The organism is Thermocatellispora tengchongensis (assembly GCF_014202315.1).
Lineage (GTDB): Bacteria > Actinomycetota > Actinomycetes > Streptosporangiales > Streptosporangiaceae > Thermocatellispora > Thermocatellispora tengchongensis.
This window is the reverse complement of record NZ_JACHGN010000029.1, coordinates 56,112-155,191: the sequence shown is the minus strand read 5'-3', so window position 1 is coordinate 155,191 and position 99,080 is coordinate 56,112. Positions and strand designations below refer to the sequence as shown.

At 71.0% G+C, this 99,080-nt stretch carries 101 protein-coding genes (1 of these 101 only partly in view); 75 read left to right on the top strand and 26 right to left on the bottom strand.

The genetic code is table 11. The features are described 5' to 3' along the window. Window positions 1-133 precede the first annotated feature (133 nt). The 31 genes from HNP84_RS45225 (at window position 134) to HNP84_RS45075 (ending at window position 23,215) form a co-directional block, all read left to right on the top strand. On the top strand, window positions 134-4,009 hold the full coding sequence (locus HNP84_RS45225; protein ID WP_185056288.1) for a DNA-directed RNA polymerase subunit beta': 3,876 nt from the start codon (window positions 134-136) through the stop codon (window positions 4,007-4,009). Window positions 4,010-4,748: 739 nt separating this feature from the next. Then, window positions 4,749-5,123 (top strand): 30S ribosomal protein S12, encoded by a 375-nt coding sequence (gene rpsL, locus HNP84_RS45220; RefSeq protein ID WP_061253213.1) that lies wholly within the window; start codon window positions 4,749-4,751, stop codon window positions 5,121-5,123. Window position 5,124: 1 nt separating this feature from the next. Next, window positions 5,125-5,595 carry a 30S ribosomal protein S7 gene (gene rpsG, locus HNP84_RS45215; protein WP_185056287.1) on the top strand — a complete coding sequence of 157 codons (471 nt, stop codon included), beginning with the start codon at window positions 5,125-5,127 and terminating at the stop codon, window positions 5,593-5,595. A 122-nt stretch (window positions 5,596-5,717) separates the two neighbouring features. Continuing rightward, window positions 5,718-7,766: an elongation factor G gene (gene fusA / locus HNP84_RS45210; protein ID WP_221337570.1), complete on the top strand. Its 2,049-nt coding sequence runs from the start codon at window positions 5,718-5,720 to the stop codon at window positions 7,764-7,766. A gap of 65 nt (window positions 7,767-7,831) precedes the next feature. Beyond that, window positions 7,832-9,025: an elongation factor Tu gene (tuf, locus tag HNP84_RS45205; protein WP_185056285.1), complete on the top strand. Its 1,194-nt coding sequence runs from the start codon at window positions 7,832-7,834 to the stop codon at window positions 9,023-9,025. A gap of 235 nt (window positions 9,026-9,260) precedes the next feature. Then, the gene (rpsJ, locus tag HNP84_RS45200; RefSeq protein ID WP_012887830.1) at window positions 9,261-9,569 is read left to right on the top strand and encodes a 30S ribosomal protein S10; all 309 of its coding nucleotides are present in this window, start codon (window positions 9,261-9,263) and stop codon (window positions 9,567-9,569) included. A gap of 14 nt (window positions 9,570-9,583) precedes the next feature. Then, the gene (gene rplC, locus HNP84_RS45195) at window positions 9,584-10,237 is read left to right on the top strand and encodes a 50S ribosomal protein L3 (protein WP_185056284.1); all 654 of its coding nucleotides are present in this window, start codon (window positions 9,584-9,586) and stop codon (window positions 10,235-10,237) included. Next, a complete protein-coding gene (gene rplD, locus HNP84_RS45190) occupies window positions 10,234-10,896 on the top strand; it encodes a 50S ribosomal protein L4 (protein ID WP_185056283.1) in 663 nt (220 codons plus the stop codon). The genes rplC and rplD overlap by 4 nt, the downstream gene beginning before the upstream one ends. Further along, window positions 10,896-11,219, top strand: coding sequence for a 50S ribosomal protein L23 (rplW, locus tag HNP84_RS45185; RefSeq protein ID WP_185056282.1), 324 nt, complete (start codon window positions 10,896-10,898; stop codon window positions 11,217-11,219). Before rplD ends, rplW begins: the two co-directional genes overlap by 1 nt. Before the next feature lie 54 nt (window positions 11,220-11,273). Beyond that, the gene (gene rplB, locus HNP84_RS45180; RefSeq protein ID WP_185056281.1) at window positions 11,274-12,110 is read left to right on the top strand and encodes a 50S ribosomal protein L2; all 837 of its coding nucleotides are present in this window, start codon (window positions 11,274-11,276) and stop codon (window positions 12,108-12,110) included. A gap of 11 nt (window positions 12,111-12,121) precedes the next feature. Beyond that, window positions 12,122-12,400: a 30S ribosomal protein S19 gene (rpsS, locus tag HNP84_RS45175; RefSeq protein WP_185056280.1), complete on the top strand. Its 279-nt coding sequence runs from the start codon at window positions 12,122-12,124 to the stop codon at window positions 12,398-12,400. Between the two features lie 33 nt (window positions 12,401-12,433). Beyond that, window positions 12,434-12,802: a 50S ribosomal protein L22 gene (gene rplV / locus HNP84_RS45170; RefSeq protein ID WP_185056279.1), complete on the top strand. Its 369-nt coding sequence runs from the start codon at window positions 12,434-12,436 to the stop codon at window positions 12,800-12,802. Continuing rightward, entirely contained in the window at window positions 12,802-13,635 is an 834-nt protein-coding gene (gene rpsC, locus HNP84_RS45165; protein ID WP_185056278.1) for a 30S ribosomal protein S3, read from the top strand. The genes rplV and rpsC overlap by 1 nt, the downstream gene beginning before the upstream one ends. A gap of 2 nt (window positions 13,636-13,637) precedes the next feature. Continuing rightward, on the top strand, window positions 13,638-14,057 hold the full coding sequence (gene rplP, locus HNP84_RS45160) for a 50S ribosomal protein L16 (protein ID WP_185056277.1): 420 nt from the start codon (window positions 13,638-13,640) through the stop codon (window positions 14,055-14,057). Next, window positions 14,057-14,293, top strand: coding sequence for a 50S ribosomal protein L29 (gene rpmC, locus HNP84_RS45155; RefSeq protein WP_221337551.1), 237 nt, complete (start codon window positions 14,057-14,059; stop codon window positions 14,291-14,293). Before rplP ends, rpmC begins: the two co-directional genes overlap by 1 nt. Then, window positions 14,286-14,576 carry a 30S ribosomal protein S17 gene (rpsQ, locus tag HNP84_RS45150; RefSeq protein WP_185056276.1) on the top strand — a complete coding sequence of 97 codons (291 nt, stop codon included), beginning with the start codon at window positions 14,286-14,288 and terminating at the stop codon, window positions 14,574-14,576. The genes rpmC and rpsQ overlap by 8 nt, the downstream gene beginning before the upstream one ends. Before the next feature lie 227 nt (window positions 14,577-14,803). Further along, on the top strand, window positions 14,804-15,172 hold the full coding sequence (gene rplN / locus HNP84_RS45145; protein WP_185056275.1) for a 50S ribosomal protein L14: 369 nt from the start codon (window positions 14,804-14,806) through the stop codon (window positions 15,170-15,172). Between the two features lie 8 nt (window positions 15,173-15,180). After that, the gene (rplX, locus tag HNP84_RS45140; RefSeq protein WP_246519461.1) at window positions 15,181-15,474 is read left to right on the top strand and encodes a 50S ribosomal protein L24; all 294 of its coding nucleotides are present in this window, start codon (window positions 15,181-15,183) and stop codon (window positions 15,472-15,474) included. Continuing rightward, entirely contained in the window at window positions 15,474-16,043 is a 570-nt protein-coding gene (gene rplE, locus HNP84_RS45135) for a 50S ribosomal protein L5 (RefSeq protein ID WP_185056273.1), read from the top strand. The genes rplX and rplE overlap by 1 nt, the downstream gene beginning before the upstream one ends. Window positions 16,044-16,056: 13 nt before the next feature. Continuing rightward, window positions 16,057-16,242: a type Z 30S ribosomal protein S14 gene (locus tag HNP84_RS45130; protein WP_185056272.1), complete on the top strand. Its 186-nt coding sequence runs from the start codon at window positions 16,057-16,059 to the stop codon at window positions 16,240-16,242. Between the two features lie 115 nt (window positions 16,243-16,357). Continuing rightward, window positions 16,358-16,759 (top strand): 30S ribosomal protein S8, encoded by a 402-nt coding sequence (gene rpsH / locus HNP84_RS45125; RefSeq protein ID WP_185056271.1) that lies wholly within the window; start codon window positions 16,358-16,360, stop codon window positions 16,757-16,759. A gap of 18 nt (window positions 16,760-16,777) precedes the next feature. Further along, the gene (rplF, locus tag HNP84_RS45120) at window positions 16,778-17,320 is read left to right on the top strand and encodes a 50S ribosomal protein L6 (protein ID WP_185056270.1); all 543 of its coding nucleotides are present in this window, start codon (window positions 16,778-16,780) and stop codon (window positions 17,318-17,320) included. Between the two features lie 2 nt (window positions 17,321-17,322). Further along, on the top strand, window positions 17,323-17,706 hold the full coding sequence (gene rplR / locus HNP84_RS45115) for a 50S ribosomal protein L18 (RefSeq protein WP_185056269.1): 384 nt from the start codon (window positions 17,323-17,325) through the stop codon (window positions 17,704-17,706). A gap of 40 nt (window positions 17,707-17,746) precedes the next feature. Further along, window positions 17,747-18,379: a 30S ribosomal protein S5 gene (gene rpsE / locus HNP84_RS45110; protein WP_185056267.1), complete on the top strand. Its 633-nt coding sequence runs from the start codon at window positions 17,747-17,749 to the stop codon at window positions 18,377-18,379. A 2-nt stretch (window positions 18,380-18,381) separates the two neighbouring features. Continuing rightward, the gene (gene rpmD, locus HNP84_RS45105) at window positions 18,382-18,564 is read left to right on the top strand and encodes a 50S ribosomal protein L30 (protein WP_185056265.1); all 183 of its coding nucleotides are present in this window, start codon (window positions 18,382-18,384) and stop codon (window positions 18,562-18,564) included. Between the two features lie 2 nt (window positions 18,565-18,566). Continuing rightward, window positions 18,567-19,022, top strand: a complete 456-nt coding sequence (gene rplO / locus HNP84_RS45100; protein WP_185056263.1) for a 50S ribosomal protein L15 — start codon at window positions 18,567-18,569, stop codon at window positions 19,020-19,022. Between the two features lie 221 nt (window positions 19,023-19,243). Continuing rightward, window positions 19,244-20,551, top strand: coding sequence for a preprotein translocase subunit SecY (secY, locus tag HNP84_RS45095; RefSeq protein ID WP_185056262.1), 1,308 nt, complete (start codon window positions 19,244-19,246; stop codon window positions 20,549-20,551). Then, entirely contained in the window at window positions 20,551-21,201 is a 651-nt protein-coding gene (locus tag HNP84_RS45090) for an adenylate kinase (RefSeq protein ID WP_185056260.1), read from the top strand. Before secY ends, HNP84_RS45090 begins: the two co-directional genes overlap by 1 nt. 144 nt (window positions 21,202-21,345) lie before the next feature. Further along, complete coding sequence (gene map, locus HNP84_RS45085; protein ID WP_185056259.1) at window positions 21,346-22,206, top strand: type I methionyl aminopeptidase; 861 nt, start codon at window positions 21,346-21,348, stop codon at window positions 22,204-22,206. Continuing rightward, on the top strand, window positions 22,169-22,621 hold the full coding sequence (locus tag HNP84_RS45080; RefSeq protein ID WP_185056258.1) for a DUF1707 SHOCT-like domain-containing protein: 453 nt from the start codon (window positions 22,169-22,171) through the stop codon (window positions 22,619-22,621). The genes map and HNP84_RS45080 overlap by 38 nt, the downstream gene beginning before the upstream one ends. A 138-nt stretch (window positions 22,622-22,759) precedes the next feature. Further along, window positions 22,760-23,215 (top strand): hypothetical protein, encoded by a 456-nt coding sequence (locus tag HNP84_RS45075; protein ID WP_185056257.1) that lies wholly within the window; start codon window positions 22,760-22,762, stop codon window positions 23,213-23,215. A 492-nt stretch (window positions 23,216-23,707) separates the two neighbouring features. Here HNP84_RS45075 and HNP84_RS45070 read toward each other — a convergent pair whose 3' ends face one another. Continuing rightward, entirely contained in the window at window positions 23,708-24,040 is a 333-nt protein-coding gene (locus tag HNP84_RS45070) for a winged helix-turn-helix transcriptional regulator (RefSeq protein WP_246519447.1), read from the bottom strand. A 291-nt stretch (window positions 24,041-24,331) separates the two neighbouring features. Between HNP84_RS45070 and HNP84_RS45065 the strand changes: the two genes are divergently transcribed. From HNP84_RS45065 to truA, 10 genes are all read left to right on the top strand, one after another. After that, window positions 24,332-24,505, top strand: coding sequence for a hypothetical protein (locus HNP84_RS45065; RefSeq protein WP_221337549.1), 174 nt, complete (start codon window positions 24,332-24,334; stop codon window positions 24,503-24,505). Window positions 24,506-24,585: 80 nt separating this feature from the next. Next, window positions 24,586-25,266: an SDR family NAD(P)-dependent oxidoreductase gene (locus tag HNP84_RS45060; RefSeq protein WP_185056254.1), complete on the top strand. Its 681-nt coding sequence runs from the start codon at window positions 24,586-24,588 to the stop codon at window positions 25,264-25,266. Window positions 25,267-26,130: 864 nt separating this feature from the next. Further along, window positions 26,131-26,352, top strand: coding sequence for a translation initiation factor IF-1 (infA, locus tag HNP84_RS45055; RefSeq protein ID WP_185056253.1), 222 nt, complete (start codon window positions 26,131-26,133; stop codon window positions 26,350-26,352). A 26-nt stretch (window positions 26,353-26,378) separates the two neighbouring features. Then, on the top strand, window positions 26,379-26,492 hold the full coding sequence (rpmJ, locus tag HNP84_RS45050; RefSeq protein WP_003956441.1) for a 50S ribosomal protein L36: 114 nt from the start codon (window positions 26,379-26,381) through the stop codon (window positions 26,490-26,492). A 224-nt stretch (window positions 26,493-26,716) separates the two neighbouring features. Then, complete coding sequence (gene rpsM / locus HNP84_RS45045) at window positions 26,717-27,097, top strand: 30S ribosomal protein S13 (RefSeq protein WP_185056252.1); 381 nt, start codon at window positions 26,717-26,719, stop codon at window positions 27,095-27,097. Between the two features lie 42 nt (window positions 27,098-27,139). Next, window positions 27,140-27,544 carry a 30S ribosomal protein S11 gene (gene rpsK / locus HNP84_RS45040; protein WP_185056251.1) on the top strand — a complete coding sequence of 135 codons (405 nt, stop codon included), beginning with the start codon at window positions 27,140-27,142 and terminating at the stop codon, window positions 27,542-27,544. Between the two features lie 20 nt (window positions 27,545-27,564). Next, complete coding sequence (rpsD, locus tag HNP84_RS45035) at window positions 27,565-28,191, top strand: 30S ribosomal protein S4 (RefSeq protein WP_185056250.1); 627 nt, start codon at window positions 27,565-27,567, stop codon at window positions 28,189-28,191. 118 nt (window positions 28,192-28,309) lie between these two features. Continuing rightward, a complete protein-coding gene (locus HNP84_RS45030; RefSeq protein WP_185056249.1) occupies window positions 28,310-29,326 on the top strand; it encodes a DNA-directed RNA polymerase subunit alpha in 1,017 nt (338 codons plus the stop codon). A gap of 109 nt (window positions 29,327-29,435) precedes the next feature. Beyond that, on the top strand, window positions 29,436-29,969 hold the full coding sequence (gene rplQ, locus HNP84_RS45025) for a 50S ribosomal protein L17 (protein ID WP_185056247.1): 534 nt from the start codon (window positions 29,436-29,438) through the stop codon (window positions 29,967-29,969). Between the two features lie 328 nt (window positions 29,970-30,297). Next, the gene (gene truA, locus HNP84_RS45020) at window positions 30,298-31,215 is read left to right on the top strand and encodes a tRNA pseudouridine(38-40) synthase TruA (protein WP_185056246.1); all 918 of its coding nucleotides are present in this window, start codon (window positions 30,298-30,300) and stop codon (window positions 31,213-31,215) included. 57 nt (window positions 31,216-31,272) lie between these two features. On the opposite strand, the gene HNP84_RS45015 is transcribed toward truA, so the two are convergent. The 3 genes from HNP84_RS45015 to HNP84_RS45005 form a co-directional block, all read right to left on the bottom strand. Beyond that, complete coding sequence (locus HNP84_RS45015; protein WP_185056244.1) at window positions 31,273-34,839, bottom strand: hypothetical protein; 3,567 nt, start codon at window positions 34,837-34,839, stop codon at window positions 31,273-31,275. A gap of 99 nt (window positions 34,840-34,938) precedes the next feature. Continuing rightward, window positions 34,939-36,708, bottom strand: a complete 1,770-nt coding sequence (locus HNP84_RS45010; RefSeq protein ID WP_185056243.1) for a hypothetical protein — start codon at window positions 36,706-36,708, stop codon at window positions 34,939-34,941. A gap of 35 nt (window positions 36,709-36,743) precedes the next feature. Then, window positions 36,744-37,469 carry a CAP domain-containing protein gene (locus HNP84_RS45005; protein ID WP_185056242.1) on the bottom strand — a complete coding sequence of 242 codons (726 nt, stop codon included), beginning with the start codon at window positions 37,467-37,469 and terminating at the stop codon, window positions 36,744-36,746. Window positions 37,470-37,892: 423 nt separating this feature from the next. On the opposite strand from HNP84_RS45005, the gene rplM reads away from it, so the two are divergent. The 3 genes from rplM to glmM are packed head-to-tail and all read left to right on the top strand — an operon-like array spanning window position 37,893 to window position 40,271. Then, window positions 37,893-38,336, top strand: a complete 444-nt coding sequence (rplM, locus tag HNP84_RS45000; protein WP_185056241.1) for a 50S ribosomal protein L13 — start codon at window positions 37,893-37,895, stop codon at window positions 38,334-38,336. Between the two features lie 55 nt (window positions 38,337-38,391). Continuing rightward, window positions 38,392-38,913: a 30S ribosomal protein S9 gene (rpsI, locus tag HNP84_RS44995; protein WP_185056240.1), complete on the top strand. Its 522-nt coding sequence runs from the start codon at window positions 38,392-38,394 to the stop codon at window positions 38,911-38,913. Next, entirely contained in the window at window positions 38,910-40,271 is a 1,362-nt protein-coding gene (gene glmM, locus HNP84_RS44990) for a phosphoglucosamine mutase (protein ID WP_185056239.1), read from the top strand. Before rpsI ends, glmM begins: the two co-directional genes overlap by 4 nt. 144 nt (window positions 40,272-40,415) lie before the next feature. Here glmM and HNP84_RS44985 read toward each other — a convergent pair whose 3' ends face one another. Genes HNP84_RS44985 through coaA form a run of 6 tightly spaced genes read right to left on the bottom strand, consistent with a single transcriptional unit; the run spans window position 40,416 to window position 45,979 of the window. Further along, window positions 40,416-41,132, bottom strand: a complete 717-nt coding sequence (locus HNP84_RS44985) for an ABC transporter permease (RefSeq protein ID WP_185056238.1) — start codon at window positions 41,130-41,132, stop codon at window positions 40,416-40,418. Beyond that, entirely contained in the window at window positions 41,129-42,091 is a 963-nt protein-coding gene (locus tag HNP84_RS44980) for an ABC transporter ATP-binding protein (protein WP_185056236.1), read from the bottom strand. The genes HNP84_RS44985 and HNP84_RS44980 overlap by 4 nt, the downstream gene beginning before the upstream one ends. Further along, the gene (locus HNP84_RS44975; protein ID WP_185056235.1) at window positions 42,088-42,978 is read right to left on the bottom strand and encodes an ABC transporter permease; all 891 of its coding nucleotides are present in this window, start codon (window positions 42,976-42,978) and stop codon (window positions 42,088-42,090) included. Before HNP84_RS44975 ends, HNP84_RS44980 begins: the two co-directional genes overlap by 4 nt. Further along, window positions 42,975-43,946, bottom strand: coding sequence for an ABC transporter ATP-binding protein (locus HNP84_RS44970; protein ID WP_185056234.1), 972 nt, complete (start codon window positions 43,944-43,946; stop codon window positions 42,975-42,977). Before HNP84_RS44970 ends, HNP84_RS44975 begins: the two co-directional genes overlap by 4 nt. A 53-nt stretch (window positions 43,947-43,999) precedes the next feature. After that, window positions 44,000-45,004 (bottom strand): DUF389 domain-containing protein, encoded by a 1,005-nt coding sequence (locus HNP84_RS44965; protein WP_221337562.1) that lies wholly within the window; start codon window positions 45,002-45,004, stop codon window positions 44,000-44,002. A 30-nt stretch (window positions 45,005-45,034) separates the two neighbouring features. Then, window positions 45,035-45,979 carry a type I pantothenate kinase gene (coaA, locus tag HNP84_RS44960; RefSeq protein WP_185056231.1) on the bottom strand — a complete coding sequence of 315 codons (945 nt, stop codon included), beginning with the start codon at window positions 45,977-45,979 and terminating at the stop codon, window positions 45,035-45,037. Between the two features lie 206 nt (window positions 45,980-46,185). Between coaA and HNP84_RS44955 the strand changes: the two genes are divergently transcribed. The 12 genes from HNP84_RS44955 to tsaD all read left to right on the top strand — a co-directional run bounded on the left by HNP84_RS44955 (window position 46,186) and on the right by tsaD (window position 56,616). Further along, entirely contained in the window at window positions 46,186-47,673 is a 1,488-nt protein-coding gene (locus tag HNP84_RS44955; protein WP_312927121.1) for a PhoX family protein, read from the top strand. 14 nt (window positions 47,674-47,687) lie between these two features. Next, on the top strand, window positions 47,688-48,038 hold the full coding sequence (locus tag HNP84_RS44950) for a holo-ACP synthase (RefSeq protein WP_185056230.1): 351 nt from the start codon (window positions 47,688-47,690) through the stop codon (window positions 48,036-48,038). Window positions 48,039-48,084: 46 nt separating this feature from the next. Continuing rightward, window positions 48,085-49,572, top strand: a complete 1,488-nt coding sequence (locus tag HNP84_RS44945) for an NAD(P)H-hydrate dehydratase (protein WP_185056229.1) — start codon at window positions 48,085-48,087, stop codon at window positions 49,570-49,572. Between the two features lie 58 nt (window positions 49,573-49,630). Further along, entirely contained in the window at window positions 49,631-50,758 is a 1,128-nt protein-coding gene (gene alr / locus HNP84_RS44940) for an alanine racemase (RefSeq protein ID WP_185056228.1), read from the top strand. Window positions 50,759-50,930: 172 nt separating this feature from the next. Next, on the top strand, window positions 50,931-51,998 hold the full coding sequence (locus tag HNP84_RS44935) for an alpha/beta fold hydrolase (RefSeq protein WP_185056227.1): 1,068 nt from the start codon (window positions 50,931-50,933) through the stop codon (window positions 51,996-51,998). Further along, a complete protein-coding gene (tsaE, locus tag HNP84_RS44930) occupies window positions 51,995-52,468 on the top strand; it encodes a tRNA (adenosine(37)-N6)-threonylcarbamoyltransferase complex ATPase subunit type 1 TsaE (RefSeq protein ID WP_312927119.1) in 474 nt (157 codons plus the stop codon). Before HNP84_RS44935 ends, tsaE begins: the two co-directional genes overlap by 4 nt. A 351-nt stretch (window positions 52,469-52,819) precedes the next feature. Continuing rightward, complete coding sequence (locus HNP84_RS44925) at window positions 52,820-53,467, top strand: hypothetical protein (protein WP_185056226.1); 648 nt, start codon at window positions 52,820-52,822, stop codon at window positions 53,465-53,467. A gap of 35 nt (window positions 53,468-53,502) precedes the next feature. Continuing rightward, entirely contained in the window at window positions 53,503-54,075 is a 573-nt protein-coding gene (locus tag HNP84_RS44920) for a class F sortase (RefSeq protein WP_185056225.1), read from the top strand. A 28-nt stretch (window positions 54,076-54,103) separates the two neighbouring features. After that, window positions 54,104-54,292, top strand: coding sequence for a hypothetical protein (locus tag HNP84_RS44915; RefSeq protein WP_185056224.1), 189 nt, complete (start codon window positions 54,104-54,106; stop codon window positions 54,290-54,292). Window positions 54,293-54,432: 140 nt separating this feature from the next. Then, window positions 54,433-55,101 carry a tRNA (adenosine(37)-N6)-threonylcarbamoyltransferase complex dimerization subunit type 1 TsaB gene (gene tsaB / locus HNP84_RS44910; protein ID WP_185056301.1) on the top strand — a complete coding sequence of 223 codons (669 nt, stop codon included), beginning with the start codon at window positions 54,433-54,435 and terminating at the stop codon, window positions 55,099-55,101. A 59-nt stretch (window positions 55,102-55,160) separates the two neighbouring features. Continuing rightward, a complete protein-coding gene (gene rimI, locus HNP84_RS44905; protein WP_185056300.1) occupies window positions 55,161-55,592 on the top strand; it encodes a ribosomal protein S18-alanine N-acetyltransferase in 432 nt (143 codons plus the stop codon). Next, window positions 55,585-56,616 carry a tRNA (adenosine(37)-N6)-threonylcarbamoyltransferase complex transferase subunit TsaD gene (tsaD, locus tag HNP84_RS44900; protein ID WP_185056223.1) on the top strand — a complete coding sequence of 344 codons (1,032 nt, stop codon included), beginning with the start codon at window positions 55,585-55,587 and terminating at the stop codon, window positions 56,614-56,616. The genes rimI and tsaD overlap by 8 nt, the downstream gene beginning before the upstream one ends. Window positions 56,617-56,619: 3 nt before the next feature. Here the strand turns inward: tsaD and HNP84_RS44895 are convergent, their stop codons facing one another. The 3 genes from HNP84_RS44895 to HNP84_RS44885 form a co-directional block, all read right to left on the bottom strand. Next, window positions 56,620-58,266, bottom strand: coding sequence for a serine/threonine-protein kinase (locus tag HNP84_RS44895; protein WP_185056222.1), 1,647 nt, complete (start codon window positions 58,264-58,266; stop codon window positions 56,620-56,622). A gap of 273 nt (window positions 58,267-58,539) precedes the next feature. After that, entirely contained in the window at window positions 58,540-60,150 is a 1,611-nt protein-coding gene (locus HNP84_RS44890) for a coiled-coil domain-containing protein (protein WP_185056221.1), read from the bottom strand. A gap of 141 nt (window positions 60,151-60,291) precedes the next feature. Next, window positions 60,292-61,539, bottom strand: coding sequence for a THUMP-like domain-containing protein (locus HNP84_RS44885; protein WP_185056220.1), 1,248 nt, complete (start codon window positions 61,537-61,539; stop codon window positions 60,292-60,294). Between the two features lie 321 nt (window positions 61,540-61,860). Here HNP84_RS44885 and HNP84_RS44880 point away from each other — a divergent pair, with 321 nt between their 5' ends. From HNP84_RS44880 to HNP84_RS44835, 10 genes are all read left to right on the top strand, one after another. Beyond that, window positions 61,861-62,712, top strand: a complete 852-nt coding sequence (locus HNP84_RS44880) for a hypothetical protein (protein WP_185056219.1) — start codon at window positions 61,861-61,863, stop codon at window positions 62,710-62,712. A gap of 1,238 nt (window positions 62,713-63,950) precedes the next feature. After that, window positions 63,951-64,223 carry a hypothetical protein gene (locus HNP84_RS44875; protein ID WP_185056218.1) on the top strand — a complete coding sequence of 91 codons (273 nt, stop codon included), beginning with the start codon at window positions 63,951-63,953 and terminating at the stop codon, window positions 64,221-64,223. A 455-nt stretch (window positions 64,224-64,678) separates the two neighbouring features. Then, window positions 64,679-64,939 carry a hypothetical protein gene (locus HNP84_RS44870; RefSeq protein WP_185056217.1) on the top strand — a complete coding sequence of 87 codons (261 nt, stop codon included), beginning with the start codon at window positions 64,679-64,681 and terminating at the stop codon, window positions 64,937-64,939. 351 nt (window positions 64,940-65,290) lie between these two features. Further along, window positions 65,291-65,548: a hypothetical protein gene (locus HNP84_RS44865; RefSeq protein ID WP_185056216.1), complete on the top strand. Its 258-nt coding sequence runs from the start codon at window positions 65,291-65,293 to the stop codon at window positions 65,546-65,548. Between the two features lie 345 nt (window positions 65,549-65,893). After that, window positions 65,894-66,145 carry a hypothetical protein gene (locus HNP84_RS44860; protein ID WP_185056215.1) on the top strand — a complete coding sequence of 84 codons (252 nt, stop codon included), beginning with the start codon at window positions 65,894-65,896 and terminating at the stop codon, window positions 66,143-66,145. Window positions 66,146-66,537: 392 nt separating this feature from the next. Further along, entirely contained in the window at window positions 66,538-66,786 is a 249-nt protein-coding gene (locus HNP84_RS44855; protein WP_185056214.1) for a hypothetical protein, read from the top strand. A 360-nt stretch (window positions 66,787-67,146) separates the two neighbouring features. Further along, on the top strand, window positions 67,147-67,458 hold the full coding sequence (groES, locus tag HNP84_RS44850) for a co-chaperone GroES (RefSeq protein ID WP_185056213.1): 312 nt from the start codon (window positions 67,147-67,149) through the stop codon (window positions 67,456-67,458). 101 nt (window positions 67,459-67,559) lie between these two features. Further along, entirely contained in the window at window positions 67,560-69,182 is a 1,623-nt protein-coding gene (groL, locus tag HNP84_RS44845) for a chaperonin GroEL (protein WP_185056212.1), read from the top strand. A 446-nt stretch (window positions 69,183-69,628) separates the two neighbouring features. Beyond that, on the top strand, window positions 69,629-70,255 hold the full coding sequence (locus HNP84_RS44840) for a sigma-70 family RNA polymerase sigma factor (RefSeq protein ID WP_185056299.1): 627 nt from the start codon (window positions 69,629-69,631) through the stop codon (window positions 70,253-70,255). After that, window positions 70,252-70,605, top strand: coding sequence for a hypothetical protein (locus HNP84_RS44835; RefSeq protein ID WP_185056211.1), 354 nt, complete (start codon window positions 70,252-70,254; stop codon window positions 70,603-70,605). Before HNP84_RS44840 ends, HNP84_RS44835 begins: the two co-directional genes overlap by 4 nt. Here the strand turns inward: HNP84_RS44835 and HNP84_RS44830 are convergent. Further along, the gene (locus tag HNP84_RS44830; RefSeq protein WP_185056210.1) at window positions 70,566-70,940 is read right to left on the bottom strand and encodes a DUF5319 domain-containing protein; all 375 of its coding nucleotides are present in this window, start codon (window positions 70,938-70,940) and stop codon (window positions 70,566-70,568) included. The two genes, HNP84_RS44835 and HNP84_RS44830, sit on opposite strands and share 40 nt — an antisense overlap. Window positions 70,941-71,023: 83 nt before the next feature. Next, entirely contained in the window at window positions 71,024-72,046 is a 1,023-nt protein-coding gene (locus HNP84_RS44825) for a helix-turn-helix transcriptional regulator (RefSeq protein ID WP_185056209.1), read from the bottom strand. 659 nt (window positions 72,047-72,705) lie between these two features. On the opposite strand from HNP84_RS44825, the gene guaB reads away from it, so the two are divergent. Then, window positions 72,706-74,181 (top strand): IMP dehydrogenase, encoded by a 1,476-nt coding sequence (guaB, locus tag HNP84_RS44820; RefSeq protein WP_185056208.1) that lies wholly within the window; start codon window positions 72,706-72,708, stop codon window positions 74,179-74,181. A 40-nt stretch (window positions 74,182-74,221) separates the two neighbouring features. Further along, window positions 74,222-75,340 (top strand): GuaB3 family IMP dehydrogenase-related protein, encoded by a 1,119-nt coding sequence (locus HNP84_RS44815; RefSeq protein ID WP_185056207.1) that lies wholly within the window; start codon window positions 74,222-74,224, stop codon window positions 75,338-75,340. 22 nt (window positions 75,341-75,362) lie between these two features. Here HNP84_RS44815 and nagA read toward each other — a convergent pair whose 3' ends face one another. Beyond that, entirely contained in the window at window positions 75,363-76,496 is a 1,134-nt protein-coding gene (gene nagA, locus HNP84_RS44810; RefSeq protein ID WP_185056206.1) for an N-acetylglucosamine-6-phosphate deacetylase, read from the bottom strand. Between the two features lie 179 nt (window positions 76,497-76,675). On the opposite strand from nagA, the gene HNP84_RS44805 reads away from it, so the two are divergent. Beyond that, window positions 76,676-77,458, top strand: coding sequence for a DeoR/GlpR family DNA-binding transcription regulator (locus HNP84_RS44805; RefSeq protein WP_185056205.1), 783 nt, complete (start codon window positions 76,676-76,678; stop codon window positions 77,456-77,458). 138 nt (window positions 77,459-77,596) lie between these two features. Then, window positions 77,597-79,312 (top strand): glycerol-3-phosphate dehydrogenase/oxidase, encoded by a 1,716-nt coding sequence (locus HNP84_RS44800; RefSeq protein ID WP_376772041.1) that lies wholly within the window; start codon window positions 77,597-77,599, stop codon window positions 79,310-79,312. Window positions 79,313-79,776: 464 nt separating this feature from the next. Here the strand turns inward: HNP84_RS44800 and HNP84_RS44795 are convergent, their stop codons facing one another. Then, on the bottom strand, window positions 79,777-82,083 hold the full coding sequence (locus HNP84_RS44795) for a MinD/ParA family ATP-binding protein (protein ID WP_221337547.1): 2,307 nt from the start codon (window positions 82,081-82,083) through the stop codon (window positions 79,777-79,779). Window positions 82,084-82,490: 407 nt separating this feature from the next. Continuing rightward, window positions 82,491-82,901 (bottom strand): hypothetical protein, encoded by a 411-nt coding sequence (locus HNP84_RS44790; protein ID WP_185056203.1) that lies wholly within the window; start codon window positions 82,899-82,901, stop codon window positions 82,491-82,493. Between HNP84_RS44790 and HNP84_RS56550 the strand changes: the two genes are divergently transcribed. Next, entirely contained in the window at window positions 82,831-83,322 is a 492-nt protein-coding gene (locus tag HNP84_RS56550; protein WP_221337546.1) for an FAD-dependent monooxygenase, read from the top strand. The two genes, HNP84_RS44790 and HNP84_RS56550, sit on opposite strands and share 71 nt — an antisense overlap. A 91-nt stretch (window positions 83,323-83,413) precedes the next feature. Here HNP84_RS56550 and HNP84_RS44780 read toward each other — a convergent pair whose 3' ends face one another. Further along, window positions 83,414-84,214: a DUF899 family protein gene (locus tag HNP84_RS44780; RefSeq protein WP_185056202.1), complete on the bottom strand. Its 801-nt coding sequence runs from the start codon at window positions 84,212-84,214 to the stop codon at window positions 83,414-83,416. Window positions 84,215-84,436: 222 nt separating this feature from the next. Between HNP84_RS44780 and HNP84_RS44775 the strand changes: the two genes are divergently transcribed. Further along, the gene (locus HNP84_RS44775; RefSeq protein ID WP_185056201.1) at window positions 84,437-85,342 is read left to right on the top strand and encodes a GAF domain-containing protein; all 906 of its coding nucleotides are present in this window, start codon (window positions 84,437-84,439) and stop codon (window positions 85,340-85,342) included. Between the two features lie 246 nt (window positions 85,343-85,588). On the opposite strand, the gene HNP84_RS44770 is transcribed toward HNP84_RS44775, so the two are convergent. The 4 genes from HNP84_RS44770 to HNP84_RS44755 form a co-directional block, all read right to left on the bottom strand. Then, window positions 85,589-88,528, bottom strand: a complete 2,940-nt coding sequence (locus HNP84_RS44770) for a M36 family metallopeptidase (protein ID WP_312927117.1) — start codon at window positions 88,526-88,528, stop codon at window positions 85,589-85,591. Between the two features lie 180 nt (window positions 88,529-88,708). Beyond that, entirely contained in the window at window positions 88,709-90,919 is a 2,211-nt protein-coding gene (locus tag HNP84_RS44765; protein ID WP_185056199.1) for a beta-propeller domain-containing protein, read from the bottom strand. A 39-nt stretch (window positions 90,920-90,958) separates the two neighbouring features. Then, window positions 90,959-93,355, bottom strand: a complete 2,397-nt coding sequence (locus HNP84_RS52210) for a serine/threonine-protein kinase (RefSeq protein ID WP_221337545.1) — start codon at window positions 93,353-93,355, stop codon at window positions 90,959-90,961. A gap of 100 nt (window positions 93,356-93,455) precedes the next feature. Beyond that, window positions 93,456-93,659 (bottom strand): hypothetical protein, encoded by a 204-nt coding sequence (locus HNP84_RS44755; protein WP_185056198.1) that lies wholly within the window; start codon window positions 93,657-93,659, stop codon window positions 93,456-93,458. A gap of 213 nt (window positions 93,660-93,872) precedes the next feature. Here HNP84_RS44755 and HNP84_RS44750 point away from each other — a divergent pair, with 213 nt between their 5' ends. Further along, window positions 93,873-95,366 carry a DUF885 family protein gene (locus HNP84_RS44750; protein ID WP_185056197.1) on the top strand — a complete coding sequence of 498 codons (1,494 nt, stop codon included), beginning with the start codon at window positions 93,873-93,875 and terminating at the stop codon, window positions 95,364-95,366. A gap of 22 nt (window positions 95,367-95,388) precedes the next feature. On the opposite strand, the gene HNP84_RS44745 is transcribed toward HNP84_RS44750, so the two are convergent. Continuing rightward, window positions 95,389-95,745, bottom strand: coding sequence for a winged helix-turn-helix transcriptional regulator (locus tag HNP84_RS44745; RefSeq protein WP_185056196.1), 357 nt, complete (start codon window positions 95,743-95,745; stop codon window positions 95,389-95,391). 57 nt (window positions 95,746-95,802) lie between these two features. On the opposite strand from HNP84_RS44745, the gene HNP84_RS44740 reads away from it, so the two are divergent. Next, window positions 95,803-96,663, top strand: a complete 861-nt coding sequence (locus tag HNP84_RS44740) for an NmrA family NAD(P)-binding protein (RefSeq protein ID WP_185056195.1) — start codon at window positions 95,803-95,805, stop codon at window positions 96,661-96,663. Between the two features lie 3 nt (window positions 96,664-96,666). Here the strand turns inward: HNP84_RS44740 and HNP84_RS44735 are convergent, their stop codons facing one another. Beyond that, window positions 96,667-97,536: an ADP-ribosylglycohydrolase family protein gene (locus tag HNP84_RS44735; RefSeq protein WP_185056194.1), complete on the bottom strand. Its 870-nt coding sequence runs from the start codon at window positions 97,534-97,536 to the stop codon at window positions 96,667-96,669. Between the two features lie 731 nt (window positions 97,537-98,267). Between HNP84_RS44735 and HNP84_RS44730 the strand changes: the two genes are divergently transcribed. Continuing rightward, a complete protein-coding gene (locus tag HNP84_RS44730; protein ID WP_376772040.1) occupies window positions 98,268-98,909 on the top strand; it encodes an HD domain-containing protein in 642 nt (213 codons plus the stop codon). Here the strand turns inward: HNP84_RS44730 and HNP84_RS44725 are convergent. Further along, on the bottom strand, window positions 98,890-99,080 hold the 3' portion of the coding sequence (locus HNP84_RS44725; RefSeq protein WP_185056193.1) for a sensor histidine kinase. It continues 910 nt past the right edge of the window; the window shows 191 of its 1,101 coding nt (coding positions 911-1,101); the start codon falls outside the window, past its right edge; the stop codon is at window positions 98,890-98,892. The two genes, HNP84_RS44730 and HNP84_RS44725, sit on opposite strands and share 20 nt — an antisense overlap.

The following is a 99,080-nucleotide window of genomic DNA, read 5'->3' as shown; positions in this document are numbered from 1 at the left end:
GACGGCATGTCCATCGAGATGCGTGACACCGACGAGGACGTCTTCCGCGCGGCGGAGGAGCTCGGCATCGACCTGTCCCGGCGCGAGCCGAGCAGTGTCGAAGAGGTCTGATTTTCAAGCGAGGGGATAAGAAGTGCTCGACGTCAACTTCTTCGACGAGCTTCGCATCGGCCTGGCGACGGCCGACGATATCCGCCAGTGGTCTCACGGTGAGGTGAAGAAGCCGGAGACCATCAACTACCGCACCCTCAAGCCGGAGAAGGACGGTCTTTTCTGCGAGAAGATCTTCGGTCCGACCCGCGACTGGGAGTGCTACTGCGGCAAGTACAAGCGGGTGCGGTTCAAGGGCATCATCTGTGAGCGCTGCGGCGTCGAGGTGACCCGGGCCAAGGTGCGCCGTGAGCGGATGGGCCACATCGAGCTGGCCGCCCCGGTCACGCACATCTGGTACTTCAAGGGTGTGCCGTCGCGTCTCGGCTACCTGCTCGACCTGGCGCCGAAGGACCTGGAGAAGGTCATCTACTTCGCGGCGTACATGATCACGCATGTCGACACCGAGATGCGCGACCGCGACCTGCCGTCCCTGGAGGCCAAGATCTCCGTGGAGCGGCAGCACATCGAGCAGCGCCGCGACGCCGACATCGAGGCCCGGCAGAAGAAGCTCGAAGCCGACCTGGCCGAGCTGGAGGCCGCCGGGGCCAAGGGCGACCAGCGCCGCAAGGTCCGCGAGGGCGCCGACCGCGAGATGCGTCAGCTCCGCGACCGGGCCCAGCGCGAGCTGGACCGGCTGGAGGAGGTCTGGACCCGGTTCAAGAACCTCAAGGTCCAGGACCTCGAAGGCGACGAGCTGCTCTACCGCGAGATGCGCGACCGTTTCGGCCGCTACTTCCGCGGTGGCATGGGCGCCCAGGCGATCCAGGAGCGGCTCGGCAACTTCGACCTGGAGGCCGAGGCCGAGAACCTGCGCGAGACCATCCGCAGCGGCAAGGGCCAGAAGAAGGCCCGCGCCCTCAAGCGGCTCAAGGTCGTCTCGGCGTTCCTCAACACCCGCAACTCGCCCATGGGCATGGTGCTGGACTGCATCCCGGTCATCCCGCCGGACCTGCGCCCGATGGTGCAGCTCGACGGTGGCCGGTTCGCGACCTCCGACCTGAACGACCTGTACCGCCGGGTCATCAACCGGAACAACCGCCTCAAGCGTCTGCTCGACCTCGGCGCGCCCGAGATCATCGTGAACAACGAGAAGCGGATGCTGCAGGAGGCCGTGGACGCGCTGTTCGACAACGGCCGCCGCGGTCGCCCGGTCACCGGTCCCGGCAACCGGCCGCTCAAGTCGCTGTCCGACATGCTCAAGGGCAAGCAGGGCCGCTTCCGGCAGAACCTGCTGGGCAAGCGAGTCGACTACTCCGGCCGTTCGGTCATCGTCGTCGGCCCGCAGCTCAAGCTGCACCAGTGCGGCCTGCCCAAGCAGATGGCGCTGGAGCTGTTCAAGCCGTTCGTGATGAAGCGGCTGGTCGACCTCAACCACGCGCAGAACATCAAGTCCGCCAAGCGCATGGTCGAGCGCGCCCGCCCCGTGGTGTGGGACGTGCTCGAAGAGGTCATCACCGAGCACCCGGTGCTGCTGAACCGGGCGCCGACCCTGCACCGCCTGGGCATCCAGGCCTTCGAGCCGCAGCTCGTCGAGGGCAAGGCCATCCAGATCCACCCGCTCGTCTGCACCGCGTTCAACGCGGACTTCGACGGCGACCAGATGGCCGTGCACCTGCCGCTGTCGGCCGAGGCCCAGGCCGAGGCGCGCATCCTGATGCTCTCGACCAACAACATCCTCAAGCCGGCCGACGGCAAGCCCGTGACGATGCCCACCCAGGACATGGTCATCGGCCTGTACTGGCTGACCACGCAGAAGCCAGGCGCCCTCGGCGAGGGCCGCGTCTTCGGCTCGGTCAGCGAGGCCCTCATGGCCTACGACCGGCGCGAGCTGGACATGCAGGCCGAGATCCAGATCCGGCTGCGCGACGTCCCGCCGCCGCGCGGCTGGCAGGCCCCCGAGGGCTGGGAGCCCGGCGACCCGCTGCGCCTGGCCACCACGCTCGGCCGCTGCCTGTTCAACCAGACCCTCCCGGCCAACTTCCCGTTCGTGAACTACCAGGTCGGCAAGAAGCAGCTGTCGGCCATCGTGAACGAGCTGGCGGAGGTCTACCCGAAGGTCGAGGTCGCGGCGGCGCTGGACGCGCTGAAGGACGCGGGCTTCCACTGGGCGACCCGCGCCGGCGTCACGATCTCGATCGAGGACGTCGTCGCGCCGCCGAACAAGGCCAGCATCATGGAGTCGTACGAGCGGCGCGCCGACAAGGTGCAGCGCGAGTACGAGCGCGGCCTGATCACCGACGAGGAGCGCCGCCAGGAGCTCATCGAGATCTGGACGCACGCCACCGCCGACGTCGAGACCGACATGGTCAACGCGTTCCCGGCGACCAACTCCGTGTGGATGATGGTCAACTCCGGCGCCCGCGGTAACAAGATGCAGGTCCGGCAGATCGCCGGTATCCGCGGCCTGGTGTCCAACACCAAGGGCGAGACCATCCCGCGGCCGATCAAGTCCTCCTTCCGCGAGGGCCTGTCGGTGCTGGAGTACTTCATCTCCACCCACGGTCAGCGGAAGGGTCTGGCCGACACCGCGCTGCGTACCGCCGACTCGGGTTACCTGACCCGTCGTCTGGTGGACGTCGCCCAGGACGTCATCGTCCGCGAGATCGACTGCGGCACCGACCGCAGCGTCCCGCTGAACGTGGGCGAGCGCGACGCGGCCGGTAACCTGGTCAAGGCCGAGAACGCCGAGAGCAACGTGCACGGCCGCATCCTGGCCGAGGACGTCGAGGTCGACGGCAAGCTGGTGGCGGCGCAGGGCACCGACATCAACGACGCCGTGGTGACCGCGCTCGTCGAGGCGGGCGTGCAGACCGTCCGTACGCGCAGCGCGCTGGTGTGCGAGGCCAAGATCGGTGTCTGCGCGACCTGCTACGGCCGTTCGCTGGCCACCGGCAAGCTCGTGGACGTGGGCGAGGCCGTCGGCATCATCGCCGCGCAGTCCATCGGCGAGCCGGGCACCCAGCTCACGATGCGGACCTTCCACACCGGTGGTGTGGCGGGCGCCGACATCACCCACGGTCTGCCGCGTGTCCAGGAGCTGTTCGAGGCCCGCATCCCCAAGGGTGTCGCCCCGATCAGCGAGGTCACCGGCCGGGTCCGGATCGACGAGACCGACAAGACCCGCAAGGTCGTGATCGTTCCCGACGACGGCTCCGACGAGGTCGCCTACCCGGTGTCCATGCGGTCGCGGCTGCTGGTCTCCGAGGGCCAGCACGTCGAGGTGGGCCAGCAGCTCATCGCCGGCGCGGTCAACCCCAACGAGGTGCTGCGCATCCTCGGCCCCCGGGCCGTGCAGCTCCACCTCGTGGCGGAGGTCCAGCAGGTGTACCGCTCGCAGGGTGTGTCGATCCACGACAAGCACATCGAGATCATCGTCCGCCAGATGCTCAAGCGGGTGAACGTCCTGGAGTCCGGCGACACCGAGCTGCTGCCCGGCGAGCTGGTCGAGCGGCCCCGCTTCGAGGCCCTCAACCGCGAGGCCGTCGCCAACGGCGACCAGCCGGCCTCCGGCCGTCCGGTCCTCATGGGCATCACCAAGGCGTCGCTGGCCACCGAGTCGTGGCTGTCGGCGGCCTCCTTCCAGGAGACGACCAGGGTCCTCACCGACGCGGCGATCCACGCCAAGTCCGACGCCCTGCTCGGCCTGAAGGAGAACGTCATCATCGGTAAGCTCATCCCGGCCGGCACGGGCATGCCCCAGTACCGCAACATCCGGGTCGAGCCCACCGAGGAGGCCAAGGCCGCGATGTACACCGTCGGCGGCTACGACGGCTCCGCGGCCGACTACACCTTCGGCACCGGCAGCGGCGAGGCCGTCCCGCTGGAGGAGTACGACTTCGGCCAGTACAACCGCTGACCTTCACCGTCCTTCCGAGGTCACACGCGGCACCACCGAGGCGCCCGAACCAGTCCGGTTCGGGCGCCTCGCCCTTTCCACCGCCGTACGCCCCGCCCGGCGTACCCCATGTCAGGGCCGGTTGTTCTTCCCATCCAGCCACAGCGTGTCCGACTCATCCAGATGAGTCCGGAGCTGCCGACATGCTTCGCGTCGATCGCCGGGCCCTTTTGATCACGTGTACCGGTGCCATGGCATCACGGGTACGCCCCCGATACGCCCCCCGGCCTGGGAGGGGCGTTGGGGTGGGGGACGCGCCCGGTGGGGTTGTGGGGAAAGGGCGCGGGCAGGGTGGGTGGGCGGGTAAACTTGACGCGGGCCAGTAGCGGTCGGAGGGAACCGGTCGCGGGGTCGCGGGACGTGCGGGCGGGTGTCCGTGCGAAGACGAGGACTGCAGGCAACTAGCGCGGGCACCGGCGACGGTGGCCGGGACACGCGGGCGTTTTGACGTGTTGCGATGGGCTGGGTAGTCTTTTCGTTCGTGCCCGTGGCTTCATGGGCTCTCATGCATGCGCACGATACGGGCGCTGCGTGACCTCCTCCCACTAGTCCGGCCTGGGCCGGGGTGTGGTGCGACACGTGCGCGACACGCCCGAGCGCGGGGGCCGGAGGGGAGAGAAAAAGAGCAGGTCATGACACCGGCAGTACCTGCGAAACGCACCATCCACGAATCACCGGCCGAAGCACGAACGGAGACGCAGTGCCCACGATTCAGCAGCTCGTCCGAAAAGGGCGGCAGGACAAGGTCAGTAAGACCAAGACGCCTGCGCTCAAGGGGAGCCCGCAGCGGCGCGGAGTCTGCACGCGCGTCTACACGACGACCCCGAAGAAGCCGAACTCCGCGCTCCGCAAGGTCGCGCGTGTCCGGCTCACCAACGGTATCGAGGTGACCGCCTACATCCCGGGTGTCGGGCACAACCTTCAGGAGCACTCGATCGTGCTTGTGCGTGGCGGTCGTGTGAAGGACCTGCCGGGTGTTCGCTACAAGATCATCCGCGGTTCGCTGGACACCCAGGGTGTCCGCAACCGCAAGCAGGCCCGTAGCCGTTACGGCGCGAAGAAGGAGAAGAGCTGACATGCCGCGTAAGGGCCCAGCAGGTCGCAGGCAGCTCGCCGCCGACCCGGTGTACAGCTCCCCGCTGGTCACCGCGCTCATCAACAAGGTGCTGCTGAACGGTAAGCGTTCCCTCGCCCAGACCATCGTCTACAACGCCCTGGAGGGCTGCCGGGAGAAGACCGGCAACGACCCCGTGGTCACCCTCAAGCGCGCTCTGGACAACGTGAAGCCGACCCTGGAGGTGCGCAGCCGCCGCGTCGGTGGCGCCACGTACCAGGTTCCGGTCGAGGTGCGCGCGGCGCGCAGCACCACGCTGGCGCTGCGCTGGCTGGTGCAGTACAGCCGCGCCCGCCGCGAGAAGACCATGACCGAGCGGCTCATGAACGAGCTGCTCGACGCGAGCAACGGCCTCGGCGCCAGCGTCAAGCGGCGCGAGGACACGCACAAGATGGCCGAGTCCAACAAGGCCTTCGCCCACTACCGCTGGTAGTGACCATAGGCCGCGCGGGGTGACCCCCCGGGCGGCCCCATAGCTCTAGAGACGACGAGGACGCGAGAGAAGTGGCCACCACGACCGCTCTTGACCTGGCCAAGGTCCGCAATATCGGGATCATGGCCCATATCGACGCGGGCAAGACCACGACGACTGAGCGAATCCTGTTCTACACCGGCATCAACTACAAGATCGGTGAGGTCCACGAGGGCGCTGCCACGATGGACTGGATGGAGCAGGAGCAGGAGCGCGGCATCACCATCACCTCCGCCGCGACCACCTGTAGCTGGCTTGATCACACGATCAACATCATCGACACGCCCGGTCACGTGGACTTCACCATCGAGGTGGAGCGCTCCCTGCGCGTCCTCGACGGTGCGGTCGCGGTCTTCGACGCCGTCGCCGGCGTCGAGCCGCAGTCCGAGACCGTCTGGCGTCAGGCCGACCGGTACGGCGTCCCGCGCATCTGCTTCGTCAACAAGATGGACCGCGTCGGCGCCGAGTTCCACCGTTGCGTCGACATGATCGTGTCCCGTCTGGGCGCCACGCCGCTGGTCATCCAGCTCCCGCTGGGCGTCGAGGCCGACTTCAAGGGCGTCATCGACCTGGTGAAGATGAAGGCCCTGGTGTGGAGCGCCGAGGCGACCAAGGGCGAGATGTACGACACCGTCGACATCCCGGCCGACCACGCCGAGGCCGCCCGCGAGTGGCGCGACAAGCTCATCGAGACCGTCGCCGAGAACGACGACGAGCTGATGGAGCTGTACCTGGAGGGCGTCGAGCCCACCGAGGAGCAGCTCGTCGCGGCCATCCGCCGGGCCACGCTCTCCAGCGCCGTCAACCCGGTCCTGTGCGGCACCGCGTTCAAGAACAAGGGCGTGCAGCCCCTGCTCGACGCGATCGTCGCCTACCTCCCCGCGCCGACCGACATCCCGGCCATCAAGGGCCACGCGGTCGGCAACGAGGAAGAGGCCATCGAGCGTCACGCCGACCCGAACGAGCCCTTCGCCGCGCTGGCCTTCAAGATCATGAGCGACCAGCACCTCGGCCGGCTCACCTACATCCGGATCTACTCCGGCACCCTGGAGGCGGGGACCGCGGTCACCAACTCCGTCAAGGGCAAGAAGGAGCGGATCGGCAAGATCTACCAGATGCACGCCAACAAGCGCGAGGAGCGCTCGTCGGCGTCGGCCGGTCAGATCGTCGCGGTGATGGGCCTGAAGGACACCACCACCGGTGACACGCTGTGCGACCCGAACAACCAGGTCGTGCTGGAGTCCATGACCTTCCCCGCCCCGGTCATCAACGTGGCCATCGAGCCCAAGACCAAGGGCGACCAGGAGAAGCTGTCCACCGCGATCCAGCGTCTGGCGGAGGAGGACCCGTCCTTCCAGGTCCGCCGCGACGAGGAGACCGGGCAGACGGTCATCTGGGGCATGGGCGAGCTGCACCTGGAGATCCTCGTCGACCGGATGCGCCGCGAGTTCAAGGTCGAGGCCAACGTCGGCCGCCCGCAGGTGGCCTACCGCGAGACCATCCGCCGCAAGGTGGAGAAGGTCGAGTACACGCACAAGAAGCAGACCGGTGGTTCCGGCCAGTTCGCGCGCGTGATCATCGACCTGGAGCCCCTTGGCGAGGGCAACGACGGCTACGAGTTCGAGAACAAGGTCACCGGTGGCCGCATCCCGCGGGAGTACATCCCGTCGGTCGACGCGGGCGCGCAGGAGGCGGCCGAGTTCGGCGTGCTCGCCGGCTACCCGATGGTCGGCGTCAAGGTGACGCTGCAAGACGGGGCCTTCCACGAGGTCGACTCGTCGGAAATGGCCTTCAAGATCGCCGGCTCGATGGCCTTCAAGGAGGCCGCGCGCAAGGCGAGCGCCGTAATCCTCGAACCGATGATGGCCGTAGAGGTCACCACGCCCGAGGACTACATGGGTGACGTCATCGGCGACCTCAACGGCCGCCGGGGGCAGATCCAGGCGATGGAGGACCGGGCCGGAGCCAAGGTGATCCGGGCCCTCGTCCCGCTGTCGGAGATGTTCGGCTACGTGGGTGACCTGCGCAGCAAGACCCAGGGCCGGGCCGTTTACAGCATGCAGTTCGACTCCTACGCAGAAGTGCCCGAGGGCATCGCCAAGGAGATCGTCGCGAAGGCCCGGGGCGAGTAGCCAGCCCGCCCCGAGCCCGAACGAGAAGACGCAAGTCAAGTCAGAATCTCTAAGGAGACAGAGCAGTGGCCAAGGCCAAGTTCGAGCGGACCAAGCCGCACGTGAACATCGGCACCATTGGGCACATCGACCACGGCAAGACCACTCTGACCGCGGCGATCACCAAGGTGCTTCACGACCGGTACCCGGAGCTCAACGAGTCGACCCCGTTCGACAAGATTGACAAGGCTCCCGAGGAGAAGGCCCGCGGTATCACCATCTCCATCGCGCACGTCGAGTACCAGACCGAGAAGCGCCACTACGCCCACGTGGACTGCCCCGGTCACGCCGACTACGTGAAGAACATGATCACCGGTGCCGCCCAGATGGACGGCGCGATCCTGGTGGTCGCCGCGACCGACGGCCCGATGCCGCAGACCAAGGAGCACGTGCTCCTGGCCCGCCAGGTCGGCGTGCCGTACATCGTCGTGGCCCTGAACAAGGCCGACATGGTGGACGACGAGGAGATCCTGGAGCTCGTCGAGCTCGAGGTACGCGAGCTCCTCACCGCCCAGGAGTTCCCCGGCGACGACGTGCCGGTGGTCCGCGTCTCCGCGCTCAAGGCGCTGGAGGGCGACGCCAAGTGGGCCGACAGCATCGTCGAGCTCATGGACGCCGTTGACGAGAACGTGCCCGAGCCGGTCCGCGAGACCGACAAGCCGTTCCTCATGCCGATCGAGGACGTCTTCTCGATCACCGGCCGCGGCACCGTCGTGACCGGTCGTATCGAGCGCGGTGTCATCAAGGTCAACGAGACCGTCGACATCATCGGCATCAAGGACACCAAGACCACCACCACGGTCACCGGTGTCGAGATGTTCCGCAAGCTCCTCGACGAGGGCCAGGCGGGCGACAACGTCGGTCTGCTCCTGCGCGGTATCAAGCGTGAGGAGGTCGAGCGCGGTCAGTGTGTCATCAAGCCGGGCACGACCACCCCGCACACCGAGTTCGAGGCCCAGGTCTACATCCTGGCCAAGGACGAGGGCGGCCGGCACACGCCGTTCTTCAACAACTACCGCCCGCAGTTCTACTTCCGCACCACCGACGTGACCGGTGTGGTCAACCTGCCCGAGGGCACCGAGATGGTCATGCCCGGTGACAACACCGAGATGACCGTCCAGCTCATCCAGCCGATCGCGATGGAGGAAGGCCTCAAGTTCGCGATCCGCGAGGGTGGCCGGACCGTCGGCGCCGGGCGCGTCACGAAGATCCTCAAGTAGCACGACCGCGGGGCGGCGGTCGGCCCTCGCAAGGGGCCGACCGCCGAACCACGAGAGGACCCCATCCCCATGAGCGGGTCCTCACGGCCCAGCCCGCCCCGGCCGTGATCTCGCAGCGGTTTCGACTCGCTCGAAACGCCTGCAAGATCACGGAGGGCGTCGGCCGGGGCCACCTACAGCGGCGACCGCCGCACGAAGCTTTTACAGGACGACAGCGAAGGACACCGAGGCCACTATGGCGGGACAGAAGATCCGCATCCGGCTTAAGGCCTATGACCACGAGGTCATCGACAGCTCGGCCAAGAAGATCGTCGAGACGGTGACGCGTACCGGAGCGAAGGTCGCGGGCCCGGTGCCGCTGCCGACCGAGAAGAACGTGTACTGCGTCATCCGCTCGCCGCACAAGTACAAGGACAGCCGCGAGCACTTTGAGATGCGCACGCACAAGCGGCTGATTGACATCATCGACCCGACGCCGAAGACCGTCGACTCGCTCATGCGGCTCGACCTCCCCGCCGGCGTTGACATCTCGATCAAGCTCTGAGGGAACGCACTGACATGGCTAAGCAGATCAAGGGCGTCCTGGGCAAGAAGCTCGGCATGACCCAGGTCTTCGACGCGGACAACCGGATCGTCCCGGTGACCGTGGTCGAGGCCGGTCCGTGTGTGGTGACCCGGGTCCGCACCGAGGAGCGCGACGGCTACTCCGCCATCCAGCTCGGTTTCGGCCAGGTGGACCCGCGCAAGGTCAACAAGCCCCTGGGTGACTACCTGCGCAAGCACGACATCACCCCGCGCCGCTACTTCGCGGAGATCCGTACGGACGACGCGAGCGAGTACACGATCGGCCAGGAGGTCCTGGCCGACACCTTCGAGGCCGGCCAGTTCGTCGACGTGACGGGCAAGAGCAAGGGCAAGGGCTTCGCCGGCGTCATGAAGCGCCACGGCTTCGGCGGTCTGGGCGCCTCCCACGGTACGCAGCGCAAGCACCGCTCGCCGGGCTCCATCGGCGGCTGCGCCACCCCGGGCCGCGTGTTCAAGGGCCTGCGCATGGCCGGTCGGATGGGCAACGTCCGCACCACCGTCCAGAGCCTGAAGGTGCACTCCGTGGACGCCGAGAAGAACCTCATCCTGATCAAGGGTGCGATTCCCGGCCCCAACGGGAGCCTGGTCCTCATCCGCACCGCTGCCAAGAAGGGGGCTGTGAAGTGAGTTCCGTAGACGTCCTCGACGCCAGCGGTGCCAAGACGGGCACGGTCGAGCTGCCGGAGGACATCTTCGGCGCCAAGGTCAACATCCCGTTGATCCACCAGGTCGTCGTCGCCCAGCTCGCCGCGCGCCGGCAGGGCACCCACAAGACCAAGACCCGCGGCGAGGTCCGCGGCGGCGGCAAGAAGCCGTACCGCCAGAAGGGCACCGGCCGGGCCCGCCAGGGCTCGACCCGCGCGCCGCAGTTCACCGGTGGTGGCGTGGTCCACGGCCCCGTGCCGCGCGACTACAGCCAGCGCACGCCGAAGAAGATGAAGGCCGCGGCCCTGCGCGGCGCGCTGTCCGACCGCGCCGCCGGCGGGCGTGTGCACGTGGTCAGCTCGCTGGTCACCGGCGACACCCCCAAGACCAAGGCGGCCCTGCAGTCGCTGCGGAAGATCACGCAGGCCCGCAGCGTCCTCGTCGTGGTCGACGAGGGCGACGAGCTCACCTGGCTCAGCCTGCGCAACGCGCCCGAGGTCCACCTCCTGGACGCGGGCCAGCTCAACACCTACGACGTGCTCTGCCATGACGACGTGGTCTTCACGCAGGAGGCGTACGACCAGGTCGTGGCGCGGCTGTCCGCGAGCGGCGGTGCCGAGAGCGGGAAGGACGACGCCTGATGGACAAGGTCACGGGCAAGCTGGAGCGGGTCGCCGACCCGCGTGACGTCATCATCAAGCCGATCGTCTCGGAGAAGAGCTACGGCCTGATCGACGAGCACAACAAGTACACGTTCCTGGTGAAGAAGACCGCGAACAAGACCCAGGTCAAGATCGCCGTCGAGCAGATCTTCGGGGTCAAGGTCACCAGCGTGAACACCATCAACCGGCAGGGCAAGCGCAAGCGCACCCGTACCGGTTACGGGAAGCGTCCCGACACCAAGCGAGCGATCGTGAGCCTGGTCGAGGGCGACCGTATCGACATCTTCGGCCAGATCGGCTGAGTTCTCCCCGCTCCCGCGGGGATGGTCCACGACGAACAAGGATGAACGAAAAAGATGGGCATCCGTAAGTACAAGCCGACGACCCCGGGTCGGCGCGGCGCCAGTGTCTCGGACTTCGCCGAGATCACGCGCAGCACGCCCGAGAAGTCGCTGCTTGCCCCCCTGCACAGCAAGGGCGGCCGCAACGTTCACGGCCGGGTGACCGCGCGCCACCAGGGCGGCGGCCACAAGCGCGCGTACCGGATCATCGACTTCCGGCGCAACGACAAGGACGGCATCCCGGCGAAGGTCGCGCACATCGAGTACGACCCGAACCGGACCTCCCGCATCGCGCTGCTGCACTACGCCGACGGCGAGAAGCGCTACATCATCGCGCCGACCGGCATCAAGCAGGGGGACGTCATCGAGAACGGCCCCGCGGCCGACATCAAGCCGGGCAACTGCCTGCCGCTGCGCAACATCCCGACCGGTACCTTCATCCACGCGGTGGAGCTGCGGCCGGGCGGTGGCGCCAAGCTGGGCCGCTCCGCGGGCGCGCAGATCCAGCTCCTCGCCAAGGAGGGCCAGTACGCCACGCTGCGCATGCCCTCCGGTGAGATGCGCATGGTGGACGTGCGCTGCCGCGCTTCCGTGGGCCAGGTCGGCAACGCCGAGCAGGCCAACATCAACATCGGCAAGGCGGGCCGCAACCGCTGGAAGGGCAAGCGCCCGACCGTCCGCGGTGTGGCCATGAACCCGATCGACCACCCGCACGGTGGTGGTGAGGGCAAGACCTCCGGCGGTCGTCACCCGGTGAACCCCAAGGGCAAGCCCGAGGGTCGCACCCGCCAGGCGAACAAGGCCAGCGACCGGTTGATCATCCGGCGTAGGAGCAAGAGGAAGAAGCGGTAGGAGCAGCCAGAATGCCACGTAGCCTTAAGAAGGGCCCCTTCGTGGACGACCACCTGATGAAGAAGGTGGACGCCCAGAACGAAAAGGGGACCAAGAACGTCATCAAGACGTGGTCGCGGCGCTCCATGATCGTGCCCGACATGATCGGCCACACGATCGCCGTGCACGACGGCCGCAAGCACGTCCCGGTGTTCATCACCGAGTCGATGATCGGACACAAGCTCGGCGAGTTCGCTCCCACGCGGACCTTCCGCAGCCACGTCAAGGAAGACCGCCGCAGCCGGCGGTAGCAGCCTTCGAAGAGCATTCAAGAGGAGTAAGCGATGGAAGCCAGGGCTCAGGCGCGGTTCGTCCGTGTCACGCCCCAGAAGGCCCGCCGCGTGGTGGACCTCATTCGCGGGCTGCCCGCTTCGGAGGCGCAGGCCGTGCTGCAGTTCGCTCCCCAGGCGGCGAGCGAGCCCGTCTACAAGGTGCTTTCGAGCGCCGTGGCGAACGCCGAGCACAACTTCAAGCTCGACCGCGAGACGCTGGTGGTGAGCCGGGCGTGGGTTGACGAGGGGCCGACGCTCAAGCGGTTCCGTCCCCGCGCCCAGGGCCGTGCCTATCGGATCAACAAGCGGACGAGCCACATCACAGTGATCGTCGAGTCCCGGCCCGATGGCCAGGGCAAGCCGAAGGGAAGGACCCGCTAGTGGGCCAGAAGGTTAACCCGCACGGGTTCCGCCTCGGCATCACGACCGACTTCAAGAGCCGGTGGTACGCCGACAAGCTCTACAAGAGCTACGTCGCCGAGGACGTGGCGATCCGCCGGATGCTGCAGCGCGGCATGGAGCGGGCCGGCATCTCCAAGGTGGAGATCGAGCGCACCACCGACCGCGTTCAGGTCGACATCCACACCGCGAGGCCGGGCATCGTCATCGGCCGCCGCGGCGCCGAGGCGGACCGTATCCGTGGCGATCTGGAGAAGCTGACCAAGAAGCAGGTTCAGCTCAACATTCTCGAGGTGAAGAACCCCGAGATCGACGCCCAGCTCGTCGCCCAGGGCGTCGCCGAGCAGCTGTCCAGCCGTGTGTCGTTCCGGCGGGCCATGCGCAAGGCGATGCAGTCGGCGATGAAGAGCGGCGCCAAGGGCATCCGGGTGCAGTGCTCGGGTCGCCTCGGCGGCGCCGAGATGTCCCGCTCGGAGTTCTACCGCGAGGGCCGCGTGCCCCTGCACACGCTCCGCGCCGACATCGACTACGGGTTCTACGAGGCCCGTACCACCTTCGGCCGGATCGGCGTGAAGGTGTGGATCTACAAGGGTGAGGCCCCGACCTCCCGGGCCGAGCGCGAGGCCGCCGCGGCGGGCGCGCGCGCCGGGCAGCGGCGGGACCGTACGGACCGGCCGCAGCGCGGCCGTGGCGGCCGTGGCGGTCGCGACGGCGGCCCGCGCGGCGGCGGTCGCGGCCCGAAGACCGAGTCAACCGCGCCCGCCGGGGCGCCCGAGTCCGGCCCGGCGGAGCAGCCGGGTGCTGAAGGGAGCTGACCATGCTGATCCCGCGCAGGGTCAAGCACCGTAAGCAGCACCGGCCCGACCGTCACGGCATGGCCAAGGGCGGCACGAGGGTCGTCTTCGGCGAGTACGGCATCCAGGCGCTTGAGCACAGCTACGTGACCAACCGCCAGATCGAGTCCGCTCGTATCGCCATGACCCGGCACATCCGCCGAGGCGGCAAGGTGTGGATCAACATCTACCCCGACCGCCCGCTGACCAAGAAGCCGGCCGAGACCCGTATGGGTTCCGGTAAGGGCTCGCCGGAGTGGTGGATCGCCAACGTCAAGCCGGGCCGGGTCATGTTCGAGCTCTCGGGTGTCGCCGAGCCGGTCGCCCGCGAGGCGATGCGGCGTGCGATGCACAAGCTCCCGATGAAGTGCCGGTTCGTGAAGCGTGAAGTGGGTGAGGCGTGATGGCACAGGGCCTGACCGCCGCCGAGCTGCGGCAGCAAGACAAGGATGAGCTGGTCAACAAGCTGAAGGAGGCGAAGGAGGAGCTGTTCAACCTCCGCTTCCAGGCTGCGACCGGCCAGTTGGAGAGCCACGGGCGGCTCCGCGCCGTACGCCGTGAGATCGCCCGTATCTACACCGTGATGCGGGAGCGGGAGCTTGGCATCATCACGGAAGTGAAGGAGCCGAGCGATGGCTGAGACCACCGAGCAGCAGGACACCGTGACCGCGCAGCGTAACTACCGCAAGACGCGCGAGGGCCTGGTCGTCAGCGACAAGATGGACAAGACCGTCGTCGTCGCCGTCGAGGACCGCGTTAAGCACCCGCTGTACGGCAAGGTCATCCGCCGCACCACCAAGTACAAGGCGCACGACGAGGCCAACGAGTGTGGCATCGGCGACCGCGTCCTTCTCATGGAGACCCGCCCGCTGTCGGCGACCAAGCGCTGGCGCGTCGTGGAGATCCTGGAGAAGGCCAAGTAAACCCGCCTGTGCGCAGCACGGGCTGAACACGCGTCCCGTGGGGGTCCGCCCCCACGGAGGCGTCCAAGGGCGCGCCGCGCCCCGCGTACGCGGGAGTGGCGCGCCGCCCGCGGCGGCGGGGTCCTGGCAGCGGTCAGGGCGGCTGTCGCCGAGGGAAAAAGACCACAGCAGGTTCCGCCAGGCTCACCGCCAGACGGTGAGAACCGGCGCGACACACAGGAGTTGACGTGATCCAGCAGGAGTCGCGGCTCAAGGTCGCCGACAACACGGGTGCCAAGGAGATCCTCTGCATCCGCGTGCTCGGCGGCTCGGGCCGGCGCTACGCGGGTATCGGCGACGTCATCGTCGCCACGGTGAAGGACGCCCTTCCCGGCGGCGGCGTCAAGAAGGGTGAGGTCGTCAAGGCCGTCGTGGTGCGCACCCGCAAGGAGCGCCGCCGTCCGGACGGCTCCTACATCCGCTTCGACGAGAACGCCGCGGTCATCATCAAGGACAGCGGCGACCCCAGGGGCACGCGTATCTTCGGCCCGGTCGGCCGCGAGCTGCGTGAGAAGAAGTTCATGCGCATCATCTCGCTCGCTCCGGAGGTGCTGTAATGCCGAAGCTGCATGTGAAGAAGGGTGACCTGGTCCAGGTCATCGCCGGCAAGGACAAGGGGTCCAAGGGCCGTGTGATCGCCGCCTACCCGCGCGAGCAGCGCGTGGTGGTCGAGGGCGTGAACATGATCAAGAAGCACGCCAAGGAGACCCACCAGGGTCCTCGCGGCGCCAAGACCGGCGGCGTGCAGACCATGGAGGCCCCCATCCACGTGAGCAACGTCAAGAAGCTCAAGGATGAAAAGCCCAAGGACGAGAAGGCCAAGGACACCGCGGCCGACGAGTCGGGTGAGGACAAGTGATGACCACGACGACTGAAGCGCGCCCGATCCCGCGTCTCAAGCAGCGCTACCGCGAGGAGATCATCGCGAAGCTGCGCGAGGAGTTCGGCATCGAGAACATCATGCAGGTGCCCACGATCACCAAGATCAAGGTGAACATGGGCGTCGGCGAGGCGGCTCGCGACTCCAAGCTCATCGAGGGTGCCGTCCGCGACCTCACCGCGATCACCGGTCAGAAGCCGGCCGTGGCCCGCGCCCGCAAGTCCATCGCGCAGTTCAAGCTGCGCGAGGGCATGCCGATCGGCGCGCACGTCACGCTGCGCGGCGACCGGATGTGGGAGTTCCTGGACCGCCTGCTCTCGCTGGCGCTGCCCCGTATCCGCGACTTCCGCGGCCTGTCGCCCAAGCAGTTCGACGGCAACGGCAACTACACGTTCGGCCTGACCGAGCAGGTCATGTTCCACGAGGTGGACCAGGACCGGGTGGACCGGCAGCGCGGCATGGACATCACCGTGGTGACCACCGCCAAGAACGACGAGCAGGGCCGGGCGCTGCTGAGGCTCCTCGGGTTCCCGTTCAAGGAAGCGTAAGAGGAGAAGCGACATGGCGAAGAAGGCGCTGATCGCCAAGGCGGCGCGCAAGGCCAAGTTCGAGGTCCGGGCCTACACCCGCTGCTCGCGCTGCGGGCGCCCGCGGGCCGTCTACCGCAAGTTCGGCCTGTGCCGCGTGTGCTTCCGTGAGATGGCGCACCGCGGCGAGCTGCCGGGCATCACCAAGTCGAGCTGGTAGCCCGCGAGCGGCACCGGCGAACCAGATAGTCATATCAACCGGGCGCTGAGCCATCGGCGCCCACGACCACGCCGTAGGTCCGAAGAGGAAACCGCGGCGGGGAGGGCCACCGGCCATGACGATGACCGACCCGATCGCAGACATGCTGACGCGTCTGCGTAACGCGAACTCGGCCTACCACGACAGCGTGTCGATGCCGTACTCGAAGATCAAGGCGCACATCGCCGAGATCCTCCAGCAGGAGGGGTACGTGCAGTCCTGGACTGTCGAGGGTGCTGAGGCCAAGGACAAGAAGCTCGTGATCGAGCTGAAGTTCGGGCCGAGCCGCGAGCGGTCCATCGCGGGCCTGCGCCGGGTGTCGAAGCCCGGTCTGCGGGTCTATGCAAAGAAGGACAACCTGCCCCGGGTTCTGGGCGGCCTGGGCGTCGCGATCATCTCGACGTCCGCCGGCCTGATGACCGACAAGCAGGCCAGCAAGCGTGGCGTGGGCGGGGAAGTCCTCGCCTACGTTTGGTAACGAGGGGAGGAACCCAGCATGTCGCGAATCGGACGGCTGCCCATCCCCGTACCGAGCGGTGTGGACATCGCGATCGACGGCCGGGCCGTCACGGTCAAGGGGCCCAAGGGCACGCTCTCGCACACCGTCGCGGAGCCGATCGAGGTCAGCCGCGGCGATGACGGTGCGATCACCGTCACCCGCCCGAACGACGAGAACCGGGTGCGTGCGCTGCACGGCCTGTCCCGCACGCTGATCGCCAACATGGTGGCCGGCGTGACCCAGGGCTACTCCAAGACGCTGGAGATCGTCGGCGTCGGCTACCGCGTCCAGGCCAAGGGCCCGACGCAGTTGGAGTTCTCGCTGGGCTTCAGCCACCCGGTGATCGTGGACGCCCCCGAGGGCATCACCTTCCGCGTCGAGCGGCCGACCCTGTTCCATGTCGACGGCATCGACAAGCAGAAGGTCGGCGAGGTCGCCGCGAACATCCGCAAGCTGCGCAAGCCCGACCCGTACAAGGGCAAGGGAGTGCGCTACCAGGGCGAAGTTATCCGCCGCAAGGTCGGAAAGGCTGGTAAGTAGGCATGGCTCTCAAGAGGGCGTACGGCAAGCACACGGCCGCCCGCGCCGTCTCGCGGGCCCGCCGTCACACCCGCGTCCGCAAGAAGGTCGTCGGTACGACGGAGCGCCCGCGCCTCGTCGTCAACCGCTCGACGCGGCACATGTTCGTTCAGATCATCGACGACTCCCAGGGGCACACGCTGGTGAGCGCGTCCACCATGGACGCCTCGCTGCGTAACGCCGAGGGGGACAAGACCGAGAAGGCGAAGAAGGTCGGCGAGCTTCTCGCTCAGCGGGCCAAGGCCGCCGGGATCACCGCCGTCGTGTTCGACCGCGGTGGCAACCGTTACGCGGGCCGCATCGCGGCCCTCGCGGACAGTGCCCGTGAGGGTGGGTTGCAGTTCTGATGACCACCCGACGAATGAGCAACGAGAAGAGGAACCACTGATGGCTGCAGCTCCGCGTCGCGGTGCCGGCGGCGGTGGCGAGCGGCGGGACCGTCGTGACGATCGCCGCGGGGGTGCCGCAGACAAGGGCGTCTCGTACATCGAGCGCGTCGTGAAGATCAACCGAGTGGCGAAGGTCGTCAAGGGCGGCCGGCGCTTCAGCTTCACCGCCCTGGTCGTCGTCGGCGACGGCAACGGCCTGGTCGGTGTCGGCTACGGCAAGGCCAAGGAGGTGCCCGCGGCCATCGCCAAGGGCGTCGAGGAGGCCAAGAAGCACTTCTTCAAGGTGCCGCGCATCCAGGGCACCATCCCGCACACCGTGCAGGGCGAGGACGCCGCCGGCGTCGTGCTGCTGCGTCCGGCCTCGGCCGGTACCGGTGTCATCGCGGGTGGCCCGGTGCGCGCGGTGCTGGAGTGCGCCGGCATCCACGACGTGCTGTCGAAGTCGCTCGGCTCCGACAACCCGATCAACATCGTGCACGCCACCGTGTCGGCGCTGAAGGGCCTGTCGCGGCCCGAGGAGATCGCCGCCCGCCGTGGCCTGCCGATCGAGGACGTCGCGCCCAAGGCCATGCTGAAGGCGCGCGCCGAGGGCCTGGCCGAGGCCGCCGCGGCGGCGAAGGCGGTGAGCTGACGATGGCTCGTCTGAAGATCACTCAGGTCCGCTCGAAGATCGGCGGCAAGCAGAACCAGCGCGACTCGCTGCGTTCGCTTGGCCTGAAGCGCATCGGCGATGTCGTCGTCAAGGAGGACCGTCCCGAGATCCGGGGCATGGTCGCCGTGGTGTCGCACCTCGTCGAATTGGAAGAGGTCGACTAGTCATGTCTGAGAACACCCCGCTCCGCATCCACGACCTGCGGCCCGCGCCGGGCGCCAACAAGGCCAAGATCCGCAAGGGTCGCGGCGAGGCGTCCAAGGGCAAGACCGCCGGTCGTGGTACGAAGGGCACCAAGGCGAGGAAGACGACCCCGTTCGGCTTCGAGGGCGGCCAGGTCCCGCTCCAGCGGCGGCTGCCGAAGCTGAAGGGTTTCTCCAACGCCCTGTTCAAGACGACCTACCAGGTCGTCAACCTGGACAAGCTCGGCGAGCTGTTCCCCGAGGGTGGCGACGTCACCGTCGAGACGCTGGTCGCCAAGGGCGCGGTCCGGAAGAACCAGTTGGTCAAGGTCCTCGGAACCGGTGAGATCTCCGTTGCGTTGAACGTGCAGGCGCATGCCTTCTCGGCCAGCGCCAAGGAGAAGATCTCCGCGGCCGGGGGCTCGACCACTGAGCTCTAATCCGCTACAAGAGGCGCGGGGGCTCGTTATGGGCTCCCGCGCCCCTGGTGCGTTAGAGTTCGGGGGCGCTGGGCGTTTCCTGAAGACTCCTTGAAGGGTTTACCCGTCAGGATGGCTTTGCGGGGCGCCTGCGTCTGACAAGCTCGATGACAGAGACCTCTGATGGACCACCCCCGCACCATCGCTGACCGATACCGCCTTTCAGGCGCGCAGGAGGGACCGTGCTGACCGCGATTACCCGAGCGTTCCGTACGCCGGACCTGCGCAAGAAGTTGCTCTTCACCTTGGGCATCATCGCGCTGTTCCGGCTCGGCTCGGTGCTTCCGACTCCCGGCGTCAACGCCGAGAACGTCCGGCGCTGTCTGGAACAGGCCCAAGCGGGCGACGCCGGCAACATCTACGGCATGGTGCAGCTTTTCAGTGGCGGCGCGCTGCTGAAACTTTCAGTGTTCGCCCTCGGCATCATGCCCTACATCACGGCGAGCATCATCCTGCAGCTCCTCGTCGTGGTGATCCCCCGGCTGGAGGCCCTGAAGAAGGAGGGCCAGGCCGGTACCGCCAAGATCACGCAGTACACCCGGTACCTCACCATCGGCCTGGCCGTGCTCCAGTCCACGGCGTTCGTGGCCCTGGCCCGTACCGGCCAGCTCTTCCCGCAGTGCCAGGAGGACGTCCTCCTCAACGACGAGGTGTTCACGGTCGTCACCATGGTCATCACGATGACCGCGGGCACCGCCGTGATCATGTGGCTGGGCGAGCTGATCACCGACCGCGGCGTCGGCAACGGCATGTCGCTGCTGATCTTCACCCAGGTGATCGCGGTCTTCCCCTCGGAGCTGCTCAACATCTACCGCCAGAGCGCCTTCACCTTCGCCGCGGTGATGGTCGTCGGCGTCTTCATGATCGCCGCGGTGGTGTTCGTGGAGCAGGCGCAGCGCCGCATCCCGGTGCAGTACGCCAAGCGCATGGTCGGTCGCCGGATGTACGGCGGCACCTCCACCTACATCCCGCTCAAGGTCAACCAGGCCGGCATCATCCCGGTCATCTTCGCCTCGTCGCTGCTCTACCTCCCGCAGCTTCTCACCACGCTGTTCGCGACCTCGGAGAACCCGAACGTCGTCATCCAGTGGATCTCGGAGAACCTGGTCACGGGCGACACTCCGGTCTACATGATCACGTTCTTCCTCCTGATCGTGTTCTTCACCTACTTCTACGTGTCCATTACCTTCAACCCCGTTGAAGTCGCCGACAACATGAAGAAGTACGGTGGGTTCATCCCGGGCATTCGTCCGGGCCGGCCGACGGCTGAGTACCTCAACTATGTGCTCACTCGTCTCACCGCACCGGGTGCGCTGTATCTGGGCCTGATCTCGATGGTGCCGATCGTCGCACTCGCGGTGGCCGGTGCGAGTCAGAACTTCCCGTTCGGAGGGACGAGCATTCTGATCATGGTTGGTGTTGGGCTTGACACCGTGAAGCAGATCGAGAGCCAGCTACAGCAGCGCAACTACGAGGGTTTCCTGAAGTAGTGCGTGTCGTCCTGGTCGGGCCCCCCGGAGCGGGCAAGGGGACGCAGGCCCAGTTCATCGCATCGAACCTGTCCATCCCGAAAATCTCGACAGGTGACATCTTCCGTGCCAACGTGTCGGGCGGCACGGATCTCGGCAAGCTCGCCAAGGAATACATGGACCGCGGCGACCTCGTACCCGACGAGGTCACGATCGCCATGGTCCGCGACCGCCTCTCCGAGGACGACGCGCGGGACGGTTTCCTGCTCGACGGCTTCCCCAGGAACGTGCCCCAGGCCGAGATCCTGAAGAAGATGCTGGAGGAGTGGGGCACCGGGCTTGACATCGTCCTGGAGCTCGTCGTGGACGACGAGGAAGTGGTACGGCGGCTCGCCGGGCGGCGTACCTGCAGCCAGTGCGGACGCATCTGGCACGTCGAGTTCGACGACAAGCAGGACGACATCTGCGACGCCTGCGGCGGCCGGCTCTTCCAGCGCGACGACGACAAGGAGGAGACGATCCGGCACCGGCTGGAGGTCTATCAGGAGCAGACCTCGCCGCTGATCGCCTTCTACGCCGACGAGGGCATCCTCGTGGGGGTGGACGCGACCGGCCCGGTGGAGGAGGTCACCCAGCGCGCGATGGAGGCCCTGCGGCCCTACACCGACTGAGCGGGTGCTCCCGGACGGGGGCGCCGACTCCTGCCTCACACGCCACTCCCGGCAGAGCCGGGAGTGGCGTGTTGCGGTTTAGGGCAGAATCGGGGGAATTGGGAGCACGTGTCGCCCGTTCAACCACCCCAGGGGGTGCCATAGGTGTTCAAGAAGAACAAGCACGGAATTCAGGTCAAGACGCCGGAGCAACTGGAGAAGATGCGCGCGGCCGGCCTGGTGGTCGGGCGGACGCTGGAACTGCTGCGCAACACGGTCCAGCCGGGCATGACGCCGCTGGACCTGGACGCGGTCGCGGAGGAGGCGATCCGCGCCGAGGGCGCGATCCCCTCGTTCAAGGGCTACCAGGGCTACCCGGCGACGATCTGCGCCTCGGTCAACGACGAGGTGGTGCACGGCATCCCCACCGACGCCCGCAAGCTGCGCGAGGGCGACATCATCTCCATCGACTGCGGCGCCATCCTGGACGGCTGGCACGGCGACTCCGCGATCACCATCCCGGTCGGCGAGGTGGACCCCAAGCTGACCGAGCTGATGCGGGTCACCGAGGAGGCCATGTGGCGCGGTATCGCGGCGCTGACGGTGGGGCGGCACCTGTCCGACGTCGGCTTCGAGATCGAGCGTTACGTACGCCGTCAGGGCCGCTACGGCATCCCCCAGGAGTACGGGGGCCACGGGATCGGCACCGAGATGCACATGGACCCCTGGGTGGCCAACCACGGCCGGCCGAGCCGAGGCCCGCGCTTCGAGGCCGGCATGTGCCTGGCGATCGAGCCCATGGTCAACCTGGGCACCGACCGCACCCGGGTGCTGGCCGACGAGTGGACCGTCGTCACCCTGGACGGCAAGCCCTCGGCGCACTTCGAGCACAGCGTGGCCGTGACACATAATGGACCTTGGGTGCTTACCGCGCTCGACGGCGGACGGGCACGACTGAGTGAACTTCTCGGCGCGGGAGTGAGTGGCGATGGCGCAGAGCCCGGAGATGAGGGCGTCCGACGCTGACCGCGATCGGGTCGCCCAGGTACTACGCGAGAACTTCGCCGAAGGCCGGCTGACCTCGGAGGAGTTCGACGAGCGCCTCGAACGCCTCTACCAGAGCAAGACCTACGGCGAGCTCGCCGTGCTCACCAACGACCTGCCCGCGACCGACCTCCGCCTCTACCGCGAGCGCGCCGAAACCCCCGCCAAGCGCGCCCAGAAGTCCCGCAAACGGGCCCAGACCCTGAGCGCGATGTGGGTGCCCTGGGCCATGGCCAGCGGCATCAACTGGGTGATCTGGGTGCTGGTGAGCATGTCCAGCGACGGCCCCGTCTACCCCTGGCCGCTGTGGGTGATGGGCCCGTGGGGCGTTGTCCTGCTGGTCATCACCCTGGCCACCGGGCTGGGATCCGGCGATTCCCGGCGATCGAGCCCGTAATAGTGCACGCCCGGCGTCGAGTGTGAACTCGTGCGCAGAACGATACTTCTCTCCTTCCTAACGTGATGGCTGTCCGGAGCGAGCAGCACCGAAAAGGCTCCTCCGGAGAGAGAATCCAACTCGTCAGGAGGAAAGACGTTGCGTACCCTTCGCAGCATTCTCGCCGGCACCGCGATCGTCGGCTCCCTCGCCGCCGGCGTGGCCCTCGCCCCCGCCGCGGCGAACGCCGAGACGGCCGTCACCACGGCCACCGCCCAGGCGTCGGCGCCCAAGTTCCACAACTTCAAGTACTTCTCCGACTTCGGCCGCGGCGAGAGCTTCGGCAAGCGGTCCTACTTCAAGGGCTTCTGGTACAAGAAGGACGGCTGGTACTACGTCAAGGGCTCGCTGTTCGACCTCGACCGCGACCGCGAGTACAGCTACTTCTGGGTCAAGTACATCGACCGGTTCGGCCGCACCCACTTCGACCGGTACAAGACCTTCGGCAAGTTCGACTACAACAAGAAGTTCTTCAAGGCCAAGCACTTCTGGGTGGGCGTCTCGGAGGGTGACGGCTTCCGCGACGACTTCAGCGGCTACCGTCAGCTCTGGTAACCACCCGCTCAGGGGGGTTGACAGGGGGTTCCAGACGTAACGAGGCCCGCAGGCAGAGCCTGCGGGCCTCGTGCTTGTCTCCGGGTGCCTGTGTGTGCGGTGCCGGGCAAGGGAGGGGCCGCCCCGAATAGGGGGCGGACACCGTGGCCAAGATCCGTACCATCGTCGCCGGCGCCGCCGTCGTGGCGGCACTGTCCATCGGCGTGGCCGCCGCGCCCACGCAGGCCGCCACCACCGCCGCGGCGAGCGTCACCATGCAGGACGCGGTGTCGGTAAGACCGCTGTCACCAGGTACACGCGTGCACGTTATACCTGGTCAGAGCTTCGCATCCGGGAGCACGGGCCCTACAGGACTCACATTCTGTCCCCTGGGCCAGCATGGCTGAGCTGGGCGAACGCGCTCGTTGGGCCTGGTGACGCGCTTCTCACCGACACCCCCTGTCCGACCACCCGCGCCCGGACCACCCGCGTGCACTGGCCACGGGCCGGGCATCAGGGCCTGGTGGCGGTGTGGGCCCGGTGTTCGCGGATCTGGCCGTGGTGGTCGGCGACCCAGGTGATCAGGGACGTGACGATGTGGTGGAGGCTGCGGCCCAGGGAGGTGAGGGCGTACTCCACACGCGGCGGCACCTCCGCGTAGGCGGTCCGGGTCACCAAGCCGTCCTGCTGGAGCTGGCGCACGGTCAGGGTGAGCATCCGCTGTGAGATGCCGGGGACGTGGCGCTGCAGGTCGGTGTAGCGCAGCGGGCCGGCCTCAAGTGCGGCGATCACCAGCAGGCTCCACTTGTCCCCGACGCGGTCCAGTACCTGGCGGATGAAGTCCATCTGCTCGGCGGGGATGCCGGCGCACGGTCCTCGGTCTGCTGAGGCACCTGACCGGGCTGCGACGTCCATGGCGCACATTCCCTTCCGGCGCGCACATCGATGTGCCTTTTGTACGGCCTTCCATACTGGTCCATCATGGCGCTACGCACAAAACGTAGGAATTGGGGGTGCGCCATGAGAGCGAGATATGGACCGAGATCGCCTGCCCCTGGTGCGGCCTGGGCAGCCACCGCCTGGACCGCGCCGTGGAAGACGGCGCGGCGTCTGGGCGCCACCGGCACGCCGTACATCGTGGTCGACGGCCGATACGCCCTTCCCGGAGCACAGGACACCGACACCCTGCTCGGCATCCTGCGCCAGGTCTGGGACGAGACCCACTCGAACGTTCTCGTCGCCGGCAACGACGCGGCGATCTGCGGCCCGGACGGCTGCGCGGTTCGCGCTGACCACGTCGCCCACGCCTGATCAGCACACCTGATCCACGCGCCGGCCGGGCATCCGATCTGCGCATGTCCCGGCGGTCACAACACGGAAGAGATCTCACTGTGCCCACTCTCGCCATCGTCGGCGCCGGCCCCGGCATGGGCCTGGCCATCGCCCGCACCTTCGGCAGCCGCGGCTTCGACGTCGCCCTGATCGCCCGTACCAAGGAGAAGCTGGAAACGCTGGCCGGCCGGCTCGGCCAGGAAGGCATCACGGCCGCCGCGTTCCCCGCCGACATCCTCGACCGCGCCTCACTGACCGATGCCCTGGACGCGGCCAAGACCCGCTTCGGCGGCATCGACGTGCTGGAGTACTCGCCGGCCCCGCATTCCCCGGTGCCCGGCCTCACCCTGGCCGCCCCCTCGGAGGTCACGGTGGACAATCTGCAGCCGATGATCGAGTACGCCTTCTACGGCGCCATCACGGCGGCCCAGGCGGTGCTGCCCGCGATGCGCGAGGCGGGCGCCGGGACCCTGCTGTTCACCGCCGGCGGCGGTTCCGTGGACCCGGTGCCGATGTTCGGCAACGCCAACCCGGCCCAAGCAGCTCTGCGCAACTGGGTGATCAACCTGAACAAGGAACTGGCCGGCAGCGGCGTGTACGCCGCGCACGTGGTGATCAACGTCTGGATCGGCGGGGGCGGCCCGGAAGGCAGCCCGACGGCCACGCCCGAGCAGATCGCCCCCCTGTACTGGGACCTGCACGAAAACCGCGACCGATCCGAGGCCGTCTTCAACGCCTGACCGGCCGGCCCGCCCCGCTCCGGGGAAGGGCGCCTGGCGAATGCGCTCCTTCCACCGCCTCCTCGAACGCGCACACCGCGACACAGCCCGGCACACCGCGACACAGCCCGGCAGGCGGCGGACATCGCGACAAACCGCGCAGATCCCGGCAGAGCGCGCACATCCCGCCCACTCCCAGCGCGCACCGGAGGGCTACCTGGGGACACCGCACGGCGCGCAGGTGTGTGCGCTCGCCAGGAGGGGGCGGGAGGGGCACGTTGGCACGGGTTCCGTCACCCGTCCCATCCCGCATTGCGGAAGATCCGCTGGGGAAGATGCACCGTTGGCCAGGATGTGCCACCGAGCGCACCTGGCACACCCGTCGGCGCGCGGTCACGCCGGCCGGCGCCTCGGCACGCCGGTCGGCGTGCGGGTACGCCGTCGGCGTGCGGGTACGCCGGCCGGGGCGCGGGTACGCCGGTCGGGGCGCGGGTACGCCGGTCGGGGCGCGGGTACGCCGGCCGGTGCCCGGTCACGCCGGTCGGGGCGCGGGCACGCCGGTCGGTGCACGGTCACGCCGGTCGGGGCGCGGGTACACCGGTCGGCGCCTCGGCACGCCGGCCGGCGCGGCACGCCCGGGGCGTCCCCCGGGTGGGGTGGGCGTGGGCATGGTGGGGGTGGGGTAGGCTCGGGGCCTGCGGGTGTGCTGGCATCGGTTGTGGATTTCGCATTTTCCTCGGCGGTGCCGTACACTTCTTTGTCGGTTCACTATGACCATTGCACTCATCGCGCACCCCGGGCGGGTGCCGCTCTCTCGAAGTGCGTGGTCGCGGCTGCGTAGTGTGCCGATGCCTCAGACGACCGATCAGTGAAACGCGAGGGACATTGCCCAAGAAAGACGGCGCCATCGAGATCGAGGGCACTGTGGTCGAGTCGCTCCCGAACGCCATGTTCCGGGTGCAGCTCGACAACGGGCACAAGGTCCTGGCCCACATCAGCGGAAGGATGCGGATGCACTACATCCGGATCCTGCCCGACGACCGGGTTGTCGTCGAACTGAGCCCCTACGACCTCACTCGTGGGCGGATCGTCTACAGATACAAGTAAGCCGTCTGAGGAACGAAGTAAGGACTATGAAGGTCAAGCCGAGCGTCAAGAAGATCTGCGACAAGTGCAAGGTGATCCGCCGGCACGGTCGCGTCATGGTGATCTGCGACAACCTGCGCCACAAGCAGCGCCAGGGCTAGTCGCCGCACGGCCCCCTTTCAGAGTCCGCTGACTGCGCTCACGCGCATGGCGGACTCGACGCATGAGGGGGCACAGAACGTAACAAGGCGTGGCACGCCCGCGCGTACGGCCCAGGCCGTACGGCGCGGGAGACCCCCGGTCGGAGGCCGGGGCCCTCACCCCGGGCATGGGGAGGGGCGGTGCGGCGTCAAGACCTCCGCCACACAGAAGGAGAATGCCCGCCATGGCTCGCCTGGTTGGCGTCGACCTCCCCCGCGACAAGCGGATCGAGGTCGCTCTCACCTACATTTACGGCATCGGCCGCACCCGCGCGCTGGAGACGCTGAAGGCCACCGGCATCAGCGGCGACCTGCGTGTGCACCAGCTGACGGACGAGGAGCTCGTCCCGCTGCGTGACTACATCGAGGCCAACTTCAAGATCGAAGGTGACCTCCGCCGAGAGGTGCAGGCCGACATCCGCCGCAAGATCGAGATCGGCTGCTACCAGGGCATCCGGCACCGCCGCGGTCTTCCCGTGCACGGTCAGCGCACGCAGACCAACGCCCGTACTCGCAAGGGCAAGAAGAAGACCGTGGCCGGCAAGAAGAAGCCCGGTAAGAAGTAGTCCGCGCAGCGGGACCGACCACCTTTCGGAGAATCGCAACACATGCCTCCTAAGAGCCGCCAGGGTGCGCCCAAGAAGGTGCGCCGCAAGGAAAAGAAGAACGTCGCTCACGGGCACGCCCACATCAAGAGCACGTTCAACAACACGATCGTCTCGATCACCGACCCTCAGGGGAACGTGATCTCCTGGGCCAGCGCCGGCCACGTCGGGTTCAAGGGCTCCCGTAAGTCCACCCCGTTCGCCGCGCAGATGGCCGCGGAGAACGCCGCGCGCCGCGCCATGGAGCACGGCATGCGCAAGGTCGACGTCTTCGTCAAGGGTCCGGGCTCCGGCCGCGAGACCGCGATCCGCTCGCTGCAGGCCACCGGCCTGGAGGTCGGCTCGATCCAGGACGTCACCCCCGTTCCGCACAACGGCTGCCGTCCGCCCAAGCGCCGGCGCGTCTGAGGCCAGGAGACTACGGAGATATGGCTCGTTACACCGGAGCTGACTGCAAGCTCTGCCGCCGCGAGAAGACCAAGCTCTTCCTCAAGGGCAAGAAGTGTGAGTCCGCGAAGTGCCCGATCGAGATCCGGCCCTACCCGCCGGGTGAGCACGGCCGCGGGCGTCCCAAGGAGTCGGAGTACCAGCTCCAGCTCCGCGAGAAGCAGAAGACCCGCCGCATCTACGGCGTGCTGGAGAAGCAGTTCCACAACTACTACGTCGAGGCCAACCGCAAGGCGGGCAAGACCGGCGAGAACCTCCTGCAGATCCTGGAGAGCCGCCTCGACAACGTGGTCTACCGCGCCGGCTTCGCCGAGTCGCGCGACGCGGCCCGCCAGCAGGTGCGCCACGGCCACATCCTCGTGAACGGCAAGAAGGTCAACATCCCGTCCTACCGCGTTCGCGAGCACGACATCATCGAGGTCCGCGAGAAGTCGCGCAACCTGATGCCGTACGAGGTCGCGCGGGCGACCGCGGGCGACCGCACGATCCCGGCGTGGCTGGGCGTCGTGCCCGACGCCATGCGCATCCTCGTGCACCAGCTCCCGGTCCGGCAGCAGATCGACACGCAGGTCCAGGAGCAGCTCATCGTCGAGCTCTACTCCAAGTAAGGGGTAGCGCTCGATCCTGTGCCGTACGTCCGGCCGCCGCGGGCCGGCCGTACGGCATAGGCTTGATACACCGACGGCGTCATATGGCGGGCGCCGTGGAACAAAGGGGAGAACCCACATGCTGATCGCTCAGCGTCCCACCCTCCTCGAGGAGTCCCTTGAGGAGACCCGCTCCAGGTTCGTCATCGAGCCGCTGGAGCCCGGTTTCGGCTACACCATCGGCAACTCGCTGCGGCGCACGCTGCTGTCCTCCATCCCGGGGGCGGCCGTCACCAGCATCCGCATCGAGGGCGTGCTGCACGAGTTCTCGACCGTGCCCGGGGTCAAGGAGGATGTCACCGACATCATCCTGAACCTCAAGGAGCTGGTCGTCTCCTCCGAGCACGACGAGCCCGTGGTCATGTACCTGCGCAAGCAGGGCCCCGGTGAGGTCACCGCGGCCGACATCGCGCCCCCGGCCGGTGTCGAGGTGCACAACCCCGAGCTCCGCATCGCCACCCTGAACGGCAAGGCGAAGCTGGAGATGGAGCTCACCGTCGAGCGCGGCCGCGGCTACGTCTCCGCCGCGCAGAACAAGCAGCCGGGCCAGGAGATCGGCCGGATTCCGATCGACTCCATCTACTCCCCGGTGCTGAAGGTCACCTACAAGGTCGAGGCGACGCGTGTCGAGCAGCGTACCGACTTCGACCGGCTGATCCTGGACGTCGAGACCAAGCCCAGCATGAAGCCGCGCGACGCCGTGGCCTCCGCGGGCAAGACCCTGGTCGAGCTGTTCGGCCTGGCCCGCGAGCTCAACGTCGAGGCCGAGGGCATCGACATCGGCCCGTCCCCGACGGACGCCGCGCTCGCCGCCGACCTCGCGCTGCCGATCGAGGAGCTGAACCTCACGGTCCGCTCCTACAACTGCCTCAAGCGCGAGGGCATCCACACGGTGGGCGAGCTGGTCGCGCGCAGCGAGCAGGACCTGCTGGACATAAGGAACTTCGGCGCCAAGTCCATCGAAGAGGTCAAGCAGAAGCTGCACGAGATGTCGCTCGCGCTCAAGGACTCCCCGCCCGGGTTCGACCCGAGCGCGGTGGCCGGCGACTACAGCGACGACGACGACAGCCGCTACGTCGAGACCGAGCAGTACTGAGTTTTTCGCGTTAGATCATCGGGGGCGCGCGGTCGTGCGACCGCGCGCCCGCCGGCCCGACTCCGGTACCTGATACGGCCGGGGCGGGTTCACTCACAAGGAGAAGGCAATGCCGAAGCCCACCAAGGGCCCTCGCCTGGGCGGCGGTCCGGCGCACGAGAAGCTCATCCTGGCGAACCTCGCCACCGAGCTGTTCGAGCACGGCCGCGTCCGCACCACCGAGGCCAAGGCCAAGCGCCTGCGCCCGTTGGCGGAGCGGCTGATCACCAAGGCCAAGAAGGGCGACATCCACAACCGCCGGCAGGTGCTCACCGTCGTCAGGGACAAGGGCGTCGTCCACCACCTGTTCACGGAGATCGCTCCCACGTTCTCGGAGCGTCCGGGCGGCTACACCCGGATCACCAAGATCGGGCCGCGTAAGGGTGACAACGCGCCGATGGCGATCATCGAGCTGGTGACCGAGCCGATGCGCCCGGTGACCGTCTCCCGCACCACCCCCGCCGCCGCTCCGGCCGAGGCCCCGAAGGCGGCCGAGACCGCCGAGGCGGCCGAGGCGGCCGAGGAGCCGAAGGACGCGGTGGCCGACGAGCCGCAGGACGCGGCCGAGGAGCCCAAGGACGAGGCCAAGAAGGACGAGGCCTGATCCACCGGCTCTGTCCGGAAGTGAGGCCGCGCTCGGTCCATACGGGCCCGGTGTCCCCGCTACGCTCGGGGGCGCCGGGCCCGTCCGCGTTCCCGGAAGCATGGTGTTCGCGAGCGGTACGGCGTTCCCGGGAGCATGGCCCCTTCGGGAGCATGGCGTTCTCGGGAGCATGGCGTTCTCGGGAGCGTGGCCTTTCCGGGAGCGTGGCGTTCTCGGGAGCATGGCCTTTCCGGGGAGCATGGCGTTTTCGGAGAGCGCGGCTGTGGTGGGTGCCTGGCGGGTGTGCTGGGGCGATGAGCGTTCGTCAGGGGAGTGACAGGAGCGAAACGTGCAGGATGTCGTACGCGTCCGGCTCGATCTCGGATACGACGGCACCGGTTTCTCCGGCTGGGCCGCGCAGCCCGGCAGGCGTACCGTGCAGGGTGAGATCGAGTCGGCCCTGGGGCGGATTCTGCGCCTCGACCCGCCTCCCGGGCTCACCGTCGCCGGGCGCACCGACGCCGGCGTGCACGCCCGCGGCCAGGTCGCGCACGTGGACCTGCCCGTGGCCTCCTTCGACGCGCTGACCCGCGACCGCCGTCATCCGGCCGCCGCCCAGGTCCCGCCGGGCGGCCCGCTCGAACCCCTCGAACCGCTCGGCGTCGCTGAGCGGCTTCCTGCGCTGCTGAGGCGGCTGTCCGGGGTTCTGCCCGCGGATGTGCGCGTTCACCGGCTCAGCGTGGCTCCTGAGGGCTTCGACGCCCGGTTCTCCGCGCTTTCCCGGCGGTACGCGTACCGGGTGAGCGACGCGCCGGGCGGGGTGGACCCGCTGCGGCGGCACGAGGTCCTGTGGCACCTGCGTCCCCTCGACCTCGACCTGTTGAACGCCGCCGCCTCCCGCCTGCTCGGGGAGCACGACTTCGCCGCCTTCTGCAAGAAGCGCGAGGGCGCCACCACGATCCGCGAGCTGCAGCGGCTCGACTGGGCGCGCGAGGACGACGGGGTGCTCGTCGCGACCGTCGTGGCCGACGCGTTCTGCCACTCCATGGTGCGCGCCCTGGTCGGCTCGCTGCTGGCCGTGGGCGACGGCCGCCGCCCGGTCGAGTGGCCGGGGGAGGTGCTGGCCAGGGCCGTACGCGACTCGGGCGTACACGTGGCCCCGGCGCACGGCCTGTGCCTGGAGGAGGTCCGCTACCCGGCACAGCCGGACCTCGCCGCCAGAGCCGCCCAGACCCGCCGCCTGCGCACCCTGGCCCCGCCGGCCTGACCCACCCACCCGTCCGGCCTTGGCGTCCGCCTGCCCCACCGGGCGGGCGGGTCGGGGTCAGCCGGTGATGCGGCGCTCCAGGACCATGGCGGTGTTGTCGCGGAACTCGCCGCTCACCTTGCCCAGCCCCTTCTCCTTGGCCGTGGGGGTGTGGCCGTCGGCGTTGGTGGCGTAGCTGAACACGATGTAGCGGCCCCACACCAGCCCGGACGCGTAGCCGCCCGCGATGTGCACCCGGTCGGCGCCCGAGCCCTTCTTGCCGGCCAGCCCGCGGAACCACACGTTCTGCGCCAGGCTCTTGGCCTTGTCGGCCGCGATGGCGCTCTCCTTGGTGGGCATCACCGCGATGCCGGTCGTGACCGCGAACCGCTTCTTGGCGTCCACGTACGTCGCGCGCAGCACGGCCGTGCACCGGTTCAGCTTCAGGGCCTCGGCGAAGTCGCCCAGCGCCGCCTTCTCGCAGGTCTCGGTGAGCTCCTGCGCCACCCGGGTGAAGGTCAGCCCCGCGATCTCGATCTTGCGGTCGGGGAACGCCTCGGCCAGGGTCATCTTCTGCGGGTCGGTGGTCTCGTCGTCGAGCACGGACGCCCCGACCGCCTCCGGGCCGACCTCGCCGCCGCTGCTTGGGCGGGGGAGCGGCTGGGCCGTGGTCCCGCGGTTGTCGTCGGAGCCCGTCAGCGCCAGGAACCCGAAGTAGCCCCCGGCGCCCACGGCCGCCGCGACGAGCACCGCCGCCGCCACGAGCAGCCCCGTACGCCGCTTGCGCTCCCGCGGCGGCGCCAGGGTGGCGGGCTCGCCCTCCCCGCCGGTGGGCGGCGGGGTGAACGGCCCGCGCGGGCCCTCGGACAGGGGCGGGGGTGGAGGCAGCTCGTTGCCCCGCACGGCCCCGCCGGGGCCGCCCCATGGCTCCTGCTCCTGGGCTGCGGCTCCCCAGGGCGCGGCGCCGCCATCCGCGGGCGCCGCCGGGGCTCCGGGAGGTGCCCCCGCGTGTGACGGCGCCCCGATGCCGGCGGCCCCGCTCGACGGGAGGAGCGAGGTGACCTGGCCCGGCTCGCCCTGCGGCTGGCTCTTGGTCTCGCCGAACGGCGGCAGCGCGGGCGCCCGCATGGCCTGCTGGTCGCCGGTCTGCGCCTCGGCCCACGGGGCGGGCGCGGCCTGCTGCGCGCCGGTCCCGTTGCCCGCGTGAGGCGGCAGGGCCTGCGGTGGCACATGGAAGTCGGTTCCGCCCGCGTGTGGCGGCGGGGGGAATCCGGTGCCGTCGCCCGGCGAGTGCGGTCCCGAGCCGTTGGGGGAGGCGGGGAACTCGGCCCCGTTCACGGGCGGCAGCGGAGCCCCCGGCGCCCCGGCGCCGTTACCGGACTGCGGCGGCGCGGCCGGGAAGCCGGAGTCACCGAACTGCGCCGTCACCCCGAACCCGTTGGGCGGAGTCGCCGCGTTGGGCGAGACGCTGCCGTCGGGGCCGTCCACCGACCCGAAGGGCGGGGGGAAGGGGGGACCGGCCGGGAAGCCCGGCTCAGAGCCCTGCTGAGGCCCGGGACCGCCGTGCGGGCCCGGCGCGGCGAACGGCGCCGGGCCGCTGTCGGGTCCGTGCGCGTGGTCGTGACCGTGTCCGGCATCGGCCCCGTGCGCGGGGAAGGGGGTTGGTCCGGTGCTGGGCTCGTGCCCGGGGAAGGGCGTGGGGCCGCTGTTGGGACCGTGTCCCGGGAACGGCGTCGGGCCGGTGTTCGGATCGTGTCCCGGGAAGGGTGTGGGGCCGCTGTTCGGGCCGTGTCCTGGGAAGGGTGTGGGGCCGCTGTTCGGGCCGTGCCCCGGGAACGGCGTCGGGCCGCTGTTGGGGCCGAGCGCTCCGTCCTGGGGGACGCCGGGCGGGGGGAACGGGGTGGGCAGGCCGTCCTGGAAGTGCGCGGCGTTGGGGCCGGGCGGGGGGAACGGGGTGGGGCCGTACGCGGCGTCAGGCCCGGGGCCGCCGTTCGCGGCCGGTGCGGGGAAGGGCGTCGGGCCGCTGTTGGGGCCGGGCGCTCCGTCCTGGGGGACGCCGGGCGGGGGGAACGGGGTGGGCGCGCCGTCCTGGAAGTGCCCGGGGTTGGGACCCGGTGCGGGGAACGGTGCCGGGCCGCCGTTCGGGCCCTGCGCGCCGTTCTGGTCGGGGCCGGGGTTCGGGAACGGCGCCGGGTATGGGGCGGCGTCGTGGGGCCCCGCCGGCGGGTGGCCGAGGGCGTCCTGGCCTGGGAAGGGCGGCGCAGACGGTTGCGGGTAGCCCATGGGGTTGTGCGTGCCCTGCATGCCGTGGATCGCCTGGCCTGCGGGCATGTCGGCCGGGCCCGCGTACGGGCCGGGCCCGCTCTGGTCGGCGGGACCGGTCGGGGCGTCTTGCACGCCGTCGGGCGAGGGGGAGGTGTGGCCCGGGGGAGGGGGCGGGGAGTCGATCGGATCGACGCGTCCCTGAAGCACGGGTGGCCCTTCGGTGGCGCTGGTAGAGGGGTGGTCACCGGTAGGGGTTCCTGCCGGGATGGTGCTCTCGCCGCGTGCGACGGGGATGGTCTCCTCGCCCGGCGCCGTCACCGTGGGGGCGGTGTCGCGGGAGGTGGGGCGGGGAGGCCAGACCGGGATGTCCTGGGGTTCCCGGGGCCGGTGCACGGGCCTGGTCAGCGTGGCGTCGCCCGCCCCGAAGCCCTCGCCGGGAGCGGGACCGGTCGCGTCGCGGGGGCCGGACGCGTCGGACGCCGCGGTCCGCGCCGCGTCGGCATCCGGTACGTCCTGCGGCTCGTCGCGGCTCGTGCCCTGGGCGTCGCCGACGTCGTTTCGGGTGTCGCGCTCGGTGCCGGAAACGCCGCTCGCGTCGTCGCGAGCGTGGAACTCGTGCGAGGCGTCCTGGGCGTCGCCGGGCTCCGGGGCGTCCTGTCCAGGTGAGAGTCCGGGGGCCGGGGAGGCGGCCTCTCGCGCCACTGCCGTGCCGTCGGCGGCGTCGGGGCCGGGCGGGGGCCAGACGATCTCGTCCCTTGGCTCGTCGGCCGTGGCGAAGCGCAGCGGGGCGAGGTCGGACGGGGGCTCGGGGACGGGCGCGGGCTCGGGGTCCTCGACGGGCTCGCCGGTGGCGGCCGGCCAGGGCGCGGCGGCGGAGGAGTCGGCGGCGCCGGGCCACACGGCCATGCCCGCCGCCGCGGCGGTGAAGGTCGCGGGCGGCTTCCAGTTCAGGTCGGCGTGAGCGGGACGCTCCAGGTCGGTGGGGCCGGGTCGTCCTGGATTGTCTGGATCGTCCGGATTGGCGGGGGTGGGACGCTCCGGGGCGGCGGGCGCGGGCAGGTTGGGGTCGGTGGGGGCGCCGGCGTACCAGTCGTAGGCGGGGCCGTCGGCGGGCACCTCCCAGGGCTGGGCGACGGCGGCCGGGGTGTGGGGCTCGGCGGCCGGCAGGACGTCGGCGTCGGGGTCCGGGGGCGCGGGCACGCCGACGGGCGCCGCCTGCGGGCTGGGGCCGGCGTACGGTGCCGGGTGTCCGGGGGACTGCTGGGGGCCGGGCGGCGGCGGGGCGACGGTCGGCCGGCCGAAGCTCGGCGGCGGGGTCGCCGGGGCGGACGAGCCGTCGAGCTCAGCTTCGTGCTCGGACCGCGGATCCTGACCACGCATACGCCGCACTGTAGCGAGAGACGGAGATCGTCACCCCGGTATAACCGGAACCGCTGCCCTTTTGATGGTCTTTGTCACCTCTGTGGGAGGTTCGGGGGATCACGGGCGGCGTCCGGTGAGGGTGCGGGAGTCCAGCGCGGGGAAGACGGTGGCGTCGGTGATGTCGAGCGCCGCCTTGGTGAGCTTCTTGCGTTCGCTCGTGGTGGGGGTGTGCCCGTCCTTGAACTGGAACCACAGCAGCACCGCGTAGTGCCCGTGCCGCCAGGCGCCGGCGTTGGCCTGGCCGCTGCCCAGCGCCTTGGTCACCTCGTCCTTGCCGGGGAGCGGCTTGACGTAGTCCTCCAGCTTGCCGCCCGCCGCGACCGAGACGACCTTGGCGGCCATCTTGGCCGTCTGCAGGTTGGCCACGCCGACGGTGCCGATGATCTTGCCGGACGAGTCGCGGAAGCTGGCGCGCAGGAGCTGGTTGCACTTGCCGGTGGACAGCGCCTTGATCAGCTTGTCGCCGGTCGCGCCGTTCTTGCAGGTCTTGTCGGTCCTGCGGGTGGTCATCACGTACGTGGCGCCGCCCTTGGTGATCTTCTTCTTGGGGAAGATCTCGTTGAGCGTCAGCGGGTACTTGTCGGTGGCGCGCGACGCCGCGAAGCCGTCCTTGCCGCCCGGGGCCGCGGGCGGCAGCGAGGCGGTGGGGCGGGGAGCGGGCTCGGCCGTGGCGGTCGCGTCGTCGTCGCCGGAGGACGCCATGGCGGCCAGCCCGAAGCCGCCCGCCACCAGCAGGGCGACCGCGACCAGCGCGATGTAGACGGGGCGGCGGGAGCGCGGGCCCTCGTCGTACGGGCTCCACATCTCCTTGCGCCGCGGCGGGTCGGGCTTGATCGGCTCCTCGTCCGCCGGACGCGGGCTCTGCAGCGGGGCGGCGGCCGGCACGGGCTCGCCGATCGGCCCCGACGGCGGGCCCTGCCGCTCGGCGGGGTCGCCCTCCGGGGCGCGGCGGCGCGGCTCGTACGGCGCCTCGCGCCGCGCCTGCTGCTGGGACGGCGGCGGCGCCTCCGGACGGCCGAACGCGTCGGGCCGGGGGCCGAAGGCGTCGGGTCCGGGGCCGAAGGCGTCGGGTCCAGGCTTGAAGGCGTCGGGCGCGGGGTTGAAGGCGTCGGGTCCGGGGCCGAAGGCGTCGGGCCGGGGGTTGAAGGCGTCGAACCCCGGGTCGGGCCGCCCCGTGGGCGACGGCGCGGGGCCCAGGGGGTCGGCGGTGCCCAGCCCGCCCTGACGGTTGTTGAGCAGGTCGGTGAAGGACTGGGCGCCGGGCGCCGCGGGCGGGCGTCCCGGGGCGGGCGCGCCGGCGTCGGGGGCGCTCGGCCCGCCGCCGTACGTGTGCCGCGCGCCGTTGATCGGCCGGTTGCCGTTGACCGGCGACGGCGGGCCGAAGTCGGCGGGCCGGGAGAACGCGCCCGTGCCGCCGAGGCCGCCCTGGTCGCCGAACGCCATCGGACGCTCGGGCGCGGCGGGCGCGGGCTCGGGGGCGTACGGGCCGCCGGGCGCGTACGGGTCGTACGGCGGGACGGCGGACAGCGGCCCCGTGGCCGGGCCGGAGGACGGACCGATGTCGGGCGGGCCGAAGGGGCCGGTGGCCGGCCCGGGGTCAGACGTCCCGAACGGGCCGGTGGCGGGGCCGGTCTCGGGCGGGCCGAACGGGCCCGTGGCGGGCCCGCTGTCAGGCCGGCCGAACGGGCCGGTGGCGGGGCCGGTGCCGGGAGGAGGGCCCTCGGACCGGCCGCGGCGCGGCGCGTCGAACCAGCTCTCTCCGCGTGGAGCGGACGGCTCCTGCCCGTCGTACGGCTGGCGGCGTGGCGGTTCCCCGGGGTAGCCCATGAGCCGAGATTAGCCGCCAACCGGCACGCAACAGGTCACGAATACCCGAAGTCCTGCGTCCACCACGGGCCTCCGGGCCCGTCGGAGAAGCCGACGCCGGTGGCGGCGAGGCTGCAGTTGAGGATGTTCTGCCGGTGGCTGGGGCTGGACAGCCACCCGCGCACGGCCTCCTCGGCGCTCTGGTAGCCGCGGCCGATGTTCTCCGCGCCGCCGTCGGAGTAGCCGGCCCGCTCCATGCGCTTCCACGGCGAGCCGCCGTTGGGGGAGTTGTGGGAGAACACGCCGCTGCGGGCCATCTCACGGGAGTGGGTGCGCGCGGACTTGACCAGGCGCGCGTCCACGCGCAGGGGGGCGCACCCGTTGCGCCGCCGGGCGTTGTTGGTGAGCCGGACGACCTCGGCCTCGACCGGGGTCAGCATGGCCAGGTCGTCGCCGTCGGCGCCGGTGTCGGGGCCGATCACGGTGGCCGTGTCGCCGGCCTCGAAGGAGCCGTCGATCATCCCGTCGCGCGGCGCCCTGGATCTGGACGCGCTGGAGGTGGGCTTGGCACGCTGGGTCTGGGCGGGCTCCCGCTCGCGCATCACCGTGCCGAGCGGCGCCCGGCTCCGTCCCGCCTGCGGCTTGGCGGCCTGTGCCGAGGGCGTGGGGGTGGGCGGCGTGGCGTTGTTCAGGTAAACCTGGTCCGGGGTCTCGGGGCCGCGCGACAGGCGGCCGATGAGGATGCCCGCGACCAGCACGGCGAGAAGAAGGCAGGCCAACATCCCCAGGTGGTTACGTCGCCGGACGACCCGCTGGGTGCCACGGGGGTGAGGATGTTGCCACATACCGCAGCCAACGATAGAGATGATATGTCTTGGGGAAGAAGAGGTTAGCGGTAACTAGATTCAACCGTTCTGTCGCTCGTCGCCGCCGCTCCAGGCCGCATCTCATCGCCGTTCCCGCGCGTGGCGGCGTTTTGACCCCCCGGTGGCGGGGCGGTATTCTGCTTGTTCGTTGTGTGCGAGTCGGTCCTTCGCGACCGAAGCGCGGCGCGTCCGGCGTCATCTCCCGTACAGCGGAGACGGAAGGTCGGGCCGTCGTGTGCCCGCACCCTCCGATACCAGACGCTGTCGATTCCGACAGTGACGACAGTGAGCTGTCACTTCCGACAGCGCCGAAGACGCGAGCAAAGAAGGCCTACGACCGTGCGCACGTACTCACCGAAGCCCGCTGACGTCCAGCGTCAGTGGTACGTCATCGACGCGACCGATGTCGTCCTGGGCCGGCTGGCCAGCCACGTCGCGACCCTGCTCCGCGGTAAGCACAAGCCGACCTTCGCGCCCCACGTCGACACCGGTGACTTCGTCATCGTCATCAACGCCGACAAGGTCGCGCTGACCGGCAACAAGCTGGAGCAGAAGAAGGCGTACCGCCACTCGGGCTACCCGGGCGGTCTGCGCTCGGTGTCCTACAGCGAGCTCATGGAAAAGCGCCCCGACCGCGCCGTGGAGAAGGCGGTGAAGGGCATGCTGCCCAAGAACGCCCTCGGCCGGAAGATGGCCAAGAAGCTGAAGGTCTACGCCGGCCCGGAGCACCCGCACCGCGCTCAGCAGCCGGTCCCCTTCGAGATCACTCAGATCGCCCAGTAGCACAGCACCGTTGGCCGACGGCTGACGCCGAGAGACGAAACCAAAGAGGAGAACCGTGGCCGAGCCCACCGGTGTCGAGACGCCCATCGAGGGCGAGCTGGAGGACTACTCCGGCGAGGAGTTCCCGTCCGAGTACACCACTGAGTCCGCCCCCGGCGGCGACGCCCCCGTGCGCAAGCCTGTCACCACCGGCAACTCGTACGGCACCGGCCGCCGCAAGGAGGCCATCGCCCGCGTGCGCATCGTGCCGGGCACCGGCAAGTGGACCATCAACGGCCGCTCGCTGGACACCTATTTCCCGAACAAGGTCCACCAGCAGATCGTGAACGAGCCGTTCGTCACGCTCGGCGCCGAGGACCAGTTCGACGTCATCGCCCGCATCGACGGCGGCGGCGTGACCGGCCAGGCCGGCGCGCTGCGCATGGGCCTGGCCCGCGCGCTCGCCATCCTGGATGTGGAGACCAACCGCCCGCCGCTGAAGAAGGCCGGCTTCCTGACCCGCGACGCGAGGGTCAAGGAGCGCAAGAAGTACGGCCTGAAGAAGGCCCGTAAGGCTCCTCAGTACAGCAAGCGTTGACGAGCCGGCTGTTCGGCACCGACGGGGTTCGTGGGGTCGCGGGTCGCGACCTCACGGCCGAGCTCGCCATGGACCTCTCGGTCGCGGCGGCTCACGTCCTCGGCGATGCCGGTGCGTTCGACGGGAGCACCGGGCGGCGTGGCCGCCCGGTGGCGGTCGTGGGCCGGGACCCGCGTGCCTCGGGCGAGTTCCTGGAGGCCGCCGTGGTCGCCGGCCTCGCGTCGTCCGGGGTGGACGTGCTGCGGCTGGGCGTGCTGCCCACGCCCGCGGTGGCCTACCTCACCGCCGCGCTCGGCGCCGACCTCGGCGTCATGCTGTCCGCCTCGCACAACCCCGCGCCCGACAACGGGATCAAGTTCCTCGCCCGGGGCGGCTTCAAGCTGCCCGACGCGGTGGAGAACGAGATCGAGCGGCGGATGGGCGAGAAGTGGGACCGTCCGGTGGGGGCCTCGGTGGGCCGGGTCAGGGAGGCGTACGGCGAGGCCGACCGCTACATCTCCCACCTGCTGACCACCATCCCGGGCAGCCTTGAGGGCATCAAGGTCGTGGTCGACTGCGCCAACGGCGCGGCGCACATGGTCGCGCCCGAGGCGCTGCTGCGCGCGGGGGCCGACGTGGAGGCGATCGGCGCCCGGCCCGACGGGCTGAACATCAACGACGGCTACGGCTCGACCAACATGGACCGCCTGCGGCAGGTGGTGGTCTCGCGCGGCGCCGACGTCGGGGTGGCCTACGACGGCGACGCCGACCGCTGCTTGGCGGTGACCCACACCGGCGAGCTGGTGGACGGCGACCAGATCATGGCCATCCTCGCCATGGCGATGCGGGCCGAGGGCAAGCTGGCGCAGGACACCGTGGTGGCCACGGTGATGTCCAACCTCGGCTTCAAGATCGCCCTGCGCAACGCGGGCATGAAGGTGATCGAGACCGCCGTCGGCGACCGCTACGTGCTGGAGGCCATGAAGGCGGGCGGCTACAACCTGGGCGGCGAGCAGTCCGGCCACGTGCTGCTCCTGGACCACGCCACCACCGGCGACGGCCTGCTCACCTCGCTGCACCTGCTGTCGGTGCTGGCCAAGGAGCGCCGCCCGCTGGCCGAGCTGGCCTCGGTGATGACCCGCCTGCCGCAGATCCTGATCAACGTCAAGAACGTGGACAAGGCCAAGGCCGCCGCCTCCGAGGAGCTGGCCGCCGAGATCGCCAAGGCCGAGGCGCTGCTCGGCGAGACCGGGCGGGTGCTGATCCGGCCCAGCGGCACCGAGCCGATGATCCGGGTCATGGTCGAGGCGGCCTCGCAGGACCAGGCCAGCGAGGTGGCCGAACACCTGGCCGGCGTCGTCCGCGCGACCTGCGCCTGACGCGCGCCCGCGCCTGACGCGCGCGACCCACGCGTCATGGCCGCGATCCGCGCCTTATGGACGCGAAAGCGCCCCCGCCGCCATGGCGGGGGCGCTTCGTCGTGCGGGTCGGCTTCGTCGTGCGGGTCGGCTTCGTCGTGCGGGTCACTCGTCGCCGGTGAGGGAGAAGGAGCGCAGGCGCTGCCCGGCCCACACCACGGTGCCGACGGTGACCACGATCAGGGCCGGCACCGCGAAGCTCAGGGCCACGTCGGTCTCCAGGAAGGCCGAGGTCGAGATCTGGTCGGCGATCGATTTGGCCCACTGCTGGATGGAGAACTGCCGGGCGCCGGGCACCAGGCTGCCGACCAGGCCCTCCCAGACCAGCGCGTACACGATGCCCACCGCGACCGCGTGCTTGGTGAGCACGCCGAGGAGCAGGAAGACCGCGGCGTACGCGATGCCGCCCGCCAGGGCGCCCAGGCCGAACCCGGTGGCCACGCCCGACTCGGTGCCGACCAGCAGGTAGCTCGCCAGGAACGTGGGCACGGCGGCGAAGGCGGCCAGCAGGGAGGCCGCGACCAGGAACTTGGTCTGCGCGATGACCGGGCGCGAGATCGGCTTGGCCAGCAGGTGCACGATCGTGCCGTCGTCCACCTCGGGGCCGATCACGCCGGTGCCCACGATCAGCCCGACGAGGGGGAGCATGGTGCCGATCGCGAAGGTCTGCATCAGGACCACGGCCGACCGCTCGTCGGCGCTGCCGACCAGGCGCAGCAGCACGGCCAGCCCGAGCAGCGCCGCGGGCAGCAGGACGAGCAGCCAGATCCGGCGCCGTCCGATGACGGCGCGGTAGCTGATGCCCGCGATGGTGGAGTTCATCGGGTGCTCCGGGTGATCAGGTAGGAGAAGACGCTTTCGAGGTCTTCGTCGGCGGGGCTCACCTGCCAGATGTGCACGCCGGCGTCGCGGGCCACGCGGGGCAGCAGGCGGGTGAAGCGGCGGAAGTCGATGGCCTGGACCTCCAGCCCGGCCTCCGACAGGGAGACCGAGCCGGAGGAGGCGTCGGCGATGAGCGCGGCGGCCAGGCGCCGGTCGTCGCTGGAGCGGATCTTGAACAGGTGGGGCCGGTCGGTCATCCGGCGCCGGATCTCGCGGAAGTCGCCGGAGGCGGCGTGGCGGCCGGCGACCAGCACCTCGATGTGCTGGGCGACCCGCTCGACCTCCTCCAGGATGTGCGAGCTGAACAGGATGGTCTTGCCGGCGGCGCCCATGGCCCGCACGAGGTCCATCAGGTGCAGCCGCTGGCGCGGGTCCATGCCGTTGAACGGCTCGTCGAGCAGCAGCACCCGCGGGTCGTGCACCATGGCCGCGGCGACCTTGACCCGCTGCCGCATGCCCTTGGAGTAGGTCTCGATGCGGCGGTCCTTGGCGTCCTGCATCTCGACGGTGGCCAGGGCCCGGGTGGCGGCGGCCTCGGGGTCGGGCAGGCGGTGCAGCTTGGCGCTGGAGAGCACGAACTGCCAGCCGGTGAGGAAGCCGTAGACGGCCTCGCGCTCGGGCACCAGGCCGATGTCACGGTAGATCTCGTGGTTGCGCCAGATGGGCCGGCCGTTCAGGGTCACCGTGCCGTTGGAGGGGGCCAGGAACCCGGCCATCATGTGCAGCAGGGTGGACTTGCCGGCGCCGTTGGGGCCGAGCAGGCCGGTCACGCCGGGGCCGATGGTCATGGTGACGTCGTTGACCGCGACCACGTTGCCGTACCAGCGGGAGACCTGGCGCAGCTCGATCGCGGCGGCCTCGGTGGCGGTCTGCGGGGCGTTCACGGTCTGCGCGGTCATGCCGAGGCCGCCTTCCGGTAGCGGGCGGTGAGGGCGGCCAGCGACAGCGCGATCAGCGCGATCACGCCGAGCGCCGCGGCCGGGCCGCCGATCCCGTCGGGGTAGGGGATGTCAGCGAAGGAGGACGGGGTGCCGAACAGCCACACCTGCACCGCGTCCACCATGTGGAACGGGTTGATCAGCAGCGCCCAGCCGGCGCCGGCGCTGCCGAGCTCGTAGAGCACCGCGGCGACCACCGTGGACGTGGCCGCGGTCAGCAGGAAGAACGCGATGACCGCCGCCACCCCGAGCCCGCGCCGGGGTGTGAAGGAGGCGATGGCCAGGCCGATGCAGGCCAGCACCACCGCGTGGATCAGCGCCGTGGTCACCGAGGCCAGGTAGTCGGAGGTGCGCGGGGCGCCGGGCAGGTCGATCAGCAGCTCGCCGGCGTACATGACGGTGAGCGGGATCGCGAGCAGCAGGAACATCGCGGTGATGAGCGCGGCGAGCTTGGCGCCGACGTAGTCGCGCACGGTCACCGGACGCGACAGGTACAGCGGCAGCACCCGGAACCGCAGGTCGGGAGCCACCAGGTACGGTGACTGCGCCGCGACGAAGATCGCCAGCACGACCTGCATCTGCACCGCGTAGCCGGTGTAGCCGACGAACGTCTCCTTGGCCAGCGCCATGATCGCGATGCCCAGCGCGGCCGGCATCAGCATGATGACCGCCAGCATGAACGGCATGATCTTGGCGCGGGCCGGGCGGCCCAGGCCGAACACGCCGCGCAGGCTGTAGCCGGTCAGGGCGCCGAACGCCTGGCGCCGGCCCAGCAGCGGCCCGTCGTAGTGGCGGTAGCCGATGTCGTGGATGACGCCGGTCGGCCCGGGGGCCGGGGTCGCCGTCATGAGTCCCCCCGTACGGTCGTCGCCGCCAGGCCGGGGGCCGTGGCGGGCTCGGTCATGTCGGCGGCGGAGCCGCGGAAGACGTCCTCGATGCGCTGGCGGCCCTGCTCCAGCCGGATCAGGCTCAGCTCCAGGTCGCACACGGCGTCGCGCACCGCGTCGTACGTCTCGGGGCCGCGCACCAGCACCGCCAGCGCGCGCCCCTGCGGCGTGACGGTCTCGCCGAGCTCGGCCAGCCGGGCCGCCAGGGCCTCGGGGCCCTCCTCGACCTCGACCGTGACCGACTGGGTGGCCTGGGTGAACTCCGAGATCGCCGAGGAGCGCAGCAGCCGCCCGCCGTCGATGACGATCACATGGTCGCAGACCCGCTCCAGCTCGCCCAGCAGGTGCGAGGTGACCAGCACGCTGATGCCGAACTCCGACCCGATCCGGCGGATCAGCCCGAGCATGTCGTCACGCCCCTGCGGGTCGAGCCCGTTGGTCGGCTCGTCGAGGAAGACCACCTTGGGGTCGTGCACCAGCGCCTGGGCCAGCTTGACCCGCTGCTTCATGCCGGTGGAGTAGCCGCCGATCGGGCGGTAGCGCTCCTCGTACAGGCCGACGTGCCGCAGCGTGTCGGCGGCGCGCTCGCGCGCGGCCGTGCGCGGCAGGCCGGACATCCGCGCCATGTGCACCACGAAGTCGGTGGCCGACACGTCGGGGGGCAGGCAGTCGTGCTCGGGCATGTAGCCCACCGCCCGCCTGATCTCGGCGCCCTGGCTGCCGGAGTCCATGCCGAGCACCTGGGCCCTCCCCTCGGAGGGTTCGAGCAGGCCGAGCAGGATCTTGATCAGGGTTGACTTGCCCGCGCCGTTGGCGCCCACCAGGCCGGTCACCCCCGGGCCCACGGTGACCGTGAGCCGGTCGAGCGCCGTGACCCGGGGAAAGCGCCTGGAGAGCCCCTCGGTGGCCAGGATGGTCGAGGTCCGCATGATCCGGACCCTACTCCCCGTACGCACCCCGCCACCTCGTCCGAACGAAGGAACTATGGCTCGTCCATGCGGCCATGCAGCCGTCCGGCGCCCCTAGGGGAACCCGGGGGCGCGGTCAGGGTTCGGCGCAGCGCCGCGGGCGCCCGCCTGCCGAAACGCGCCCACAGGAAGCGCTGGGCGTACAGGGTGAGCGTGCCGGCGATGATCATGCCGGCGATGTTGACCGCGAGCTGCGCGACCGAGCCGCCGACCTCGCTCCACTGGCCCAGCGCGATGCCCAGCGCGGCGTACCCGGCGGCCGGGACCGTGGTGACCGAGATGAACACCCCGACCAGCGAGGACGACTTGCCCGCGGTGATCGACAGCACCCCGGCGATCCCGGCCAGCAGCGCCACGATGAACGACCAGCGGTCGGGCTTGACGATGAACTGGACCTCCTCGTGCCCGGTGTTCAGCATCCCGGCGTCCAGCCAGCCGAGCGGGCGCGAGACCAGCGCGCACACCAGGGTGATCGCGATGGCCGCGGCGAAGCCGACGGCGAGCGTGCGCAGCGCCCTGAGGATCACCGGCGGGTGGCCGGTCAGCAGGCCGAAGCAGATGGCCGCGATGGCGCCGAACTCCGGCCCGAGCACCATCGCGCCCACGATCAGGATCGGCGAGTTGACCACCACGCCGATGGCGGCGATCTGCACCGCGATGGCCATGAACGCCAGGAACGCCCAGGTCACCTTGCAGTCGTCGGCGACGCGCTGGGCCAGCTCCTCCCAGATCACCGCGTCGTCGCTGTCGCCGGGCGCCTCCTCCTCGGCGCGCTCGGCGGCATGGGACAGCGACAGGTCCACGTGCTCGCCCGCGATCGAGCCGTCCTCGTGGACGCGCAGCTCCTTGAGGTGGTCGATCACGTGGTTGGCGGCCTCGCGGGCCACGTCGAACAGGATCAGGTCGCCCTGCGGGTCCCTGGCCGCCCCCGCCAGCACGACGAGGTTCGTCACGCCGGTCGCGGCGGTCAGGTAGCCGACCGCGTCCTCGGTGCGGTCCCGCGGGCTGATCACGCGCATGTGCAGCACGGCGACCACCCTACGGGGGTGTCAGGACCGGCGCAGGCGTACCTTCTGCACCGAATGGTCGGGGCCCTTGTGCAGCACCAGCCCTGCCCGGCCCCGGGTCGGCGCGATGTTCTCCACCAGGTTGCGCTCGTTGATCTCGCGCCACACCTCGCGGGCGAACCGGGTGGCCTCGTCCTCCGGCAGTTCGGCGATGTGCCGGAAGTAGGACTTGGGGTCGGAGAAGGCGGTACGGCGTAGCTTGTGGAAGCGCTCGACGTACCAGTGCCGGATGTCCTCCACCCGGGCGTCCACGTAGATGGAGAAGTCGAAGTAGTCGCACACCGCCAGCGAGGTCGGCGGCGCGGGCTGGAGCACGTTGAGCCCTTCGACGATCAGGATGTCGGGCCGCCGGACCGTCTGGGTGGCGCCGGGCACGATGTCGTACTCCAGGTGGCTGTAGACCGGCGCGGTCACCTCGGGGGCGCCCGCCTTGACCTCGGCCACGAACCGCACCAGCGCCCGCCGGTCGTAGCTCTCGGGGAACCCCTTGCGGTCCATGATCCCGCGCTCGGCCAGCACCCGGTTGGGGTACAGGAAGCTGTCGGTGGTGATCAGCTCGACGTTCGGGTGCTCGGGCCAGCGGGCCAGCAGCGTGTGCAGCAGCCGCGCCGTGGTGGACTTGCCCACCGCGACGCTCCCGGCCAGCCCCAGCACGTACGGCGGCGGCGCGCTGCGCTCGCCCAGGAACGCGCTCACCGCCGCGCCGCGCTGCCTGGCGCCGGTGAAGTGCAGGTTGAGCAGGCGGGTGAGCGGCAGGTAGATGTCGGTGACCTCGGCGAGGTCGATCGGATCCTCGACGCCGCGCAGCTCCTCCAGTTCCTCCTCGGTGAGCGTGAGCGGTGTGTTCTTGCGCAGATCGCGCCACTGCTCCCGGCTCAGCTCGACGTAAGGCGAAGCCGCGACCGCCGCGGGCACCCCAGTGACCATGACGCGAAGCCTACTTACCGCCCTCCGGACGCCGCCGCCGGGGGGTGGGGGTTTGTCCACAGCCTGTGGACAACTACATGGGATTACTTTGGCGTAGATATGGGTAGGGCGCGGCCCCGGTGAACGGCGGATGTCCACGGTACGACCGCCGGGCGGACGCGGCCTGACGTAATCTGAACCGCCGGCCGAGCGGAGGAGCTGAGCCTGTGGGCAGTCGAGGGCGTCGCGACGATCGCGCCGGGGGCGGGCTCGGGCGCAGGCGGTTCCTGGCCGCCGGGGGCGCGCTGGCCGTCTCGGCGTGCGCCGGGCCCACTCCCGGCACGGGTCCGTACGCCGGCGTCGCCAAGGCCGGCGAGAGCGGCGGCGCCCGTCCCGCGCCCGCCCGGGGCTACGGCGAGCTGCGCGCGGTGCCCGACGAGCGCGACGGCGAGGTGCGGCTGCACCTTCCCAAAGGGTTCGGCTACCGCTCCTTCGACCCCGCCGGCGGCCGGTTGACCGGGGGCGGGGTCACCCCGGGGCGGCACGACGGCATGGCCGCCTTCCGCGGGCCGGGCGGCAGCGTGATCCTGGTGCGCAACCACGAGGTCAACGGGCCCGCCGGGGCCTTCGGCGACCCGGCGCACGCCTACGACCGGGCCGCGGGCGGCGGCACCGTCACCCTCCGGGTGACCCGGCGCGGCGAGGTGCTCGGCTCCTGGCCCAGTCTGACCGGCACCCAGATGAACTGCTCCGGCGGCCCGATGCCGTGGGGCGCCTGGGTGTCGTGCGAGGAGACCGTCAACGGCCCCGACGTCGGCGACGACCACACCGGCGGCGACAACACGCGGCTGACCCGCGAGCACGGCTACATCTTCGAGGTGCCGCTCAGCGGCCGGGCGAGCGGGCGGCCGATCCGCGCCGCCGGCAGGTTCATGCACGAGTCGGCCGCGTTCGAGCCCAGGCAGGGGGCGATCTACCTCACCGAGGACAACTACCGCTTCCCCTCCGGCTTCTACCGCTACCTCCCCCCGAAGAACCCGATGCGCGCGGGGCGCATCCTCGACGGCGGCAGACTCCAGATGCTCGCGGTCAGGGGCGCGCCGGGGGAGGACCTGTCGCTCGGGCAGAAGCCCGGCGCGGCGTACGAGACGGCCTGGGTGGACATCGACGACCCCGACCCCGCCTTCACCGGCACGCCCGCCAACGACACCGCGAGCCGGGCCGTCTCGCGCCAGGGCCTGGAGAAGGGCGCGGCGATCTTCTCCAGGCTGGAGGGCGCGGTGCACCACCACGGCACCGTCTACTTCACCTCCACCCAGGGCGGCGCCACCGCCAAGGGGGAGGACCCGCCCTCCGGCGGCTTCGGCAGGGGCCGCGGCCAGGTGTGGGCGTACGACACCTGGAACGGCATGCTGCGCCTGGTCTACGAGTCGCCCGGCGCGATGGCCCTCGACCTGCCCGACAACATCACCACCAGCCCGCGCGGCACCCTCGTGCTGTGCGAGGACGGCGCCGACGCCAACTACGTGCGCGGCCTCACCCGGCGCGGCGAGATCTTCGACTTCGCCCGCCTGGTCCCGGTGCCCGGCGACCCCGACGCCGAGTTCGCCGGCGCGACCTTCGCCCCCGGCGGCCAGACCCTCTTCGTCAACGTCCAGTCCGACCGCGGCCTGACCTTCGCGATCTGGGGCCCCTGGGAGCAGGGCGAGTTCTAGGTACGCTTCGCGGTGTGATCGTGGGCATCGGCGTGGACGTGGTGGACCTGGCGCGGTTCGCCGCGGCGCTGGAACGCGTGCCGTCCATGCGCGAGCGGCTGTTCACCGAGGGGGAGCGGGGGCTGCGCGCCGAGTCGCTGGCGGCCAGGTTCGCGGCCAAGGAGGCCGTGGCCAAGGCGCTGGGCGCGCCGCCGGGGCTGGCCCACCGCGAGGCCGAGGTCGTCACCGGCGAGCACGGCCGCCCCGAACTCCGGGTGCACGGCCGGGTCGCCGAGACCGCGGCGTCGCTCGGCGTGCGCCGATGGCACCTGTCCCTCAGCCACGACGGCGGCGTGGCCATCGCGTACGTGATCGCGGAGGGCTGACACGCCGATCAGGGTGAGCGGCCTGCCATCGCGATAGCGTCGGAGCATGCGGATCGCCTACACCTCCGAGCAGATCCGGGCCGCCGAGCAGGCCCTGATGGCCCTGCTGCCTCCCGGCACGCTGATGCAGCGCGCCGCCGCTGGCCTGGCCGCGGCGTGCGCGGGCGCGCTCGCGGGGCGCGCGGGCCGCGTGTACGGCTCGCGGGTGGCCGTCCTGGCCGGGGGCGGCGACAACGGCGGCGACGCCCTGTACGCCGGCGCCCGCCTGGCCCGCCGGGGCGCCCGGGTGGAGGCGGTGCTGGCCGGGTCGCGCGCCCACGAGGCCGGGCTGGCCGCGCTGCGCGAGGCGGGCGGGCGCGCCGCGCCGTACTCCGAGGAGCGCGCCCGCGAGGCGCTGGGCGGGGCCGACCTGATCCTCGACGGCCTGCTCGGCATCGGCGGCTCCGGCGCGCTGCGGCAGCCGTACGCCGACCTGGTGACCCTGGCGAACCAGGCGCCCGGCCTGCGGGTGGCGGTGGACGTGCCGACCGGGGTGGCCTCGAGCGACGGCCGGGTCGAGGGCCCGGCGTTCCGGGCCGACGCGACCGTGACCTTCGGGGCGTACAAGACGGGGCTGTTCGTCGATCCCGGCGCCGAGCACGCCGGGGAGGTCACGCTGGTGGACATCGGGCTGGGCCCGTACCTGCCCGATCCCGACGTGGCCGCGCTGACCGCCGCCGACGTCGGCGCCCTGTGGCCGCGGCCGGGCGCGGAGTCCGACAAGTACCGCCGCGGCGTGGTCGGGATCGCCGCGGGCGGCTCCCGCTTCACCGGCGCGGCCGTCCTCGCCGTCGGCGGCGCGGTCCGCTCCGGCGCCGGCATGGTCCGCTACGCCGGGCAGGAGCTGCCCGTCTCCGCCGTCCGCGCCCGCTGGCCCGAGGCCGTGATCACCACGCTCAAGCCCGGCGAGGGCGTCGAGGAGGTGGGCAGGGTGCAGGCGTGGGTGCTCGGTCCCGGCCTCGGCACCGACGACGACGCGCTGCAGGTCGCCCGCTCGGTGCTGGCCGGCGACGAGCCCGTGGTCATCGACGCCGACGGCCTCACCCTGGTCGCCCGCGAGCGGTCGCTGCTGCGCCGCCGGGCCCCGGTGCTGCTCACCCCGCACGCGGGCGAGCTGTCCCGGCTGATCGGCGCCCCCCGCGAGCAGATCGAGGCGCGCCGTCTCGAGCACGCGCGCCGGGCGGCGTCCGAGCTGGGCGCGACCGTGCTGCTCAAGGGCTCGACCACCGTCATCGCCGAGGAGGGCCGCCCGGCGCGGGTCAACACCAACGGCATCCCCTGGCTGGCCACCGGCGGCACCGGCGACGTGCTGGCCGGCATCGCCGGCACGCTGCTCGCGGCCGGGCTGAGCTGCTACGACGCGGCGTCCTGCGCGGCGTACACGCACGCGCTGGCCGCCCGCGAGGCCAGCGCCGGCGCCCCGCTGGCCGCCCTGGACGTCGCCGAGTCCCTGCCCCGCGCCCTGCGCGCCCTGCTGTCACCGGCGTCACTTTGACAACAGGGCCTTGCGCGAGCCTGTCCCATCGGGTATGGCGGCCTGCCAAACTGGAGCAATGAACTTCCCGACCCCGCCGGCCGAGGCCCGCATCGAGCTGGCCGCGATCCGGCACAACATCTCGCTGCTCAAGCAGCACGCGCGCGGTGCGGAGATGATGGTGGCCGTCAAGGCCGACGCGTACGGCCACGGGCTGGTGCCCACGGCCAGGGCGTGCCTGGAGGCGGGCGCCGAGCGGCTGGGCACCGCGTACATCGCCGAGGCGCTGGCGTTGCGGGCCGGGGGGATCACCGCGCCGATCCTGGCCTGGATCATCGGTCCGGGCGAGGCGCTGGACGACGCGCTGCTGGCCGGCATCGACCTGTCGGCGGGCGCGGAGTGGCTGCTGGACGACATCGCGGCGGCGGCGCGGCGTACCGGCCGGGTGGCCGAGGTGCACCTCAAGGCCGACACCGGCATCACCAGGGGCGGCGCCACCGCCGCCGAGTGGGGCGGGCTCGTGGACCGGGCGCTCGCCCTGCGCGCCGAGGGCGTGCTGCGGATCGCCGGGCTGTGGTCGCACATGGCCTGCGCCGACATCCCCGGCCACCCGTCCATCGAGGCCCAGATCCAGCGCTTCGACGAGGCGGTGGCCATCGCCGAGAAGGCCGGGGCGGGCGGCTCCGGGGTGCTGCGCCACCTCGCCAACTCCGCCGCCACGATGACCCTGCCGCAGACCAGGTACGACATGGTCCGGCCCGGCATCGCGGTCTACGGCCTGAGCCCCATCCCCGAGCTGGGCGACTTCGGGCTGCGCCCCGCCATGACCCTGACCGCCCGGATCGCGCTAGCCAAGAGGGTGCCCGCCGAGGCCGGCGTCTCCTACGGACACCTTTATGTCACAGATCGCGAAACCACGCTTGGCCTGGTGCCCCTCGGGTACGCCGACGGCATCTTGCGGCACGCGACGAACCGGGCGGAGGTCCTGGCGGCGGGCCGACGACGGGTGATCGCCGGACGGGTGTGCATGGATCAGTTCATGATCGATGTCGGCGACGACCCGCTGTCGGCCGGGGACGAGGTGGTCCTGTTCGGGCCCGGCACCGACGGCGAGCCGACCGCGCAGGAGTGGGCCGATACCCTCGGGACGATCACTCATGAGATCGTGACGAGGATCGGGGCGCGCGTGCCGCGCGTGTACCGATAAGGGCTGGTGAGAGGCCGTCGCGTGGATCGGACGGGGGTGTGATGGCGAGTCGGGCGCTTGTGGCGGGGGTGGCGTTGGCGAATTCCGGCAAACACGGCAGAATGCCCGAGACGTCGTCGCGATCCCGGCGATACCGGTGCCGGTCGCTCCGACGTCGCGAGGAGGCCGGGGAATGAGAATTCGGCGCAGGATCGGGGTCGCGAGCGCGCTCGTCGGCGCCGCTTCCGCGGGCGTGGCCGCCGCCGCGCTCGCCAAGCGCTACGCGGTCGGGCGCATCCGCCTGGGCCCCGACCCGGAGGCGAGCGAGCCGTTCGGCGAACTGCACGGCCACGAGGAGACCTACACCACCTCCGACGGCGTGGCCCTGCACGTCGAGATCGACGGGCCGGAGGAGGCGCCGCTGACCGTGGTGCTGTGCCACGGCTACACGCTCAACCTCGACTCCTGGCACTACCAGCGGCGCGACCTGCGCGACTCCTACCGGCTGGTGCTGTGGGACCAGCGTTCCCACGGCAGGTCGCAGCGCACCCCGGCCGCCGACTGCACCATCGACCGGCTCGGCGACGACCTGGCCGAGCTGCTCGACGCGTACGTGCCCGGCCCGTGCGTGCTGGTCGGCCACTCCATGGGCGGCATGACCATCATGGCGCTGGCCGACCGTCACCCCGAGCTGTTCGGCGAGCGCGTACGCGGCGTCGGCCTGATCTCCACCTCGGCCGGCAAGCTCGCCGAGCTCACCCTGGGCCTGCCCGCGGTGGTCTCCAAGGCGGTGCACAAGGTGGCCCCGGTCACCGTCTCCGCCCTCGGGCGCCGCGGCGCCCTCATCGACCGCGGCCGGCAGGCCGGCAACGACGTCGCCTTCCTGGCGATCCGGCTGTTCGGCTTCGGCGACTCCAAGAACATCAGCCCGACCGTGGTGGACTTCGTGGAGTCCATGATCCGCTCCACGCCCACCGAGGTGATCGCCAACTTCTACCCGGCGCTGATGTCGCACGACAAGCTGACCGCCCTCGGCGTGCTCGACGGCCTGCCCACCGCGATCATCGTCGGCGACAAGGACTGGCTGACCCCGCCCGACCACAGCCGCGCCATCGCCGCCACCCTCCCCGCCGCCCAGTTCACCGAGATCCCGGGCACCTCCCACCTGGTGCACCTGGAGCGCCCGGGCGTGGTGAACGACGCGTTGCACGACCTCCTCAAGCGCGCCGCGGGCATCATGGGAGGACAACGCACCCAGTGACCACCGGGGGGAACGTGAAGATCGACCGTACCGCGGCCACCGCCGAGGAGACCCGCGCGGTGGGCGCCGAACTGGCCGGGCTGCTGCGCCCAGGCGACCTCGTGGTGCTCTCGGGCCCCCTCGGCGCCGGCAAGACCACCCTCGTACAGGGCATCGCCGACGGCCTGAAGGTCCGCGGCCCCATCACCTCGCCCACCTTCGTCATCGCCCGCGTCCACCCGTCCCTGACCGGCGGCCCGGCCCTCGTCCACGCCGACGCCTACCGCCTGGGCGGCACCCTGGAGATCGACGACCTGGACCTGGACGCCTCCATCGAGGACTCCGTCACGGTCGTGGAGTGGGGCGAGGGCCTGGTCGAGGGCCTGAGCGAGGACCGCCTGGAGATCACCATCACCCGCGACGACACCACCGACGTCCGCCACATCCACATCCAGTCCACCGGCCCCCGCTGGACCACCCCCTCGTCCTGACCCACCCCAGACCGGCCGACGCGGGCCAGGGGAGACGGCGCCGGCGTCGGCCCCGGCAGGCCCGCAACGCGGCACGGGCCGGGGCCCGTGGGCGGTCGCCGCCACCCATGCCGAGCGGGCGCCAGGGCGTCGCTTGGGGTTCGTGGTGGTGCTGTGACGGTCGTGATATATCCGCTTGGCCACGGGTTGGAGGTTTCTCGTGCCGGGGTGGGGGTGATGCTGGCACGCTTGACGTCAGTCCTACTTGGTATAGATCATCGAGGCTGAAGATCGCTTTGGGGCGGGTTGGCCAGATTTTTCTGGGTATCTGGTGAGAAGCGATCGGGGTCGGACGGCGAAGTGGAGCGCGCGGTGTCAAGGGTGAGGCATGTCGCGGCCCTGGGGGCCATCGTCGTGTTCGGGGTGGCGAGTTGCTCGGCGGAGGCCAACACCACACCGCCCGAGGCCACGCCGACTCCCACGGCCACCGCGTCTCCCGGGACCACCGCGTCCGTGCCGGGGCGGCAGGCGATCAAGGTGACGCTGGATCCCGAGCGGGTGACCGCGGGTGAGAGCACGTCGGTGTGGGTGCTGGCCAACTGCCCGGTGCCGACCAACGGGCCCAGCCTCAGCGGTACGGCGCGGTCCAACGCGTTCACCCGGGCCGTGACGCTGGACCCGCTGCCGCCCAACGTGTCCACCGCCTCGCCGAACCCCACCGGGACGCCCTCGCCGCTGCCCTGGGTGCGCGGCGAGGCCACCGTGCGGCGTACCGCGCGGGCGGGGACGTACGACGTGAACGTCACGTGCGAGGGCACCAACGACACCGGGCGGGCGAGGCTGCGGATCGTGGCGGCCTCGACCGTCGTGCCCACCCGGGCGCCGCGCGCCGGTGGCGGCGGGACGGCCGCGGGCGGGCCGGAGGAGGAGTCGGGGCTGCCCATCGGCACCACGGGGCTGGTGCTGCTGCTGGCCCTCGGGGGCGGCGTGGCCCTCGCCGTGCGCCGCCGCCGCTCGTAGCCCACCGGACCCGTACGTAACCGAAATCTCGGCACATGGCAGAATCCACCCGCTGGACCAGGATCGTCGCGGCCGGCGTGATCACCGGGCTCGTCCTGTTCGCGTTCAGGCCGGGCGAGAAGGACGAGGAGACCGCCGAGCCGGAGCGCTCCTCCGTCGTGCCGCGCAGCCTCGACATCCCCGCGCTCGACCTGGACGCGCCGCTGATGAAGCTGGGCATGACCGACGACGGCGAGGTGGAGCTCCCGCCGTACGACAAGCCGTCCACCGCCGGGTGGTTCGAGCACAGCGCGGTGCCCGGCGACGGCGGCGCGTCGGTGATCATCGGCCACGTGGACACCAAGACCGCGCCCGCGGTGTTCTACAAGCTGCGCCAGCTCCGCAAGGGGCAGAAGATCCTCGTCGAGCGCAGCGACGGCAAGGTGGCCGAGTACCAGGTCGACGCGGTGGAGCAGGTGCACAAGGACAGCTTCCCGGCGCGCCGCGTGTACGTGGAGGACGGGCTGAAGCTGGTGACCTGCGGCGGCGCCTTCGACTGGAAGGAACACGAGTACCGCGACAACGTGATCGTCTACGCCTCGCTGGTGGCCCCCACCCGCCACGCCTGACACCTCGTGCGGTGACAGACTGCCTGGCATGACTACCGTGATCAGGCAGGCCGAGGTCGGTGACGCGCCGCGGATCGCTGTTCTGCTCGGGCAGTTGGGGTATCCGGCGCGGGCGGACGAGGTGGTGGTGAGGATCGGCCACTGGCTGGCGGATTCGCACAGCGCACTGCTGGTGGCCGAGCCCGGCTCACCGTCGGCGACGGTGAGACGAGCCTGACGCTGCTGCGCCACTGACGTCCCCGATGCCGGCTTCGGCACGACGAGCACGCGTCAAGGCGGCGGAAATCGTGCCGCCGTGCGGCTCCCTTGGCCGCCGTCGGCGCGGGCGGTGAGCCGAAGCGGCTACGCTTGACGTTCGTGCTGGTCCTGGCCTTTGATACCGCGACCCCCGCCGTCACCGCCGCGCTGCACGACGGTGAGCGGGTTCTCGCCGAGTCGACCACGATCGACGCCCGCCGCCACGGCGAGCTGCTGGTGCCCCAGGTCGAGGCGGTGGTGCGCGACGCGGGCGCGTCGCTGCGCGAGGTCACCGCGGTCGTCGCCGGAGCGGGCCCCGGCCCCTACACCGGGCTGCGCGTCGGGCTGATGACCGCCCAGGCGCTGGCCACCACGCTCGGCGTGCCGGCGTACTCGGTGTGCACGCTCGACGCGCTCGCCTACGCCGCCGCCACCGCGAACCCGGACCTGGGCACGCCCTTCGTGGCCGCCACCGACGCGCGGCGCAAGGAGGTCTTCTGGGCGCGCTACTCCGACGCGCGCACCCGCGACGAGGGCCCGTTCGTGGCCAAGCCGCAGGACCTCCCGGCCGACCTGCCGCTGGTGGGCGCGGGCGCGCGCATGTACGCCGAGGTGGTCGGCGAGGCGCGCATCGTGCCCGGCGCGCCGGAGTACCCGTACGCCGGCGCCCTGGCCGCCCTCGCCGCCGAGCGGCTGGCCGCCGGGGCCGGGCTGGAGCCACCGCGGCCGATCTACCTGCGCCGTCCCGACGCCCGCGAGCCCGGCGCGCCCAAGAAGGTGACGGCGTGACACCACCGCCCCAGGCGCGCGACCCGGGCAGGCCCAGGGCCGCGGCGGTCCTGCGCGGCATGACCATGGACGACCTGCCGGCCGCGCTCGCGATCGAGCGCACCTGCTTCCCGGCCGACGCGTGGAGCGAGGGCATGCTCCGCGGCGAGCTGAGCGACCAGCCGCGCACCAGGCACTACGTCGTGGCGCTGGTCGGCGGCGAGATCGTGGGCTACGCCGGGCTGGCGGCGGCCGGCGACCAGGCCGACGTGCAGACCATCGCGGTGCTCCCGGAGCACCGGGGCACCGGCATCGGCGGCATGATGCTGGCCGAGCTGCTCGCCGAGGCCGGACGCCGCGGCGCCCACTCGGTCTTCCTTGAGGTGCGCGCCGACAACCCGGTCGCCCGCGGCGTCTATGAGCACTTCGGCTTTGAGCAGATCGGCGTACGCCGCCGCTACTACGAGGACGGCACCGACGCGATCACGATGGTGAGGAAGCTCCATGACTGACGAACCCCTGGTGCTCGGCATCGAGACCTCCTGCGACGAGACCGGCGTCGGCATCGTGCGCGGTCACACGCTGCTGGCCAACGCCATCGCGTCCAGCGTGGACGAGCACGCCCGGTTCGGCGGCGTCGTGCCCGAGGTCGCCTCGCGGGCCCATCTGGAGGCGATGACGCCCACCGTGGAGCGGGCGCTGGAGCAGGCGGGGCTGAAGTTCGGCGACATCGACGCCGTCGCCGTCACCGCCGGCCCCGGGCTCGCGGGCGCGCTGCTGGTCGGCGTCGCGGCGGCCAAGGCGTACGCGCTGGGGCTTGGCGTCCCGCTCTACGGCGTGAACCACCTCGCCGCGCACGTCGCGGTGGACGAGCTGGAGCACGGCCCGCTGCCGAGGCCGTGCATCGCCCTGCTGGTCTCCGGCGGGCACTCCTCGCTGCTGCTCGTGCCCGACGTCGCCCGCGAGGTGATCTCGCTCGGCTCCACCGTGGACGACGCGGCGGGCGAGGCGTTCGACAAGGTGGCCCGGGTGCTCGGCCTGCCGTTCCCCGGCGGCCCGCACATCGACCGCGCCGCCCGCGAGGGCTCCGGCACCGCCGTGGCCTTCCCCCGCGGCAAGTACGACGACGGCACGCTCGACTTCTCCTTCTCCGGCCTGAAGACCGCCGTGGCCCGCTGGGTCGAGGCGAAGCGGGCGGCGGGTGAGACGATCCACGTGCCCGACGTCGCGGCGTCCTTCCAGGAGGCTGTGGTGGACGTGCTGACCCGCAAGGCCCTGGACGCCTGCCGCCGCTACGACGTGCACGACCTGCTCATCGGCGGCGGTGTGGCCGCCAACTCCCGGCTGCGCGCGCTCGCGCAGGAGCGGTGCGACGCGGCGGGCGTACGGCTGCGCGTGCCCCGGCCCGGCCTGTGCACCGACAACGGCGCGATGGTGGCGGCGCTCGGCGCCGACCTGCTGGCGGCCGGGGTGTCGCCCTCGGCGCACGACCTGCCCGCCGACTCCTCCATGCCGATCACGACCGTGAACGTCTGAGGATCACCCGGCGGCGCCGCGCCCCTCGGCGGAGTCGAGGGCGATCGTGCCGGTCGTGGCGCGCAGGGCGAACCCGTGCCGCCACAGCGCCCGCTCCTGCGGCGTGGCCAGCAGGTCGCCGAGGCCGACCGTGGTCAGGCGCCGCCACGACCCGCCGGTCTCGGCGTACGAGGTGACCGTGGTGCCGCCCGACAGCACCAGGGCGAGGCGGTCTCCGGGCGCGAGCGACAGGGCGGCGCTGTTGGCGGTGTGGCGGAACTCGCCGTTGACCCGCACGTCGATGCCGATCTCCTTGCGGGTGTTGTTGTACCAGGCGCCGATGTAGTTGTTCTGGTCCTTGACGAGGCCGGCGAACACGCTGTCCTCCGCCTCGCCGGCGCCCGCGAACCCGCCCACGGTGATCAGGCTGACCGCGTCGCCGGAGGACGGCGCGGCGGGCAGGGCGAACCAGCCGTAGAACGGCGCGGTGCCCTCGCCGGTGAGCCTGCCGCCGCCGGACTTGACCACCGGCAGCGCCTCGCCGGCGAAGGGCTGGTAGCCGTCGTAGCCGGCCCCGGCGGGCCCGTCGAAGCCGTCGGCCGCGCCGACCGCCGGGTACGCCTTGTCGCCGATCACCAGCGGGGCCACGGCGGACGGGCCGGCCTGGGCCTTCTCGCCGCTGCCCGCGTCTCCGGCGAGCCAGGACGGCACGAGCAGCACGCCCACGCCCACGGCCACGGCCAGCGCGACCAGCACGGCCCCGGCCGCGAGCAGCGGCCCGCGTGAGCGCCGGGGCCGCGGCGTCGCCCCGTTCAACGGCGGGATCGCCGCGTTCGCGGCCGAGGGCGCGGTCGGCGCGGCCGACAGGGCGGGCGGCGCCATGTCCACGAGCGTACGCTCGGCCGGGGCGCCGGGGGGCACGACGCCGCCGCCGGAGGTGAGGTCGCGCAGCAGGCGCTCGGCGCTCGGCCGGTCGGCGGGGTTCTTGGCCAGGCAGGCCGCCACCATCGCGCGCAGCGGCTCCGGCACCCCGGACAGGTCGGGCTCGCCGTGCAGGACGTTGTGCAGGACCGCCGGGATGGTGCCGCCGGGGAAGGCCGTGCGCCCGGTCGCCGCGAACACCATCGTGCCCGCCCAGGAGAACATGTCCGAGGCGGGCGTGAGCGGCTGGTCGCTGAGCTGTTCCGGCGACATGTACGCCGGGGTGCCGGTCACGTGGTTGGTCGTGGTCATCGCGTCGAGCGTGCGGGCGATGCCGAAGTCGATCACGACCGGGCCCTCGGGGCCGAGGATCACGTTGCCCGGCTTGAAGTCGCGGTGCACGATCCCGGCGCGGTGGATCGAGGCCAGCGCGGTCAGGCTGCTGATGGCCAACCGGTCCAGCCCGCCCCCGCTGCGCGGCCCGTCGTCGCGTACCAGGTCGGCCAGCGAGGGGCCGGGGACGTACTCGCTGACGATGTACGGCCGCCCGTCCAGCATCCCGGTGCCGATCACCCGCGCCGTGCAGAACGGCGCGACACTGGCGGCGACCTCCGCCTCGCGCAGGAACCGGCGCCGGATCTCCGGGTCGGCGGCGAGCCGCGCGTGCAGCACCTTGATCGCCACCCGTCCCCCGGCGGGCGGCTCCGCCAGGTAGACCGCGCCCTGCCCGCCCTCGCCGAGCAGCCGCATGACCCGATGCTCACCGATGTGTCCTGGACTGTCCAAGCCCACCACCCGAGGGTCCGCCACCGACTCACCCCGTCACCTCACGACGATCTCCACGTCGTGGCCCAGGCTATCCCGCACGGCCTCGCCACCGGCCGGGAACGCGGGCCTCGCGGGCGCTCACCGCGGCCCGCCGCCCCGGCCGGTCCAGGTCAGGCGGGCCATGCCCGGGTGTCGCCCGGCGAGCTGTCGTGACGCGGCCGGCCCGCGTTCCTTGCGCGTGCAAAGGACGCGGGGTCAGTCCTTGGAGGCGGGGCGGGAGGGGCGCAGCAGGGCCTCGGCCAGGGCGAGCATGGTCTCCTCCAGGGCGCTCAGGCGGCGGCTGATGTCGGCGTGGGCCGGATCGACGATCTCGCTGAGGGCCTTGGCGAGCTGCTCGCGGTCGGGGCGGTCGTGCACGGCCTCGGTGAGGGTGCGGGCGGCCTCGGCCAGGGCGTCGAAGCGCTTGACGTGGTCGTCGGTCTGGCTGGCGAGCAGCTCGCTCACCCGTTCGCGGATGTTCAGCGTGGCCGGGAGCTGGCCGACCCGCTGGTTGACGGCCTCCACCCGGTCATCGACCGCCTCCAGGTGCTCGGTCGCGGCCTCGGCCCGGGAGGAGAGGGCGGCGAGCTGGGCGTCGATCGTGTCGAAGCGGGCGTCGTGGCGGTCGCAGACCTCCACGACGCGGCCCTCCACGCCGCCGACCCGGGAGTCGAGCGCGGTGACCTGCTCGGCCACCGCGGTCAGACCGCCGTCGAGCGCCTGCAGGCGGGCGGCGGCCTGCTCGGTGCGGTCGTCGAGCCGGGCCAGGCGGGTCTGGGCGGCCTCGGCGGCGGACGCGGCCTGCGCGGACATCTCACGCATGCCGCTCTCGACCCGCCCGGTCACCTCGCCCAGGTCGCCCAGGCCGTCCTCGACCCGCCCGGACAGGGCGCTCAGACCGTTCTCGACCCGTCCGGACAGCGCGCTCAGACCGCTCTCGACCCGCCCGCTCAGCTCGCTCAGGCCGCTCTCGGTCCGTCCGGACAGCTCGCGCAGACCGGTCTCCATCCGGCCGGTCGCCTCGCCCAGGTCGCCCAGGCCCGTCTCCACCCGTCCGGACAGCTCGCGCAGATCGGTCTCCATCCGGCCGGACAGGTCGCGCACCGTGGCCTCGACGCCCCCGGCCAGGCCGCGCATGCCGGTCTCGACCTCGCCCGCCAGGTCGCGCATGCCGGTCTCGACCCGCCCGGACAGCTCGCGCAGGCCGGTCTCCACCTGCTCGGTGCGGGCGCTCAGGTCGGCCAGCGACTTGTCGAGCCGGGTGAAGCGGGTGGCCGCGGCCTCCATGCTGTTCTGCAGGCGGCCGAGGCGGCCGGCGAAGTCGCCCATGCCCTGGGAGATGGCCTGGGTGGTCTCTGCGACGGCCTGGAGCCGGGACAGGGCGTGTTCCATGGTCTCGCCGACCGTGCCGATGTCGGCCCACAGGCTGGGCAGCTCGGCGAGCGGCTTGACCTGCTCGCCGACCGCGCCCACCCGGTCGCCGACCATGCCGACCCGGTCGCCCACGGCGTCCACGTGGTCGCGCACGGCCTCGACGTGCTGGGCCAGCCCCTCGGCCCAGGACGGCGGGCGGCTGGCCAGGCCGTCGATTCGGCCGCTGACGGATTCGAGCATGCCGCCCAGGCCGCCAAGCTCGCGTTCGCGCAGCTCGCGCAGCAGCCACTCCATGCCCTCCAGCCGCTGCCTGATCTCGTCGAGCACGGCGCCCTGGGTGCGCTGCTCGTAGACGTGGTCCTGCGCGGCACGCGCGAGCAGCTCGCGCATGCGGTCGGAGATCGCGCCGTTGGGGCTCCCCGACTGGAGCAGGGTGTGGTTGGAGTGGTCCACCGGAAGCTCCTCGGCTGGCGGGGCGGCCGGACAGCAGGGGCCGCCCTCGGTGACGGATGGCGTCGTGGGTCAGCACTTTAGTGGGTGGGTACTCGGCATTACCGCGGTACTGAAAAAGGTGCTGATTGCCAGGGAATTGTCCTAATTGGCGGTGGCATTCGCGGGCACGACCGGGGCGCACAGCAGCGCGTACGGCTTGTCGTCGATCCGGGTGAGGACCACGACGAGCGATTCGTCGCCGGAAAGGCGCAGGTCGCGGCGCAGGCGTTCGATGTCCACGGCGGAGCCGCGCTTCTTGATGGTGACGGTGCCGACGTTGCGTTCGCGGAGCGCGGCTCGGAGCCTTTTCCCGGAAAAAGGCATCATCTCCAATATTTCATAGCAGGATGCCCATGGCGTGGATACGGGCTCATCTCCGGTTATGTAGGCGATGTGCGGGTCGAGCAGCCGCCCCCGTACGATGTCGGCCACCTCGGCCACCAGATGGGCGCGGATCGCGGCGCCGTCGGGCTCGTACAGATACCTGCCGGCCGGTCCCCGCTCGGCCTGCCGCGGCTCGCCGCCGCCCGTCAGAGTCACGCCGGAGGGCTGCAACGTGGCCCGGCGCAGGAACCCGCCGGTCCCCGCCTCGGGCGCGTGCTCCGGAACGGCGGCGCCCAGCCAGATCGCCGCCTCCTTCACCTCGCCCCGGTACGACACCCACTCGACCTCGGCGCCCTCGGGCACGAACTCGTACGGCAGCCCGGGGGCGGCCTTGACGCAGGCGGCCGGCGCCGCCGCCGCGATCTCCATCACCTCGGGCCAGGGGGGCGAGTAGGCCATGGGGTCGAACACCCGCCGCGCGGAGGTGCGCCGCGCCGGGTCGATGAAGACGGCGTCGTAGCGGCCCGGGTCGGCCTCCGCCGCGCCGGCCGTACGTACGGTGGCCGCGCCGGACAGGCCCAGCGCCTCGATGTTGGCGCGGGCGACGGCGGCGGTCAGCTCGTCGCGCTCGAACCCCTCCACCGCGCACCCGGCCGCGGCCAGCGCCAGCAGATCGCCTCCGATGCCGCAGCACAGGTCGGCCACGCGCCCTCGGCCCCCGGCTCCACTTGCGCCCGCGGCCCCGGCCAGCCTGCGGGCGCGGTGGGCGGCGACCTCGGCGCGGGTGGCCTGTTCCAGGCCGTCGGGGGTGAAGTACATGCGGGCGGCGGCGGCGCCGAACTTGACGGCCGCCCGCGCGCGCAACTGGGCCTGCGTCAGCGCCGCCGAGACCAGCTCGGCGGAGTGGTCACGGCGCAGCAGGCTCGCCGCAGTCACGGGGGTGTGCCTCGACGTGAGTTCCTCGGCCCGGGCCAACGCTAGCTGCCCGGGGGATGTCAGAAGCTCCAGAAATCCGTCAAGGTTCATGCCCTCGACGCTATCGCGGCAGTCGCTGTCACCATCCGGACGGCCCACGGGGCGGCCTCACGCGGGAGAGTAGCCGGACATAGCTCCCAAATCGGAAATTGGCGCTCTTTTGCTGGCAAGTGATGATTCTTCCCTGACGTCACGGCAGCGATGACGTAAACGCCCGGCAATGCCCCATGATCGGACAAACGCCGCGGCTGTTTATCAAGTCGGCGCGAGCGGTATTGATGACCCCGGAAGTAATTCGGCGGGCCGATGATCCGGAATGAATACCGCGATCATTCCCCGCCCGACCAGCATGAGCTGTGGAGTCATATAACCATGATTAAGAAGCTGGCAGTCGCCGGCGCGGTTTCCGCCGTTCTCGGCGTCGCCTGCGCCGCCCAGGCCTATGCCGAACCGAAGCCCGAGCCCAAGAAGCACGCGAGTGCTCCGGACAAGACTTACCACGTCCACTTCTGCGGCGCCACGAACGACAGCACTCCCGCCTTCGTGGGCCTGGAGTTCGAGGGCATCCTCAAGCCGAAGGACGGCGACAAGCAGGACAACAAGTGCGTTACCGTCGTCTACAATGAGGACTCCTTCAACAAGGAGTCCTTCAACAAGGAGTCGTTCAACAAGGACTCGCTGAACAAGCACTCCTTCAACAAGAAGTCCTACAACGACGACATTGACGCGTACAACACCGACAAGTCGCACAACAAGTCCTCGCTGAACGACGACGCCTACAACAAGGACGCCTACAACGAGGACTCCTACTACGACGACGCCTACAACAAGAAGTCCTTCCACAAGGACGAGTCGAAGAAGGGCAACAAGAACTCGTACTACAAGGACGCGTACAACACGCAGTCCTACAACGAGGACAACAAGCTCTCCTTCAACGAGGAGTCGCTGAACAAGGACAGCAAGGAGTCGTTCAACGACGACAACAAGCTGTCCTTCAACGAGGAGTCCCTCAACAAGGGCAACAAGGAGTCCTGGAACGAGGAGTCCTACAACAAGGACAACGAGGAGTCCTGGAACAAGGACAACAAGGAGTCCTGGAACGAGGAGTCCTGGAACAAGGACAACGACAAGTCCTGGAACGAGCACGGCGACAAGTCCCGGGACAAGCACGACGACAAGTCCTGGGACAAGCACGACGACAAGTCCCGGAACTACGCCGACTGACCGGAGTTCGAGGAAGGACCGGTGCGGCGGCGCCGGTCCTTCCGGCCGGTGGCAGGGGCGAAGGCGCATGTGCGGTCCTCGCCGCACATTACGGCGGTACGCGTTCTTCGCCCCCCTCCCCGGCCTCGCACACCGCCCCGAACCGCCATTCCGCCCTCACCTGTGCACGGGACACCCGGCCACCCGGCGACGCACATCCCGTGGGCTTTTCCCCGGGGGCCTCAGCCCGCGGCGGCCGATGGCCGATCATCGCACCGTTTCCACTTCATCCCGCCTGATCGGGGGAGGGACCGGGCCGAGAACGGGATCGGCGAGGGCCGTGCCCAATCGCCCGATCGCCGATCGCCGGATCACCTGCCGGTGCCGCCAACCGTCCCACCCATGGGGGGCCGGTCGGCGAGAGACCACCATCGAGAGTCGTGCGACACGGGCACGGGGTTCCCATCGCCTGGTCCTGCGGTCGGTGGGGATGCGCGCGTCGGGCGTGGCGTGGGCGCGGGGTTCGTGTGGCGTGGTCGTGTGGTCGGTGGGGATGCGGGCGTCGGGCGTGGCGTGGGCGCGGGGTTCGTGTGGCGTGGTCGTGTGGTCGGTGGGGACGCACGCGCCGCGCCGGCGCCGGCACAGGGTTGCCGTCGTGTGGACCGGCGACGGCACAGGGTTGCCGTCGCGTGGACCGGCGCCGGCGGGGGACGCACGCGTCCGGCATCGCGGCTCCCCCGAACCAGGACGCCCTGTCCTCTCGGCTCCGGGCCCGCCCGCCGCTACGCGGCACGCTCATCTCCCTCCGCGGTAGGCCCCGCCATTGTCCGGGCGCTCCCTGACCGGGCCCCATCCGGGTCGCGCCACCGGGGACGTCCCGTCGCCGCTTTCTCCCGCTGACCGGTCGGCGGAGGGGAGAGGGCTCACTCCGCAGCCATTTCATCGAATCCGCATATTCGTCTTTTTGGTCGCCGCGACGTCAGTCGCGGCTTTTTGTGTTTAGGGGTGGTTCGACGATTTACAACCCTCCATGGGATGGTTTATCCCCCCGGGAGATTCGGCGACTCCGTGTCCGGTTTGCCCTTGTATGCCTGCTCCAAATGTCGTATTCGAGAGCCATTGTCCGCCCCTCCCGCTATTGGTTTTTCTTTACGGCTATTCGCTTGCTAATGTCGGGATGCGCGGTGTCTACTAGGAATAGCCCAGACTTCATCGGGTGTGGGCTGTCACCATCGAAGACGAAACAGCAGGAGATAGAGATGCTTAAGAAGGTCCTCGCCGTCGGCGCGGTGGTTGCGGGATTCTCCGGTCTGGTCCTGGCCGGCCCGGCGCAGGCGGGCGGGCGCGACCCGTGGCCGAGCAACACCAACCAGACCAACAGCTCGGTGATCGGCGACTCGGCCAACGTCTGTGGTAACTCGCTCATCGACTACGTCGCCGTCAACGTCCTGACGCTTTCGCCGTCGACTGGCAACAGCGACAAGGACACCGACTGCGGCAACAAGGTCACCCAGAACAACGACAACGACTGAGCTCGGACGGCGAAACCTTCGCGACGCTGTGGGTGCGCGCGGGTGTGACGGGTCTCCACGGTCAGGGCGGGGACGATGCGACCGCCCCGACCGTGGTCGGCCTTCGCCCGTGAGCACGCGAGGCGGTGCCGGGAAAGGTTCGCTCGCGTCCGTGGATCGGCGGTGAGCCGTTCGGCCGCCGTAGACGGCCCCGCCGACCGATGGGCGCCGTGGCGAAAGCCGCGGCGCCCCTCCTTTTTTGGGGATTATGCGGGGCGTGATTGACGGTCCCTTTCCCGGCGAACCGGGTTGGGGGGAAATCCCCTTTTGGGTGCTCCGTGCACACCATTGGGCCTTTATTTACGGTGTCGTACGGCGGTGTCTCCTTGCGATTCGAGCCCGGCCTGGGTCTACTGGGTTTCTGCTCGGCCTTCAGGTGGTTCGAGCCGAATCCTCAATCGCATCGGGAGTTTTCAATGCTCAAGAAGCTCGTGCTGGGCGGTGCCGCGGTCTCGGCGTTCGCCGGTCTGGGCCTTGTCACTCCGGCCCTGGCGGACACGCCCTGGCCGGGGAACGAGAACAACATCAACGTCTCCAAGCAGTCTGACAACGTGACCGTCTGTGGCAACAAGGCCATCGGCGACATCACCGTCGTCCTCCTCAACCTCAACCCGGTCACGAGCGCCGACCGCGAGCCGGTGGACTGCAGCATCAAGGCCGTGCAGAACAACAACTGACAGCACCACCATGGGGACCCTTCCGGCGGCTATGTCGGCCGGACTGTACGGCCGGCGCCGTCGAGAGGGTCGCCGGAGGGTGTGGGAATCGCCTGAGAATTCGGAATCATAGCCCGAAAGGGGTTATGTCGAATTTGGGGGGATAGCAGGCAAGGGGCGGACATCTGCGGCGACAGTCGCGGTGTCCGCCCTTTCGCATGCTGGGATCGGGACCGTGCAGAGGCTTGATGATTCTTTACGTTATGCCACGCGCTGTCGCCTTGCTATGCGCAACCCCGGCTGGGTCTACTTACTTTCTGCCCGGCCATCGGGTGGTTCGGGCGGAAAATCTGATTCGATCAGGAGATTGATATGCTCAAGAAGTTCGTGCTGGGAGGTGTCGCGATGGCGGCGTTCGCCGGTGTGGGCCTGGCCGCTCCGGCCCTCGCGGACGCGCCCCCGCCGAGGAACGAGAACGACGTCAACGTCGCCGAGCAGTCGGGCAACGTCATCGTCTGTGGCAACCACGCCATCGGCGACATCGTGGTCACCCTGCTCAACCTCGCTCCCGTCACCACCGCCAGCCGCCAGCCGGTGGACTGCAGCATCACGGTGCACCAGCGGAACTGAGTCCGCTGCCCGCCGGGGCGGGCGTCGGCTTGCGCACGGATGGGCCTCTTTCGGGGGAAGCGTCCGGCAATTGCCGGAACAATAGGCGAAGTGGGCATCGCGGCGAAAAGGTCGCGGTGCCCACTTCTTCTATGTTGCCCGAATTGATGGGGTCATTTCGCCTGGCGATCCGGTTCGCGGCTCTCTTGGAGTGTCAAAAACAAGTTACAACGCATAGACGTTATTTTACAGCTACGGGTGCATCGTCGCTTGATATTCGTTTCTCGACTCGGTCTACTGTCTATCGGCTCGGCTTCAACTGGGTTCGGGCCCGATTTTCACACCGAGATCGATCAGGAGATAGCCATGCTCAAGAAACTCGTGCTCGGCGGGGCCGCCCTGGCCGCCTTCGCGGGCCTGGGTCTCACCACTCCCGCGCAGGCCGACGCGCCGTGGCCGGGTGGGGGCGACGTCAACGTCTCGGAGCAGTCGGGGAACACCATCGTCTGCGGCAACCAGGCCATCGGTGACATCCTCATCCTCCTCGTCCCGCTCACCCCGGTGACTCAGGCGGACCGCGACGGCGTGGACTGCGGCGTCCGCGTCATCCAGAACTAGCCGGCCGGCCGCCTGCCCGCTCGCCCGGAGCGGGCAGGCCGGTCACCGGAGGCCGTGGGAATTCGGGCGGTGACGACCGGGGCGAGGAGCCTTTTCACGGGTTCCGCGCCGCCTCGACCGCGAGGCGGAAGGACCGGTGGCGGGAAAAGGCCGCGACGCCCGTTTCACGGTACGTCTCCGTCCCGGCGGGGAGCGTGACCCGCGGTCTTTCGATTTCCGACAGCAGTCGCCGGGGCCGGGTGGCGCGGCCCCGAAGACGCGTCACTTCCAGAAGCAAACGGGCGAGCCATTGATTCGATGCTCGCCGGATGGATCGGTCTGCTGCCTGCCGGAAACGGCGTTCAGGTGGTTCGGGCTGATTCTCGAACCGAGATCGATCGGGGAGACTGATTATGCTCAAGAAGCTCGTACTCGGCGGAGTCGCGGCGGCGGCGTTCGCCGGCTTCGCGTTCGCCGGGCCGGCCCAGGCCGCGGCCCCCTGGCCGCCCCGCGACGTGGACGTCGCGGAGCAGTCCGGCAACGTGATCGTCTGCGGCAACCACGCGATCGGCGACGTCCTGGTGACGCTCATCCCGCTCGCCCCGATATCCATCGTGCACCGCGACCCGGTGGACTGCAGCATCAGCGCGCGGCAGAACTAACGACCAGCGGCGCCACAAGGGGTGTCATCCGGCGGGCGCGCGCCCGTGATCGGCGGGGACGCCCTTGGCACGAGGGCCGGTGCAGTATGCGCCGGCCCTCGTCGGCGTCTCCGGGCAGGGGGCATCGGCCCCGCGCGCGTGGATCCGGGCCGTTCGCCGGATTCCCCTCAGGGCGTACCGGACCAGTGCTGACCTGCGGGCGGTTCGTGTTGACGACTCGCGCACCCTTGCATACTGTTTCGTGTTGGCACTCTCCCATCGAGAGTGCCAACAGCGACGAGGCAGGTCTGACACCCGCGACGGCAGGCCGCTGGTCGCCTCTTCAGCTCTACATCACAAATCTGAAGGGGAGGTCCGATCGTGACGACCGCCACCAAGGTTCCCGTTAAGCCGCTTGGCGACCGCATCGTGGTTCAGCCGCTGGAGGCGGAGCAGACGACCGCGTCCGGTCTGGTGATCCCGGACACCGCCAAGGAGAAGCCCCAGGAGGGCAAGGTCCTCGCCGTGGGGCCGGGCAACTGGGACGAGGACGGCGAGAAGCGCATTCCGCTCGACGTCGCCGAGGGGGACATCGTTCTCTACAGCAAGTACGGCGGCACCGAGGTGAAGTACGGCGGCGAGGAGTACCTCGTGCTCTCCGCCCGTGACGTGCTCGCCATCATCGAGAAGTAAGCACCCCACCAGCGGGACTTACCAAGCAGATGACGTATCGGGCCCCGGGCGCTTCAGGTGAAGTCCCGGGGCTTTGATGCGCTCAAGGAGGAGTGCCTTTCATGCCGAAGATCCTGGAGTTCGAGGAGGACGCGAGGCGCGCGCTGGAGCGCGGCGTCAACGCCCTCGCCGACGCAGTGAAGGTGACCATCGGCCCGCGCGGGCGCAACGTGGTCATCGACAAGAAGTTCGGTGCCCCGACCATCACGAACGACGGCGTCACCATCGCCCGTGAGGTCGAGCTGGAGGAGCCGTACGAGAACCTCGGCGCCCAGCTCGCCAAGGAAGTGGCCACCAAGACCAACGACGTCGCGGGCGACGGCACCACCACCGCGACCGTGCTCGCCCAGGCGATGGTCCGCGAGGGCCTGCGCAACGTCGCCGCCGGCGCGCAGCCGCTGGCGCTCAAGCGCGGCATCGACCTCGCCGCCAAGGCCGTCAGCGACAAGCTCCTTGAGACCGCCCGCGCGGTCGAGGACAAGAAGGAGATCGCCAACGTCGCCACCATCTCGGCGCAGGACGCGAAGATCGGCGAGCTGATCGCCGAGGCGTTCGACCGGGTGGGCAAGGACGGCGTGATCACCGTCGAAGAGTCCAACGCCATGGGCCTGGAGCTGGAGTTCACCGAGGGTCTCCAGTTCGACAAGGGCTACCTGTCGCCGTACATGGTGACCGACCAGGAGCGGATGGAGGCCGTCCTGGAGGACGCCTACATCCTCCTGCACCAGGGCAAGATCTCCTCCATCGCGGACTTCCTGCCGCTGCTGGAGAAGGTCGCCGCCACCAAGAAGCCGCTGTTCGTGGTCGCCGAGGACGTCGAGGGCGAGGCCCTGGCGGTGCTCGTCACCAACAAGATCCGCGGCACCTTCACCTCCGTCGCCGTCAAGGCCCCCGGCTTCGGCGACCGCCGCAAGGCGATGCTGCAGGACATGGCCATCCTCACCGGCGGCCAGGTCGTCAGCGAGGAGGTCGGCCTCAAGCTGGAGCACGTCGGCCTGGAGGTGCTGGGCACCGCCCGCCGGGTCGTCGTCACCAAGGACGACTCGACGATCGTCGACGGCGCCGGCGACGCCAAGGCCATCGAGGACCGAGTCCGCGAGATCAAGCTCGCCATCGAGCAGAGCGACTCCGACTGGGACCGCGAGAAGCTGCAGGAGCGCCTGGCCAAGCTGTCGGGCGGCGTGTGCGTGCTCCGCGTGGGCGCGGCCACCGAGGTCGAGCTCAAGGAGAAGAAGCACCGCCTTGAGGACGCGATCTCCGCGACCCGCGCCGCGATCGAGGAGGGCATCGTCTCCGGCGGTGGCTCCGCGCTCGTGCACGTGTCCAAGGAGCTCGACGACCTCGGCCTGAGCGGCGACGAGGCCACCGGCGTCTCCATCGTGCGCCGCGCGCTCGTCGAGCCGGCCCGCTGGATCGCCGAGAACGCCGGCCTTGAGGGCTACGTCGTGACCGCCAAGGTCTCCGAGCTGCCCGCGGGCCACGGCCTCAACGCCGCGACCGGCGAGTACGGCGACCTGCTCGGCCAGGGCGTCATCGACCCGGTCAAGGTCACCCGCTCGGCGGTGCAGAACGCCGCGTCCATCGCCGGCATGCTGCTCACCACCGAGGCCCTGGTCGTGGACAAGCCCGAGGAGGAGGCCCCCGCGGCCGGCGGCGCCGGTCACGGTCACGGCCACGGTCACTGACCGCCCCTCGCGCCCTGACGCACGGCGTCACGGCGGACCTCGCGCGTACGGCCCGTGTCCCCTCCCCCGAGAGGACGCGGGCCGTTCGCGTGTCCAGGGCGCTTCCGCCCGCCCCCACGGCGCCCCGCCGCGCTCCTGAGCCCTGTAGTGCCCCGCCGCGGCTCTGCAGCGCCCGGCCGGGGCCTGTGGCGCCCCGCCGCGCCGGGTCGTACGCTGAGGGCGGCCTCGGGAGCCGGGCGGAGGAACCGGAGATTTGCCGTAAACCTGGACAGGGCCCAAAGCGTCGCGGACCCATGACAATAAGCGGCAAATTACGTAATGCCATGAAATATTTCACACGGCATAATCCTTAGAGTTGCCATTCGATTACCCCCCGTTATCGTCCCCTCAATGTGACCAATCCGTAGCCGTTCGCTATGACGACAGGCTCGATCAGTGCGGGCATCATGCCTAACGTGACCGAGGGACGCGTCGCCGACGCCATAGGTGGGGTAAGGCTTGCGACGAGATCGGATGAGTCCGACCTCAGGGAACTGACGAGCCTGGCCGTTCAGGGAGATCGCCGTGCGATCGAAAGTCTGCTCGGGCAGTTGCGCCCGATGGTGGTGCGTTATTGCCGCGCCCGACTAGGCCGAGTTTCGGGTCAGTATCACATTGCCGATGACGTGGCGCAGGAAGTGTGCATAGCCGTCCTGTCGGCGCTGCCGCGCTATCGCGACATGGGCAGGCCCTTCGCGTCCTTCGTGTTCGGGATCGCCTCGCACAAGGTCGCCGACGCCCTGCGCAGCTCCGTACGCTCCGCCGTGCCCACCCAGGACCTCCCCGACGGGCCCGACGAGGGCCCCGGCCCGGAGGAGACCGTGGTGCGCTACATCGAGGCCGAGCACGCGCGCAGGCTGCTGTCGCGGCTGCCCGACAACCAGCGGGAGCTGATCATTCTCCGGGTGGTGTCGGGATTGTCGGCCGAGGAGACCGGTAATGTACTGGGCATGTCACCAGGTGCTGTTCGAGTGGCCCAGCACAGGGCGCTGGCCAGGCTGCGCGCGATGGCCGAGCTGGAGTCGATAGCTTGACCGACGTCGGGCCCGAGGGGCCGGCGCGAAGACGCGTGCGAGGGTGGGAGCCGGAGCACGACGGCTCAGGGCTGGACGGTCCCGGGCTGGATCGTTCCGGGCAGGACGGTCCCGGGCTGGATTGTCCTGGGCTGGATCGTCCCGGGCTGGATGGTCCCGGGCTCGATGACCCCTCGCTGGTGCTCGTCACCGATGCGATCGTCGAGGCGCTGGCGCGCCGTGAGGGTGTGCCGGGCGACGCGGGCGACCCGGCCGTACGCCTGCTCGCCGCGCTGATCGACGACGTGGACGACAGGCGCGACGACGCCGGTCAGCGGCGCTCTTCGGTGTCGATGACCCCATCGACGTAGCCGCGGGCGTACTCCCAGCTCACGTAGTTGGCCGGGTCGGGCTGGAACGCGGGCTCGTGCACCTGCGGCTGGCCGTTGTCGATCATCTGGCGGAGGTTGCCCCGCAGCAGTTCCCAGTCGAAGTAGTGCTGTTCGCCGCATTCAGGGCAGTCGAGCACAAGCCCGAGCACTCCCTGCGGCTCCAGCAGGGAGCGGAACACCTCGACGTCGGCGAGGTCGGTGATGGCCTCGTCACGCTCGGCCGGGGTCAGCGGCTCGCTGTCGTCGAGCCGGCCCAGGGCCTCCGCCGGGTCTTCTGGATCGTCCGCGAACGGGTCGCGGGGCAGATCTTCCACACATCCCACCTTGTCAACGACTATGGGGACAGAGCCTATAGGGTGCTCCCCGCTCGCGCTCGGTGGGCGGCGCCATGACGAGACTACGGTTTGCCGTCGTCGAGCCAGCCGCGCCGCGCGGCCTCCACACCGGCGTGGAAGCGTGACTGCGCACCGAGGTCGGCCATCGCCTCGGCGAACCGCGCGCGCACCGTACGCACGGAGACGCCCAGGTGCCGGGCTATGGTCTCGTCCGGCAGGCCCTGCGCCGCCAGCCGGAGCACCTGGATCGCGCCGTCGGCGGCCTCGGCCCACGGCAGCGGCTCGGCCCGCGCCCAAAGTTCGCCGAACAACGACCTGAGCACGCCCACGACGATCGGCGCGCGCACGTAGTAGTAGTTGTAGGCGTTCTCGGGCAGATTGCCGCCCCACTGCGCCGGCAGCCCGGCCGCGTCCTGGCCCGCGGTGAAGAACCAGCTCGGCACCCGGTCCAGGGTGCGCACCCGCGCGCCCGCCTCGGTGAGCATCCGCAGCTTCTCGCGCAGCCCGCTCACGGTGAGCGAGCCGACGGGCAGCAGCGCGCGCAGCGACAGCAGGCCGTGGCGGTGGGCGTCGATCCACTGGTCGGCGTACTTGCGGGCGAAGTCGGCCACCGTGCGCTGGTCGGGAATGGCGGTGAGCAGTTCGAGCGGGGGAGCGTTGACCGCCATGCCGACCACGCTCTCGTACAGCTCGTCGGCGCCGCTGACCAGCTCGACCGGGAACGGGCCGCGCCGGTAGTCGTGGCCGGCGTCGTAGTCGCGCATCAGGGTGCGGATCGAGCCGAGCGCGGAGTCGATGCGCCGGCTCTCCTCCGCCAGCCGGTCGAGCCGCTCGGCGATCAGCCGCCCCAGCGCCCCGGCCGGATGGCGGGCGAAGTACTCCCCGGACTGCTGGTCCACCACGCCCAGCCGGACCAGCGCGGCGAGCTGGTGGCCGAGCGGCTCCTCGGGCCGGTCCACGGCCTCGGCCAGCTCCGCGAGGGAGGCGCGGTGCAGCCGGAGCAGCGCGGTGTAGAGCGTCGTCTGCGCGGGAGTGAGGCCCAGGCTTTCCAGCGAATCCGGCACAGTGTGGGAGTCATTGCGCATCGGCGGGGGCTCCTGAGATGACATGACGTGTCGCGAGAATAACTCGGGAGGCCGTGATTGTCCGGGCCTTGCCGTGACTCGCCGGTCCTGAATGCAACTTCGTGCAATTGCACGTTCTCACATTGCGGCCGGACAACGGGTGACGCACGCTTGACACAGCGTCGGCATCGCTCATGACCCGCCCGCACGCCGCCAGGAGACGGAGGGGGATCCGGTGGCGCGGACGCCGTCATGGTGCCGATGGCCGGGGGATCGGACGGAATCACCGACCGTCCGATCCCCCGGCTTTTGCGCGTGGGCCCGCGGAGGCGCGGACGGCGGTTCGTGGGGATCGTCGCCCCCGGGCCGCGGGCCCACCCCTTCGGCCGCTCACCCACCTCCCCGAAGAGGCATTCGCCCGTCTCCCCGGGGGGCGTTCGCCCGTCTCCCCGGGGGGCGTTCGCCCGCCTCCCGAAGGGGCGTTCGCTCACCTCCCCGGAGGGGCGTTCACCCACCTCCCCGGAAGGGGTGTTCGCCCGCCTCCCCGCGGTGGCGTTCGCCACCTCCCCGGGGGCGTTCGCCCATGTCGCGGGCGGCCATCGATGTGGGGGCACTAAACTTGCACAGGGGGCCGATGCCTTTCCCCACCAACAAGCGCGCCGCGGCAGAGGGGTTCCAGCATGGCCAAGTTCACCGAGACAGGTCTCACGTTCGACGACGTATTGCTCGTTCCGGCGTACAGCGACCTGCTGCCCGGTGACGCCGACACGTCCACCAGGCTGTCCACCTCGATCACCCTGCGCATCCCGCTGGTCTCGGCGGCGATGGACACGGTGACCGAGGCGCGCATGGCCGTGGCCATGGCCCGCCAGGGCGGCATCGGCATCCTGCACCGCAACCTGTCGGTCGAGGAGCAGGCCCAGCAGGTCGACCTGGTCAAGCGCTCCGAGGCCGGCATGGTCACCAACCCGGTCACCTGCTCGCCCGACGACACGCTCGCCGACGTCGAGAACCTGTGCGCGACCTACCGCATCTCCGGCGTCCCGGTCACCGACGGCTCCGGCGTGCTGGTCGGCATCGTCACCAACCGCGACATGCGCTTCGAGACCGACCACAGCCGCCCGGTACGCGAGGTCATGACCCCGATGCCGCTGGTCACCGCGCCGGTCGGGGTCGGCAGAGACGAGGCGTTCGCGCTGCTGCGCAGCAACAAGGTCGAGAAGCTGCCGCTGGTCGACGAGGGCGGCCGGCTGCGCGGCCTGATCACGGTCAAGGACTTCACCAAGAGCGAGCAGTATCCGCTGGCCACCAAGGACGCCGACGGGCGGCTCGTCGTCGGCGCGGCCGTCGGGGTCGCGGGCGACGCCGAGAAGCGCGCGATGGCGCTGATCGAGGCCGGCGCCGACGTGATCGTCGTGGACACCGCCCACGGCCACTCGCGCGGCGTGTGCGACATGGTCGCCAAGATCAAGGCCAACGGCAAGGTCGACGTCATCGGCGGCAACGTCGCCACCCGGGCCGGCGCCCAGGCGCTGATCGAGGCCGGGGCCGACGCGGTCAAGGTGGGCGTGGGGCCGGGCTCGATCTGCACCACCCGGGTCGTGGCCGGCGTCGGCGCGCCCCAGGTGACCGCGATCCACGAGGCGTCGCTGGCGTGCGGGCCCGCCGGGGTGCCGGTCATCGGCGACGGCGGCCTGCAGTACTCCGGCGACATCGCCAAGGCCCTGGCCGCGGGCGCCGACACCGTGATGCTCGGCAGCCTGCTGGCCGGCTGCGAGGAGTCGCCCGGCGAGCTGATCTTCATCAACGGCAAGCAGTTCAAGTCCTACCGCGGCATGGGCTCGCTGGGCGCGATGCGCAACCGCGAGCGCGGCGGCTCCTTCAGCAAGGACCGCTACTCCCAGAACGACGTGACCGGCGAGGACAAGCTGATCCCCGAGGGCGTCGAGGGCCAGGTGCCCTACCGCGGCCCCGTCGCGGCCGTGGCGCACCAGCTCGTCGGCGGGCTGCGCCAGGCGATGTGGTACACCGGGTCGCGCACGGTCCGTGAGCTGCACGAGGCCCAGCTCATGCCGATCACCTCGGCCGGGCTGCAGGAGAGCCACCCGCACGACATTCAGATGACGGTCGAGGCGCCCAACTACCACCGCCGTTAAGGTCATCCGGTGGTACACGCACGAGGTTTTTAGGACGGACATGACTCAGGTGGAGATCGGCCGAGGCAAGAGCGGGCGCCGGGCGTACTCGCTGGACGAGATCGGGATCGTGCCGTCGCGGCGCACCCGCGACCCCGAGGAGGTCTCGATCGCCTGGCAGATCGACGCCTACCGGTTCGAGCTGCCCATGGTGGTCAGCCCGATGGACAGCGTGGTCTCGCCGAAGACCGCGATCGAGGTGGGCCGGCTCGGCGGGCTCGCCGTGCTCGACCTGGAGGGCCTGTGGACCCGCTACGAGGACCCCGAGCCGCTGCTGGCCGAGGTCGCCGAGCTTGAGGGCGAGGCCGCGACCCGCCGCCTCCAGCAGATCTACAGCGCGCCGATCAGCGACGAGCTGATCGGCCGCCGGATCGAGGAGATCCGCGCCGGCGGCGTCACCACGGCGGTGCGCCTGTCGCCGCAGCGGACGATCCAGCACCACAAGGCCGTGATCGACGCGGGCGTCGACATCTTCGTCATCCGCGGCACCACCGTCTCGGCCGAGCACGTCTCGGGCCGCGCCGAGCCGCTGAACCTCAAGCAGTTCATCTACGAGCTGGACGTCCCGGTGATCGTCGGCGGGTGCGCCACCTACACCGCCGCGCTGCACCTGATGCGCACCGGCGCGGCCGGCGTGCTGGTCGGCTTCGGCGGCGGCGCCGGGCACACCACCCGCACCGTCCTGGGCGTCGCGGTGCCGATGGCCACCGCGATCTCCGACGTGGCCGCGGCCCGCCGCGACTACATGGACGAGTCGGGCGGGCGCTACGTCCACGTCATCGCCGACGGCAGCATGGGCACCTCCGGCGACATCGCCAAGGCCATCGCCTGCGGCGCCGACGCGGTGATGGTCGGCTCGCCGCTGGCGCGGGCGTACGAGGCGCCCGGCCACGGCTTCCACTGGGGCTCGGAGGCCCAGCACCCCGAGCTGCCGCGCGGGCGCCGGGTGGAGTTCGAGCGCATCGGCACGCTGGAGGAGATCCTGCACGGCCCCTCCTCGCGCGCCGACGGCTCGATGAACCTCATGGGCGCGCTCAAGCGCACCATGGCCACCGCCGGCTACTCCGACATCAAGGAGTTCCAGCGGGTCGAGGTCGTGGTCGCCCCGCAGCAGCGCTGACCGCCCGCGCCGTGGGCCCCGCTCAGGGGCCCACGTGCCAGGCGCCCCGCTTCATCACGCCGGTCACCGTCAGCTCCTCGTCCAGCACCACCAGGTCGGCGTCCTTGCCGGTGGTCACCGAGCCGACCCGGTCGTCCAGGCCGAGCAGGCGCGCGGGGGTCAGCGAGGCCGCCCGCGCCGCCTCCGGCAACGACAGGCCGCACAGCCTGACCGCGCGCCGGAAGGCGACGTCCATGGTGAGCGTGCTGCCCGCGATGGAGCCGCCCTCGGCCAGCCGGGCCACGCCGTCCTTGACCTCCACGGCCAGGTTCCCCAGCCGGTACGACCCGTCGCCCACGCCCGTGGCCGCCATCGCGTCGGTGACCAGCGCCGTACGACCCGCCCCCGCCACCGAGTACGCCAGGCGCACCATCGCCGGATGCACGTGCACGCCGTCGTTGATCAGCTCCACCGTCACCCGCTCGTCCTGGAGCAGCGCGGCGATCGGCCCCGGGTCGCGATGGTGCAGCGACGGCATGGCGTTGTACAGGTGGGTGGCGACGGTGCCGCCCGCCTCGATCCCGGCCAGCGTCTGGTCATGGGTGGCGTCGCTGTGCCCGAGGGCGGCGACGACCCCGGCGTCCACCAGGTCGCGGACGACATCGAGCGCCCCGGGCAGCTCGGGGGCGATCGTGAGCATCCGGGCGTGCCCGCGCGCCGCCTTCACCAGCCCGGCGACCTCGGCCCGGTCGGGCGTACGCAGCAGGGCCGGGTCGTGCGCCCCGCACCGCGCCGCGGAGATGTACGGGCCCTCGAAGTGCACCCCGGCCAGCACGCCCTCCTCGCACAGGTCGGCCAGCGCGGACGCGGCGCGCGCCAGCTCCTCCAGCGGGCCGGTGACCAGGCTGGCCACCACGGTGGTGGTGCCGTGGCCCAGGTGGAACGCCACGGCGCGCCGGGCCTCCTCCGGGTCGCCCGCCGGGAAGGACGCCCCCGCCCCGCCGTGGTTGTGCTGGTCCACGAAGCCCGGCACGACGTACCGGCCGCCGAGGCTCAGCCCGGCGCCGGGGGCGGCGCCCCGGCCGACGTGGGTGATGCGGCCGTCCTCGATGGTCAGCCAGCCGTCGTGCACGTCCTCCGGCGTCACGATACGGGCGTCGACGAGTGTGATGCTCATAGAGGAAAGGATCACAGATCCACTGACCCGACGCGCCCGGGAACAGGGCCGCGGCTGCACCCGGGTGCCGAGAAATGTCACCTGAACCGGGATAGCCCGCATCTTCGCTCATTGTGACAAGATGTCGATCTGTTCTGTGCCACGCTTGACGACCTGGCCGTCGAGGAGGTTGTGAACAGGTGGCTCGTTACGAGCGCTGGAACGCGATACTGGAACTCCTTGCGCAGGAGGGACGCCTGTCGGTGGAGGACGCCGCCGCCTCGCTGCGCGTGTCCACCGCCACCATCCGACGCGACTTCGACCAGCTCGCCGAGCAGCAGATGCTCATGCGCACCCGCGGCGGCGCGGTCGCCCAGAGCGTCAGCTACGACCTCCCGCTGCGCTACAAGACCGCCCGCGACGCCAAGGAGAAGCAGCGCATCGCCCTGGCGGCGGCCGAGCTGATCGCCCCCGGCGCCGTCGTCGGCATGAACGGCGGCACCACCACCTCCGAGCTGGCCCGCACGCTCGCCACCCGCGCCGACCTCAACGCCGGCACCGTGCCGCCCGTCACCATCGTGACCAACGCCCTGAACATCGCCGGCGAGCTGGCCGTGCGCCGGCACATCAAGATCGTCATGACCGGCGGGGTCGCGCGCCCGCAGTCGTATGAGCTGATCGGCCCGCTCGTCTCCGGCGTGATCGAGCAGGTCACCCTGGACCTCGCCTTCATCGGCGTGAACGCGATCAACTTACGCGACGGCGCGGCCACCCATCACGAGGGCGAGGCGGGCGTGACCGCCATGATGATCTCCCGGGCGGCCCGCGTGGTCGTGGTGGCCGACGCCAGCAAGGTGGGCGCGCGGGCCTTCGCCCGTATCTGCCCGCTGTCGGAGATCGACGTCCTGGTCACCGACGAGCGCCTGCCCGGCGAGGACGCGGCGGCGTACGAGGAGGCCGGAGTCACCGTCATCCGGGCCTGATCGAGCCGGGCGGGGTGGCGAACGTCACCGCCCGCCGGCTACCCACCGGTAGATAGCGCGGGACGTAACGGGTACAAAGGCAGGGGCAAGGGGATGGACGCGTACTCGGGGGAGCAGGAGACCGGCATGACGGCGCACATGGGCACCGCGAGGCTCGGCCCGGCCGAGAGGTCGGCCGCCCTGGCGCAAATGGCCGCTCAGGAGCTCGACGTGGTCGTGGTCGGCGGGGGCGTGGTCGGCGCGGGGGTCGCGCTCGACGCGGCCACCCGCGGGCTCAGCGTCGGCCTGGTGGAGGCGCGCGACTTCGCCTCCGGCACCTCGTCGCGCTCCTCCAAGCTCATCCACGGCGGCCTGCGCTACCTGGAGCAGCTCAACTTCGACCTGGTCCGCGAGGCATTGCAGGAGCGCGCGCTACTGCTCCAGCGCATCGCGCCGCACCTGGTGCGCGCGGTGCCGTTCCTGTTCCCGCTGACGCACCTCGGCTGGGAGCGGCCGTACGTCGGGGCCGGGCTGGTCCTGTACGACTCGCTCGGCTTCTCCTTCGGCTTCACCCGCGGCGTGCCGGGCCACCGCCACCTGTCCAGGAAGCGGGCGCTGCGCCTCGCCCCCGCCCTGCGCCGCAGCGCGTTCACCGGCGCCATCCAGTACTGGGACGCCCAGGTGGACGACGCCCGCTACGTCATGACGATGCTGCGCACGGCGGCGGCGTACGGGGCGCATGTCGCCTCCCGCTCCCAGGTGGTCGGGTTCCTGCGCGAGGGCGAGCGCGTCACCGGCGTACGCGTGCGCGACCTGGAGGCCGGCGAGGAGCTGGAGGTCCGCGCCCGCCAGGTCGTCAACGCCACCGGCGTGTGGACCGACGACATCCAGGCCCTGGTCGGCGGGCGCGGCCAGATCCACGTACGCGCCTCCAAGGGCGTGCACCTGGTGGTGCCGCGCGACCGCATCCACTCCTACACCGGGGTGATCCTGCGTACGGAGAAGTCGGTGCTGTTCGTGATCCCGTGGGGCCGCCACTGGATCATCGGCACCACCGACACCGAATGGTCCCTGGACAAGGCCCACCCCGCCGCCTCGCGCTCCGACATCGACTACGTGCTCGACCACGTCAACAGCGTCCTGTCGGTCCCGCTGACCCGCGACGACGTCGAGGGCGTGTACGCCGGCCTGCGCCCGCTGCTGGCCGGCGAGTCGGACGAGACCTCCAAACTCTCCCGCGAGCACGTCGTGGCCCACCCGGTGCCCGGCCTGGTCATGATCGCCGGCGGCAAGTACACGACGTACCGGGTCATGGCCCGCGACGCCGTGGACGCCGTGGCCCACGGCCTGGCCCAGCGTGTCCCGCCGTCCTGCACCGACCGCATCCCCCTGGCCGGCGCCGAGGGCTACCAGGCCCTGTGGAACTCCCGCCACCGCCTCGCCCGCGAGTCGGGCCTGCACGTGGCCCGCATCGAACACCTTTTGCAACGGTACGGCTCCCTCATCGAAGAGGTCCTGACCCTGATCGCCGACCGCCCCGACCTGGCGGGCCCGCTGTCGGGCGCCGACGACTACCTGCGGGCCGAGATCGTGTACGCCGCGACCCACGAGGGCGCCCGGCACCTGAACGACGTGCTCACCCGGCGTACGCACATCAGCATCGAGACCTTCCACAGGGGCGTGGCCGTGGCCCAAGAGGCCGCCGAACTGCTGGCCGGCCCACTGGAGTGGGACGCGGAACAGGTGAAACGCGAGGTGGAGTACTACACCAAGCGCGTGGAGGCCGAACGCGCCAGCCAGGAACAGGACACCGACCAGGAAGCGGACGCGATAAGAATGGGCGCCCCGGAGATAGTCCCCGTCGCCTCAGACTGAAATCCCGCCCACCCGCTCCCACCCGTTGCCGCCTACCTCTGATCACCCGCCTGGCGCCCACCCGTTGCCGCCTACCTCTGATCGCCCGCCTGGCGCCCACCCGGCGCGCGCGTCCCGCGCGCCAGCGGCCCTCGCTGACGCTCGGCCGTTCTTCCGAGTGTCGGGCTGACGCCCGACGCTGGCGCCCACTCCCCAAGCTGTTCCCCACCACCTATGATCACCCAACTGGCGGGGGTGGTGGTTGCGCTGAGATCGGTGGACCGGTGGCCGGGGTGAAGTGGGTGGCCGACGGCTCCGGTGACGTGTATAAGGCGGGGGTTGGGGTGAGCGAGCGTGAGGCGCCGACTCGGGCGGGTCGGGTGGTGGCGGATCCGAGGCTGAGGCGCACGGCCTTTGCAGAGGGCGGTGGCGGCCGGGCCTGAGATGGGAACGACCAGGAGTCGACAACCCCCGTCCCGCCGACCTCAGTCGAGGTTGTTCCGTTGGCGAACCAGGTTGGCGATGGCCAGGATCTTCGGGCGGCCGGTGGCCTTGAAGGACAGGCCGTGGCGGAAGATCTCGGGAATCCAGTACTGGTCCTCTTCGCGGAATACCACGCCGTTGGCGGCCAGGATGCCCAGCTCTTCGCTGGAAAGGCGGACGGAGTCGGGGCTGAATGGAATGCGCTTCTTGTCGGCTTCCAGGGTGTCCAGGGTCTTGAGGAGTTCCCCCACCTTGGGGCTCTCGTCGCCGATGGCCTTGATCTTCTCTTTGCTGCAGCTTACGAGTGCTCTCCTCATCGCGGCCGGTGTCAGCAAGCGGTTCGAGTACCGGACGTCGGCCACGGAGAGCGCGGCGGATTCCGCGAGGAAGGTGACGATGTCGCGCGCCTGGATCTGTCCGTTGAAGTCGGAGAGCGCGGCCAGGAACCATCCGTCGGAGCGGGCCTCCCGGGAATGGGGCGATCCCATCTTCTCGCCCCAGACCGGGGTCAGATACCTGCTGAGGTCCTCATCCTTCGCGTGCACCACCTCATCGTCGGTGAGATCACTAAGGGCTCCGGAGTGCTTGGCGACCCACAGGGCGAGGCGTAGCGCTTCCGCCGGATTCCACTTGAGCTCGAACTCGCTGTACCTGGCGAGGAACTGTCCGTAGTTCTGGCGAATGGCCGCCTGAACGAGGTCGCGCCGTACGAAGATCACCAGCCCGAGCGGTCTGCCGCGCAGGCTGCGCAGCCATTCCAGGCAGTCGACCAGGAGGACGCCCAGCGCCTGCCGCTGTGCGGCATTGTGCGAGAAATCCTGGAGCAGGTCCTCCAGACCGTCGATGAGGAAGATTCTGTTGTGGGCCGCGCCGAATTCGGCGAGGTCCCTCTCGACCTCGTCCGGCGAGGTGTCGATTCCGACCGCCTTCGCCATGCAGGTAAGCCAGGTTCGCCGCCACTCCAGGTCGGACCGTTCCGAGCGTAGGGCGTCGTCGATCAGATCGCGTAGGGCGAGCTGATCTGCGGGCTGACGTTCCAAAGACGCGCCCCGTTGAACCTCGCGGATTCTGGCGAACGTGCTGTCCTTGATGTTCTTCGAGACGAACACCGGGGCGAGCCGGGCGTCCAAGGTCACACCTGGGACTCCGACGGCATCGGCGTACTTTTGCCAGGTCTGCCGGAAGCACATCTGGACCTGGGTGAAGGTCTTGCCCGAACCCTTGGCGCCCGCCACGACGCACAGAGGAGGCTCGGTGCGGTGCGAGATCAGCAGGTTCCGCAGGGATTCGGTGGGCAGGAACGCCGTGTCGTCCGCCGTCTCGGCGTAGGCCAGCCTTCTGGCGAAATGAGCCAGGGTCTCCCGGCGAGGAGCCAGGGGATTCTCCCTCGTCGCCGGAGCCGAGTCCTCGCCTTCGGGCACAACGGGCGCCTGCGGGGGCGCGAGTTCCTCGGCCAGGGGTGCCATGATGTCGGTGACCTGCTGGCGCCGCAGCAGGTCGATCACGGATTCCCACGAGCCGGGTAGGGCGAGGAGGCGATCCTGGAAGACGCTCAGCAGCGGCTCCAGCGTGATATCGACGTCCACGATGCGGTCCTCATGCTCCCGCAGTTCGGGGCCGAGCGTCGTGGAGATGGCGTCACGAAGCAGCGCGGCGGCTTCGAGCACCAGTTCCTTGTGTCCAGGCTCGCGGAACTGCGTGATGAGGGCCGCACTAGGTGGGTCGATCCGCCGTGACGGCGCGCGTCGTCCGAGTTCCCTGATCAGGCGCGCGGTGCCGCGGAGCGACTGGTTGCTGATGCTGGTGACGAAGATCCGCTGCACGCGGGAGTCGAGCAGGACGGGGGCCGACAGCTCACTGCCCCCGGCGCGCAGGTCGAGCAGGACCGTGGACGCGCCGAGGCGTTCGGCCAGTTCGGCGAGAGACTCGGTCAGGTAGTAGATCGACCGGCCGGGGGTGAGCAGGTCGGTCGGTTCGAGCCGCGGGGGCGCGATGTCGCGGAGTGAGCGCCGTGTCGGCATCACGATCACGCCGTCGATCGCCTGGTTCGGCAGGTAGGCCGCGCCGAGTGTCACGGCCTCGGTGGGACGGCCGTCCTCCGAGGAGTGCAGGAGGGCGAGGAAGTCCTCGTAGCTGAAGTCGACGCGCCGGCCGTGGGAGGTGAACATCCAGGTGATGCCGGGCGCCTCCAGGTCGGCGTCCACGAGGAGCACCCGGCCTCCACGCTGTGCGATGCCGTCGGCCAGCGCGACCGCGTGCAACGTGCGTCCCACACCGCCCTTGAAGGAGTGCATCGCGGCGATCCGCACCCCTCCGGCGAACCCGGCCTCGGGAGGAGGAAGCGGTTCCCCTAGGGCGCGTACGATCCGGCGCTCCCGCCAGCGGGGTTCGCGCCTCGGCGCGGCGTGCTCGCCATGATGGATCATGATAGGCAACAGCCGCGTGGAGGGGCGTCCAGGGACGTCGTCCAGCCGGAGGAAATGGCTCCCCTGGTCGCGGACGATGGAACCGACCCCGAACCGGTCGCCGAGCCAGTCCAGAGCCTCTCCCTGCGACGTTCTCGGGTCGACGGTCACCTGAAGGCCGTCCCAGAAGGCGTCGCACTCCTGGAGCCACTGGGGCCACTGGTTTCTGGCCGCGAGTATCGCCAGGTGGGCGTCCACATCGACCCAGGTGTAGAGGTGTTCGGGAACCGCGATCTCCCGGTCTGGCACGATCACATCCCCAATTCTCGCCGACACCAGGCGATCAGCTCGTGCAACGAGGCCACGGCCTGCTCCTCCTCCGCTTTCCGGAGCGTGTGTCCGTACCGCCAGGCCTGGTGCAACTCGGCGAACGCCACGTGTCCCCGGCCGTTCTGGCTGGGGCACGACCGCATCCGGTTGCACACCTCGGGTGGCAGTTTCAGTTCCTTGGCGAGACGGTGCAGATCGTGGTTCCGTAGCTGCTCGGGCAGGTGGGAGGTGTCCTTGTAGCCGTTTCGGCTGAGTATCGCGGCTTTCAGGCCGCACTCCACGCCGTAGAAGAGGAGGAGCGCCGCCGGCGCTCCTTCCATCATGGATTCCACGGTTTTCGTATGGGTGCCGAAACTCGCGCGTAGCTGGTTTCTGCCGACGTCTACGGCCACGGTCGCTCATGGTAGTGAAACCGTTGCGGTCGCCGGGCCGCTATTGACGACAAGGGGCATCCGTGCCGAGACGGTCGGCCCGAGAGCGGCTCCGAGCATGGTCATCATCGCCGCCCCGCCGGCCTGCTCGGCTACGAGGCGTACGCGGACCACGAAGTGGGGGAGGAGCCCCCGCCGCCGAGTGGCTGCGCACGCTGCGCGAGGTCTACGCCGATGGTGGGCTCCAGGTCCTCGGCTCGCTGCACATCGTGCCGGCGTCCCGCATTGGCGCCGGGGCCGGATGGTCCTGGTCGGCGACGCCGTGCACGCGCCGTCCAACAGCTCGGGCCAGGGCGCCGCGCTCGCCATCGAGAGCGCCGTGCTGCTCGCGCGTTGCCTGCGCGACCACGCCAAGGCTCGGTCCTGGTGGCCAGGACCGTGATGCCGGTGATGATGAAGACGGTCATGAATCCGGAGAAGATGTTCGGCCCGGAGCCAGGTCGACACGCACCGGGCCGGCCGCGGTGAGGTTGTCAGTGGTGGTGGCCGTGTCGGCCGAGGGTTTCCACGGGGGTCGCGCCGGGGCGGGTCCACTGCGGGACGGGGCGGCTGGTGGGGCCCCAGGTGGCGTTGCCGTCGGCGTCGGAGCGCCAGGACCAGCATGGGCTGCGGCCCTCGGGCCAGCCCACGGGGTTGTCCTCCCACGCCTCGCCGCGGCCGTAGGGCATCATGTCGAGCAGGCCCAAGGACCCGTTGACCCGCTCGTTGCCGCGGCCCGTCGTGGAGTAGGTGAGGAACGCGCGGTCGCCGTCCCGCAGGAAGCAGGTGATGTAACCCATGCTGCCGCCGACCGGCTCGTCCACGCCGCGCACCGAGTACCAGGGCTGGGTGTAGCCCATGAACTCGACGTAGGAGGCCACCTCGTCCCAGCGGCCCGTGGTCAGGATGGCGAACGAGACGCCGCGGGCGTTGAGGTAGACGGAGTCCTTCAGGTGCCAGGCCGTGGTGGTGCAGCCCTCGCACTGTCCCTGGTGTGGCGCGCCGTCGTACCACATGTGCTTGTAGACCACGAGCTCGTCGCGGCCCTGGAACAGGTCCAGGAACGGGACCGGGCCGTCGGGGCCGACGACCTCGACCGTTCCGTCGAACTCCACCATCGGCAGCCGGCGGCGGGCCGCGGCGATGGCGTCGCCCTCGCGGGTGTGGGCCTTCTCGCGGGCCAGAAGCTCGTCACGGGCGGCCTGCCAGGTGGCCATGTCGACGATGGGCGGGCGGCCGGGCAGCGTGGTGGTCGGGTCGTCCGGGGTGGTCGGGTCGTCCGGGGTGGTCGTCATGGTGTCCTCCGTGGTGGCTCATGACACGTTCTGCAGGTACACGGTGAAAGGTAGTGCTGGGGGCCGCCCGCGCTCTTCCGGGCCCTGAGGACCACGCGCGCCAGCGACGCCTGCCCGGCGGCATCGTGTTCGGTGTCTACGCAGGTCATCCGATGTGGACCTATGCTGTTGGGGCGTGCACATCGCGGAGCTCACGATGGGGATCTCGGGGGAGTGAGCCGGATGGCGGATGGCTGGAACGACGGGAGAACGTCCGACGACACGCTCGTGGAGCGGTTCCTGGACGGCAAGCCCACGGGGCCCGATGTGTGCGCGTCGATCCTGGACTCCTGGCGGCGCTGCCGGGCGGCGGGACTCACGCCCGATTCCGCCCAGGCGTACCCTGTCGAGGACCTGGATCCGGAGTGCGACCTGGTGCGGGCGGCCCGGCCGGTGTTCGAGCGGCTGCGCATCACCATCGCGGACACCCCGGCGTGTGTGTTCCTGGGTGACGCCAGGAGCGTGATCTTCCTGCGCGCCGAGGGGGACCCGGTCCTGGGCAGGGCGCTGGACGCGGTCGGCGCCGCGCCCGGATTCCGCTGCGCCGAGACGGATGTCGGCACCACCGCCTTCAACTCGGTGCTGGTGGAACGGCGCGCCCGCCAGGTCTCGGGCCACGAGCACTTCGCCGAGGCGCTGCGCTGGAGCACCGCCGCCGCCGCGCCGGTACGCGATCCGCTCAGCGGGCGCCTGGCCGGGGCCATCAGCGTCACCTGCCCGAACGACCGGGCGAACGCGGAGATGATGGAGCTGGCCCGGCGCTCGGCCGCCGGTGTGGAGCAGCGACTGCTGGACATGGCCACCGACCGTGAGCGCGCCCTGATCGCGGCGTTCCTGCGGGAGCAGGGCGCCGGGGCCGCGCGTCCCGCCCCGGGCACGGGGCCGCGCGACCTGCCCTCGCGCGATCGGCTCACCCTGCAAGAGGCCGCGGTGAACCTGGTCGCGCAGGGCAGGGCGGCGGTGGTGGACGTCGCCCTCTCCGACGGCCGTGTCGCCACGCTCGTGGCCCGGCCGGTGACCGGTTCCGCCGGCGCGGCCGGCATCGCGGTACAGGCGTGGATCCCCGGCCGCTCTCGCCCCCCGGAGTGAGTCATGGCCGCTCCCGGCCTCTGGGGTGAGTTATGGCTGCTCCTGCGCCCCGGGGTGAGTCATGGCCGCTTCTGCCCCCCGGGGGTGAGGCATGGCCGCTCCCGTCCCCCGGGGTGAGTCATGGCCGCTCCCGTCCCCCGGGGTGAGTTATGGCCGCTCCCGTCCTCCGGGGCCAGTCATGGCGGAGGCGGGAGCGGTAGCAGGTGCCCGTCCGGGGCGATCCTCATCGCCCCGGACGGAGGGATCTCAGCGGGTGAACGCCTGGAGTTCGGCGGCCCGGACCTGGTCGCGGAACGGGCTCGCGGTGGCGCAGTCGGTGCTGCTGTTGGGGTCGGCGTCCTGTTCGCCGAGGTAGAGGGGGTTGCCGGTGCACTGGCTGGAGACGACGCGCAGCATCAGGTGGGTGGCCTTGGCGGGGCGTACGTCGAAGGACTTGATCAGGAGGTCGGCGCCGCGGGGGCGGGGGAGCCGGGTCTCGAAGGCGTTCGAGCGGCTCTTGTAGATCGACCGGTACGCCGCCGGGTCGGCGCAGTTCGCGCCGGTGGCGGTGTCGCAGGCGAGGATCTCGAAGGCGCGCAGGGCGCTGAAGCGGTTCTGGGTGCCCGGGTCGGCCGGGTCGGAGATCGCCGGGCGGAGCATGGCGCTCACCTGGACCCGGCGGATCTTGGCCGGGTCGGTGCCGACCAGGTCGACCATGATCTGGCGGCCCTGGACCGGGGCGGTCAGGGAGGCCCACTGGGTGGCCTCGGTCTCGTCGATCAGGTTGGGGTGGTTGACGCCGTCGCCGGTGGCGGTGGCGCCCGCGGCGGCGGAGGCGAGGTTGGCCGAGAGCCTGACGTCGAGGGTCTCGGACTTCCTGATCTTCTCGGTGAAGCGGGTGTGGCCGAGGCCCGGGCCCACCGCGAGGAAGGAGTACGTGCCGGGGATCATCTCGAAGGTGTCGCCCAGCGGGGTGGCGGGGTCGGTGTCGGCGATGGGGGTCACCCGGGCCTCGTAGTCGCCGACGTAGAGGCGGACCGGCTTGCCGGCGGCGTCGCCCGTGGGCTTGAAGGTGACGGTGGCGTTGGTGGCGTGCGGGGAGGCGAAGCTGGGCGTCGGGTCGGGGTCGCTCGCGCCGTTGCTGGCCGCGCCGCTGCCCAGGCCGTGCTCGGCGAACGCGTTCCACATGATGTCCTGGTTCTTGCCGCCGAAGCGGATTCGGTCGGCGGCGAGCAGGGCGTCCCTGTGGTCCACGTAGCTGACCGCGCCGGAGGCCATCAGCAGCAGCGCGTCGAAGGAGAGCTGGGCCCAGCGCCGGTTGCCCGGGCACTTCTCGACCGGCAGTTTGCCGTCGGCGCAGGCCCGCTGGGTGGCGGGGGTGCCGTCGCCGTATCGCTTGATGAAGGCCGCGCGTACGTCGAACTGGGTGGCGGACCAGATCTCGCCGTCGGCGTGCACCTGCTGGCCCACCAGGTCGTAGGCGATGTCGCTGTAGTTCAGCGGGGAACGGGACATGTCGTAGTTGCGGATGCCCGCCTTGGCGTCGCCGGTGACGTAGGCGCCGGTCACGTACGGCGTCTCGCCCGGCGGGCGGAAGCCGTACTCGAACAGGTACTCCATGGCGAACAGGTCGGAGGTGCTCTCGTTCATCGCGCCGGCCTGCGCGCCGCTCCAGCCCGCGGTCGGGCCGCCGATCATGCGGCCGGAGATGGCGTGGGTGTATTCGTGGCCGATGACCGACATGTCGTAGTCGCCGTCCACGCACGGGCCGTAGAACGAGCCGGCGATCGGCTGCCACAGGTACATGTTGGTGATCGGCGCGACGCCGTCGGGGCCGGTGATCTGGTTGGCGTTGTCGCGCACGCTCAGGATGCGCGCGCCCGCCTGGGCGTTGCCCTGCTCGGGGTCGTTGCCGAGCCCGCCCCGCTCGCCGTTGCTGACCTGCATGTTCCACGCGGTCTCGGTGAAGCCGAGGCGATAGGACCAGTCGTGCATCCGGTTGTGCATGGCGTGCAGGTTGGAGATCGCCGCCTCAAGGTCGGCCTCGCCGGGCTGGTCGAAGGTCGCGGGGTCGCACTTGGCCTTGTACCAGATGTTCTGCCACGGGTACCGGTACGTGCGGCTCGGCGTCTGCACGTTGGGCCGGGTGCCGACCGTGTTGGCCACGCCGCTGGCGCGGTTCTCGAACGTGCGCGCCGCGTTGCCCAGGCTGGTGTGGGACGGTGTGCCGGTCGTGTGGTCCACGTCCCAGGCGTGCCCGGTGGCCGGGTCGCCGCCCACGACGAGGTCGCAGCCGGGGCCGGGCTTGTGGCACCAGGTCTGGCGGGTGTCGGCGGAGGAGTAGTCGCCGCGCGGGCTGGCGGGGAAGACCTCCCAGCGCGGGTTGTCCGGGTCGTGGTTCCCGTCCCAGGCGTGGTCCACCAGGTTCTCGCGGACCAGGATCGCGCCGCTCACCGCGTCCACGAAGGTCGTGTACGCCGCGGGCTCGGCCTCGTCGCCGCCGATCAGTGTGACCTGGAAGGCGTTGTGCACGCCGTCGGGCGCGGGCACGGCGACGGCCGAGACCAGCTTGGTGGTCGCCGTGGCCAGGTCGATCCGCCCGTCGGCCGCGGCGATCTCCACGGCCCGCTGCTCGTCGATGGCCGCGGCCGGCGGGGCTTCGGTGGTGCGGGACAGGGTCGAGGTCACGTGCATGATCTTGCCGTCGGCCACGCCCAGCGCGACCAGGCCGTCCACGCCCGCGGGCAGGTCGCCGAAGCGCTGCCGCAGCAGCACCGCGTGCCCCTGGCCGATCGGGTTGACCGCGACCTTCTCCAGCGCGTCCACGGCCTCGGCGGACAGGCCGAACAGGGCCTGGTTGGCCTTCAGGTACGCGCGCGCGGCCTGCTCGGGGTCGCCGCCCAGGCCCTCGGCCAGCGGACCGGCGGCGGTGATCACGGCCGGGGTGCCCAGGGTGTTCCAGCGGATGGTGGTGCCGGCGCCGCTGCGGAGCGCGGCCGGTGGCGCGACGGCGCCCTTGCGGTGGTCGAGGTCCGGCTTGCCGTGCTCCTCGGCCTGGAAGTCGTGCACCTTCGGGGCCTGCCGGGCCGACTCGGCCGACTGGACCTGGTGGACCGGTTGGCTCTGCGCGACGCCGGTCGCGGACAGTGCGAGCGCCCCGGCGCTCGCGGCGACGAGTGTGATGCGTAACCAGGGGTGTGCGGGCACAGATCCTCCTGCGCAGACGTGGCCGCCGTTGGCCATGCCTTCGATGGATCGGCGGATCCTGCGGTGGGGTTCGCCCGTGCGGATCCGACACGTGTTGATCACACGTGTTGCCGCAGTGGTAACACTCCCTACAAATCATGACAAGGGCTTGTAAAGGCCGCTATGTCGGTGTAATGCGGGTCAGGAGAAGGCGATCCATGCCTGGTCGGCGAGGGTGCGGGCGTCGCTCGCCTTGAGCCCGCTCTCGGAAACCGTCCACAAAGTGTCACCGATCACCAGGGAGCGCCGGATGTCGGGGGTGAAGGCGGTCCCCTCGGTGGTCGTCTCGGGGTGCCGGACCGTGCCCACCTCGGTGATCTCGTCGCCGCCCGCGCCGATCCGCAGCACCAGCGCCCCGTTGTCGCTCGTGCCGGTCTTCTCGTCCCAGGAGTTGATCGGCAGCACCGTCAGGCCGCTCGCCGGCCAGTACAGGAACGCGTGCGGGTCCCACTCGGCGGCGATGCCGGAGTTCTTCCGCACCCACTGGGCCAGGCGGCTCGGCCGGGCCGGGTCGCTCACGTCGAACAGGGAGACCTGGGCGCCGATCTGGCGGCCCTGCTCGCTCGCCTCCTGCCCGACCCCGATCAGCCGCCCGTCGCCGGCCGGGTGCAGGTAGGCGGAGTAGCCGGTGATCTTCAGCTCGCCGGTCACCCGGGGCGCGGCCGGGTCGCGCAGGTCCAGGGTGTAGAGCGGGTCGATCTGGCGGAAGGTCACCACGTACCCGACCGGGCCGATGAACCGCACCGAGTAGATCCGCTCGCCCTTGCCCAGCCCGGTCACCCGGCCCACCTCGCTCAAGGTGGCCGCGTCCAGGACGTACACGCCGCTCTCGCTGTTCTCCCCGGTCGTGGGGTCGGAGACGGTGGTCGCCACCCGCAGCCGGCCCTCGTGCTCCGACAGGGAGTACTGGTTCAGCAGCCGGCCCGGCACCGAGCCCGAGGCGACGTAGCGCGGCGCGCCGGTCCCGCCGATATCGAACCGGTGCACCTCGGTCTTCTCAGGCGGCGCGACCGGGGTCTTGCCGGGCGCCGGTTCGGTCGGCTCGGGGTCGCTGGGGGCCGGGTCTATCGGGGTCGGGCCGGTGGGGGTCGGTTCGGTGGGGACGGGGCCGCTCGGGGTGGGCTCGGCGGGGGTGGGGGCCTCGCGCGGGGCGACGTCCGTGCCGCCCGGCGTGGGTTCGGGCAGCAGGGACGGCATGGACGGGTCGTTGGACGGCCGCGGCGAGGGTGTCTCCGCCGGGGTGCTGGGGTCCGCCGGGGCGCCGGTGTCCTCCTCAAGGATCACGGCCGGGTTCCACCAGCGCGGGTTGCTGGTCACATACAGGCTGGTCGCGGTGCCGTACACGGTGTCGCCGTCGGCGGCGACGCTGATCGGCTCGACGCCCTGCAGCGTGCGCTCGCCCGCCGCCAGGTCCAGAGTGTGCACGGTGAGCATCGAGGTGCCGGTGTACTCCCGCGGGTGGCTGACCCGCTCGCACGCCACGCTCCGCGTGCTCTCGCGGCCCGCCGCGTCGGTGACGGTGAACTTCGGCAGCCACGCCTCGATCGGGGCGCGCTCGACCGCCTCCCGGTTCAGCCGGGTCCGCTCCTGCTCCGAGGGCTGGTCCTCGGGGGAGGCGGTGGGCGCGGGCTCCGGGAAGTCGATCATCGGGCGGCTGCGCACCACCAGGCGCACGGTGGAGCCGACCATCCGCGCGTCCACGTGCTCGGCGTTCCGCGGCGCGATCGAGCCCGCGACCTTCGGCCGCCCGGCCAGGTCCACCAGGACGTACGACAGCTCGCTCCCGGCGGGCCGCTTGACCGTCGCGGCGGCGTCGGCCGGCATCACCCCGCCGCTGCTGAACAGCACCAGCGCCCGGTCACCGTGCACCAGCAGGTCGGCCGGCGCCCAGCCCTGCTCCTGGGGCACCAGGCGGAGCGTGCCGGTGACCTTCCGGGTGGCGGCGTCCACGATCCGCAGCACGCCGCGCGTGACCGTGATGATCCGCTTGCCGTCCGTCTTGACCAGGTCGGGCTCGTCCACGCCCGCCTCGTGGACGTTGGTGGTGGAATGACCGGCGCTGGAGTCCTGCGACTCCTTGGCGGCGATCGCGTCGGCCCGCGCGAACAGCACCGGCCCGCCGAACCCCCACGGGCCCACGTTCTTCGCCGCCTGCCCGCGCAGCCCGGCGAGCATGTCGTCGCAGCTCTCGTACGACACCAGCGTCGCCGCCGCCAGGTTCACCGTGCCCGGCCGCTCCGGCGCGCCCGTACGGCCGTCGCCGCCGCCCCCCTCGCCGCCGCTACAGGCGGCGCACGCGAGCAGGGCGGCGGACAGGGCGACGGCACCGGCCGTACGGATCGAAGCGCTCATGCCCCTACCACGGACGCCGGCGGCGTCCGGTTCACGGTCTCAGGATGTGCGGGGCTTCTGGGTGAACGCGGCGCTGAACTGGAAGTCGTCCGGCACCTCCAGCAGGGTGCGCACGGTCTCGCCCTTGAAGTCGATCACGATCACCTGGTCGGCGCCGCTGTCGATCTCCCAGCAGAACAGGTGGCTCTCGTCGTACCAGCCGAGGACCTTGTCGCACTCGGAGGTGAACCGGGTGGTGATCTCGCCCTGCTCGGTGCTCCACACGCAGTGGTTCTGCGCGGTGCCGCCGGGGCAGTCGGTGACGAACTGCCGGCCCGAGGGCGAGAAGAAGTCCATCGTGTCGGGCACGTGGCCGATGCCGTCGATCGTGCGGACCTCGGTGCCGTTGGTGTCGTAGACCCGCAGCGACTCCTGGTCGCCGTCCTTGGCCACCGTCACGGTGCCGCCGCCGGGGCCGTACCAGCCGTAGTACGACTCGTCCACCGCGGTGTCCTTGATCGTGACCACGTCGGCGGCCGTCTGGCCCACCGTGGCGATCACGAACCCCTCCGTGCGCCAGTTGTCGGTGCTGACCTCGCGCTCGATCGCGAGCAGCACCCGCGTGCTGTCCTTGGACCACAGCCACACGCTGGCGATCAGCGGTTTGCGCACGGTCTTGACCGTGGTCCGCTGGCCGGTGTCGCGGTCGGTGATCACCACCGAGTCGTAGCCGTCGTCGGTGTAGTTCTTGCCCCGCGCGGCGAGGTAGCGCCCGTTGGGGGAGACCTTGGACTCCCAGTTGTTCGGGTACTTCGCGTAGTCGCCGGTCAGCGAGGCCCGCGCGTAGTCGACCCACTCCTTGGTCTTGGGGTCCTGGATCTGGTACGAGGTCAGCGCGAGCGTGTCGTCGGGGTGCTCGTAGAGCGTGATCCCGGCACCGCCCGGCAGCGTGGTCTTGGTCAGGTTCGACGTCGGCACCGGAGTGGACGTCGGGGTCGGGGTCGGGGTGGCGCTCGGGGTGCGCTGCGCGAGCGGGCTGCCCGTCGGCTGCGGCTCGCCGCCCCCGCCCTGGCTCCGGATCACCACGGCCACGAGCACGACCACCAGCACGACCGCGAGCGCCCCGCCGGCGATCGCCGCGATCGTGCCGCCGCGCAGCCCGCCACCGCCCCCCTGCCGGGGCACCGTCGGCGGGCCGTGCTGCGGGTAGCCCTGGTACCCCTGCGGCTGCTGGTGGCCGTAGGGGGCGGGCGGCGCCTGCTGGTAGTGCTGCTGCTGCTGCGGGTATCCCTGCGGCTGCTGCCCGTACGGCTGCTGCGGCTGAGGCTGCCCGTACGGCTGCTGCGGGTAGCCCGGCTGCCCGTGGGGCTGCTGCTGCGGCGTGTTGCCCGCGGGCCCCCAGGCCGCGGCCTGCGGCTGCGACACGGGCGGCTGCCCGTGCGCCCCCGGGAACGAGGACGGCCCACCGGCTCCGGGCACCGACGACGGCCCGCCGGCCCCCGGGAACGACGACGGCCCACCGGCCCTCGGCACCGACGGCGGCCCGCCCGCGCCCGGGAAGGACGAGGGCCCGCCGGGGCTGGACGGCTGCTCCGCCGCCGCGGCGGCGGCCTCCTGGAGGATCGTGGGCGAGCTGGGCGCTGCGGACACCGGATGCTGCAGCAGGCGCAGGATCACCTGCTCGGCCGACGGGCGCTGGGCGGGGTCCTTGTGCAGGCACGCGGCCACCAGGTCGCGCAGCGGCCCGTCCAGGCTGGACAGGTCGGGCTCGGCGTTCAGCACCCGGTTGATCACCGCGGGGAGCGTGTCGCTGCCGAACGGCGCCTGGCCGCTGGCGGCGTACACCATGGTGCTGCCCCAGGAGAACATGTCGGCCGCCGAGCCGACCGTGTGGCCGAGGATCTGCTCCGGCGCCATGTACGCCGGCGTGCCCACCGGCATCGCGCTGAGCGTGGACGTGGCGTCCAGCGCCCTGGCGATGCCGAAGTCGATGACGCGCGGGCCGTCGGAGGCGAGGATGACGTTCGCGGGCTTGAAGTCGCGGTGCACGATCCCGGCCTGGTGGATGGCCGCGAGCGCGGTGGCCGTGCCGATCGCGAGCCGGTGCAGGCTCGCGCCGGCGCGCGGCCCCGACTCGGTGACCACGGCCTGGAGCGAGGGCCCCTCGATGAACTCGCTGACGATGTACGGCCGGTCGTTCTCGACCCCGGTGGCGAGGACCTGCGCGGTGCAGAAGGGGGCGACCCGCTCGGCCACCGCCACCTCGCGCACGAAGCGCTCCACCATGACCGGATCGCCGGACAGTTCCGGCCGGAGCCACTTGACCGCGACATGGTTCCCGCGAGCGTCGGTCGCGAGATAGACGACGCCCTGCCCGCCTTCGCCCAGTCGCCCGCGGAGATCATGGCCTCCCAGTCGGGTGGGGTCTCCGGATCTCAGCGGCGTGATAGAAGGCATAAGGGGATTGTGGCGCTTTGCGGTGACAACGGCCACCTGACCGAGAACCTACGGGGGCACGACCTGGTAACCATCCGGCGGCGACGCTTCGGCGTCACCCCTAGTATGACCGGTGTTCGCTGAGCCGGGCCAGATCCGACTCCATCTGCGCCATCAGCGTCTGGTACCCCTCCCAGCCGTACAGCCGGACCAGCTCCGCCTGCACCCGGAGTGTCTCCTCCCTGGCCGCCTCGGGCCCCTGCCGTCGTACTTTGTCGAGCGCTCGATGCGCTTCCCGCTCGGCGGGAACCTCTCGTCGGATCACCCTTGATCGACCTCCGTGCCCGTACATGCCCGTGCTGAATGGTGCCTACACCTGACGCACGGCCCCGGGATCAGGTTGACCTCCTACGTCAATCACTTTGCGATCAGTAAACCGGTTCATGATCGGCCGGTCGCCCCCGGCGGCCGATGAGGGCCGATGAGGGCCGATGAGGGCCGATGACAAGCGGCGGGCCGTGGGGATAGCGTTCCGGGGATGAGCGATCTCGACGCGCGCCTGCGGGCGGTGTGCGACCTGATGATGGCCGATGTACGCGAGGCGGCGGGCCGGCACGAGTACGACGGGCGGGTGCAGGACCTCTCCCCCGAGGGCGTGCGCGCCGGGCTGGCGGCCCTGGGCCACGGCCCGGCCCCGGCCGACCCCCACGACGCCGCCCACCTGCGCATCTTCGAGCAGGCGCTGCGCGTACGCCTGGGAGAGCTGGAACTGCACCGCGGCAACCTGCTGGACCACCTGGGCAACCTCGACCTGGCCTGCTACGACCGCGACTACGCCCCCGAGGCCGAGCGCGCCGCGGCCCGCCGGGCCCATCTGGCGCAGTGGCCGGACGCGATCCACGCCTCCCTGAAGTCCCTGGACAACCTGAGCGCCCCCGTGGCGACGGCGCTGCTGGGCGCGGTACGCGGCCTGGCCGCCGGCATCGCGGACGAGGCCGCGCTCAAGGCGCACGCCGCCCTGGTGACCCACGTCGAGAAGGCCGCCGCCGACGGCGACCCCGACGCCTCGATCGGCGCCGACGGGCTCGCCGCGCTGCTGGCCGCGACCGACGGCCTCCCCGTGGACCTCGGCCGCCTGGCCGAGCAGGCCGACGCCGAGCGCGACCGCCTGATGGAGCGCCTGACCGCCGCCTGCGCCCGCTACGGCGAGCCCGGCCGCCCCCCGCTGGACGTCGCCCGCGAGCTGGTCCGGGACCACCCCGGGATCGACGGCGTGATCGACGCGGCCAGGTTCTGGACCGAGAAGGCCATCGCCTTCACCCGCGAGCGCGACCTGGTCCCGTACCACGACGGCGAGTGCCTGGTCGGCCTGGCGCCCGAGTCGCGGCGCTGGGCGATGGCCATGATGAGCTGGGCCGCGCCCGGCGAGCCCGAGGGCCCGTCGTGGTACCACATCACCCCGCCCGACCCGTCCTGGCCGCAGCGCGACATCGAGGAGTGGCTGGAGGTCTTCAGCGCCACCACCCTGCCCGGCATCACCGTGCACGAGGTGGCCCCCGGCCACTTCTCCCACGCCCGCGCCCTGCGCCGCGCCCCCGGCGACGTCCGCCGCATCCTCCAGGGCAGCGCCTTCATCGAGGGCTGGGCCCACTACGCCGAGGAGGTGTGCGTGGAGGAGGGCTTCGAGGCGGGCGACCCCCGCTTCGAGATCGGCGTCTGGCTGGAGGCCCTGGTCCGGGTCACCCGCCTTGCCTGCGCGATCGGCGTGCACACCGGCGCCATGACCGTGGAGGAGGGCGCCCGCCGCTTCGCCGCCGACACCCACCTCGCCGGCCCCGCCGCCATGGCCGAGGCCGCCAGGGCCACCTACGACCCCACGTACGGCCGCTACACGTGGGGCAAGCTCGTCATCATGGCGCTGCGCGACCGCGCCAGGCGGCAGTGGGGCGCCGGCTTCACCCTCCAACGCTTCCACAAGGCCCTGCTCGACCTCGGCTCGCCGCCCCTGGGCCTGCTCGACGCGATCCTCTAGGCGTCTCCCGGCGCCTTCGCGTCTAGGCGTCTTCGAGGGGGTGGGTCTCGCCCCACACCAGCATGGCGTACAGGATGTCGCCGAGGCTGTGGCCCTGCTCGGTGAGCTCGTAGACGACCCGGGGCGGGACCTCCGCGTACACGGTGCGGGTGAGGATCTGCTGGTGCTCCAGACTCCGCAGACGATCGGTGAGGGTCTTGGCGCTGGGATCGCCCAAGGCGGTGCGCAGCTCGCCGAAGCGCTTGGGCCCGGTCAGCAGCTCGCGGATGATCAAGGTCGTCCATTTGCCGTCGAGGACCTTGAGGGTGCGCTCGATGCCGCAGCCGGGGCGGGAGGCGTCGGCCAGGCGGGCGGCGATGTCGGTCCCATTGCTTCCCATAGGGAAACCATATGCGGTTCTGGGTACTACTTCACTACGGGAACTAATGTCCGTGACATGCAAAGACTCACAGTCGTCGTGCACGGGGCGACCGGTACCCAGGGCCGTCCCGTCGTCCAGCGTCTTCTCGCGGCCGGCCACCACGTGCGGGCCGCCGTCCGGAACACCTCGGCCCCGGGGCTGCCCCCCGGCGCCGAACCGGTCTTCGCCGATCTGTCCCGGCCCGGCTCCCTCCAGGAGGCGTACGCCGCGGCCGACGCGGTGGTCGTACAGCTTCCGATGGTCTTCGCCGCCGAGACGGCCGTGCCGCAGGCCGAGGCGGTCATCGCCGCCCTGAAGGGCAGCGGGGTGCGGCGGGCGGTGTTCAACACCAACGGCATGACGGCCTCCGAACCGGTCGGGGTGCCCGCCGTGGACGCCCGTACGCTGCTGGCCGCGGAACTGCCGCGGGTCGTCGAGGTCGCCACCGTGGTGGCGCCCGCGTTCACTTACCTGGAGAACCTGGCCGCGCCCTGGTCGGCGCCGCTGGTCGCGGCGGGGGAGGTCGCCTACCCGCTGCCCGCGGACCTGCCGGTGCCGTGGGTCGCGGTGGACGACCTCGCCGCCGCCATCGCCGGGTTCCTCACCGATCCCGCCCCGCCCGCGCTGCGGATCATCGCCGGGCCCGAGGCGCTGACCGGAGACCGGGTCGCGGCGGAGCTCGCCGCGGTGCTGGGACGGGACGTGCGGTGGCGGCGCGTCGAGCCGGCCGAGTACGAGCGGATGCTCATCCCGTACACCGGGCCGGAGTTCGCCGCGGGCGTCGCGGCGGCCTACGCGGCACCCCCGCCGGCCGTGGCGCCGGACCCGGCGGTGCTGGGGACCGGGACCACGACTCTGCGGGAGTGGGCCGCGAGGCAGGACTGGGGCCTGGACTGACGGTCAGGCCCGCAGGGCGTGCAGGCCGTGGGCGAGGGCGTCGAGACCGGCGGGGAGTTCGGCGCGGCCGGCCCAGGGGATGTCGATCGTGTCGTGGCGGCAGCCGAGGACGCCGCCGGTGATCGCGGCCACGGTGTCGGTGTCGCCGCCCAGGAGGACCGCGCGGCGCATGGCCGCCGCCGGGTCCTCCTCGCGCCGGATGACCTGCACCACCGCCGCCAGGGTGTCCATCGCGTCGATCGACACCCCCAGCTCGCCGGGCTCCCACTCGCCCCGCGCCGCCCGATCGATGATCTTGGATTCCCCCAGCCGGAACGGCTCGATCTCCTCCATCGCCACCGCGATCAGCTCGTCGATCGAGCGTCCCTCCAGGGCGTACGAGCCCATGGCGGCCACCGCGCACGCCGCCGCCAGCGCGGTGGGCGCGCCGTGGGTGGTGCGGATCAGCGAGTCGACCAGGGCGCGGCGGCGGCCGGCCGCGTCGGCGGGGGTGGCCCAGCCGATGGGGAGCACCCGCATGATCGCGCCGTTGGACGCGCCCTTGGTGGCGTGCAGGGAGCCGTCCTGGGTGAAGCGGGCGATCGCCCGCAGCGTGGTCGGGCCGATGCCGCGCATGGTGGGCATCGCCTCGGCCAGGCGGGTGAGGAAGGCGCGCGGGTCGCCCGCGCCCCCGCTGCCGATCAGGTTCTCGGCCAGCATGACCAGTTGCTCGGTGTCGTCGGAGGTGGCTCCCCGTGGCCAGTCGCCGCGCCGGGGAAGGGTGTCGAGCGCCGCCGCGTCGATCTGCGAGGCCACCCGGCCCTCCCAGGGCACGCCCAGCGCGTCGCCGCAGGCGAAGGCGATCAGTCCGCTCCGGATGCGTTCGGCCGTCATCCGGCCCCCTCGCCGAGCGTCGGATCGAGCCTGTTCTCCGGGCCGATGTGCGGTAATCGTGGAGGCATGTCCAACACCTACCCCAGGTACTCCCGGCATGCGGCCGAATCCGCACCGACGGGGTAGCGACCCCGCCCCGGCGACCCGGCCCCGCCCCGGCGACCTGGCCCCGCCCCGGCGACCTGGCCCCGCCCCGGCGACCTGGCCCCGCCCCGGCGACCTGGCCCCGCCCCGGCGACCTGGCCTCGCCCCGGCGACGTGGCCTCGCCCCGGCGACGTGGCCTCGCCCCGGCGACGTGGCCCCGCCCCGGCGGCGCCTCCGGCACGCCGCCTCAGGTCGCGCCGGGGAACCTCCCGGCGCAGTCAGCGCATCGCCGTTCGGCGACCCTGTTCAGGTTCCCGGCCTCGGCCCGCACGGGATTCCCCGGCCCGATGGACGTCCACAGTCCAGGCCGGGGGGCGGGGAACGCGCCCCCACTCACTCGCCATCACGTCGGGAGCGGCGGTGTGGTCGCACCCTTCCGGCAGGTGCGCGTAGCGGTTCGGGGAGATCAGGATCTCGTGCGGGGCGAAAGCGGCCGGGCCGGAGCAGGAGCAGCCCAGGCCCATGGGGAGGTCACAGCGGTCGCAGCGTGTCTCGGGCACGCGGGCATCATCCGGCAGCGCTTCTCCCGGCGGCGCTTCTCCCGTTAGCGCTTCTCCCGGTGGGGCCGATCGGCTTGAATGCCGGGGTGGGGCGGACGGCCGAGATGGGGGACGCGGTGGAGTGGGATGCGCTGGTGGGGGAGTCGGCGGCCGGGCGGGCGCTGGGGGCGGAGCTGGTGGCGCGGTGGGCGGAGCCGCATCGGCGGTATCACACGCTGGGTCATCTGCGGGCGGTGCTCGGCGGGGTGGCGGAGCTGGAGCGGCACGCCGCCGACCCGGTGGCGGTGCGGCTGGCCGCCTGGTTCCACGACGCCGTGTACGACGGGCGGCCGGGGTGGGACGAGGAGCGCAGCGCGCAGCTCGCGCAGGCCAGGCTGCCCCGGTGCGGGGTGCCGGCGGGGCGGGTGGCGGAGGTGGCGCGCCTGGTCCGGCTGACCGCCTCGCACGACCCGGAGCCCGGTGACGCCGACGGCGAGGTGCTGTGCGACGCCGACCTGTCGGTGCTCGCCGGCGACGCGGAGGCGTACGGCGCGTACGCGCGGGCCGTACGGGAGGAGTACCGGCACGTGCCCGGCGAGCTGTTCCGCGAGGGACGGGCGGCGGTGCTGCGGCGGCTGCTGGCCGCGCCCGCGCTCTACCGCACCCCGGCGGCGCGGGAGCGGTGGGAGGAGGCCGCGCGGCGCAACCTGGCCGCCGAGCTGGCCGCGCTCACGGGGGCGGCAGGGTGACGGTCACGCGCAGGCCGCCTTCGGGCAGGGCGCGGGCGTCCAGGCGGCCGTGGTGCGCCTCGGCGATGGCGGCCACGATCGACAGGCCCAGCCCCAGGCCGTCGCCGGTGGCCTTCCGGCCGCTGTCCAGCCGCCGGAAGGGCTGCAGCAGGTCGGGCACCCGCTCGGGCG

What these genes read in the sequence shown, in the direction of transcription:
- rpsG (WP_185056287.1), top strand. Translation starts at nt 5,125, where the DNA reads ATGCCGCGTAAGGGCCCAGCAGGTCGCAGGCAGCTCGCCGCCGACCCG.
- fusA (WP_221337570.1), top strand. Translation starts at nt 5,718, where the DNA reads ATGGCCCATATCGACGCGGGCAAGACCACGACGACTGAGCGAATCCTG.
- rpsJ (WP_012887830.1), top strand. Translation starts at nt 9,261, where the DNA reads ATGGCGGGACAGAAGATCCGCATCCGGCTTAAGGCCTATGACCACGAG.
- rplC (WP_185056284.1), top strand. Translation starts at nt 9,584, where the DNA reads ATGGCTAAGCAGATCAAGGGCGTCCTGGGCAAGAAGCTCGGCATGACC.
- rplW (WP_185056282.1), top strand. Translation starts at nt 10,896, where the DNA reads ATGGACAAGGTCACGGGCAAGCTGGAGCGGGTCGCCGACCCGCGTGAC.
- rplB (WP_185056281.1), top strand. Translation starts at nt 11,274, where the DNA reads ATGGGCATCCGTAAGTACAAGCCGACGACCCCGGGTCGGCGCGGCGCC.
- rpsS (WP_185056280.1), top strand. Translation starts at nt 12,122, where the DNA reads ATGCCACGTAGCCTTAAGAAGGGCCCCTTCGTGGACGACCACCTGATG.
- rplV (WP_185056279.1), top strand. Translation starts at nt 12,434, where the DNA reads ATGGAAGCCAGGGCTCAGGCGCGGTTCGTCCGTGTCACGCCCCAGAAG.
- rplP (WP_185056277.1), top strand. Translation starts at nt 13,638, where the DNA reads ATGCTGATCCCGCGCAGGGTCAAGCACCGTAAGCAGCACCGGCCCGAC.
- rpmC (WP_221337551.1), top strand. Translation starts at nt 14,057, where the DNA reads ATGGCACAGGGCCTGACCGCCGCCGAGCTGCGGCAGCAAGACAAGGAT.
- rpsQ (WP_185056276.1), top strand. Translation starts at nt 14,286, where the DNA reads ATGGCTGAGACCACCGAGCAGCAGGACACCGTGACCGCGCAGCGTAAC.
- rplE (WP_185056273.1), top strand. Translation starts at nt 15,474, where the DNA reads ATGACCACGACGACTGAAGCGCGCCCGATCCCGCGTCTCAAGCAGCGC.
- HNP84_RS45130 (WP_185056272.1), top strand. Translation starts at nt 16,057, where the DNA reads ATGGCGAAGAAGGCGCTGATCGCCAAGGCGGCGCGCAAGGCCAAGTTC.
- rpsH (WP_185056271.1), top strand. Translation starts at nt 16,358, where the DNA reads ATGACGATGACCGACCCGATCGCAGACATGCTGACGCGTCTGCGTAAC.
- rplF (WP_185056270.1), top strand. Translation starts at nt 16,778, where the DNA reads ATGTCGCGAATCGGACGGCTGCCCATCCCCGTACCGAGCGGTGTGGAC.
- rplR (WP_185056269.1), top strand. Translation starts at nt 17,323, where the DNA reads ATGGCTCTCAAGAGGGCGTACGGCAAGCACACGGCCGCCCGCGCCGTC.
- rpsE (WP_185056267.1), top strand. Translation starts at nt 17,747, where the DNA reads ATGGCTGCAGCTCCGCGTCGCGGTGCCGGCGGCGGTGGCGAGCGGCGG.
- rpmD (WP_185056265.1), top strand. Translation starts at nt 18,382, where the DNA reads ATGGCTCGTCTGAAGATCACTCAGGTCCGCTCGAAGATCGGCGGCAAG.
- rplO (WP_185056263.1), top strand. Translation starts at nt 18,567, where the DNA reads ATGTCTGAGAACACCCCGCTCCGCATCCACGACCTGCGGCCCGCGCCG.
- HNP84_RS45080 (WP_185056258.1), top strand. Translation starts at nt 22,169, where the DNA reads ATGGCGCAGAGCCCGGAGATGAGGGCGTCCGACGCTGACCGCGATCGG.
- HNP84_RS45070 (WP_246519447.1), bottom strand. Translation starts at nt 24,040, where the DNA reads ATGGACTTCATCCGCCAGGTACTGGACCGCGTCGGGGACAAGTGGAGC.
- rpmJ (WP_003956441.1), top strand. Translation starts at nt 26,379, where the DNA reads ATGAAGGTCAAGCCGAGCGTCAAGAAGATCTGCGACAAGTGCAAGGTG.
- rpsM (WP_185056252.1), top strand. Translation starts at nt 26,717, where the DNA reads ATGGCTCGCCTGGTTGGCGTCGACCTCCCCCGCGACAAGCGGATCGAG.
- rpsK (WP_185056251.1), top strand. Translation starts at nt 27,140, where the DNA reads ATGCCTCCTAAGAGCCGCCAGGGTGCGCCCAAGAAGGTGCGCCGCAAG.
- rpsD (WP_185056250.1), top strand. Translation starts at nt 27,565, where the DNA reads ATGGCTCGTTACACCGGAGCTGACTGCAAGCTCTGCCGCCGCGAGAAG.
- HNP84_RS45030 (WP_185056249.1), top strand. Translation starts at nt 28,310, where the DNA reads ATGCTGATCGCTCAGCGTCCCACCCTCCTCGAGGAGTCCCTTGAGGAG.
- rplQ (WP_185056247.1), top strand. Translation starts at nt 29,436, where the DNA reads ATGCCGAAGCCCACCAAGGGCCCTCGCCTGGGCGGCGGTCCGGCGCAC.
- HNP84_RS45015 (WP_185056244.1), bottom strand. Translation starts at nt 34,839, where the DNA reads ATGCGTGGTCAGGATCCGCGGTCCGAGCACGAAGCTGAGCTCGACGGC.
- HNP84_RS45010 (WP_185056243.1), bottom strand. Translation starts at nt 36,708, where the DNA reads ATGGGCTACCCCGGGGAACCGCCACGCCGCCAGCCGTACGACGGGCAG.
- HNP84_RS45005 (WP_185056242.1), bottom strand. Translation starts at nt 37,469, where the DNA reads ATGTTGGCCTGCCTTCTTCTCGCCGTGCTGGTCGCGGGCATCCTCATC.
- HNP84_RS44985 (WP_185056238.1), bottom strand. Translation starts at nt 41,132, where the DNA reads ATGAACTCCACCATCGCGGGCATCAGCTACCGCGCCGTCATCGGACGG.
- HNP84_RS44980 (WP_185056236.1), bottom strand. Translation starts at nt 42,091, where the DNA reads ATGACCGCGCAGACCGTGAACGCCCCGCAGACCGCCACCGAGGCCGCC.
- HNP84_RS44975 (WP_185056235.1), bottom strand. Translation starts at nt 42,978, where the DNA reads ATGACGGCGACCCCGGCCCCCGGGCCGACCGGCGTCATCCACGACATC.
- HNP84_RS44970 (WP_185056234.1), bottom strand. Translation starts at nt 43,946, where the DNA reads ATGCGGACCTCGACCATCCTGGCCACCGAGGGGCTCTCCAGGCGCTTT.
- HNP84_RS44965 (WP_221337562.1), bottom strand. Translation starts at nt 45,004, where the DNA reads ATGCGCGTGATCAGCCCGCGGGACCGCACCGAGGACGCGGTCGGCTAC.
- coaA (WP_185056231.1), bottom strand. Translation starts at nt 45,979, where the DNA reads ATGGTCACTGGGGTGCCCGCGGCGGTCGCGGCTTCGCCTTACGTCGAG.
- HNP84_RS44945 (WP_185056229.1), top strand. Translation starts at nt 48,085, where the DNA reads ATGCGGATCGCCTACACCTCCGAGCAGATCCGGGCCGCCGAGCAGGCC.
- alr (WP_185056228.1), top strand. Translation starts at nt 49,631, where the DNA reads ATGAACTTCCCGACCCCGCCGGCCGAGGCCCGCATCGAGCTGGCCGCG.
- HNP84_RS44935 (WP_185056227.1), top strand. Translation starts at nt 50,931, where the DNA reads ATGAGAATTCGGCGCAGGATCGGGGTCGCGAGCGCGCTCGTCGGCGCC.
- HNP84_RS44920 (WP_185056225.1), top strand. Translation starts at nt 53,503, where the DNA reads ATGGCAGAATCCACCCGCTGGACCAGGATCGTCGCGGCCGGCGTGATC.
- HNP84_RS44915 (WP_185056224.1), top strand. Translation starts at nt 54,104, where the DNA reads ATGACTACCGTGATCAGGCAGGCCGAGGTCGGTGACGCGCCGCGGATC.
- rimI (WP_185056300.1), top strand. Translation starts at nt 55,161, where the DNA reads ATGACCATGGACGACCTGCCGGCCGCGCTCGCGATCGAGCGCACCTGC.
- tsaD (WP_185056223.1), top strand. Translation starts at nt 55,585, where the DNA reads ATGACTGACGAACCCCTGGTGCTCGGCATCGAGACCTCCTGCGACGAG.
- HNP84_RS44895 (WP_185056222.1), bottom strand. Translation starts at nt 58,266, where the DNA reads ATGCGGCTGCTCGGCGAGGGCGGGCAGGGCGCGGTCTACCTGGCGGAG.
- HNP84_RS44885 (WP_185056220.1), bottom strand. Translation starts at nt 61,539, where the DNA reads ATGAACCTTGACGGATTTCTGGAGCTTCTGACATCCCCCGGGCAGCTA.
- HNP84_RS44880 (WP_185056219.1), top strand. Translation starts at nt 61,861, where the DNA reads ATGATTAAGAAGCTGGCAGTCGCCGGCGCGGTTTCCGCCGTTCTCGGC.
- HNP84_RS44875 (WP_185056218.1), top strand. Translation starts at nt 63,951, where the DNA reads ATGCTTAAGAAGGTCCTCGCCGTCGGCGCGGTGGTTGCGGGATTCTCC.
- HNP84_RS44870 (WP_185056217.1), top strand. Translation starts at nt 64,679, where the DNA reads ATGCTCAAGAAGCTCGTGCTGGGCGGTGCCGCGGTCTCGGCGTTCGCC.
- HNP84_RS44865 (WP_185056216.1), top strand. Translation starts at nt 65,291, where the DNA reads ATGCTCAAGAAGTTCGTGCTGGGAGGTGTCGCGATGGCGGCGTTCGCC.
- HNP84_RS44860 (WP_185056215.1), top strand. Translation starts at nt 65,894, where the DNA reads ATGCTCAAGAAACTCGTGCTCGGCGGGGCCGCCCTGGCCGCCTTCGCG.
- HNP84_RS44855 (WP_185056214.1), top strand. Translation starts at nt 66,538, where the DNA reads ATGCTCAAGAAGCTCGTACTCGGCGGAGTCGCGGCGGCGGCGTTCGCC.
- groL (WP_185056212.1), top strand. Translation starts at nt 67,560, where the DNA reads ATGCCGAAGATCCTGGAGTTCGAGGAGGACGCGAGGCGCGCGCTGGAG.
- HNP84_RS44840 (WP_185056299.1), top strand. Translation starts at nt 69,629, where the DNA reads ATGCCTAACGTGACCGAGGGACGCGTCGCCGACGCCATAGGTGGGGTA.
- HNP84_RS44825 (WP_185056209.1), bottom strand. Translation starts at nt 72,046, where the DNA reads ATGCGCAATGACTCCCACACTGTGCCGGATTCGCTGGAAAGCCTGGGC.
- guaB (WP_185056208.1), top strand. Translation starts at nt 72,706, where the DNA reads ATGGCCAAGTTCACCGAGACAGGTCTCACGTTCGACGACGTATTGCTC.
- HNP84_RS44815 (WP_185056207.1), top strand. Translation starts at nt 74,222, where the DNA reads ATGACTCAGGTGGAGATCGGCCGAGGCAAGAGCGGGCGCCGGGCGTAC.
- nagA (WP_185056206.1), bottom strand. Translation starts at nt 76,496, where the DNA reads ATGAGCATCACACTCGTCGACGCCCGTATCGTGACGCCGGAGGACGTG.
- HNP84_RS44800 (WP_376772041.1), top strand. Translation starts at nt 77,597, where the DNA reads ATGGGCACCGCGAGGCTCGGCCCGGCCGAGAGGTCGGCCGCCCTGGCG.
- HNP84_RS56550 (WP_221337546.1), top strand. Translation starts at nt 82,831, where the DNA reads ATGGATTCCACGGTTTTCGTATGGGTGCCGAAACTCGCGCGTAGCTGG.
- HNP84_RS44780 (WP_185056202.1), bottom strand. Translation starts at nt 84,214, where the DNA reads ATGACGACCACCCCGGACGACCCGACCACCCCGGACGACCCGACCACC.
- HNP84_RS44775 (WP_185056201.1), top strand. Translation starts at nt 84,437, where the DNA reads ATGGCGGATGGCTGGAACGACGGGAGAACGTCCGACGACACGCTCGTG.
- HNP84_RS44765 (WP_185056199.1), bottom strand. Translation starts at nt 90,919, where the DNA reads ATGAGCGCTTCGATCCGTACGGCCGGTGCCGTCGCCCTGTCCGCCGCC.
- HNP84_RS52210 (WP_221337545.1), bottom strand. Translation starts at nt 93,355, where the DNA reads ATGCCTTCTATCACGCCGCTGAGATCCGGAGACCCCACCCGACTGGGA.
- HNP84_RS44750 (WP_185056197.1), top strand. Translation starts at nt 93,873, where the DNA reads ATGAGCGATCTCGACGCGCGCCTGCGGGCGGTGTGCGACCTGATGATG.
- HNP84_RS44745 (WP_185056196.1), bottom strand. Translation starts at nt 95,745, where the DNA reads ATGGGAAGCAATGGGACCGACATCGCCGCCCGCCTGGCCGACGCCTCC.
- HNP84_RS44740 (WP_185056195.1), top strand. Translation starts at nt 95,803, where the DNA reads ATGCAAAGACTCACAGTCGTCGTGCACGGGGCGACCGGTACCCAGGGC.
- HNP84_RS44735 (WP_185056194.1), bottom strand. Translation starts at nt 97,536, where the DNA reads ATGACGGCCGAACGCATCCGGAGCGGACTGATCGCCTTCGCCTGCGGC.